Source organism: Azospirillum sp. FG154, from assembly GCF_057809575.1.
The window spans coordinates 1-111,352 of record NZ_JBMDKF010000020.1; the positions used below are offsets into that span (position 1 = coordinate 1).

Sequence of the window (111,352 nt, forward strand, 5' to 3'; positions counted from 1 at the left end):
AGGAGCAAGGCGACGTCCAGGGGCGTGTCGATCATGCGAGCCTTGGCCTCAGCCTAAACCAAGTCGGCGTCTGCCTGTCCCGTCTTGGTCAACCCGCTGTCGCGCAAGAGTGGTTTGAACGCGCGGTTGTGGAGAAGGAGCAGGGCGATGTCCAAGGGGGTGTCGATCATGCGAGCCTTGGCCTCAGCCTGCACCAAGTAGGTATGTGTCTATCCCGTCTTGGTCAGCCCGCTCCCGCGCAAGAGTGGTTTGAACGCGCGGTTGTAGAGAAGGAGCAAGGCGACGTCCAGGGGCGTGTCGATCATGCGAGCCTTGGCCTCAGCCTGCACCAAGTAGGCATGTGCCTGTCCTGTCTTGGTCAGCCCGCCGCTGCGCAAGGGCGGTTTGAGCGCGCGGTTGTAGAGAAGGGGCAAGGCGACGTCCATGGTCGCGTCGATCATGAGAGCCTTGGCGTCAGCCTGCATCAAGTGGGCATGTGCCTGTCCAGTGTTGGTCAACTCGTCGCCGCGCAAGGTTGGTTCGAGCGCGCGGTTGCGGAGGCGGAGCAAGGCGACGTCCATGGCCGCGTCAATCACCAAAGCCTCGCCATCAGCCTGGAGGCGGTCGGCGTCTGCCTGTCGGAGCTTGAACGATCCGACGAGGCGCAAGTCTGGTTCGCGCGGGCGGAGGCGGAGAGGGCGATTCCCAACGAACCCGGCGTTGGGCTGTGAGGGTCGCGCGCGCGGGCGCTTGACGGGGTGGGGTGTTTTCAGCCGGGGAAGGGGCGTTTCCGCGACGGCGGGTCCGTTGGGGCGGGTTGGTTTGGCGGCGTTTTGCCCCCACCCTGACCCTCCCCCGCTGCGCCTACGGCATTCACACATCTTTTTCTTTCTGCAACCAATTGAAATAAAAAGGATTTTCCGTCATCCCCGCGCAGGCGGGGATCCAGAGTTTGCCAGACGAACCCTATGGGTAAGTCTGGATTCCCGCCTTCGCGGGAATGACGGAGAAAAGTTCTTTTTCTTCCAATGAGTTGCCTAAACCGAAGATGTGTGAATGCCGTAGCCCGCTGCGCAGGGGAGGGGATTGGCGCTGGACGCCGAGAAGTCTCCGGTCCCCCTCCTCCGCGTCAGCGGGGGAGGGCCGGGGTGGGGGCAAGTGTGGCTGACGCCTCCCCCAATTGTCCATAAACCGCCGGGATGACCGACCGCGCGCGCCGTCCGCCGGTTTTGGCGGTGGATCAGCGCAGGTCGACGCCCGCCTGGCGCAGGGTGCGGGTGAGGGCGGCGACGATGTCGGGGTCAACGTCGCCCGTTCCGTAATCGAAATTGATTACGGCGTACCACGGAACCCCGGCTTTGCTCGCCAGCATCCGTGTCGACCAGCCAAGGCGCAAGCGTGCCGCTTGGCACTGCGTCCCGGTCATGTTCGTCGACTCCACACGATAGCGTTTCACAACGGCGATCAGGCGCTGGGTTGACAGAAGGGGTGGCGAATCACGTCTGGCTCAATCCAACGCCGAACGTCGGTCAGTCTGAAGAATGCAGAAAACAGGGCCGCGTGTCATGCATCGGATTGTTGCAACTTTGTCCGGCCTGCCTTGAAGCGCTGTCATAGTACGACAAAAAATTAAAATTAATGTGAAAATCGAAATAGGAGCGGGGCGAAAAGAGATCAAGAATTGCCAGCCTGTCACTTGTTCTGCTGGGCCGCGCCCACGGAGGCCAAAAGGTTGGCCAACGCCCGCGCCTGAACGGCCAAAGGTTGTTGGTCGCCATCCTGCTGCGGGGGCTGGCTGGAAGCCGGGGTTTCCGCCAGAACGCTGTGAAAACGGGCGGCGATGGCGTGGGCGTCGTGGCGCAACACCTGTTCCAGCATGGCGAATTCCGGCGGTTTGGCCGATCCCAAACGGGCGCAGAACTGGTGCAACAGGGTCAACTGCTCCAGGGCCGACACGGCCAGACCGGGGGTGACGTCGGTTCGCCCGGCGGCCTTGCCGGCGATGCGGGCCAGCAGGTTGGCCAAGGCGTTCAGGGTCTTGCCGAAGGCCCGCAGGGCGGCCTCGTCCTCGGGCACGACGAAGGCCGTGCGCTCCTCCTCCCCATCGCGCAGGGCGTCGAGCAGGCGGAAGGCGACGGTCAGCAGATGATCGGTCTGCGACACCACGGCGACGTTGTCGTACAGGGTCAGCAGATCGGGCTTGCTGATGAAGGCGCGGATCGTCTCGGCGGAGCGCATGAGCGTCAAACGGCTGAGGCGGCGGGCGTGCTCCGACAGGTTGGCCAACCCGGATTGGTGGCCAAGGATTTCCAAAACCCAGCGCACCCCCTCGATCCGCAGCACGTCAAAGGCGATGGCGCGCAGATCGGGGCCGTCGGGCGTGTCGAGCAGAACGCGCAGATGGTCGGTCGATTGCCGGGCGCCGTCAACCAGGGCGGACGCGACCTCGTCCACTCGCGCGCGGAGCGGCGCGCGGGCGTCGCCGTGTCGGCTCAGCAGGGCGGCCAGCGCCTCGGCGGTCGTCACCGCGTCGGGCGCCCCGGCGGCGGGATCGGCGACCACCGCGCGCAAATGGCGGCAAAGCGCGGCGGCGGCAAGGGTTTCCAGCGCCGGACCATACTGAGCCAGAAGATGGACGCGGCGGTCGGCGGGGCTGTAGGCGGCCAGAACGTCCAGGGGCAGTTCATGGCCCTTCGGGTTGGGCGGCAGGGACAGGGCGGTGGCCTGGGCGCGGATGGCGGCGGCGTCCGCCACGGTGGCGGCGCGGCCAAGGGCGCCAGCCAGCGCCGCCCAAGCGGCGAGGGGCGGCGCGCGCTCGTCGGTCATGCGGGCGGTCATGCGGGGCGCCCGGCCAGAAATTTGGTCAGCCGCACCAGATTGCGGCCAGCGTCGCGCCGGTAGTCGGCGCGGTCCATCGTCTGCTTGACCAGAAACACGCCCAACCCGCCGATGGGCCGGTCCTCGACGTCGCTGGTCAGATCGGGGGGGGCGACCTCGGCAAAGGGATCGAAGGGGGGGGCTTCGTCCTCAACCTCCACCTGAATCATCGCGTCGTCGCAGCCAAGCCGCACGGTGATCGCGCCTGGGGAGACGACCGCCGCGTCGGCGTAGCCGTAGGTCACGATGTTGGTGATGAGTTCGTCCAGGCAGAGATTCAGCTTGAACGCGATGTCGGGCGGCAGCCCGTTGCGGTCGGCGAAGTCATCCACCGTTTCAGCCAACCGCGCCAATTCGCTCAGGTCGGCGCGCAGATCCAGTTCGAGCCGGTCGCTCATGCGGTGTCGTCTCCGGCGCCTTGGCGTGATGGCGCGGTCTGCGTTGGGCCAGGGTTGGATGTGATGATCGACGGCTTTTCCGACAAGCTCAATTCCTTTTGTCGGGTCGCGGTTTTCGGCGCGGGCCGAGGGCGGGCCCAGGGCAATCGGGTGAAGGCTTGAAATTCCTTTATTGGGACATTCGTCATCCCCGCGAAGGCGGGGATCCAGAGTTTGCAGACCGAATCTCATGGGAAAGCCTGGATCCCCGCCTGCGCGGGGATGACGGGAAATCCTATTTTTGGGCCAATAATCCTTCACCCGATTGCCCTGGAGGGCGGGCCGGGAGGGATGGTCATTCGGTCGGGAAGGGCGCAGAGTGACAAAACCGCGACCGGCAGATCCAGCGGTTGAAGGAGTGGCGAGGCCCGCCCAGATTCCCGAGGGCGGACCTGATGGCGCCGACGACGTTCACGCAGCGCGGCGCGGCCATGGAATGAAGCGCCAAGGGCCGGTGTTTGCGGGGGTGGCCCGCCCTGTGGCGGGGCGCCGGGAAACGGGGAGTGTGGACGCCATGCCGACAATTTGGACACAGGCGATCTGGCCTCAGGCGATCTGGACCCGGATGAAGGCCAGGATGGGGGACGCCGCCGCGCAACACGCGGTCGCCGAAGCCCTGCGCGCGGTCGATGTCGCGTCGGCGGTTCCCTGGTATCGCCAAGCCGCGCGCGGCGGGCATGTCGGCGCGCAAACGATGCTGGCCTTTTTGTTGGCGAACGGTATCGGGGTGCGGGCGAACCCGCGCGCCGCCGTCGCCTGGTACCGCCGGGCGGCGCTGATGGGCGACGTCGGCGCGCAAAACAATTTGGGGTACATGCTGGAACAGGGGGCCGGAACGCCGCGCGACGCCGCGCGGGCGGCGGGGTGGTATCGGTTGGCGGCGCTTCAGCGTTCGGCGACGGCGCAGGTGAATTTGGCGCTGCTGCTGCTGGATGGGCGCGGCGTGGAGCGGGATGAGGCGCAGGCGGTGGAATGGCTGCGTCTGGCGGCGGCGCAGGGGCACGCGGCGGGCCAGGTCCGGCTTGGTCTGTGCCTGCGCGAAGGGGTGGGGGTGGAGTGCGACCTGGAGGAAGCCGCGCGCTGGCTGCGCGCCGCCGCCGAACAGGGCGATCAGGAGGCGCTGGCCGCGCTGGCGGGCTTGACGACCGCTGAAGCCCGTCATGCTCCGTCGCCAAACCAACCGGCGATGACGCAGGGCGGAACGGACGAGGATGGGGAGAGGGGGGAAACCTCCGCCGCATGGTCCGGCGACGATTGGCCCCCCGCCTGGACAAAAGGCGAGGCCGTGGGCGGACGGGGCTGGGTCGAGACGGCATAACCCGGCCCGGTGGTCGGATTCGCTTTTTTGTTCAATTCAGGGCTGTTTCGGCTGGATCGCCAAAGATTTAAAACAAATTTGTCGGCTATTGGGGCGCGCCACCATCTTGTTTTACCGACGCAAACCCCCGATCATGGTCCTATGACCGCTGGATCGGGCGGGTGGCGAAGGGGTGGTGGAACCGTGGCTTATGCGATGGGAACGTGTCCGGGAGCCGCCGTATGATCGTGGGCGGCGGCTTGGCGTTGCGCACCGGGGCCGTGATTGCGGCGACGGTGGCGCTGGCGGTTCTGCTGTCGGTCATTCTGGCCGGGCTGAAATTTGAACAAAAACTCCGCGACATCACCAGTTCACGCCTGTGGGTGGTCGCCGACGAGATGCGGCGGCGCGTTGAATATGGGCTGACGCTGGGGCTTGATCTGTCGGAACTGGTCGACGTCCAGTCGCAGGTCGAGCGGGCGGGGGCGGGCGCCGAAATTCTCGGCGTCGAGGTGGTCGATGAGACGGGGCGCGTGCTGTTCGCCGCCGACCGCGACGCGATCGGCCAGCCCACCCCGATTCACTGGGGGTTGGAAACCGGGCTGGTCGGCGACGGCGTTCATCAGCAGATCCGGGGCGACGCGTTGATTTTGGGCGCGCCCGTCCACAACAGTTTCGGCCAGCCGGTGGGCGAAGTGATCTTGCGCTCCTCCTTGGGGGGATTGCGCGGTCGAATCGCCAAGGTCGAGGCGGAGTTGGCCAACGGCGCCTTTGTTTTGGACGCCGTGACCGGTCTGATTACGTTGATCGCCGCGTTCTTGACGGTGCGCTATGGCGCCGTCCAGTTCCGACGGGGAACGGCCCCGTCGGTGATCGCCCCCCACAGCGCGGTGCGTCGGCGGCTGGGCCATGGGGTCGCTGTGGCCGATCAGGCGATGGCGGAGCTGGAACGTGACCTGGAAGCCATGACCATGCGGGGGGCCAGCCAATGACGAAACCCGGCAAACCCGCTCATGACCCAATTGGCGCGCTGATTCTGCGACTGACCGTCGTCACCGTCGCCGTGCTGCTGCTGGCGGCCGGAACCGCGTCCTGGTTGTCGTTGCGCAGTTTCGACCCGCTGTTCCAACCCGAATTGGCGCGCAAGGCGCAGACGGTTGGCGAGTTGTTGACCTCCCAAGTCAATCGTGGGCTGGCGGTCCAGATTCCGCTGAACCGCATGCCGGGCCTCGACGCCCTGCTGGTGGAGGAGGAGGCGCGGCACGCCGACATCGCTTACGTCGCCGTCACCGATCCGTCGGGGCATGTGATCGCCGCCGCCGGAACGCCGCTGGCGGGGCTGAAATCGGCGCCGCCGGAGCGCCTTGCCGGGGCTGACGATGGGCGTCTGGTGCAGGGCTTCATCGACGTCTCGCATCCGCTTGGCGACGCGCTCAACCCGGCGGGTTGGCTGCATGTCGGGGTGGACAGCGCCTATCTGGCCAAGGCGTCGACCAATCTGATGCTGGACGTGCTGTCCGTGGTCATCGTCGCCGTTCTGTTGATCTTCGAGATCCTGCAACTGGTGGTGAATTTGGCGATGCGCCGGGCGTTGGCGCTGCGCTTTCTCGCGGATCGGGCGGAGGATGGCGATTTCCGCTCCGCCCTGCCGCCCAACGCCGCCCGCGCCGGGAGCGAATCGGACGAGGCGACGGCGGAGAACGCCGACATCCGCAATCTGCTTGACGGGGTGAACGCGCGTTACGCGGCGCTGACGGCGCGGGTGGCCGACGCCGCGCGCCGTTTTGGCCCCGACGACGCCCGCGTCAAGCGGGCGCAAGAGGGGTTGGCGGCGCTGACCACGCGCTTCCGCTTCCGCGATTCTGAAGGCCAATCGGCGGGGGCGTCGGGGCTGACGCCGCTGAATCTCGTGTTTTTGCGGTTGCCGGTGTTCCTGTTCTGCTTGTCGGAAGAACTTTCCCGTCCGTTTCTGCCCGCCTACGCCGCCTCTTTCGCCAATGAGATTCCCTGGCTGACCCCGGACGTGGTGGTCAGCTTGCCGATCACTCTGTTCATGCTGATATGGGCGGTGTCGCAGCCCAGCGGCGCCCGCTTCTCCGAACGGGTGGGGCGGTCGCGTTCCTTCCTGGTCGGGGCGTTGTTGGGCGCGCTTGGTCTTGCCATGACGGCCTTCGCCTCGTCGCTGCTGGCGCTGATCGTGTGGCGTTGCGTGACGGCGCTGGGCTATGGGCTGGTGCTCATCACCGCGCAAGGCATCGTGATCGACCACACCACCGCGCGCAACCGGGCGGGCGGCATGGCGATGTTCATCGGCGCCCTGCTGGCGGCGGGCGTGTGCGGCCCGGTCAGCGGCGGGATGATCGCCGATCTGGCGGGTTTCCGCGCGACCTTCCTGTTGGGAGCGGGGTTGGCGCTGACGTCTGGGCTGGCGGTGTCCATGCTGCTGTTGCGCGGTCGTTCCGGGCCGGTGCGGGCGGCGGCGGCGCGTCCGGCCATGGGCAGCGCCATGCCGCTGTGCCGTGATTTGCGTTTCCCGGTGCTGATGCTGCTCAGCGCCATTCCAACCAAGATCGCCTCCACCGCCTTTCTGTTCTGTCTGGTGCCGTTGCTGCTGACCGCCGACGGCGCGACCAAGGCGGAGGTTGGGCGGGTGCAGATGATGTATTTCGTCGCCTGCATCGTGGTGTCGCCGCTGGCCGCCACCTTGTCGGACCGTTGGCAGATGCGGCGGGGCTTCATCGCGTTGGGCGGATTGGGGACCTTGGCGAGCTGTCTGCCGATCGTGGCCACCCACGCCCTGTGGGGGCCGCCGCTGGCGATCGCCTTGTTCGGGCTGTCCCAAGCGTTGATCGCCTCGCCGCAATTGACCTTGGTGTCGCAGATCGCCCGCGAAGGGGGGTTGCCCGAAACGGCGGCCATCGGCTGGTATCGCCTGATCGAGCGGTTGGGCGGCGCCATCGGCCCGGTGGCGGCGATGACGATCGCCGTCGTCACCTCCTACCGCGAAGCGATGCTGGGCATTGGTTTGCTGTGCGGGGGAAGCGCTCTTCTTTTCTGGTTGCTGTTCACCGTGCGCAAGGCGCCGGTCGCCCGCCCGCAGGAGGCTTGACCATGACCCGTGACGCCATCCCTGGGGACGCCATGACCACCGACCTTCGGTCTCTGACCGCCGCGTTGCAGGACCGTCCAAGCCGCCGCCGTTTTCTCAGCATGGCCGGGGCGGGCGGGTTGGCCTTGTCCGGGGCGGTTCCCGGCGCCGCGCTGGCCGCCGCCGCTCCAGACAAGACCTTTCGCATCACCATGGTTCTTGGTCGGGGCGAAAGCGACAACGAGTTCGGATTCAAAGATTATCTGGCCCGTCGCGGTCTGAAGGTCGAATACAGCGTCCGCAACACTGGCGGCGACACGTCCTTGATGCCGTCGATCATCGAGGAGATCAAGGACACCCGCCCGGACTTGATCTACAGTTGGGGGACGCCGCAAACCCGCGCGCTGGTCGGCCCCTATGACGCCACGGACGTCGCGCGCTATGTCACGGACATTCCGGTGGTCTTCACGTTCGTCGCCGCGCCGGTCGACGCCAAGATCGTCGCCAATCTGGAGCGCCCGAACCGCAACGTGACGGGAACCGTTCACATCGCGCCGATTCCGGTGCAGGTGAACACCATTCTGGCCTACCGCCCGATCAAGCGGTTGGGCGTGCTCTACAACCCTCAGGAACGAAACTCCATTCTCAACATTGAAGGGCTGCGGGCGGAGACGGCGCAACGCGGGCTGGAGCTGTTGGAGGAACCCGTGCCGCTCGACGCGCAGGGCGAACCACTATCCAGCGCCCTGCCGCTTTTGCTGAATCGCCTGGTCCAACGCGGGGCGGAAATGCTCTACATTGGCCCTGACACCTTCATCGCCTTCCGCAATCGGAAATTTGTGGCGGAGGAGGCGTTGCGCCTGCGTTTGCCGACCTTCTCGGCGACCGAGTTGATCGTCCGCACCGAAAGGGCGATGCTGGCGCTGGCCAGCAGCGCCTATGGCATTGGCCGTTTCACCGCCTTCAAGGCGGCGCAAATCCTGCTGGACGGCGTCAAGCCCAACGACATTCCGGTGGAAACCCTGAAACGCTTTTCGGTCATCATCAACATGCCGACGGTGCGGGCTTTGGAGTATTACCCGCCCATCGGTCTTCTGAATTTTGCGGAGATCGTCGAGGCATGACCCGCAAAACATCCGCGTTTGCATCCCCCAGCGCCGTTCCGTTGCGGGGGGAGACGGCGCGGGCCGCCGCAGGGGCGCGGCTGGCCCTGCTGTCCGCCGATCTGCCGGCGGATTTGACGGCGCGCGTGCTGGATGGGGACGACGCCGAACAGCTCCACGCCTTTCGTCTGAGCGTCGTCGCGGCGTTGGACGACCCCGACCATTACCGGATGGTGGGAGAGGTTGGGAATTTCGTTGCCGACCATCTGGGCGACAAAGGCTTGACCGCCGGAATTTTCCGCAAGGATCGGCTGATCGCCTATGGCGCGCTTGGCCTGCCGGGGCCGGAAGATCCCAACCGGGGCCGCGATCTTGGCCTGCCGGAGGAGGAGTTGCCGCTGGTCGCCCACATGTCGTCGGCCATGGTCGAATCGGCGGAACGTGGGCGCGGTCTGCACCATCGGCTGATCGGCTGGCGGCTGGAGGTGGCGCACACTCTGGGACGCCCGCATCTGCTGACCACGGTCAGCCCGCGCAACCACCGCAGTTGGGGGCATCTGGCCAATCATGGCCTGCACCCCCGCCGGTTGCTCCAAGTTGGCGGGGATCTGGTGCGTCTTTTGGTTCACCGTGACGCGCGGGTGGATCCGGCGCTTGACACAACCACCGCCGTGCTGGTTCCAGTGGAGACTCTCGCGTCACGTTGGGACGTGTTCGACCGGGGCGGACGGGTGTGGGCGCGTCTGTCCGCCGGGAGTGAGGGGCCTGACCAACGTTGGTTCGCCTTGTGTGGCCGGGAGCGGTGATGGAGTGTGGTTTGCTTGCGGACCACAACCAGGCTTGGGCGCGCGGGCTGTGAGAGGGTTGGTCATTGGCGGGCGGCATAAGGACGGCTGACGATGGGAACGGGTAGCATTGCGGCGCGTTTGGCGACCTTCATCGTCGTGGCGACCTTTTTTGCGGCGCTGGCGGCCGTCACCTTGTGGACGCGCGAGCAATCCCGGCGTCTGGACGACGCCGTCACCTCTCAAGCCAACTTCGTGTTGAGCGAGGCCAAGGCGGCGCTTGAGGTTCAACTCAATCTTGGCTTGGCGTTGGCCGATTTGCCGCAGGTCGACGGGCTGCTGAACCGCGCCCGCGCGGCGTTGCCGACGATCCAGTCAGTGGCCGTGCTGGACGAAAGCGACACCGTGCTGTTTTCCACCAACGCGGTCGAGGTTGGCGATTCGTTGCCGCAAAACCCGACATCGCCCGGCGTCGTCTGGTCCACCGATGTGGCGGGCGAGCGGGTTTACGGCATTGGTTTGACCACCAGCTTTGACACGTCGGCGGGGTCGGTGCTGTTGCGCGTGCCGGTTGGCGCGATGACCGAGCGGGTGCGCCATTACGCGCTGACGTTGGGCATCGGGGCGCTGGCGGCGGGCGCGCCGCTGGCGCTGGCGGCGTGGTTGGGAGGGCTGTGGTTGCTCCGCGAACCGCGTCGCGCTTTGTCCGAGGTGGCGGAGGCGTTGGAGCGGTTGGAGGATGGCCGCCCGGTCGATGGCGCAGGAAATGAGGCGGCGGGCGCGTCGTTGGGCTTGCCGGTGCCGGGTTTCATGGCGGCGGTGCGTCGGCGCTTCGGCGTTCTGGAAGGGGCCGAGCGCGAAGTGTCGCGCTTGGACGAGTTGGCATGATGAACGCCGCACGGCGCGCCCGCCGCCGTTTTCTGCTGGGCATTCCGTTGGTGGTTCTGGCCGCCGCGCTGCTGACGATGATCGCCGTCGGGCTGATCGGGACGATGTTGGCCGAAGAGCAGTTGGGGGAAACGGGGGCCGCCAAGGCCGCCGCCGTCGCCGAAGCTGTCCAGTATGATTTGGAGCGCGCCATCGCCCTTGGCATTCCGCTGGAACGCATTGAGGGAATCAGCGCCTATCTGCAAGGCGTCCAAAGGCGCAACCCCGACCTGGGTTTTCTCCTCATCACGGGCGAAGATGGGGCGTGGATGCATGGCGCGGCGCCTTTCGCCATCGGGCGGCTGAGCGCGCTGGTTGAATCGCTGCGCGGCATGGCGGTTCCGACCACGCGCAACGCCGCCCTTCAACCCATCGCGCGGGACGGCTTCCTGATTGTGCGCCTGCCCTTGCGCGCGGGGCAGACCGACGCGGTGCGGGGGGCGACGACGGCGGGGCATGTGCTGGTCGGCGTGCAGCCCGGACAGGTGCGGAGCCAGATCGCCGGAGAGTTGGTGGCGGTGGCCTTGGGCGGGGCGGCGGTTCTGCTGCTGCTGGCCCAGGTGGCCGAGGCGCTGGTCGAGGCCAGCTTCCGCGCGCCGATCGCTGGGCTGTCCCAACTGATGGAGCGGGCCATCGCCGGGGATTTCGGCACCTTGATCGGGCGGCGGCCGCAAGATCAGGTTGGCCGGGTGCTCCACGCCTTCAACGCCGCCGTCTTCCGCGTCCATGACCGGCGCCAGCGTTTCACCGCCCACGCCGACGAGGTGCGGGGGGCGGTGTTCGATCCCGATGTCGCCCAGGCGGTCGAAAAGACGCGGGCGGAGACGTTGGCCGCGCTGGGGCCAGGGTTGGAGCAAGCGCCACGGCGGGTGGTGGATCCCCGCGCCAACGATGGCCGGGCCTACGCCGCTTTGGCGATGACCGCGACCATTCTGCTGGTGCTGGCCGGGGCGGGCGCCGGGGCCTCGCCGGGGGCGTTGGCGGCGGGGGGCTGGCCGTGGGCGGCGGCGGTGGGCGTCGGGTTGGCGGCGGCGCTTTTGGGGGCGGCGGTCGCCTTTGGCGTCGGCGCGGCGTGGCGACGCTTGGCGGCGGTGGCCGCCGCGCTGGGCGTCGGGTTGTGCGGCGCTCTGTTCGTTGGCGATTGGTTGCCCGGCGATTGGTTGCCGGGGGAATGGTCGTCCGGGGTTTGGTGGCTTGCCGATTCACGCCCGATTTTGATCGTTGGCGCGCTGAGCGGCGGTCTGGCGGTTGGCGTGTCGCTGGCCTACGCCCGTCGGTCGGCGGAGAATGGCGGGGTGGCGCGGGTCGCTTGGGCGCTGGCGTCAGGCGCGGTTGTGGCCTTGTTGTGGGCGTTGGCTCTGGGGTGGAACGGCGTGGCTTTGGCCATGTCAACGGTGCTTTTGGCCGTTCTGGCCGCCGTGTTGGGGCGCCCCTTTGTCGTTTCGCGGCGTTGAGAGGCCATTCAATGCTGCTTCAGACCCGGATCATCCTGTTCGTGCTGGCGACGCTGATGGTGGTGGCCGGTCTGCTGATCGGCTTTTCCAGTCTGCGTGAGGAGGCCGTCAATCAGCAGGCCCGTGAATTGGAGTTGAACGGCCTCGACACCGCGTGGCAGTTGGCGGTTGCGGGGGCGGCGGGGCGGATTGACCAGAGCTTGGGACGGCTGGCGGGCGACCCGGAGATCTTGCGGGCGCTGGTGGCGGAGGATCGCGGGGCGCTGACCTCCCGAGTGGCGGCGTTGGGGTTGCTGTCGGGCCGAGCCGGGCAGGGCGGCGCGGACAAGGGGGGAGAGACGGTGAGCGACGTCAATCTGCTCTCCGCCAACGGATCCCTGCTTTACAGCTCCGATCCGTCGCTGGACGCGCCGCCGTTGCTGAATCGGGCCTTGTTGGAGCCGGTGCTGGCCGGGCAACGTTTGGCGCGCGGCGTTCGTCTGCTTGATGGAAATCGCCTGATCGTGATGGCCGGAGCGCCGATCTACGGCGCGGTGTCCGGCGATGGCGTGGTGGTTGGCGCGGTGGTGGCGGGTTTGGGCTTTCCGGCGGCGCTGGATGTGCTGCGCAAAAACACCGGGGGCCGGGTGTTCGCCGTCGGGCGTGACGGCAGCCCGTTGGACGGCGCGAGCGATCCCTTGTGGTCGGCGGTTCGACAGCGGATCCATCCGACCGAGCGCGAGATGCAGCTTTTGCGCTTCAATGGTCATGGTTACGCGCTCGCCAGTCTTCCGGTGGCCGATCTGGCGGGCGGACGGGTGGCGACGGTGTTGATCGCCACCGACATCACCCTGGCGATGGAAGAGCGGACCCTGTGGTCGGTCGCGTATGGGGCGGCGGTTCTGCTGGTTCTGACGCTGGCGCTTGGGTTGCTCTACAGCTATTTGCGGCAGAATTTCGCCATTCTGGACGGCGCCGTTCAGGCGTTGCAGGATATTTCCCACGGTCGGGCCATGGGCTATGTCGAATTGCCCTCGGGCAACGACGAGATCGGACGGATCTCCGGCGCTGTGGACGTCTTCCGGGGGGTGATGCGCGAGATCGAGCGCGCCGCCGGGCAGCGCGAACGCCGCCTGCGCCGCCAGCAGCGTTTCATTCGCCGCCAGATGGAGGCGTTGGCCGTCACGCTGGAGGAGGAGGCGCGGCAAAGCCTGCTCGACGAACTGCGCCAGATCGAATCGGAAACCCACGACGCCGAATCCGCCCAATCCAGAGGGGTGGGGGACGAGTTGGGCTTGCTGGCGCTGGGTTTCTCCCGGCTGGCGACGCGGGTCGGCGCCCAGCAGGTGCAGTTGACGCAGATGGTGCGCGATTTGCGCGACGCGCTGGCCGACAAGCGCCGCCTCATCAGCCTTCAGCAAGAGCTGGAAATCGCGCGCACCATGCAGTTGACCATCTTGCCTCAGGTTTTTCCTGATTTGGCTGAGCTGGACACCGCCGCGCGGATGATCCCGGCCAAAGAAGTTGGCGGTGATTTCTACGATTTCTTCCCGATTTCTGAGCAAAAGATCGCCGTCGTCATCGCTGACGTGTCGGGAAAGGGGATTCCCGCCGCCTTTTTCATGCTGATAGCGCGGACGATGCTGCGGGCGATCGCCGAGTCCGGCGTTGGCCCAGCGGAAACCATGCGACGGGTCAACAACCTGCTGGCCGCCGAGAACGAGCAGATGATGTTCGTCACCGTCTTTTATGGCGAGCTGGATTTGCGGACGGGCGTTCTCGCCTTTTCCAACGGCGGTCACAATCCACCGCTGCGCGTCACCCGCGACGGGGCGGTCATCGAGTTGGAGCGCAGCCAGGGCATCGCCCTCGCGGTCATGCCCGACATGCCCTTCGCTGAAAAATCCCTGAGGCTCGACGCGGGCGACATGGTGGTGCTGTTCACCGACGGCGTGACGGAAGCCTTCAACGGGTCCGACGCCATGTATGGCGACGCCCGGCTGGTCGAGGCGGTGGGCCGTCAGGTCACGGCGACGGCGCGGGAGGGGCTGGATGGCGTGCTGTCCGACGTCGCCCGTTTCACCGCCGGGGCGCCGCAGTCGGACGACATCACCTGTCTGGTTCTGCGTTGGCGCGGGGCGGCTGGTGCGTAACCCGACGGCGCCGTGTTATACAGCCAGGAACATCATCACCTGAAACCTGAATCACCATGGTCACTGAGGGCAGAGTATGAACATCACCGAAGAATCGGTCGGCGGCGTCAGCGTTCTGCGAACCGAGGGGCGGATCGACAGCGGCAACGCCAGCGAGTTTGAGGGCCATCTGGTCCGCGTCATCGGCGATGGCAGCGTCAAGCTGGTCGTTGACATGGCGAAGCTTACCTACATCAGTTCCGCCGGGTTGCGGGCGCTGCTGATCGCCGCCAAGAAGGCGCGGCCCACCGGCGGACGCATCGCTTTGTCGGCGATGGCTCCGCACATCCGCGAGGTGTTCGACCTCAGCGGCTTTTCCTCCCTGTTCGAGATTCACAGCGACGAGGCCGCCGCCGTCGCCGCCTTCGGTGCGGCGTAAGCGGTCATTTCTGGCGTTGATCCGCATTAATTCTAAGCAGATTGGCTGCATCGCCCATTAAATGAGCGGAAAAAGAAAGGCTCCGGCGCGAAAACGCCGGAGCCTTAAGTCATGCGTGGAACCAACCGGAAATAACCATGCAAAGCGTGGGCCAACCCGGCGGGTTTGAATCGACCGGTCCGGGGCGTTCCTTCGAGAGCAAATGATCGACTGTCAAAACCCTGTCGCTTGACAGGCGGTGGAACTCGTCTATCGTCATTTTTTGAAACTGACGAGTTCCATTTTATGCCACTCGACGCGGAAGACATTCCCGATTGGCGCGCCAAGCGGCGCGAGGAGATCCTCGCCGCCGCCGCCGAGCTGTTCGCCGGGCGGGATTACGCCGACGTTCAGGTTGACGAAGTGGCCAAGCGGGCTGGCGTTGGCAAGGCCACGCTCTATCGTTACTTCCCATCCAAGGAAGACCTGTATCTGGAATCGTTGGAGCGAGCGCTCAGCGGGATGGAGGAGCGGCTCAAGGCGCGGCCCGCGCCCGCCGCAACGGCGGTTTCCCGTCTCAAGACCATGGTGTCGGCCCTGATCGACACGCTCAGCGAGCAGTTGCTAACCTTGAAGCTGATGGGCGGCGACCAATCCGATCTGGCCGACCGCACCCGCCGCGTTTTGCGCCGCCGCAGCGCGCAAGCCGCCGCGTCGTTGCGTCAGGTTCTGGAGGATGGCGTCGCGGCTGGAGAGTTCCGGCGGATCGACACCGACATAACTCCGCTTCTCATCATCGGCATGGTGCGCGGCGGCATCATGCTGGCGGGCGATCGCCCACGCGACGCCCTGGAGCGGGCTGTCCTTGATCTTGTTCTGACCGCCGCCGCCATTCCGCCAGCCACCGCATCCACCCCAGTCGGGAGCCAGACGTGACCACGAGACGAATCCTCATCCTGCTGCCGGTTCTGGCCGCTTTGGGCGCTGGAGGCGTCTGGTACGCGCAACAAAAGGGCGGCGGCGATCCGCAGGCCGCCAAGGCGGCGACCCCGACCGCCTCGCGCGCCATTCCCGTCGTCACCAAACTGGTGGAGGTGCGCGCGGTGCCCGACCGCATCGGCACCATCGGGTCGGTGCAGCCCATCGCCGCCATCGCCATCAAGGCGCGCGTCGACACCGTGGTTGAGGCGGTCCATTTCATTGAAGGGCAGGAGGTCAAGGCGGGCGACCCGCTGTTTACGCTGGACGCCCGCGCGCTCGACGCCCAGTTGCGGCAGGCTCAGGCCAATCTGGAGCGTGACCGCGCCAATCTGGAAAAGGCCAAGGGCGATGTGCGGCGCTATGGCGAGCTGGTTCGCACCAGCGCCATTTCGCGCACCCAGTATGACGCGGCGGTGGCCGTCGCCGACGCGTTGGAGGGCACGATCAAGGCCGATCTGGCCGCCATCGAAGCCGCCAAGGTGTCTTTGAGCTTCACCCGAATCACCGCGCCGATGGATGGCCGCACCGGCACCGTCAACGCCAAGACCGGAACCATGGTCCGCGCCGCTGACGCGGCGCCGTTGGTGACGCTGACCCAGCTTCGCCCGATCAACGTGTCGTTCAGCGTTCCCGAACGTCATTTGCCGACGATCCGCCACGCGATGGCCGAGGGGGTGCTGAAGGTGACGGCGGGTCTGGCCGGTTCAAGCCTTCCCCCCGCCGAGGGGACGCTGAGCTTCGTGGACAGCCAGGTCGATCAGCAGACCGGAACCATTCTGGTCAAGGGCGAGTTTCCCAACACGGACACCCGGCTGTGGCCGGGGCAGTTTGTTGACGCCGTGCTGACGCTGCGGGTCGATCCCCAGGCGCTGACGGTTCCCGAGGAGGCGGTGCAGACCGGTCAACAAGGGCGTTTTGTCTATGTGGTGAAGGCCGACGACACGGTGGAGGTTCGTCAAGTGACGGTGACGCGCAGCCAGGACGGCGTGACGGTGCTGGGCGGCGGCGTGGTCGCTGGCGACCGGGTGGTCGTGGACGGCCAGTCTCGCCTCTACCCCGGCGCCAAGGTGGTCGAACGCGCGGCGGAGAAACCGACCGCCGGGGCCAAGAAGAAGGGCGAGGCTCCCGCCGTCAGCGGAGGCGCGTCATGAACATTTCGGAGCTTTGCATCCGCCGTCCGGTGATGACCATCCTGCTGACGGCGGCGATGGTTCTGGGCGGTCTGGCGGCCTACCGGCAACTTCCCACGGCGGCGTTGCCGCGCGTCGATTTCCCGGTGGTCAGCGTCTCGGCGGCGTTGCCCGGCGCCAGCCCGGAAACCATGGCGGCTTCGGTCGCCAGCCCGTTGGAACGGGAATTTTCCAGCATCGCCGGCATCGACACGCTGACCTCCTCCAGCACGCTGGGCAACAGCTCGATCACCATCCAATTCGCGCTGGAGCGCGACATCGACGCCGCCGCCGCCGACGTTCAAGCGGCGATCGCCCGCACGTTGCGCCGCCTGCCTTCCGAAATGACGACGCCGCCCAGCTACCGCAAGGTCAACCCGGCGGATCAGCCGATCCTGTTCATTTCGCTGAACTCGCCGACGCTGCAACTGTCGGCGTTGAACGACATCGCCGAAACCATCGTTCAGCCGAAGGTCGCCACGCTGCAAGGCGTGGCCCAGGTCCAGATCTACGGCTCGCAGAAATACGCGGTGCGGGTCCAGGTCGATCCCAACGCGCTGGCGGTGCGCGGCATCGGCATCGACGAGCTGCAAAAGGCGATGACCGCCGCCAACGCCAACACGCCGGTCGGCACGTTGACCGGCAACCGGCAGCAGTTGGTGATCGCGGCCAACCCGCAGCTTCCCAACGCCGCCGCCTTCCGCGACCTCATCATCGCCTACCGCAACAACGCGCCGGTGCGCGTCGGCGACGTGGCGAAGGTCGAGGACAGCGTGGAGAACAACCGCACGGCCAGTTGGCTGAACGGCACCCGCACCATCATGCTGGCGATCCAACGCCAGCCCGACGCCAACACGGTGGAGGTGGTGGACCGCGTCCGCGCCTTGATCCCGACCTTTCAGGCTCAGCTCCCCGCGTCCGCCGCCATCAAGATCGTCAACGACCGTTCGCTGTCGATCCGGCAGGCGGTGGAGGACGTCCAGTTCACCCTGGCGTTGACCATCGGGCTGGTGGTGATGGTGATCTTCCTGTTCCTGCGGCGGCTGTCGGCGACGCTGATTCCGGCGCTGGCGGTGCCGATTTCGCTGATCGCCACGGCGGGCGGCATGCAGGTGATGGGCTATTCCATCGACAACATTTCGCTGATGGCGCTGACGCTGGCCGTCGGTCTGGTGGTGGACGACGCCATCGTCATGATGGAGAACATCGTTCGTTACGTTGAAGAGGGGATGAAACCGTTCGAGGCGGCGATCAAGGGATCGCGCGAAATCGGCTTCACCATTCTGTCGATCACCCTGTCGCTGGTCGCCGTCTTCATCCCGATTTTGCTGATGGGCGGCGTGGTCGGGCGGTTGTTCCATGAATTCGCCGTCGTCGTCACCATGTCCATCGCCGCGTCGGCCTTTGTGTCGCTGACGCTGACGCCGATGATGTGCTCGCGCTTCCTCACCCATCATGAGCCGGGCGACGAGAATCTGTTCGGGCGGGTGTTGGAGGCCGGTTTCACCGCCGTGCTGAACGGCTACGCCGCCTCGCTGCGCTGGACGTTGCGCCACCGGCCCCTGATGGGGCTGTTGATGATCGGCACCGTGGTCGGATCGGTCCTGCTGTTCCAGGCGGTGCCCAAGGGTTTTTTCCCGACCGAAGACATTGGCCAAATCCAGGTGACGACCGAAGCCTCCGCCGACATCGCCTTTCCGGCGATGGCCGCGCTGCAACAGAAGGTCGCCGCCATCATGCAGGCGCATCCGGCGGTGGCCGACGTCACCTCGTCGGTCGGGGTCGGCGGCAGCACCGGCAACCAGGGGCGCATGTTCCTGGTGCTGAAGCCGCGTGAGGAACGACCGTCGGCGCCGGAGGTGATCCAGCAGCTTCGCCGTCAGGTGAACGGCATTCCCGGCTTGGCGGTCTACATGCAGCCGGTGCAGAATCTGCGCATCGGCGGGCGCGCGTCCAAGAGCCTGTATCAATACACCATCCAGGCGCTGGATCTGGAGGAGCTGTATCACTGGTCGGGCAAGCTGGAAGGCGCGCTGCGCGGCATGGGCAAGCTTCAGGACGTGACCAGCGACCTTCAGCTCAACAACCCGCAGGCCTTCGTCCGCATCGACCGCGAAAAGGCGGCGACCTTGGGCGTCGGCGTCGATCTGGTGCGCTCCACCCTCTACAGCGCCTTTGGTCAGCGGCAGGTCTCCACCATCTACACCCCCAGCAACGACTATCAGGTGTTGATCGAGCTGGAGCCGAAATACCAGCAGGACGACAACGCCCTGTCGCGCATCTATGTGCGGTCCACGTCCGGCAAGCTGGTGCCGCTCGACGCCTTTGCGCGAGTGGAGCGGACCGCCGGGCCGCTGGCGGTCAATCACCAGGGCCAGTTGCCCGCCGTCACCCTGTCCTTCAACCTCGCCCCCGGCGTGTCGTTGGGCGAGGCTGTGGAGCTGATCCGGGGGACCGAGCGCGAATTGGGTCTGCCCGCCACCGTGACCACGGGCTTTGCCGGAACCGCCCAGGTGTTCCAGGACGCTCAGGCGGGGCAGGCGCTGTTGCTGGGCGCGGCGGTGTTGGTGATCTACATCGTTTTGGGCGTGCTGTATGAAAGCTTCGTCCACCCGTTGACCATTTTGTCGGGTCTGCCCTCGGCGGCGATTGGCGCGCTGGCCACCTTGCTGGTGTTCGGGCAGGAGCTGAGCGTCATCGCCATCATCGGCATTCTGATGCTGATCGGCATCGTGAAGAAAAACGCCATCATGATGATCGATTTCGCGGTTGACGCGCGGCGTGGCGGCATGACGGCGCGTGACGCCATCGAACAGGCCTGCGTCCTGCGCTTCCGCCCCATCATCATGACGACGATGGCGGCGATCATGGGGACGCTGCCCATCGCCATCGCCCATGGCGCGGCGGCGGAACTGCGGCAGCCGCTGGGTCTGGCGGTGGTCGGCGGCCTGTGCGTGTCGCAGGTGCTGACGCTCTACATCACGCCGACGCTGTATCTCTACATGGAGGATTTGGGCAACGCCATCGATCGCCTGATCCATGGCCGCCCGGCGGCGGCGACTCCGCACGGATCGGCGACGGCGGACGGAGACTGAGCCGGGGTTGATGTTGGAAGGGTGTGTTAGGGGCGGCGACCGTTGGTCGCCGTTTCCGTTTACACCGCGATCTGCGTGACCAGCGGCGTGTTCACCCCGGCGTCGGCCCGGCGGTAGGCGTCGATGGCGTCGGTCCAGGGTTCGATGTGCAGCCCTTGACCAACGACCTCCTGGTGCAGGCTTTGCGTGATGAAACCGGCGTTGGGCAAGGCGGTCTGCGGGGCGGGACCGGGAGACACCGGGCCGTTGGCCGCGCTGGCGCCGACGCCGATGGCGAAGCCGCTGGCCGCGCCGCCGGTGGAGCGGGTGGCGGCGCGGGCCTCGTCGGTTCCCGTCTGACCGCTGCGGCGCAGCGCCTCGTCGGTCGCCTCCAGCGGTTGGTCGGAGGAGGAGCGTTTGCGTTCATCCTCGCCGGGGACGCGGCGGATCGGTTGGACCGCCGGGGCGTCGCTCGCCAGCATCTGCCGCAGCTTCGCCAGCCCGGATGGGCTTTGCGCGCTCGATGGCGATGGCAGGGCGAGGAGCGTGGACAAGGGTTGCGGGATCCGTTCGCTGGGGATGTCTGATTTTTGACTCACATGAGCCTAGCAAGGCAAGAGTTCCCAAATCCTTAAAATGCCGGACAAATATCATCGATCCGCACCGCGAACAATTTCGCCGTTTCGCCCCTTGCTCCCCCTCTCGGCAGGAGCGGTTGAGCCTGCTACACTGCAACCGTCGCGACGCCTTTCCGACCTCATCAACGGCGTGTGGTCCCTTGCTCTTGCCCGCTTCCGCCCGATCGGCGCCTTCGCTGGATGATGCTCAGAACCGCTTGTCGGTCCTGTTGGAGCATATGGATGAGGGCGTTGTCATGGTGGCCGCCGACCTGACGATTTTGGCGCTCAACGGGCCGCTGCTGGATTTGTATGGGCTGCCGCCGGACAGCGCGGCGGTTGGTGATTTTTTTGATTTTCTTCGGTGTCTGGCCGAGCGTGGCGAGTTTGGCCCGGGCGACGCCGCCGCGATTGTCGCCGAACAGTTGGAACTCGCCCGTTGCGCCGACCGCGCCCGGCATGAACACCGGCGCCCGGACGGTCGCATCCTGGAAATACGCACGCGCGCCCTGCCGGGGGGCGGCTTTGTCCGCACCCACATCGACATCACCGAGCGCAAGCGTGGCGAGAACGAGTTGGCCGACAAACGGGAAACGCTGCGGCTGATTCTTGATAATATTGGTCAGGGATTTATCTTGTATGATCGGGATCTCCGAGCGATCACATACAACAAAAAATTGTTGGAACTTGTGGATATACCTGAAGATTTGGCGGAAAACTTTAAAACGATGGAGGAAAGCACTCGGTTTCAGCTTGAAAGTGGTCGGCTTTTCCTTCCGGCGGATGCGCCAAATTTTGGCGATGACATCGACGCAAAGCTCAAATACGTGATGGACAGGACGGCCCGTCCGAACCGCGAGTGCGTTTATGTCCGCCCCCAGCATGATGGCCGCATCCTGGAGGTTCGCGTCGTTCCGCAACCGGACGGCGGGCAACTCCGCACCTTCACCGACATCACCAAATGGGTGACGGCCGATCAGGCGGTGCGCCAAAGCCGGGAAATCCTGACCGGCGTGATCGATTCGATGCCCGCGCTGATTGATGTGCGGGATCGCGATGGCGTCATTCTGCTGACCAACCGTTATTTCCGTGAGATCCATGGCGCTTCGCCAACGGTTCCCGACCGTGGCCCGGCGGTGGATCGGGCTGAAAGCCTGAACCGTTTGGTGATCGAAAGCGGCCAGGGCGTTCCCTTTTTCGAGGAAAGCGGCCAGGACGCCAAGGGACGGCGGCGGGATTGGCTGACCACCAAAATGCCTCTGACCGACGAAGCGGGGGAGGTGACGCACATCGTCACCGTGGCGCTGGACGTCACCGCGCGCAAGCGGGCGGAGGAGGAGTTGCGGGACGCCCAGGCCAGCCTGATTCAGGCGGAAAAGATGGCGTCGCTGGCGCAACTGGTCGCCGGGGTGGCGCATGAGGTCAACACCCCCATCGGCGTGACCCTGACCGCCATTTCCCATCTGGACGAGGAGGTGGCGAAAATCCGCGCGCTGTTTGACGGCAACCGGGTGAAGCGCAGCGATTTCCAAAGCTTTTTGGACGTCGCCTGGGAAACCACCCGGATGATTCTGTCGAACATCGAACGGGCGGCCAACTTGATCCAAAGCTTCAAGCAGGTGGCGGTCGATCAGGCCAGCGGCGAACAGCGGGTCTTCGATCTCGCCGCCTATGTGGACGAGGTGCTGCTCAGCCTGCGCCCGCGCCTGCGCAAGACCAGGGTCACGGTGACGACCGACATTCCGCCCGGCCTGGAAATCGACGGCCACCCCGGCTCCTTCGCTCAGGTGCTGTCCAATCTGGTCATCAACGCCTTGGTTCACGCCTATGACGAAGGGCAGGAGGGGCGTATCCGCCTGATCGCGGAGGAGGCGCCGACGGGGTGGGTGACGATGCGCTACAGCGACGACGGCAAGGGCATTCCGCCGGACATCCGCAACCGGGTCTTCGACCCATTTTTCACCACGAAGCGTGGTTTGGGGGCCAGCGGGCTGGGCCTGAGCATCTGCGCCAACATCATGGCGACCACGATGAAGGGATCCATCGCTCTGGACAGCGCGGACGGGCCGGGAACCGGCTTTTTGCTGCGCTTTCCCATGGGGGCCAAAGACGCTTGACGCCGCCGGTCGTCGATCAACCAGGGGCGTCGATCAACCAGGGGCGTCCTGCAACCGGCGGCGTCTTGCTCGTTTAGTCTTGCGGGCGTTTCGTTCAGGGGACGTCGGCGACCTGGAAACCCTTCCAATAGGGGTCGCGGTCGTCCACGAAGATGGTGTTGTAGCCGGTGACGCGCGCCCAGCCTTCAATCGACGGGATGATCGCGGGAAGGCCGCCGACCTCGGTCGTTCCCTCGACCCGCCCGATGAATTTCGACGCGATGATGCTTTCGTGGACGAAATCCTCGCCCTGTTTCAAGCGGCCCAGCGCGTGCAACTGCGCCATCCGCGCCGATGTGCCGGTGCCGCAGGGGGAACGGTCGATGGCCTTGTCGCCGTAGAACACGGCGTTGCGGGCCGAGCCGTCGGGCGTCGTCGGCTTGCCGGTCCACAGCACATGGGTCAAGCGGTTCAGCGCCGGGTTGGTCGGGTGGACGATGCTGTGCCGGGCGTTGAAGGCGGCGCGCAGCTTGGGCGAAAAATCGAGGATCTGCGAGGGTTGCAGATCGGCGAGGTCGGCGTAACCGGCCTGCGGCTCGACGATCGCGTAGAAATTCCCGCCAAAGGCGACGTCCACCGTGATCGGCCCCAGACCGGGAACCTCGACCTCATAGCCCCGCCCCAGCAGGAAAGAGGGAACGTTGGTCAGCCGGACGCTGTCCACATAGGGGCCGTTCTGGACGTAACGCGCCTCCACCAACCCCGCCGGGGTGTCGAGCCGCAACAGGCCCGGCGTCTTCGGCGTCACCAGCCCATGTTCGATGATGGTGGTGACGGTGCCGATGGTGCCATGCCCGCACATCGGCAGGCAGCCCGACGTTTCGATGAACAGAATGCCGACGTCGCAATCCTCCCGCGTCGGCGGGTAGAGGATGGAGCCGGACATCATGTCGTGGCCGCGCGGCTCGAACATCAAGGACAGGCGGATCCAGTCATGCTCGGCCAGAAATTCCTGGCGGCGCTCGAACATGGTGGCGCCCTTCAGCATGGGGACGCTGCCGCCGGTGACGACGCGCACCGGGTTGCCGCAGGTGTGACCGTCGATGCAAAAGAAGCTGTGGCGGGCCATGGCGAAATGCCTCTTCAGAAGCGGGTGGGGGCGTAGGGGGCGAGCGGCAGGGCGGGGTTTTTCCCGTCGATCAGCGCGGCGACCAGTTCGGCGGTGACGGCGGCTTGGGTCAGCCCGTAATGGCCATGGCCAAAGGCGTGGATGACGGCGGGCAGGCGGGAGGCCGGGCCGATCACCGGCAGGCTGTCGGGAATCGACGGGCGGAAGCACAGCCGCCGCACCCCCTCCACCGCGCCCAACTCCGGCAGGAACCGGCGCAGCTTGCCCAGCAGCGCGTCCACCCGCGCGTAATTCGGCGGGGCGTCCAGCCCGGCGAACTCCACCGCCCCGCCGATGCGGTCGCCGCTGTCGAGCGGGGAGGTGACGAAGCCATGCCCCTCATACATCACCGGGCGGCTCAGGCCGAGCGCGCCGGGCGCGGCAGTGACGTTGTAGCCGCGTTCGGTGTCGAGCGGCACGGCGTCGCCGACCGTCGCCGCCAGCGGCTTGGACCAGGCGCCCAGCGCCAGCACGGCGCGATCCGCCGTGATCGACACCCCGCCGTCGCACCGCGCGGTCACGCGGCCCGAGGCGTCTTCAAATCCCTGAATTTGGGCGTTCACCAGCCGGGCGCCGCGCTCCAACGCCAATTTGCCCAGCGTTTCGGTCAACTGCGCCGGGTCGGCGACGTGCGGGCCGTCGGGGTAGAGCGCCCCGCCGACGATGGTTCCCGCCGCCGCCGCGCGGGCGAAGGCCGGTTCCAGCGCGGCGACCTGCGCGGCGGACAGGATGTCCACCGACACGCCGAAGCCGCGTTGCCGTTCGGCCAGGGCCGGGAAACGGGCGAAGGCGGCGGGATCGCTCCACACCGACAATTGCCCGCGCGGGCGCAGCAGCCCGCCGAGATCCAGCGCGTCGAGCCGCCGCCGCCACGCGGGCAGGGAGGCCCCGTTCAGCGCGGCGATGGCCAGAGTCGAGGCTTCGATCCGGCGCGGGGTGGAGGCGGCGGCGAAACGCAGCATCCAGGGCAGGATGCGGGGCGCGTAGGACGGGCGGATGGTCAACGGCCCCAGCGGGTCGGCCAGCCAGCGCGGCAGATTGCGCCACGCCTTCGGCCCGGCCAGCGGCAGGATGTCGTTGTGGGCGATCCAACCGGCGTTGCGCCCCGACGCCTCCGCGCCAAAGCCGGTTCGGTCGAGGATCGTCACCGCATGGCCGTTGTCGAGCAGCGCGTGGGCGGCGGCCACGCCGATGATTCCCCCGCCAACGACCAGGATGCGCATGATGCGGCGACTCTCCTCTCTTGAACTGAACTCTGTTGCGGGCCGAACTCCGCGTCAGGCCGTCATTGGGCCAGCGGCGGCAGGCCGACGTCCGGCAGGGCCGGGCGGGTGGCCAGCGCCTTGCGCACGATGGCCTCCACCTCCTCGCGCTCCGCGCCTTCCAGCGGCAGGCGGGGCGGGCGGGTCAGCAGGCTTCCGCGACCGGCGATGTGCTCGGCCAGCTTGATTCCCTGCACCAGATCGGGGCGGGCGTCCAGATGCAGCAGCGGCATGAACCAATCATAAATCGGCAGAGCTTCGTCCAAACGGCGGTCGCGGGCCAGACGGAACAGCGTCTCGCCTTCGCGCGGGAAGATGTTGGACATGCCGGAAATCCAGCCGACCGCGCCCAACAGCACGCTTTCGACCACCACGTCGTCCAATCCGCACAGCGGGATGAAGCGGTCGCCGGTCATGTTGCGGACGTCCACGATGCGGCGGGTGTCGCCCGAGGATTCCTTGAACGCCACGATGGTGTCCACGTCGGTCAGGCTGGCCAGCATGGTCGGCGTGACGTCGGTGCGGTAGGCGGGCGGGTTGTTGTACAGCATGATCGGCAGATCGGTCGCCGACGCTACGCCCCGGAAATGCACCAGCGTTTCGCGCGGCTTGGCCGGATAGACCATGGCGGGCAGCACCATCAGGCCGTGCGCTCCGGCCTTGGCCGCCATGCGCGCCGTCGTCGCGGCGAATTCGGTGGTGTATTCGGCCACGCCGACGATCACCGGCACGCGGCCCGCCGACACGGCGACCGCCGTTTCGACCAGCTCCTGCTTTTCCGCCATGCTCAGCGCGGTGTTTTCGCCGACCGTGCCGCCGACCACCAGACCCGACACGCCGTCGTCGATCAGCGCGCCAATGACCTTGGCGGTGGCCGCCGCGTCCAGCGAGAAATCATCGCGAAACTGCGTGGTGACGGCGGGGAAAACCCCTTTCCAACGTTGGCGAGGATCCATGGCGGCGTGAACTCCTGTCCGGGGCGATTGTTTGTATCCAATTTGTATATTTGAAATGACCGCGCCGTCAAGCTAAAACGATCAGCATGACGAACGACACCCCCCGGCGCGGCGGCGGCCCGCAGAAAATTTACGACGCGCTGAAGGCCGACATCCTCAACATGACTCTGGACCCCGGCGCCGGGTTGGATGAGACGGAGCTGTCGGCGCGGTTCGGCATGTCGCGCACCCCGGTGCGCGAGGCCCTGCAACGGCTGGTCGCCGAAGGGCTGGCGACGACGCTGCCGAACCGCAACACGGTGGTGACGGTTCTGGATTTCGACGGGGTGCCGCATTATCTCGACGCGCTGACGCTGATGTACCGCGTCACCGGGCGTCTGGCGGCGCTGCGGCGGACGCCGGAGGATCTGGAGCGGATGCGCGCGGCCCAGGCCGATTTCGCCGCCGCCGTCGCCGCGTCCGACGCCATCGCCATGCTGGAGAGCAACCGCAGCTTCCACCTCGCCATCGCGCGGGCGGGGGGCAACCGCTATTACGCCGACCTGTTCGAGCGTCTGCTGAACGACGGCATGCGCCTGCTGCGCCTCTATTACCGCAGCTACCAGGACGCCTTGCCGCAGGAGTTCGTTCACGAACACGACGCGATGATCGCGGTGATCGAGGCGGGCGACGCCGCCGCCGCCGAACGGCAGGGGGCGGAGCACGCCAGCCAGATTGTGGGCCAGTTGCAACGCTTCATCGCCCCGGCGCTGGGGGCGGACATCGGGTTGGAGTGAGCGCGGCGCGGTCGATTCCGATTCGCGGGTTTGACTCGCGGGTTGACGCGCGCGGTATGTGATCCCTTCATAACAGTTACGCATCCGGTCGAAGATCCTGGCAATCTTGTGACGTTTTGCCCGCCCTTCGGACTCGTTCCGCTCTCGGTGGTTGGGGCGAGTGTACGATCTGTGCACGCGACCGCTGTTTTTTCTTGAATGACTGGTCAGGATTGGGCAACGGTCGCCTCGCCCAAAAAAGCAATTTTTGCAAAAAATCACATGGGCGCCCCCCGGTGGAGAGTTTGAGTATGTTGGAACATCTGAGCATCACCAAAAAAATCATGGCCCTGGTGGCCTTGATCCTTCTTTGCACGTTCTCGATCATTTACTACAATATGGTCAATTTGAAGGACGCGATGATTGATGACAGAAAGTCATCTGTTCGGAGTGTTGTCGAAGCAGCGGTCAGCATCGCGAATTACTATCATCGTGAAGCGCAGAGCGGCGTCCTTCCCGAGGCGGAAGCCAAGGAGCGGACCAAGAGCGCGATCCGGGCGTTGCGTTATGGCAAGGGTGACTATTTCTTCGTCTACAACACCAACGGCGTGACCGAGGTCCACGGGACTCGCAAGGAGTTGGAGGGCAAATTCCGTCTGGATGAAAAGGATTCCGACGGTTTTGCCTTTCTGCGGCATCAGATCGCCAACGCGCAGGCGGGTGGGGGCTACACGACCTACCGCTTCACCAAACCGAACGGTGGGACCGCGCTGTTCCAGAAAATTTCCTACGACGCGCTGTTCGCGCCGTGGGACTGGGTCATCGCGTCGGGCGTCTATGTGGACGACATCGACGCGGCCTTTGCGACCGAACTGCAACAGCAATTGATCGTCATCGCCATGGTCGTGGCGGTGATGCTGTTGGCGTCGCTGTATTTGGGCAAGGCGATCACCCGCCCGATCACCGTGCTGGCCACGGCGATGCGCGGACTGGCCGACGGCGATGTCTCGATCCTCATCAACGGCGCGGACCGTCGGGATGAAATCGGCGACATGGCCAAGGCGGTCCAGGTCTTCAAGGACAACAGCCTGGCGATGAGCGCCCTGCGCCAGGACAGCGAGCAGGCCCAGGCCCGCGCCGAACAGGAGCGCCGCCAAGGCATGTTGGCGCTGGCCGATGGCTTTGAAACGCAAATCAAATCCATCGTCGACGGCGTGGCCGCCCAGGCCGGGCGGTTGCGCTCGACCTCCTCGGTTCTGGCCGACATCGCCAACCGCGCCACCGGCCAATCCGACGTCACCTTGCGGGCCGCGTCGGACGCCGGGTCGGGCATCCAGATCGTCGCCGCCGCCGCCGAACAGTTGGCGTCGTCGATTCAGGAAATCAGCGCCGAGGTCACGCGTTCGGCCGATCTCAGCCGCAAGGCGGTGGACGAGACCCGCCGCACCGCCGACATCGTCGATGGGCTGACGGCGGCGGCGAACAAGATCGGCGACGTGGTCAACCTCATCAACGCCATCGCCAGCCAAACCAATCTGCTGGCCCTGAACGCGACCATCGAGGCCGCGCGCGCCGGGGATGCGGGCAAGGGCTTCGCCGTCGTCGCCAACGAGGTGAAGGCGTTGGCCGGTCAAACCGCCAAGGCGACCGAGGAAATCAGCGCCCAGATCGGGACCATTCAATCCGCCACACGGTCGGTGGTCGGCGCCATCGACGGCATCAGCGGATCCATCACCAGCGTCAACCAGACCGCCACCACCATCGCCTCGGCGGTGGAGGAGCAGGGTGCGGCCACCCGCGAAATCGCCCGCAACGTCCAACAGGCCTCCCACGGCGCGCAAGAGGTGGTCAGCAACGTGTCGGGGATGCAGAAGATGGCCGGGGAAACCGGCGCCGGCGCGGCGCAGGTCCAGGCCGCCGCCGCCGACCTGCTCGCCCAATCCGAAGCCCTGACCGGGCAGATGGACCGCTTCATCAGCGGCATCCGCGCGGGGTGACGTGGCCGCTCAAGGATCGACGACCACCCATTGGGCCAAGGCGCGAGTCTTGGCCCAATGGGTTTTTCCCGATAAGGGGTTCGTCGTGGGTTACGCCGTCGGCGGGTTGACCGGGTTGGGCAGCAGACCGGGGAACAGGTCATTGATGAGCAGAACGATCACCTCCTGCCAGAAGCTGGTCTGGTCATCGTGGATGGCCGACACCCCCATCAGGTCAAAGTAGGCGCCGACATGCTGTTCGATCAGCGTGCTGACGAAGCCGATGATGGTGGCGATGTCGGCGTTCACCGTGGCGCCCGGCAATTCGATGTTTTGAATTGGCGTGTAGGTGACGCCCGCCTTGGCCGCGTGGTTGACCGCCGCGTTGACCAAAGCCGGGATGGTTTCCGCAGCCCCCAGGATCAAATGGCCGTAGATGCAGGGCTTGACCAGTTGCAGCGCGTTGGGCGGTGGCGCGACGTATGTCGGGAAGCTGTCGCCTTGCAGATGATCCCAGGCGTGCGGAACCACGTCGTAGCTGTTCCACAGATCGTTGTTGAAGGTGTTGGGCAGGGTTGTGCTGTTTGGATCGACGTAGGTCGGGAAGACGGTGTTGAAGGCGGTGGCGAAGACGCCATCCCCCGGTGTCGCCCCAGCGGTCGGAAGGACCAGAACCCGTCGCCAGACCGCTTGCGCGGCCTTTGACGGGTATAGGCTGAGGGCCAGGGCCGGAGAGAGCGCGCCGCCCAGGCTGTGGCCGGTGAAAATCAACGTCGCGTCGGTCGAGGCCACGCTGGCCAGATAGCTTTGCAGCGTGACGCCGATTTCGGGAATGGTGGGGCCGCCTTCCGGCGCGGCCTGTGGCTTCAGGTTTTGCAGAATGGTGATGCCCAGCTTTGTCCCCGCCGAAATGTCGCCGTAGCTGATGGACGAGTCCAAGGGCGACCCAACCGGGTTGAACGAGACCGTGCTGTCGGTCTGGAAATCCTCGTTCACCCAGTCATACACCGATTGCGGATTGGTGGCGGCGATGGCGACGACGTAGGTGTCGCTGGTGGCGTTGTGCGCGACGAGGATCGCGTTGTCGGCAATCCCGGTGCTGCTCTTGGGCATCAGGATTCCAGATTCGCTGACCAGACTGTTGCCGCTGTCCCCCGCGGTGAACACGGCAGGCCCCCAGGCAATCGACCAGTCTGGCGCATAGGCGGCGTAGGTCGACAGTTTGTCCGTGAAATTCGTGTGGAGGATCCCGCCCAGGGCGGACGGGGTGCTGCCCTTCGTCTTGGCCGCGGTGTTGGACCACATGGACAGCGAAAACACTTGCTGAAGCAGGGGAAACGGCGTGGTTGTGGGCATGGCGTGCTTCTCCCGGATGATCTGGCGTGGCCGTGTGCGGCCTTGCCATTTTTCAACGGAGTTAAAAGCTACGAAAGATAATCACGAATTATTAGGGGAAAACGATGGGCGCTTGAATTGGATTCAATTGAAATAAGATAAGGCGACGCCACAAACAGAGGTCTGATTCCGATCAGGAAATCAACCCAAAATAGAAATTCTTCGTGTTTGCGCCGCGATATTGTTGTCGGGTCAATTCACGAAAAAATGGGGCGGAGGATGGGTCTCCTCCGCCCCGCTGCGCTGTGTTCAGGTGATGAAATTACTCCGCCGCCAGCGCCGGGGCCTTCGCCGGGTTGCGGAAGGCGTCCAGCAGTTTGGCTTCCTTGGCCTTGGCGGCGGCGACGTTGCGGGCCTTGATTGGGCCGTAGCCGCGCATTTCCATCGGCAGGGCGGCGATTTCCAGGGCCAGGGCCAGCGTGTCGCGGGTCAGGCTGTGCAGGATTTCGCCCATCACCGCTTCGTAATCGGCGATCAGTTGGCGTTCCTGGCGGCGCTCCTCGGTGCGGCCGAAGGGGTCGAAGCGGGTGCCGCGCAGGCGCTTGCCCTTGGCCAGCAGGCGCAGGACCGGCAGCATCCAGGGGCCGAAGGTCTTCTTCTTCGGCTCGCCGCCATCCTCGCCGACCTCGCCCAGCGCCGGGGGGGCCATGTGGAAGGTCAGCTTCCAGTCGCCCTCGAACTGGCGCTGGACGCTTTCCAGGAAACCGCTGTCGGTGTAGAGGCGGGCGACCTCATACTCGTCCTTGTAGGCCAGCAGCTTGAAATGGGCGCGGGCGACGGCTTCGGTCAGGGCGGTGGAGCCGGGGATTTTCTGCCCCTCGACCCGGCGGGTCCAATCGACCAGCGCGTGGTAACGGGCGGCGTAGGCGCTGTCCTGATAGTCGGTCAGGAAGCGGGTGCGCCGCTCGACGATGTCCTCTAGGCTGTCGGACAGACGGCGCTGGTCGAGCAGGAGGGAGGCGGCGCCGACCTCCACCGGGGCGGGCGGGGCGGCGGCGGCCTCGACGGCGGGCAGATCGACGGCGGCGCGGCGGCCCCACTGGAAGGCGTCGAGATTCAGCGTGATCGACACGCCGTTCAACTCGATGGCTTTGAGGATCGAGGCCTCGGTCAGCGGGATCAGCCCCTTTTGCCAAGCGTAGCCCATCAGGATGGGGTTGGCGTACACGCTGTCGCCCAACAGGCCGGTGGCGAGCTTCGAGGCGTCCAGCGCGTCGACCATGGCGTCGCCGCCGCAGGCCTTGCGGATGTCGCCGACCAGATCGCGGACGGGAATCACCATGTCCGGCTTTTTGATGAAATCGGCGGTGATGGCGTCGTGGGTGTTGACCACGGCGCGGGTGTGGCCCGCCCGCATTTTCGACAGCCCGTCGCCCGCCGCCGCGACGACGATGTCGCAGCCCAGAACCGCGTCGGCCCCGCCCGCCGCGATGCGCACGGAATGGATGTCGTCCGGCGTCTGGCCGATGCGGATGTGGCTGGTGACGGCGCCGCCCTTTTGCGCCAGCCCGGTCATGTCGAGCACGCCGACGCCCTTGCCCTCGATGTGCGCGGCCATGCCGAGCAGCGCGCCGATGGTGACGACGCCGGTGCCGCCGACGCCGGTGACATACAGGCCCCAGGTCTTGTCAAAAATTGGCAGGGTCGGGGTGGGCAACGGCGCGCTGTCCAGCGCCTTGGCGGCGGCGGGCTTGGGCTTGCGCAGCTTGCCGCCTTCCACCGTGACGAAGCTGGGGCAGAAGCCCTTGGTGCAGGAGAAATCCTTGTTGCAGGAGGATTGATCGATCTGGCGCTTGCGCCCGAACTCGGTCTCCAACGGGATCACCGAGACGCAGGAGGATTTGGTCGAGCAATCGCCGCAGCCTTCGCAGACCAATTCGTTGATGACCACGCGCTTGGCCGGATCGACCATCTTGCCGCGCTTGCGGCGGCGGCGCTTTTCGGTGGCGCAGGTCTGATCGTAAATCAGGATGCTGGTGCCGCCGACCTCGCGCAGTTCCTTTTGCACGCGGTCCAGATCGTCGCGGTGCTCCACCGCCGTGAATTGCGGCAGGCCGCTGTTGATCCCGTATTTTTCCGGCTCGTCGGTGACGACGGCGATGCGGGTCACGCCCTCCGCCCGCAGGGTCTGGGCGATGGATTGGACGGTCTGCGTGCCGTCAAAGGGCTGGCCGCCGGTCATGGCGACGGCGTCGTTGAACAGGATCTTGTAGGTGATGTTCACCTTGGCGGCGATGGCCTGACGGATCGCCAGGATGCCGGAATGGAAATAGGTGCCGTCGCCCAGATTGGCGAAGATGTGGGTTTCGTCGGTGAAGGGGGCTTGGCCGACCCACGGCACGCCCTCGCCGCCCATCTGGGTGAAGGTGTCGGTCTTGCGGTCCAGCCAGGTCGCCATGTAATGGCAACCGATGCCGCCCAGCGCCCGGCTGCCTTCCGGCACCACGGTGGAGGTGTTGTGCGGGCAGCCCGAACAGAAGGTCGGCTTGCGCACGACGCGGGCGACATGAGCCTTTTGCCGCTCCTGCGCGTCGAGGAAGGCGATGCGGCGGGCGAGGTTTTCATTGTCGATGAAGCGCTGCAAGCGCCGCCCGATCACCACGGCGATCTGGGCGGGGGACAACTCGCCCGCGCTGGGCAGAATCCATTCCCCGGCCTCGTCGAACTTGCCGACGACCTTCGGGCGGACGTCGGGGTTCCAGTTGTAAAGCTGCTCCTTGAGCTGGTTTTCAATGACCGCGCGCTTTTCCTCGACGACGACGATCTCCTCCAGCCCTTCGGCGAAATGGCGGACGCCGTCGCGTTCCAGCGGCCAGGGCATGCCGACCTTGTAGACGGTGATGCCCCAATCCGCCGCCATCTCCTCCGTGATCCCGAGTTCGTCCAAGGCTTGGCGAACGTCCAGATAGCTTTTGCCGGTGGTGACGATGCCGAAACGCGGGCGCGGGCTGGACATCACCACCTGATCCAGCTTGTTGGCGCGGGCGAAGGCGAGCGCGGCGTAAAGCTTGTGCTTCATCAGCCGGTGTTCCTGCTCCAGCGGCGGATCGGGCCAACGGATGTTCAGGCCCCCGGCGGGCATGGGGAAATCGGCGGGGATGATCGGGCTGACGCGCTGCGGGTCGATGTACACCGACGCAGAGGTGTCCACCGTTTCGGCGATCGTCTTCATGGCGATCCAACAGCCGGAAAAACGGCTCATCTGCCAGCCGATCAGGCCGTAATCCAAAATCTCCTGCACGCCCGACGGATTCAGCACCGGAATCATCGCGTGCATGTAGGCGTGTTCGGACTGGTGCGGGAAGGTCGAGGATTTGGAATTGTGGTCGTCGCCGGTCAGAACCAGCACGCCGCCGTTCTTCGAGGTTCCCGCCGCGTTGGCGTGCTTGAAGACGTCGCCGGAGCGGTCGACGCCCGGCCCCTTGCCGTACCACATGGCGAAGACGCCGTCGTATTTGGCGCCCTTGAACATGCCGACCTGCTGGCTGCCCCAAACGGCGGTGGCGCCCAGCTCCTCATTCACGCCGGGCTGGAATTGGATGTGGTTCTTTTCCAGGAATTTGCGGGCGTTCCACAAATTCTGATCGAACCCGCCCAGCGGCGAACCGCGATAACCCGAAATAAAACAGCCGGTGTTCAGCCCGGCCAACAGATCCCGTTGGCGCTGCATCATCGGCAGACGCACCAACGCTTGGGTGCCGGTGAGGTAAACGCGCCCCTGTTCGAGCGCGTATTTGTCGTCAAGCGACACGTTTGCCAATGACACAGGCGCCAGAGCCATCGTCCCCATCCCTTCCAAGCGTCGGCGACCGGGCTTTATTGCTGGGCCGCCCTTTTGTTCGACCGGCAAAAAGGTAATGAAGGCTGTCGTATGTGTCCACGCCCCAAAGGGACCGATCCGCAAAAAGCAAGGAACATCCGGCAACCAAGGGTCTTCCGTAACGGACCGTATGGAAACGCCTGCCTTGCGGACATTACCGCTCGGTTGTCGGTTTCCGTGGGCGGCCCGAAGAGGAATATGGAGGGTGACTCGGACAATTGGGAGGGGCGGCGGAAACGGGCGTCATTCAATCAGAAAAGACTGATGAATATGGACGATGCCGCTGGCGACGCCTATCTTCTGTTGTGAGATTTTGCGGAGGGCGTGACATGGATGGCGGTTGCGGCGGCGGCGCGTGTGGCGGTGGCGGTGGACGGCGCGGCGGTGGCCAGGCTGACTTTCGCCGCACGCTGCGAACGGCGATGATGGTCAGCGCGGTGATGGGGGCGTTCTTGCTCATCGCCGCAGCCCGCACCCAGGCGGTGACGCTGTGGGCGGCGGCGCTGCTGGCTTTGAACCACGCCGCGACCTACGGCGTCAGTCTGGCGACCATGGGCCGCTCGCTGGAAACGCGGGCGCGCCTGTCTTTGCTTCAGAGCGCGGCTCTGGTTGGGGCGGTGGTCTGGGTTCTGGTGACGGCTGGGCGCGCGGTGATCGGCGCCGACGCGCCGGACGCGCCGCTGGCCAGCTTGGCCTTGCTGGTGGTGATCGGCGTCAGCCTGTCGATGGCGACCCTGCTGTTCGCCGGGCGGCGTGGAAGGCTGTCGCTGCGGTCGGTCTGGCTGTGCGCGCGCGGGGATCTGTTGCCGCAAGCCGCCGGGATGATGGGGCTGGCCGGGGTTTGGGCGCTGGCCGATGGGTGGCCGGACGCAGCGGTTGGCGCGGTGGTCGCCGCCTCGTTGTTGCCCGCCGCATGGTCTTTGGCGCGCGGGGCCTTGGGGCTGTCGCCGTCGACCGTGGGGTTGGTCCCCCGCCGCTGACGCGGCGGAGGGGGCGCTTTTCAGAGTTCCGCTATCGGGCGAGCCAGGGGGCTTCGGTCCACAGCGTGCGGAAATCATCGTCGCCCGCCTTCAACTCCATGGAAAATGTGGCGGGATCAAGAACGCGCAACGGCTGGAAGGTGTCGGCGGCGATCTTGCGGAAACCGGGATCGTTGGCGGCCTTGATGATGGCGTCCACCAACGTGGCCTTCACGTCGTCGGACAGGCCTTGAGGGGCGGCGAGGCCACGCATTGACCCCATGACGATATTGTAACCCTGCTCCTGAAAGGTGGGCACCTTGGGGGCCATCGGCGAGCGGGCGGCGGCCATCACCCCCAGCACCCGCACCGGATCCGATTGCACCCCGCGCAGCGCCTCGGCGATGTTGGTGGCCGACGCCGCTGTGTCGCCACGCAGCATGGAGCGGTAATTGTCGATGCTGGTGGTGAAGGGAATGTGCAGGAATTGCGCCTTGGATTGGCGCTGCAAAGCCAGAATGGCGAGGTGATCGTCCGACCCGACCCCGGTGGACGCGATGCTGATCTTCAGCGGATTCTCTTTGGCGTGGGCGACGAGATCGGCCAGCGTCTGATAGGGGCTGTCGTTGCGAACGATGATGACGCCGGGATCGTCGATGATGTTCACCAGCGGCGTCAGCCGATCCAGCGTGAAACGCGCCCGCCGTTCGATTGGAATCGTCTGAATGGATGGGGTGTTGATGAAGCCGATGGTGTAACCGTCGGGTTTGGCGTCCGCCAGCGCGGCAAAGCCGATTTCACCGCCAGCGCCCGGCTTGTTCGCGGTGATGACCCGGGCGCCCGGACCCAGATGCTTTTCAATGAAAGGGGCCAAACTGCGCGCCGTGATGTCGGTTTGTCCACCGACGCCATAGGCGACGATCATGGTGATGGGCCGCTCCGGGTAGTCGGCTTTGGCGTGAAACGGCAAAAGCGCCAAGGCGCTGGCCAATAGCACCAAATGACGCAGACGATCACGCATCCTCAGCCCCCCATCCCGACAGGAATAGAATTCCTATAATTTGCAGCGATTTTTACGATTATAGTCACCTGATAAAAATTTGTGCATGAAATTTAGAGGTTGTAACTGCCCCATCGGTCCCAAGCGCCCCTGTGGTGGTGCTCTCTGGGGAAATGTTCGCGTTCTTCCTGTATGCAAGAATCCGAATTTCCGGCTTTGTTCCGATTCTTGGGAATTTTCCGATCATAAGGCGTAATTTTCGGCGCCAGAGACCCCGATGAAGGCGGGGGATGGTGAATGGACTGTTGCCAATCTGACATCCGGCGCCGTTCGATTCGGGCGCGCTGCAATTTGAACGGGCCTTGACAATCCCGGCGGGGTTGTGGCGAAGTGACCTTTATGAACACGTCCTCGCTCCTCCTGTCGCGTCGTTGGTGGCGGCCCGTTTAGATCGGGTCGGCCAGAACCACGCGCGCGTTTGAGCGCACTGAACCAAAGGCCGCCCGGTGTTCCGGGGCGGCCTTTTTCGTGAGAGCGAAAAGCACAAGGGTACGAACGGGAACTCCGGGCGGCGTCTATCGCCAGAACCACCGTCCCCGGAGACGCCACCGATGTTCGCTCCCGATCTTTTTCTTGCCGATCCCCGCCATCTTGATCCGTTGAGCTTCCAGACCGGCGGCGGGCTGGTTGTGACCCGGCACAGCGCGCCGCTGCCGCCGCAGGACGCCTTGGATCCGCTGATCGCCGCCCTGGACACGCGGCGGGGGCTGCTGCTGTCCAGCGGGGTGGAGGCGCCGGGCCGTTACCGCCGCCACGCGCTGGGCTTCGTCGATCCGCCTTTGGCGGTCACGGCGCGCGGGCGGACGGTGCGAATCGACGCCCTGAACGAGCGTGGCCGGGTGTTGCTGCCCGCCCTGTTCCGCGCGCTGGATGGGCTGGACGCGCTGGTCGGGGTGGAGCAAGCGCCGGGCCGGGTCACGGCGCTGATCCGCAAGGCCGCCGCGCCGTTCCCCGAGGAGGAGCGCAGCCGTCAACCCTCGGTGTTTTCCGTGCTGCGCGCCTTGATTGGGTTGTTTTCCGCGCCGGACGACCCGTTTCTCGGCCTGTATGGCGCGTTCGGCTATGATTTGACCTTCCAGTTCGAGCCGATCCGCCTGCGGTTGGAGCGGCCCGACGACCAGCGCGATCTGGTGCTGTATTTGCCCGACGAGCTGGTCGCGCTCGATCCCGCCGCCGGGGTGGCCCGTTGTTTCCGCTACGACTTCTCGGTCGATGGCGTCAGCACGCAGGGGCTGCCCCGCAGCGGGCGCGCCCATCCCTACCGCCTTGACACCAACGCGGCGGCGGAGGCGGACCACGCGCCGGGCGAGTATCAGCGGGTGGTGGAAACCGCCAAGGCCGCCTTCCGGCGCGGCGATCTGTTCGAGGTGGTGCCCGGCCAGACCTTCGCCGAACCCTGCGCCGACAGCCCGGCCACGGTGTTCCGCCGCCTGCGCGCCGCCAACCCGGCCCCCTATGAGGCGCTGGTCAATCTGGGGCAGGGCGAGTTTCTGGTCGCCGCCAGCCCGGAAATGTATGTGCGGGTCGGGGCGGCGGGCGGCGGCGGGGCGGGGCGGGTGGAGACTTGCCCGATTTCCGGCACGGTGGCGCGCGGGGCCGACGCGCTGGGCGATTCGGCGCAAATCCTGACGCTGCTGAACTCGGCCAAGGACGCGGCGGAGTTGACCATGTGCACCGACGTGGACCGCAACGACAAGGCGCGGGTGTGCGAGCCGGGATCGGTGCGGGTGATCGGACGGCGGATGATCGAGCTGTACTCCCGTCTGATTCACACGGTCGATCACGTCGAAGGGCGGTTGCGCGGCGGCTTTGACGCGCTGGACGCCTTTCTCACCCACACCTGGGCGGTGACGGTGACGGGCGCGCCCAAGCGTTGGGCCATGCAGTTTCTGGAGGACAACGAAAAATCGCCGCGCCGCTGGTATGGCGGGGCCTTTGGCCGTCTTGGCTTCGACGGCGGCATGGACACCGGCCTGACGCTGCGCACCATCCGTATGATGGACGGAGTCGCCTTCATCCGCGCCGGGGCCACCCTGCTGGCCGACAGCGATCCCGACGCCGAGGACGCCGAATGCCGTCTGAAGGCCGCCGCCTTCCGCGACGCCGTGCGGGGAGTCGCCCCGGAAGTGCGCGCGGTCGCCAAACCGGCGGCGGCGCGGAGCGGGCAGGGCAAGCGGGTGCTTCTGGTCGATCACGACGACAGCTTCGTCCACACGCTGGGCGACTATTTCCGCCAGACCGGGGCGGTGGTGACGACGTTGCGCCATGCTCACGCGCGGGCGGCTCTGCGCGCCGATCCGCCCGATCTTCTGGTGTTGTCGCCGGGGCCGGGGCGGCCCAGCGATTTCGACGTCGCCGGAACCATGGCGGCGGCGTTGGAGTTGGGCGTGCCGGTGTTCGGCGTCTGTCTGGGGCTGCAAGGAATCGCCGAGGGCTTCGGCGGGACCTTGGACATGGCCGAGCCGATGCACGGCAAGGCGTCAACCCTGCGGACGCTGGGGGGAGGGCGGCTGTTCGACGGGTTGCCTGACCGTTTGCGGGTGGGCCGCTATCATTCTTTGGTCGCCCGCCGCGACACGCTGCCCGCCGTCTTGCAGGTGACGGCGGAAACCGCCGATGGCCGCGTCATGGCGTTGGAACACCGGAGCTTGCCGGTGGCCGCCGTGCAATTCCACCCCGAATCCATCCTGACCCTGGAGGGCGGGCATGGCTTGGCGCTGATCGGCAACGTGATGACCCGGCTGGCCGGGCGGGCGGTGGCGAAGGCGGCGTGAAACGTGGGGTGCAAGAGAAGGGGGCGCGCCGGCGCCCCTTACTCCACCATTCCCAACGCTTCCTTGTAGAGGTCGAGCAGGGCTTCCTGCTCCTGCCGGTCGGCCTTGTCCATTTTGCGCAGACGGATGATCTGGCGGATGATCTTGGTGTCGAAGCCGGTGCCTTTGGCTTCGGCGTAGACCTCCTTGACGTCCTCTTGCAGGCCCTTCTTTTCCTCTTCCAGGCGCTCGATGCGCTCGACAAAGGATTTCAGACGGTCCGCCGCAATGCCGCCGACATCGGACATGGAAACCTCACCACAAGAAAGAGAACATTTGGGAACGGGGCGGGACGATATCGGCGGGCGGCGGGAATGGCAAGCGGGCGATTCCGTCGGGCCGCCGGGCGTTGTGGATGGGTGAGCGATTGGCGGCCTGCGGCGCGGCGTCACGCCGCGTGGCGGGTTTCGGTGGAGCAATAGAACAGCGGGTTCATGTGTTGCCCGGTTTCTTGTTTCTTCAGAAACAATGATACTTACGGACAAGGCCGCCATTCTCTTTGTTGCGACGCGGTGAATTGGCTGGTAGTACCATCACAGTGTTTGACTTCACAAGGTCAGACAAATCCGGCATGTGTACGGACGGTCAATGCCGATATCCAGGAATCGGCGTGTTCGAGGCAGGGGAGTTGGACATAATGAAAGTCGCCATACCCAAGGAGCGACGTGAGGGTGAACGCCGCGTCGCGGCGTCGCCGGAGACGGTGAAGAAGCTGAAGGCGCTCGGGCTTGAGGTGATCGTGGAAAGCGGGGCCGGTCTCGGCTCCAGCCTGCCCGACGCCCTGTTCGAGGCCGCCGGCGCCGCCATCGCCGCCGACGCGGCGTCGGCGCTGAACGACGCCGACATCGTGCTGAAGGTGCAGCGTCCGCTCCTTTCGGGGGAAGGGTCGGACGGGGTTGACGAGCTGGCGTTGCTGAAAAAAGGCGCGCTGCTGTTCGCCATCCTGAACCCGTACAACAGCCGCGATCATGTGAAGGCCTACGCCGCCGCTGGCGTCAACGCCTTCGCCATGGAATTCATGCCGCGCATCACCCGCGCGCAGGTGATGGACGTCCTGTCCTCCCAGGCCAACCTCGCCGGTTACAAGGCGGTGGTGGACGCGGCGGGGGAATATGGCCGCGCCTTTCCGATGATGATGACCGCCGCCGGCACGGTTCCGCCCGCGCGCGTCTTCATCATGGGCGTCGGCGTCGCCGGTTTGCAGGCCATCGCCACCGCCAAGCGCCTCGGCGCCATCGTCTCGGCCACCGACGTGCGCCCGGCGGTGAAGGAACAGGTGCAGTCGCTCGGCGGCAGCTTCGTCGCGGTCGAGAATGACGAGTTCAAGCAGGCGGAAACCGCTGGCGGTTACGCCAAGGAGATGAGCGACGACTACAAGCGCCAACAGGCGGCGCTGGTGGCCGAGCACATCAAGAAGCAGGACATCGTCATCACGACCGCGCTGATTCCGGGCCGCAAGGCCCCGATCCTGGTGACGGCGGAGCATGTCGCCTCGATGAAGCCGGGGTCGGTCCTCATCGATCTGGCGGTGGAGCAGGGCGGCAACGTCGAAGGCTCCAAGCTGGGCGAGACGGTCGTGACCGCCAACGGCGTCAAGATCGTCGGCCACGCCAACTACCCCAGCCGCATCGCCGAATCCGCCTCGCTGCTCTACGCCAAGAACCTGCTGGCTCTGCTGACGGCGCTGAACGACAAGGACAAGGGCGTCGCCATCAACTGGGACGACGAGATTGTGAAGGCCATCGCGCTGACCCGCGACGGCGCCGTCATCCATCCCGCCTTCACCGGCTGACCAGGACGCTCCAGGAGAGACATCAATGGATCAGACCCAACTGACCGCCCGCATCGCCGAGTTGAAGGCAAATCTGGCGGCGCTTGGCCAGCAGGCCGACCTGTTGGCCGCCCAGGTCGCCAGCGCGGCGCAGCCCGCCGCTGACGCCGCCGGTGGTCACGGCAACTTTTTCGTCACCGGCTTGACCGTTCTCGTGCTGGCTTGCTTCGTCGGCTATTATGTGGTGTGGCGCGTCACGCCCGCCCTGCATTCGCCGCTGATGGCCGTCACCAACGCCGTCTCGTCGGTCATCATCGTCGGCGCGCTGGTCGCCGCCGGTCCCGGCGGCTTCGGCTTTTCCAAGCTGCTTGGCTTCCTGGCCGTCATCCTGGCCAGCGTCAACATCTTCGGCGGCTTCCTGGTGACGCAGCGCATGCTCTCCATGTTCAAGAAGAAGGGCAAGTAAGACCATGGAAACCTTGTCCGCTCTTCTCTATCTGGTCGCGTCGATCTGCTTCATCATGGCGTTGCGCGGCCTGTCCAGCCCGGAAACCTCGCGTCAGGGCAACATCTACGGCATGGTCGGCATGACCATCGCCATCCTGACCACGCTGGCCTCGCCCATCGTCCAATCCTATTGGCTGATCGTGCTGGGCATCGCCATCGGCGGGGCCATCGGCTACGTCGTCGCCAAGAAGATCGAGATGACGGCGCTGCCGCAACTCGTCGCCGCCTTCCACTCGCTGGTTGGTCTGGCCGCCGTCTTCGTGGCGCTCGCCGCCTTCTACTCGCCGGAGGCCTACGGCATCGGTTCCGCCGGGGCCATCGCCAAGGGGTCGTTGATCGAAATGGCGCTCGGCACCGCCGTCGGCGCGATCACCTTCACCGGCTCCATCGTCGCCTTCGCCAAGCTGCAAGGGCTGGTGACGGGCAAGCCGCTGGTCTTCCCGATGCAGCATCCGCTGAACGCGGCGCTGGGCGTGCTGAGCGTGCTGTTGATCGTCTGGCTGGTCCAGTCGAACTCGACCGCCGCCATGTGGCTCATCATCATCGTGGCGCTGGCGCTGGGCTTCCTGCTGATCCTGCCGATCGGCGGGGCCGACATGCCGGTCGTCATTTCGATGCTGAACAGCTATTCGGGTTGGGCGGCTTGCGGCATCGGCTTCACCCTGCAAAACAACCTGCTCATCATCACCGGCGCGCTGGTGGGATCGTCGGGCGCGATTCTGTCCTACATCATGTGCAAGGGCATGAACCGCTCGATCTTCAACGTCATCCTCGGCGGCTTTGGCGGCGAGGCGGCGGGCGCGGCGGCGGCGGGCGGCGGCGGCGGACCGCAGGGTTCGGTCAAGGCCGGTTCGCCGGAAGACGCGGCGTACATCATGAAGAACGCCCAGTCGGTCATCATCGTGCCGGGCTATGGCATGGCCGTCGCTCAGGCGCAGCACGCCTTGCGCGAAATGGCCGACGTGCTCAAGCATGAGGGCGTTTCGGTCAAATACGCCATCCACCCCGTCGCGGGCCGCATGCCCGGCCACATGAACGTGCTGCTGGCCGAAGCCAACGTCCCCTATGACGAGGTGTTCGAGCTGGAGGACATCAACCGCGAGTTCGGCACGGCGGACGTCGCCTTCGTCATCGGCGCCAACGACGTGACCAACCCGGCGGCGAAGACGGATCCGTCCAGCCCGATCTACGGCATGCCGATTTTGGACGTGGAAAAGGCCAAGACGGTCTTCTTCATCAAGCGCGGCATGGCCGCCGGTTACGCCGGCGTCGAAAACGAGCTGTTCTTCCGCCCCAACACCATGATGCTGTTCGGCGACGCCAAGAAAGTCACCGAAGAGGTCGTCAAGGCGATGGAAGCCTGACAGGGCTTCTCCGTCGGACGAAATTTGCCGGAACAGGCGCGAGGGGTTAGGCTCCTCGCGCCTTTTTTGCGTCAGAAACCAACCCACTGGGAGTTTTCAACCATGCCCGCCTATGTGATCGCCGACGTCCGCGTCACCGACAGCGTCGCCTACGAGCGTTACAAGACGCTGACGCCGAACGCCATCGCCAAGAATGGCGGGCGTTTTCTGAGCCGGGGCGGCCAAACCGAGGTGCTGGAAGGCGGTTGGCAGCCGGGCCGCGTGGTGATTCTGGAGTTTCCCGACTACGCCGCCGCCAAGGCCTTTTACGACAGCCCGGAATATCGCGAGGCGCGGGAGGCGCGCAAGGACGCCGCCGATTTCACGATGATCGTCGTGGATGGGCTGTGAAAGCGGGCGGGCCGTGAGGCCGCGCGGTTACGTTCGGTTACACAAAGCCGCCCATCGGGACACACACGGGACACATCGCTCCGTTAGAGCTTGAGGTCTTGCAACGGCCCGGCGGAACGGCTCCGCCGGGTCGGCCCTCAAGCGGAGCCGCCGATCATGGACGATATCGAAGAGACGACGCCCGCCGACATGCAGATCAGCCTGTGGACCCGCGTGATGTGCTGTGTTCTGCTGTTCGGCCTGTGGCTGTGCGCCACCTCGATCTTTTTGCTGACCGAGGTGTGAGCGCAGCCAAGCCCGGTCAGCCTTACGCGCTGGTGGTCGCAGGTTTTTTGACGCCGAAGCAATGCTCCGGGCCGGGGAAGCTGCGGGCGCGGACGTCGGCGGCGTAGCTTGCGACCGCCTGGGTGACGGTGTCGGCCAATTCGGCGTAGCGCTTGACGAATTTCGGCTGGAACTGGCCGAACAACCCCAACATGTCGTCCGTCACCAGCACCTGGCCGTCGCAGGCGGGCGAGCCGCCGATGCCGATGGTCGGGACCGCGACCTCTTCGGTGATGCGGCGGGCCAGCGGCTCCATGATCGCTTCCAGCACCAGGGAGAAGGCCCCGGCCTCGGCGATGGCGTGGGCGTCGGCGACGATTCGCTCCGCCGCCGCCGGATCGCGACCCAACGCCTTGTAACCGCCCAGCGTGTTGACCGATTGCGGGGTCAGCCCGACATGCCCCATCACCGGGATGCCGCGCGCGGTCAGGAAGGCCACCGTTTCGGCCATCTCCAACCCGCCTTCCAGCTTCACCGCCTGCGCGCCGGTTTCCTGCATCACGCGGGCTGAGGCGCGGAAGGCCGCCTGCGGGCTTTCCTGGTAGCAGCCAAAGGGCAGGTCGACGACGACGCAGGCCTGTTCGGACGCGCGGACCACGGCGGCCCCATGGGCGATCATCATGTCGAGCGAGACCGGCAGCGTGCTGTCCAGCCCATAGACCACCATGCCCAGCGAGTCGCCGACCAGCAGCAGATCGACATGCTGGTCGAGCAGGCGGGCCATCGGGGCGGTGTAGGCGGTCAGGCAGACGATCGGCTCGCCGCCCTTGCGGGCGCGCAGGTCGGGGGTGGACACACGGGTGATCGACTTCGAGGCGCTCATGACGACCCTTCCGGCGGCAAGGGGGATGGCGGGGATGTTGGGAGTGGCTGCGGCGTATGCCCCCTCCCTAACCCTCCCCCGCTTGCGCGGGAGAGGGGACGATCATCGTTTCGGGCATCGTTTCGGGCGCTTGCTCCCTCTCCCGCGTCAGCGGGGGAGGGCTGGGGAGGGGGCGTCAAGGCGACCGCTCGCCGCAACGAGACCACTCCAGGGCACCCAAACAAAACTCCAGACACACCAAAACCGCCCACGCGAAACTTCACGGGACGGTCCAGGTGCAAGACACAAAGGGGTCTTGGGCGCGCCGAAGCACGCCCATAATCGCAGGCGTCCTGACGACGCCCGTCGATCAATAGCCCTCGCGTTCCATCCGCTTGCGGAGAAGCTTCCGGGTGCGGCGAACCGCCTCCGCCTTCTCGCGAGCGCGCTTTTCCGAGGGCTTCTCGTAATTGCGGCGCAGCTTCATTTCACGGAAAATACCCTCGCGCTGCATCTTCTTCTTGAGCGCGCGGAGGGCCTGATCGACGTTGTTGTCTCGGACCAGAACTTGCACGTTAACCGTCACCCTTCCAAGTGAGTCATGTTGCAACTAAGCAACAGACAGGCATGCGCGGCGGGCGCACCCCTTGTGTGGATCAGTGTGTAGCACGCTGTCGCGGCCTTGTGAAGAGGACTCTTTGCCGATGCGGCAAGGTCGCCGCGCAGACGCCGGACAGCAGGGGCGGCGCCGCCATTGGGCCGCCACTGGGCCGCCTTGGCTGGTTGATTGGGCTTATCTGTCCTCTGTTCATGCCGTTTCTGCCGTGTGGACCAAGATGACGATGTTTTCATCGCCCGACTCCGCGAAACAGTTGCCGGACGCGCGTCGTCTCCCAGATAATAGGGCATGGCCTTGTTGATGATCGCCCAGATGGGCAACCCTGTGCTGCGCGCGGCGGCGCGTCCGGTCGCCGACCCGACCGACCCGGACATCGCGCGGCTCGCCGCCGACATGATTGAGACGATGATGGACGCGCCCGGCGTTGGTCTGGCCGCGCCGCAGGTGGGCGAGTCTCTTCGGATGATCGTCTTCCGCGTTCCGCCCGACCGATCCGGCGGAGAGGCGATCCCGCCCACCGTCCTCATCAACCCGGTGATCGAACCGTTGGACGGCGAGACGGCGTTGGGGCTGGAGGGCTGCCTGTCGATTCCGGTTCTGCGCGGGCTGGTTCCGCGCTTCACCCGCATCCGCTACAGCGGGGTGGGGCTGGACGGCGCGCCGATCAGCCGGGTAGCCGAGGGATTCCACGCCCGAGTCGTGCAGCATGAAACCGATCATCTCGACGGTCATCTCTACATCGACCGCGTCGCCGACACGCGCCACCTCGCCACCGTCGAGGAAAGCCATCACCTCACCGACGCCCTGAAGGGGGCGGGAGACCGCGAATGACCATCGACCAGTTGCGCGACGCGCTTTTGTTGGCGACCCTGCCCAACGTCGCTTTTGATGGCTGGAGCCTTCAGGCCCTGCGCGACGGCGCCGATCAGGCCGGGCTGGACTCCACGGCCCTGCTGCGCGCCTTCCCCGATGGCGTCGCCGACGCGGTCGCCCATTTCAGCGCCTGGACCGACGCCGAAACCCTGGCGCGACTCGACGCCCAGCCGCTCGACGCCCTGAAGGTGCGCGAAAAGATCGCGCTGGCCGTCCGCACCCATTTCGAGGTGCTGGAGCCGCACCGCGAGGCCAAGCGGCGGCAATTGTCCTATCTGGCGATGCCGCAGAATGTCGGGTTGGGCCTGAAGCTGCTCTACGCCACCGTCGATTCGCTGTGGTTCGCGGCGGGGGACACGGCGACCGACTACAACCATTACACCAAGCGGGCGTTGCTGGCCGCCGTGGTCAGCTCCGCCACCTTCTATTGGCTGGACGACCAGTCGGACGACCACGCCGAGACCTGGGCCTTTGTGGACCGCCGTCTGGCCGATGTGATGAGCGTCGGCAAGGCGACGGCCTCGCTGGGCAAGCTGGGCGCGCTGCTGTCGCACCTGCCAAGCCCGGTGCGCTTCGCCCGCCAGATCCGCCAGCGCAGCGGTTCCGCCGGAATCGACGCGACGACGTTGAACCGCACCGAAGCGGTGTGAGGGGAACGGCGGCGTCCCGTTCGGCCTTCATTCCGACGCCGGAGCCGCCTTCGTCTTTTTTGTGTTCTTTCGCTTGGCCGCCGCCGTTTTGGCCGCCGCCGCGCGCAACGCCGCCTCCAGGGCGGGGCGCGCCCAATCCAACAATTCGTCGGGGTCGTCCAGCGCCGAGTCGGGCGGCGGGTAGTAGGAGAGCGTCACCGGCTTGTCGGCCATCGGGCGAAACGGCTCCAACCCCAACGCTTCGTAAGAAGCCCGGTTGCCGTCATCGACCTTGAAATAGAGACTGTCGTCGGCCACCAGCGCGAAGGAAAAGCCGTCGCAGGTGATTCCGTAACCGCCAAACATGCGGCGCGCCCGCAAGTCGCCAAGCCGGGACAACGTCGCGCAGACGTCGGTCACGAACTCGCTTGGCGGGCGGGCGGCCATCAGGCGGGGGTTACTTTTTGCGGAAGGCGTCCAGGGTCACGACTTCGCCGCGCTTCGGCTCGTCGTCGGAATCGCTGGGCTTGGCCTCGTCCTTGCGTTCGGCCACGGTCGGGCGGGTCGGGATCGCCGCGATCTCCGCCGATTCGGCGGGGACCACCGGTTGGAATTGCAGGGCGAAATTCACCGACGGGTCGGCGAAGGTGGTGATCGCGCCGAACGGGATGACCAGACGTTCGTGCACGTTGTTGAAGCTCAGCGTCACCTCGAAATGATCGTCGTGAATCTCCAGTCCGTAATATTGGAACTGAAGAACGATGGTCATTTCGTTGGGGTATTGCGCGGCGAGATAGCTGGGGATGTCGACCCCCGGATAACCGCTGCGGAACGTCACATAGAAATGGTGGTTGCCGGGCAGCCCACGCTCGGCCACTTCGGTCAAGGCTTCGCGAACGACGCCGCGCAACGCGGACTCGACCATCCGGTCGTAACGAAGCTGCTCTTTCGGCATGCTTGGGCTGGTCCCTGACAATCGCGTGAGCGAAACAACGATGATGGTGAAGTGTGGGCCTTCTGTTGCTAGGCGGCCCACGGCCCCACCCTCAGGCGCTAACCATCGGGGATTTAGGTTTAGGCCACCAGCCGCCGTTAGGCAGCGAGGCGAGCCTGAGCAACGTTGTCATTGGCAACTTTGCAAATGGCCCGATAACGGCGGAACCATGCCGAGCGAAAACCATGCCTTTACCACGCGTGTCGATCCTGTTTCGCCCCCAACGACCCCGGCCAATGACACCGGAAGATGGTTGGTGGAGGCGCCGGGTACCGCCCCCGGGTCCACAACGCTTATTCCACAAGGCGTTTATCGCCATAGTCGGCAAGCCGACGATTGGGAATATAGGGGGTCGCGCCCGGCAATGGAAGTGTTTGAGTCGCAACTGGCGCGAATGAGAGGGCTGCGTCGCCTTGCGGCTGGAATTGGCCGGTCATCGCGCGTTAGAGTGCGCGCCATCGAAGCCCCTGGAGTCACCATGCCGATCACGCCCGAGCAGCGCGACGAAATTGATCGCCTGCGCGCCGTCACCGCCACCACCCGCCGCGCCACCGTTCCGGCGCTGGAAGAGATTCTGTACCAGCCGGTCGAGCTGCTCGACCATGGCTTTGTCCGGGTTGTCGATTATATGGGCGACGACGCCGCCGTCGTGCAGGCCGCCCGCGTGTCCTACGGCAAGGGCACCAAGAAGGTCAGCGAAGACGCCGGTCTCATCAAATATCTGATGCGCCACCGCCACTCGACCCCGTTCGAGATGTGCGAGATCAAGTTTCACGTCAAGCTGCCGATCTTCGTCGCCCGCCAGTGGATCCGCCACCGCACGGCCAACGTGAACGAATATTCGGCGCGCTATTCGATCCTGGACCGGGAGTTCTACGTTCCCGCCCCCGACCAGTTGGGCGCGCAGGCCGTCATCAACCGCCAGGGCCGGGGCGACGTGCTGGAAGGCGACGAGGCGGCGGCGGTGCTCAAGCTGCTGCGCGACGATTCCGAACGCGCCTACAGCCATTATGAAGAGCTGCTGAACCAGCGCGAAGACGGCACGGTCATCGACGAGTCCCGCCAGGGGCTGGCGCGGGAATTGGCGCGGATGAACCTGCCGCTGAACTATTACACCCAGTGGTATTGGAAGGTTGACCTTCACAATCTTTTGCATTTCCTGTCGCTGCGCGCCGACAGTCACGCCCAGTATGAGATTCGCGTCTACGCCGACGCGATGCTCGACATCGTCCGCCGCTGGGTTCCGGCGGTCTATGAGTCCTTCACCGAATACCGCCAGGGCGGCGGCCATCTGTCGCGCACCGGGCTGGACGTGGTGAAACGTCTGCTGGCGGGAGAGCCGGTGACGCAGGACAACAGCGGCCTGTCCAAGCGCGAATGGCGCGAGTTGATGGACCAGTTGGGCCGTCCCGAAGCCTAACCACTCACCCGAAACGCCCACACCGAGCAAGGATTGCCGCCATGACGCCCGATCAGGCCGAGGGCTTTCACCGCCAAGGTCTGATCGCGGCGCAGGCGGGCCGCCTGGACGAGGCGCTCGACCTCATCGCCCAAGCCATCACGGCGAACCCCGGCGTCGCCGCCTGGTGGGCGAATTATGGGCTGGTGCTGGAGAGCAAGGGGGACGCGCTGGGCGCCGTGCAGGCCTACGCCGGGGCGTTGAACCTGGATGGCGGTCTGGCGTTGGCCATGGATGGGCTGCTGGCGATGGCGCAGGGCCTGCGCGACGCCAACCGGGCCGATCTGGCGGAGGGTTGCTACCGCCGCGCGCTGGCGCTCGACCCCGCCGCCGTGACGGCGACGGCCAACGCCGGGGTGCTGCTGCGGGCGCAGGGGCGGCGCGACGAGGCGGCGCTTCTCTACCACCGGGCGGCGGCGCTGGAGCCGGACAATTGGATTCACCCCTACAATCTGGGCAACGCGCTGGCCGAACTGGATCGGCTGGGCGCGGCGGAAGCGGCATACCGGGCGGCGCTGGTCCGTGACCCGGCGCGGGCCGAGGCGCTGGCCAACCGCGCCACCCGCGCGTTGGCGCTTCAGGGGCGGTTGGGCGAGGCTCTGGTCGCCGTCGAACGCGCCCTGCGCCTGCACCCCGGCGCCGATTCGCTGCACACGGCGCGGCTCTATCTGATGCAGTTCGATCCGGCCCGCAGCATGGCGCAGATCGCCCAGGCCCACGCCGATTGGGGCGCGCGCTATCCCGACCGTCTCGCGGCCTCGGTCGCGCCCCCGGCGCCGAAGCTGCGCGTCGGCTACGTCTCCCCCGATTTCCGCGCCCACCCGGTCGGCTTTTTCCTGGAGCCGGTGCTGGCGGCCCATGACCGCGACTCGGTCGAGGTGGTGTGCTACGCCAACACCGCCAACCCCGATTGGAAGACGGAGCGCCTGCGGGTGCTGGCCGATGGTTGGGTGTGGACGGCGGGCCTGAGCGACGCGGAGCTGACCGCCCGCATCCGCGCCGACAACATCCACATCTTGGTCGATCTGGCCGGGCACACCTTCGGCAACCGGCTGGGGGTGTTCGCCCAGCGCGCCGCCCCCGTTCAGGCGACCTGGGCGGGCTATGTCGGCACCACCGGCCTTCCGGCGATGGATTACCTGATTTCCGACGGCCGCCAAAGCCCGCCGGGGGCCGACGGCTGGGCGATCGAGGGCATCGTCCGCATGCCCGACGCCTATGTGCCATGGGGACCGCCCGAGGACGCGCCGCCGGTGGCCCCGCCGCCCATGCGGACCAACGGCTTTCCCACCTTCGGCTCGTTGAACGCGCTGCCCAAGCTGAACCCGGCGGTCGCCGCCCTGTGGTCGCGGCTGCTGGCCGCCGTGCCGGACGCCCGGCTGCTGCTGCGCGCGCCCGGCCTGGACGATCCCGAGCAGCGGGCGCGGGCGCTCGCCCTGTTCGCCGACGCCGGGGCCGATCCGGCGCGGATCCTGTTGCGCGGCGGCGCGCCGCACCGGGAGTTTCTGGGCGGTTATAGTGAAATCGACGTGGCGCTCGACCCCTTCCCCTATTCGGGCGGGCTGACGACGCTGGAGGCGCTGTGGATGGGCGTGCCGGTGGTGACGCTGGGGGGCGACCGTTTTTGCGCCCGCCACGCGGTGACGCATCTGACCTCCGCCGGTCTGTCGGCGCTGGCGGTGGACGGCGAGGCCGCTTACGTCGCCATGGCCGCCGCCCTGGTCTCCGACTCCGACGGGCTGGCCGATCTGCGGGCGGGCTTGCGCGACCGGCTGCGCGCCTCCCCGGCGCTGGACGGCGTTCGCTTCACCCGCGCCCTGGAGGCGGCCTTCGCCGCCATGTGGAGCCGCGCGGCGGCGGGGCAGGGGCGGGCCTCCTTCGCGTTGAATTTCGACTGACGAGATCGCTTCTAAGGCGCTTCAGGAACCACGATAGAGGTGGTTTAGCCAAAATTTATTTCTTAAAATTTACGAAAAATTTGATCTGTGGATTTGTTGCGTTATCTGGCGTCTCCTCAAGAAAATCATCTGTTGATGGGGTGACTTCGGAATGACGCGGCTGTCGATCAAAGCGCTGATGACCCTTTTTGCTCTGACTCTTCCTGTGGCGGTTCTGCTCAATATTTTGGCATTTTGGAACGTACGCTTGGCGCGGGATGAGGTTTCTCAGGCGGTGAACGCCCGCTACGAGTCCTATCTTTTGGCTGATGAGTTGCGCCAAAGTTCCGATGACTTGACCCGCCTGGCTCGTACTTACGTCGTGACGGGCGACTCACGGTATGAAGACCAGTATTGGGCGGTTCTGGACATCCGCAACGGCAAGAAGCCCCGCCCGGTGGAGTATCAGCGCATCTACTGGGACTTCGTTGCCGCTGGAACCGCCAAGCCGCGCGCCGACGGCGTGACCGTTCCCTTGCAGGAGTTGATGACCCGCGCGGGCTTCACCGAGGCGGAGTTCGCCAAGCTCAAACAAGCGCAAGCCAATTCCGACGGGCTGGTGAAGACCGAAACCATCGCCATGAACGCCGTCAAGGGGCTGTTTGACGATGGAACCGGCAAGTTCACGCGCAAGGGGCCGCCCGATCTGGAACTGGCGCGCAAACTGATGCATTCGCCGGAATACCACGCCTTCAAGGCCAACATCATGGCCCCGGTGGATGAGTTCTATGTGCTGCTGAACGCGCGCACGACCACCGCCATCGCCCAGGCCGAAGCGCGCGAGGCGGGGGCCACCCAGTTGTTTCTGGGCATGCTGGGGGTTCTCGCGCTGGTCATTCTGGGCGTGCTGTGGACGCTGTTCCGTCGCGTGCTGGCCCCGTTGGGCAGCCTGAAAGACGCGATGAACGCCTTGAGCGAGGGCAAGACCACGGTGACGATTCCGGGTCTGGAGAAAGCCGACGAGATCGGCGCGATGGCGCGGGCGACGCGCACCTTCCAAACCGCGATGGACGAGGCTGTGCATCTGCGGGAAGCCCAGGTGCGAAGCGAACGGACGGCGGCCGACCAGCGCCGCGTCCTGATGAACGGTTTGGCGCAGAGCTTCGAGTCGGAGGTGGCGCAAACCGTGTCGGCGGTCGCCCATTCGTCGGTGGCGATGAAGACGGCGGCGCAAGCGATGTCCGCCATGTCCGAACAGGTGGTGTCGCAATCCTCTCAGGTGGCGTCGGCGTCGCAGGACGCGGCGTCGAACGTGGAAACGGTGGCCGCCGCCGCCGACGAACTGGCTCAATCGGTGGCCGAGATCGACCGTCAGGTGTCGGAATCGACCCAGATCGCCCGCAGCGCGGTGGAGGAGGCGGCCAACACCGACGTCATCATGAAGGCGCTGGCCGAATCGGCCTCGCGCATCGGGCAGGTGATCGCGCTCATCAACAACATCGCCAGCCAGACCAACCTGTTGGCGCTGAACGCCACCATCGAGGCGGCGCGGGCGGGGGAGGCGGGCAAGGGCTTCGCCGTCGTCGCCAACGAGGTGAAGAGCTTGGCGAACCAGACGGCCAAGGCCACCGAGGACATCGGGGCGCAGGTGTCGGCGGTGCAGACCGAAAGCGCGCGGGCCGATCAGGCGATTCGCCAGATGGTCACGGTGATCGGACGGATCGACGAGATTTCCGGCTCCATCGCCGCCGCTGTCCGCCAGCAGGGGCAGGCCACCAGCCGGATCGCCGGGAATGTCGAACGCGCGGCGCGCGGCACGGCGGCGATGTCGGCGGCCATCGGCAACGTGACCGCCGCCGCCCAGGAGGCCGGGGCGACGACGCAAACCGTGCTGGACACCGCCAACCGGCTGTCGGGCGAATCCAGCGCCTTGCAAACCGCCATGGGGCGTTTCCTGGGGCAGATCCGCAACGCATGAGCTGATGGGCCGGGGGCGTCGCCTTGCGGCGCCCCCCTTCTCCCCCTCGGGGGGCTGGATGCACACATCTTCGGTTTAGGCAACTCATTGGAAGAAAAAGAACTTTTCTCCGTCATTCCCGCGAAGGCGGGAATCCAGACTTACCCATAGGGTTCGTCTGGCAAACTCTGGATCCCCGCCTGCGCGGGGATGACGGAAAATTCGTTTATTTCAATTATTAGTTGCAGAAAGAAAAAGATGTGTGAATACTGTAGCCCTCGGGGGGCTGGCTGGCGTGGCTCAGCCGATCAACAGGCTGTCGTCGCTGATTTCTTCGCCGCCGCGCTGCTTGGCGAACAGGGCCAGCAGATGCGGCACGTCCAGACCGGCGCGGGTGGTTCCCGCCACGTCCAGAACGACGCGCCCCTCGTGCAGCATCAGCGTGCGGTCGCCGTAATCCAGCGCCTGGCGCATCGAATGCGTGACCATCAGCGTGGTCAGCCGGTTTTCCCGCACGATGCGCCGGGTCAGGTCCAGGACGAAATCGGCGGTGGCGGGGTCGAGCGCCGCCGTGTGCTCGTCCAGCAGCAGGATTTTTGATCCGGCCAGCGTCGCCATCAACAGGCTGACCGCCTGCCGTTGCCCGCCCGACAGCAGGCCCATGCGGTCGTGCAGGCGGTTTTCCAGGCCAAGCCCCAACGCGGCGATGCGGTCGCGAAAGCCGCCGCGCCGCTCCGACGCCAAAGCCAGCGCCAAACCGCGACGACGACCGCGCGCGGCGGCCAGCGCCATGTTCTCCTCAATGGTCAGGGTGGCGCAGCTTCCCGCCAGCGGATCCTGAAAGACGCGGGCGACCAGCCCCGCCCGTTTGGGCGTGTCCCAGCGGGTGACGTCGCGCTCGTCGATGACGATGCGGCCCTGTTCGGCCAGCACGTCGCCCGCCAGCGCGCCGAGAAAGGTTGATTTTCCCGCCCCGTTGGATCCGATGACGGTGACGAACTGCCCCTCGGGAATCGTCAGGCCGATTCCGCGCAGCGCGTGCTTTTCCAGCGGCGTGCCGCGCCCGAAGGTGACGTGGATGTCCTTGACGACGATCATCGGGCGGCCCTCGCGCTGCGGGATTTGCCCTTCAAGCGGGGCAGGATCAAGGCGACCGCGACCAGCAGGGCGGTGACGAGGTTGAGGTCGGAGGCTTGCAGGCCGATGACGTCCGCCGTCAGCGCCAGTTGCACCGCCAGCCGGTAGAGGATCGACCCGGCGACGCAGCCGACCAGCGTCAGCAGCAGCGCGCGGGCGGGCAGCACCGTTTCGCCGACGATGACGGCGGCCAAGCCGACCACGATGGTGCCGATGCCGGTGGTGACGTCGGCGAAGCCGTTGGTTTGGGCGAACAGCGCCCCCGCCAGCCCGCACAGGCCGTTGGACAGCGCGATGCCGCTGTAGATGTGGGCGTCGGTGTTGACGCCCTGGGCGCGCGCCATCCGGGCGTTGACGCCGGTGGCGCGCATCGCCAAGCCGAACTCGCTGGACAGGAACCGCGCCAACAGCAGCACGACCACCCCGACGATGACCAGCACCACCAACGGGCGCACGATGTGATCGGGCAGGCCCAGCCCATAGAAGGGCGTCAGAACCGTGTCCTGCATCAGCAGCGCCACGTTGGGCCGCCCCATCACCCGCAGATTGACCGAGAACAGGGCGATCATCGTCAAAATGCTGGCCAGCAGATGCAGGATCTTGAAGCGCACGTTCAACAGCGCCGTGACCAGCCCCGCCGCCGCCCCGGCCAGCCCGGCGGCCAGACTGGCCAGCCACGGGTTGACCCCGGAAATCAACAGCACGGCGCAGACGGCGGCCCCCAGCGGGAAGCTGCCGTCAACGGTCAGGTCGGGAAAATCCAGGATGCGAAAGGACAAAAAGACGCCAACGGCGACCAGCGCGTAGACAAGGCCGATCTCGATGGCGCCGAACAGGGCGATGTCGCTCATGGGGAACCGCTTTCGCTGGGGGGGCGCGGCCCCCCCTCCCTACCCCTCCCCCGCTGGACGCGGGAGAGGGGACAATGAAAAACCCTTACTGCCCAACCACCTTGGTCGCGCGCTTCAGCACCGCGTCCGGGATGGTCACGCCCATCGCCGCCGCCGATTTCGGGTTGACGAACAGGTCGGTTCCCTTGGCCAGGGCGACCGCGACGTCGCCGGGCTTCTCGCCCTTCAACACGCGGGCGACGACCGCGCCGGTCTGCTTGCCGACCTGGAAATAATCAAAGCCGACGGTGGCGACGGCCCCGCGCGTCACGCTGTCGGTGTCGGCGGAGAAGATCGGCAGTTTGGCCTGCTGGCCAACCGAAATCACGCTTTCCAGCGCCGACACCACGGTGTTGTCGGTCGGGACATAGACCGCGTCGGCCTTGCCGACCAGGCTGCGGATCGCCGGTTGGGCGTCCGCCGATTTGGGGACCGAGGCCTCGACCACCGACAGGCCGGCCTTGGCGGCCTCGTCCTTCAGGAGCTTGACCAGAACGACGGAGTTCGGTTCGCCGGGGTTGTAGAGCACGCCCAGACGCTTGGCGTTCGGCAGAATTTCACGGATCAGGGCGACATGCTCGGCCACCGGGGCCATGTCCGACAGGCCGGTGACGTTCGCGCCGGGCTTGTCCATGCTCTTCACCAACTGCGCGCTGACCGGATCGGTCACGGCGGTGAACACCACCGGGATGTCGCGGGTCGCCGCCGCCACCGCCTGGGCCGACGGGGTGGAGATCGGCACGATGACGTCGGGCTTCGATCCGGCGAACTGGCGGGCGATCTGCGCCGCCGTGGCCGGGTTGCCCTGGGCGCTCTGATACTCGACCTTCAGGTTCTGGCCGCTGGTCCAGCCCGCCTCCTTCAGCGCTTCCACCACGCCGTCGCGCGTGGCGTCCAGCGCGGGGTGCTGGACGATGGCGGTGATCGCCACGGTCTTGGTCTGGGCCAGGGCGGCGCCGGACAGGGCGACCGGGGTCGCGAAAGCGGCCAAGGCGACCGCAGCGCACAGCAGACGGGGGGCCAACAGGCGGGAGAAGGTCATGATCGCGTCGTCTCCGAAACGGTGAACCCATCCCCTAGACCGGGATGACCGGCCTCGTCAACTCGGCGGCGGGTCGCGCAATGCAGAAACGCGGGCGGAGACGGGGCGGCGGGGTGCGCGCGGTCGGAAAAGAGCCTATATTGTCGGCGACACGGAAGGATGCCCCATGATCGCCACCACCGCGCGGCCCCCCTCGAAACTCGCCGCGTCCTTGCGCGGGTTGATCGGCTGTTGTCCCAACTGCGGGCGGGGCCGGTTGCTGCGCAACTATTTGAAGCCGGTTGACCGCTGTTCGGTCTGCGGCGAATCCTTTGGCCATCTGCGCGCCGACGACGCGCCGCCCTGGATGACGATCCTGATCGTCGGCCACATCGTCATTCCGGCGCTGCTGGCGGTGGAGCAGAGCTATGAGCCGCCGACCTGGGTCCATATGGCGGTCTGGCCGCTGCTGTCCCTGCTGCTGACGCTGGCGCTGCTGCCGCGCTGCAAGGGATTCATCCTTGGCCTGCTGTGGAGCACCGGCGCGCCGGGGTCGGAGCGGGGGTAGGGCGCGCGCGCGGCTTGCCCCCTCCCTAACCCTCCCCCGCTTGGCAGCGGGAGAGGGAACTCCGCTGACCTTCATCGGCTGACCGTCAACAAGGCTCCTACCCCCTCTCCCGCAACGCGGGGGAGGGATGGGGAGGGGGCCGTTCGCCGCCGCCTTACTGAACCACAATCCTCGGCGCGGCGCGTCCGCCGCCGCTGATCTTGTCCCACAGCCGGGTCGCAATCTGGCGGTAGACCTTGGCGTGTTCCGAATCGGGCTGCGACACGACGATGGGTTGCCCCTGGTCGGACGTCTCGCGGATCGACAGATGCAGCGGGATTTCGCCCAGGAACTCCATGCCCAGATCGTCGGCCTCCTTGCGGGCGCCGCCGTGGCTGAAGATGTCGGTGCGGTGGCCGCAGTTGGGGCAGCAGAAATAGCTCATATTCTCAATGATGCCCAACACCGGGACATCGACGCGGCGGAACATGTTCAAGCCCTTGCGGGCGTCGAGCAGGGCGATGTCCTGCGGGGTGGAGACGATCACCGCGCCCGCCAGCGGCACCTGTTGGGCCATGGTCAATTGCGCGTCGCCGGTGCCGGGCGGCATGTCCACCACCAGCACGTCCAGATCGCCCCAATTGACGTCGCGCAGCATCTGCTGAAGCGCGCTCATCACCATCGGGCCGCGCCAGATCATCGGGGTGTCTTCGGCGACCAGGAAGCCCATCGACATCACCTTGACGCCGAAATTCTCCATCGGCTCCAGCCGTTTGCCGTCGGGGCTGTTGGGGCGACCGGCGATTCCCATCATGCGCGGCATCGACGGGCCGTAAATGTCGGCGTCGAGCAGCCCGACCTTGCGCCCGTTGGCGGCCAACGCCAGCGCCAGATTGGCCGAGGTGGTCGATTTGCCGACGCCGCCCTTGCCCGACGCGACGGCGACGATGAATTTGACGCCGGGAACCAGCGGCTTCTGTTCGGCGGGAGCGTGGGCGTGTCCATGCCCACCATGACCATGCCCGCCCTTCGGCGCTGGCGCGGCGGCTTGCGGGGCCGCGCGGTGGGCGGTCAGCACGGCGGTGACGGACAGCACGCCGGGCAGCGCCTCAACCGCTTTTTCGGCGGCGTGGCGCACCGGCTCGGCCTGCGCGCCGCGCTTGGGATCGACCTCGATGGAGAAGGCGACATGCCCGTCGCGGACCACCAGACCCGACAACATGCCCAAGCTGACGATGTCGCCGCCCCGGTCCGGGTCGGTGATGGACTTCAGCGCCGCCAGAACTTGCGCTTCGCCGATCTGCGCCATGGTTGAAAACTCCGCTGCGTTCCCGATATTTGGCAGACATCCGACTGTGGACGTGCTCTTCGAGGGGAGCGGCACTATAGGACCGTCGGACAGGAATGGTAAAGAGATCGGCGGACGCCGAGCTTTCCGCAGCGAGAGCGCCACAAAAGGGGAATGACGCGTATGCCGTGGAACAATCAGGGCGGGGGTGGTCAAGGTGGAGGCGGCCAGGGCGGCGGCGGCGGGGGCGGTGGCCCCTGGGGCGCGCCTCCGGGCAACAACGGCCCGAACACGCCATGGGGTCGGCCTTCGGGCGGCGGGGGCGGCGGCGGTGGGCCGCAGCCGCCCGACCTTGAGGATCTGCTGCGCCGTGGGCAGGAACGCCTGCGCCGCGTCATGCCCGGCGGTTTCGGCACCGGGCGCGGCGTCGGCGTCGGCGTCGGCATTCTGGCCCTGATCTGGCTGGCCAGCGGCATCTACCGCGTCGAGGCGGACGAGCAAGGCGTGGTCATGCGCTTTGGCCAATGGGTGCGCACGGAACAGCCGGGCCTGAGCTATCGCCTGCCGTCGCCCATCGAATCCGTGCTGCTGCCCAAGGTGACGCGGGTCAACCGGATTGAAATCGGCTATCGGTCGGCGGGCGACGGGCGGCGGGCTGACCGCGACGTTCCCGACGAATCGCTGATGCTGACCGGCGACGAGAACATCATCGACATTGATTTCACGGTGTTCTGGGTCATCAAGGACGCCGGAAACTTCCTGTTCAAGATCCGCGAGCCGGAAGTGACGGTGAAGAAGGCCGCCGAAAGCGCGATGCGTGAGGTGATTGGCCGCACCGAGCTGCAACCGGCGTTGACCGAGGCCCGGCAGCAGATCGAAAACTCCACCCGCAAGCTGCTCCAGACCATGCTGGACGAGTATCAGTCCGGCATTGAAATCACCCAGGTGCAGTTGCAGAAGTCCGATCCGCCCGCTCCGGTGATCGACGCCTTCAACGACGTGCAGCGCGCCCGCGCCGACCGCGAACGCGCCCGCAACGAGGCGGAGGCCTACCGCAACGACATCATCCCCCGCGCGCGCGGCGAGGTGGAGCGCCTGGTGCAGGAGGCCTCGGCCTACCGCGAGCAGGTGGTCAGTCTGGCCCAGGGCGACGCCGAACGCTTCCGCAAGGTCTATGAGGCCTACGCGCTGGCCAAGGACGTCACCGCCAAGCGCATGTATCTGGAAACGATGGAGGAGATTCTGCGCGGTCGGAACAAGATCATCGTCGATGGATCGGCGCAGGGGGTGATTCCCTATTTGCCGCTGAATCAACTGTCGCCGCACGTCGCGCCCACGCCGCGCCCGGTCACGCAGCCCAACAGCATGCCGTCCAACAGCGCCGGGCCGCAGGCCCAGCCCCAGCAACCGACCAATCGGTGAGGAGGAACGCATCATGAGCCGCACTCTCGCCGCCATCGGTTTTGGCGTCGCCGTTTTGGGCGTCGTCGGATCCGCCTCGGTCTTCACCGTCAACGAGGCGCAACAGGCGCTGGTTCTCCAGTTCGGCGAACCGCGCCGCGTCGTCCGCGAACCCGGCCTGAAATTCAAGGTGCCCTTCATTCAGGAGGTGCGCATCCTCGACCGCCGCGTGTTGGATCTCGATCCGCCGGTGGAGCAGGTGATTCTGGCCGACCAGAAGCGCCTGGACGTTGACGCCTTCGCCCGTTACCGCATCCATGACCCGCTGCGCTTCTACCAGACGGCGGGGACGGAGGCGGTGGCGGAAACCCGCATGAACGCCACGGTCAATTCGGCGCTGCGCCGCGTGTTGGGCAACGTCACGGTTCTGGCCGTGCTGTCCGAAGAGCGGACGAAGATCATGACCGACATCAAAAATCAGGTGAACGCGGAGGCGCAGCGGTTCGGCATCGAAATCGTCGACGTCCGCATTCGCCGCGCCGACCTGCCGCAGGAAACCAGCCAGTCGATCTTCGCCCGCATGCGGTCGGAGCGCGAGCGCGAGGCGTCGGAAGCCCGCGCCCAGGGCCAGGAGCAGGCGCAGCAGATTCGCGCGCGGGCTGAGCGCGAACGCACGGTCATGGTCGCCGAGGCGCAGCGCGACGCGCAGATCCTGCGCGGCGAAGGCGACAACACCGCCTTGAAGCTGATCGCGGAAGTCACCTCAAAGGATCCCGAATTCTATGGGTTCTATCGTTCGCTGGAAGCCTACCGGAAGGCGCTGAACAAGGACGACACCACCATGGTGCTGTCGCCCAACAGCGAATTCTTCCGTTATTTCGGCAAGCCGACGCCGTAACCATTCCCCCTCCCTAACCCTCCCCCGCTTGGCAGCGGGAGAGGGGACTGCCGCTGAACGCCGACAAGACGCCTCCCCCCTCTCCCGCTGACAAGCGGGGGAGGGATGGGGAGGGGGATCGGTTGAGGGGCCTTGGATGGGGAGGAGGATCGGCGTCCGTGAGTTCTCTGGACCATCCCGCCTTGTTGCGGCCATACTGCTGGCCCAACTGTGGGGCGGCCATCCACCTGTAAAGCATTGGCCGGACGTCTGGCAGGGAGAGCAAAGTTGATTCGCACACCCAACACCGAACCCGCCATGGCGGTTGCGGCGGCCCCCAAAGGCGCGCACCGCATGTCAGGCCGCAGCCGGGGCCGGAGGGCGGGCGTCTATCCCGTGATCGCGGCTCTCCTGTTGGCGCTGACCAGCATGGTCGGCAGCCCGTCCCCAAGCGCGGCGCAGACCACGACGGGGCCGTCGCGCGCGTCCAACGGCAGCTTCGCCGATCTGGCGGAAAAGCTGCTTCCGGCGGTCGTCAACATCTCGACCAGCCAGGCCGCGCCTCAGCGCGCGCCGGGGCAGCGCCCGGAAGTGCCGCAATTCCCGCCCGGCTCGCCGTTCGAGGATTTCTTCCGCGACTTCTTCGACCGTCAGCAGCAGCAGGACCAGCCGCAGCGCAAGGCGACCTCGCTTGGTTCGGGCTTCATCATCGACGCCAAGAACGGCTATGTGGTGACGAACAACCACGTCGTGCAGGACGCCGACGAGATCACCGTCATCCTTCAGGACGACACCAACATCAAGGCGGAGCTGGTCGGCAAGGACAGCAAGACCGACGTCGCCCTGCTGAAGATCAAGACCAGCCACCCGTTGGTGGCGGTTCCCTTTGGCGACAGCGACGTCATGCGCGTGGGCGATTGGGTGCTGGCCATCGGCAACCCGTTCGGTCTGGGCGGGTCGGTGACGGCGGGCATCATCTCCGCCCGGCAGCGCAACATCGACGCCGGTCCGTATGACGACTTTCTGCAAACCGACGCGTCGATCAACCGGGGCAACTCCGGCGGCCCGATGTTCAACCTGAACGGCGAGGTCATCGGCATCAACACGGCGATCTTTTCGCCGTCGGGCGGTTCGGTCGGCATCGGCTTCGCCATCCCGGCCAACCTCGCCAAGCAGGTCGTCGCTCAGCTCAAGGAATATGGCAAGACCAAGCGCGGCTGGCTGGGCGTGCGCATCCAGGCGGTGACGCCGGAAATCGCCGAAAGCCTGGGGCTGCCCGCGCACAAGGGCGCGCTGGTCGCCTCGCTGACGCCGGACGGCCCGGCGGCCAAGGCGGGCATCCAAGCGGGCGACATCGTCACCAAGTTTGACGGCAAGGAGATCGGCGAGATGCGCCGCCTGCCGCGCGTCGTCGCCGAAACCGCCATCGACAAGGCGGTTCCGGTCGAAATCTGGCGCAAGGGCAAATCCCAGACGCTTCAGGTGAAGGTCGGCGAGCTGGAAGCGGCGGAAGAGCAAGGCTTGCTCGCCGCTGGACCGGAAGACAAGGGCGGCAAGGACAAGGCTCCGGCCCAGAAGCCAATCGAATCGCTGGGTCTGAAATTCACCGCGATCACGCCGGACCTGCGCCAGCAGTACGAGATCAAGCCCGACCTGAAGGGCGTGGTCGTCACCGACGTGCAGGCCAATTCGGCGGCGGCGGAAAAGGGCCTGAAGGCGGGCGACGTCATCATCGAAGTCGGTCAGGAAGAGGTCGGCAAACCCGAGGACGTGACCGCCAAGGTCCAGAAGGCCAAGGGGCAGAACAAAAAATCCATCCTGCTGCTGGTGGACCGCAAGGGCGACCTGCGTTTTGTGGCGCTTCCGCTGAGCTGAGCTTGGCTGGAGGTCGTAAGAAAGGGCGCTGACGGGAAACCGCCAGCGCCCTTTTTCGTGTCTGCGAGGACGCAAGAGAGAGCTGTAAGCTTTTCCTTACAGATACCCGGCGCGGCGCCGACCCGACGCCTTTTCCCACGCCCATTCGACGATCACGCTCATCAGCCGTTCCAGCGACGGACGGACCTGCGCGGTCAGGTCGGGGCGGAAGCGGTAGGGCGGATCCTCGTCCATGTAGGTGGCTTGGGTCAGCTCCAACTGGATGGCGTGGATGTTTTCGGCGGGGGCGCCGTAGGTCCGGGTGATGTAACCGCCCTTGAAACGACCGTTCAGCGTGGCGGAGTAGCGCTCCGACGCGCTCAGCACATTCATCAGGCGGCCGACCAGCGGCGGGGCGGCGGTCTGGCCGTCGGCGGTGCCCAGGCTGAAGTCGGGCAGGGCGCCGTCGAAGAATCGCGGCACTTGGCGGCGCACCGAATGGGCGTCGAACAGCACGGCGACGCCGAAGCGTTCCTTCAGGCTGCGCAATTCGGCTTGGAGCTGTTCGTGGTAAGGGCGCCAGTAAGCGCCGATTCGCCGTTCGATCTCGGCGGCGTCCGGCTCCTGGCCGGGCTTGTAGACGGGGGCGTTCTCGAAGGTGGTCAGCGGGCAGATTTCGGTGTTGCTGGCGCCGGGATACAGCGGCTTGCCGGTCGGGTCGCGGTTCACGTCCACCACATAGCGCGAACAGAGCGGCGTCATGAAACCGATGCCCAACGCCGGGGCGAAGTGATACAGGCGGTCCAGATGACGGTCGACGTCGGGTTGCGCCAGCCCCTCCTCCGTCAGAGTGGCCGCAATGTCCGGGGGGATCATCGTCCCGACATGCGGAATGCTCAGCAACACCGGGGTTTCACCCGGCTGGAAGCGAAAGGATTCCATGGCTCGTCTCATGACCGGAAGGGTGGCGCGCAACCGTGTCCGGTGCAGCGCAACATTGAGCCGACTATGGTCCGTTGGATCATCGTGCGTCAAACATATTGCGGTTCCGCAAAATCCAGCCGTCGCGCTGTGAAATGCGCCGACGCCGGGTTCGGCCATACGGCGGCGCTTTGCGGAGCTTTTTTGCGCGTTGACCAGATCGGCGGCTTCCCGGACACTCTGGCCTCAAGCAGCGACGGCTCGCCGAACGGGCCGCGCCGCCCCATCGGTCCTTGTGTGTTTGGACCGCGCCGGGGCGTCAGACGCAACCGGGAGAGACGCGATCATGATGATGACACGCCGTCAGGCTTTGTTGCCGCTTGCCTTGGCTCCGGTCGCCGGTTGGGCGGTCTGGGCGACGGGGGCGGTGGACGCGCCGTCGCACGCCAGCGGGCCGTTTCATTTGCCGCTGGATGACTCGACGGCGCTGTGGCGCGATCTCGTCCAAGTCCGATTGGGGGGACCGACCGGGGATCCGCAATTTCCCGCGCGCGTGGCCGCGCTGAACGGCCAACCGATCGCCGTGCGGGGGTTCATGGTGCCGCTGACCGATGGGGCGGCGCACAACCGCTTCATCCTGTCGGCCAACCCGGTGAGTTGCCCAGCCTGCCAAAACCCCAGCCCGGCCAGCATGCTGCACGTCCACACGCAAGGCCCGCTGAACGAAACGCAGGAGCCGATCCTGTTGACCGGCACCCTGCGCCTGCGCCCGCATGAGGGGCTGTTTTATCGGCTGGAGCGGGCCGAAGCGCGCTGGGCCTGACCCCGCTTCGTCGCCTCTCGACTTGGCTGTGACGGCGGGATCAATCGAACAACAGGGCGTGACGGTTGGATTCCAACGGCTCTGGTCCGGCGATGGAGGCCACCAACTCGCCCCGGCTGACGAAACGCAGGTTGTTGCGCGCCATGACGATGCCGCCGCCCGGCGCGCGCAACGGCGTGCGGGCCTGATCGGGATCGGCGGCGGTGGGATCGACGATGTCGGCGATCAAATCGCCCGCCGCCACCTGGTCGCCGACGGCGCGGTGAAAGGCGATGACGCCCGACACGGGCGACACCACGCGGGCCAAGCCGGTCAGCGGCGTGGCGGCGCACAGCAGCGGCGGCAGGTCGGGCGGGGTTCCGGCGACGATGCCCCGGCGGATCAGCGCGCCGATGATCGCCTGGGCGTCGGCGTCGGCCTGGGCGTCGGTGACGTCGGCCTTGCCGCGCAACTCGATGGTGGTGGCGACGCAGGCCGCCGGGATCGGCCCGTCGGCGGCGAAACGCTCGGCCAACGTCCACCAGGGCACCGAACAGGCCTCGTCGAACGGCTTGCCGCCCGCGTCGGGGGACAGCAGCACCGCTTTGGCCCCCAGCAGGGCGGTCAAATCAGCCAGTTCCGGCCACAGGGCGTCGCCCGCGTAAAGATGGGGGACCGATTCTTGATCGCAATGCAGATCCAGAACCATGTCGGCGTCGAACGCCATGCCCATCAGCGTGTGGCGCAGGGCGGCGACCTCGCTGTCGGGCGGCGGCAGCGCGTCAAAGGCGGCGCGCAGAGCCGCGCGCACCGTCTGGACGTTGGCCTGCGGGTCGGGGCCGATCTTGCCGACCAGCCGTTCGGCGGCGCCCTCGATCAGATCGGGAAAGATGCGGTTGAAGTTCCCCGATCCGTCCAGGGCGTAACGCCCGACATGAACGCCTTCGACGATTTGGCCGATGCCGGTCGGGTTGCACATGGGCACGACGATGATCTCGCCCAACACGGCGGCGCCGCGCAGGCGGCGAATCAGGTGATGGGCGACCAGCAGGCCGGGCGTTTCATCGGCGTGCAACGCCGCCTGGATGTAGACCTTCGGGCGCGCGCCGGGCGTGCCGAAGCGGTGGACCGTCAGCGACCGGCGCGTGCCGAGTCGGTCGGTGAGCAGAGGCGCCTCCTCGACGCGGTGGTGCGAAGGGGGAAGGCTCACGATGCTGTATCCTCGTCATGGATGGCGCGCGGCGGCGCGGAGACCGGGGGAGTGTGCCACAACCGGCGTTTTCGGGAACCTCAAAGCGTGCATGGGGAGATGCGGTGAGCGTTGTTGCGGACGGTGAGGCGGGCTTGCGGGCGGGGGTGGCGGCGGCGGCGCTGGTCATGGCGCTGGCGTTGTATGGCGCGTTCAGTGCGCCCGCGCCGCCCGTCGTTCGACTGACCGAGGCGGCCATCGGCGGCCTGTTGTTGTTGGCCGTCGGCTGGCGCGCGCCGCTGTTCGCGGTGACGGGCCACGCCCTGCGTCGGACCGACCTTCCAGCCTGGGAGGCGCTGGCGATTCCGGCGCTGGCTTGGCTGTTGTGGGCGCCGCTGCTGCGCGGGGCGGCTTTGGGTTGGGAGAGCGCCGACATTCTGCGCGACGTGGCGCCGCTGCTTTATCTGTTCCTGCCCGTTTTGCTGGTTCCAGCCCTGCGGCGCGGCGGGGCGTGGGCGGAGCGCCTGTTGGGCGGCGGGCTGATTCTGGCCGGGCTGCTGTTCACCCTGCGCTGGTGGAAAGAGGTTCAGTGGGGATTCGGCGCGGTTGGCTTGCGGGCGATGACTGACGGCGGGGCCTATTTTCTCAACGCGCCGTCGGTGCTGTTCGCGGCGGTCGCCCTGCCGGCGTTGGCGTTGGGGTTGGCGGCGCGCGGCGGGATGGGGCGGTGGGTTTTGGCCCTGGCGTGCGCGCTGGCCGGGGGCTTTTGTCTGGCGGCGTTGGCGGGGGCGGTGCATCGCAGCGCGTTGGGGTTGGCGCTGCTGTCGGGCGTGGCGGTGGCGGCGTGGTGGGCGCGGCGGGCGCCGTGGTTGATCCTGCTGATTTTGGCTGGGCTGACGCTGGCCGGTGGGCTGGCGGGCGAGTCGCTGTTCGGGGCCTGGGGGCAGGCGGCGGAAAAGACCCGCCTGACCGGCGTCAACGCCCGTTGGGACGAGGCGGCGGCGGTGTTTCGGCATATGGCGCAATCGCCCTGGTCGCTGCTGTTCGGCGATGGTTGGGGGGCGCGGCTGGAAAATCCGGCGGTCGGCGGCTGGCGGGTGTCTTACACCCACACGTTGGCGACCTACGCGCTGGTCAAGGGCGGCCTTTTGGGGGCGCTGGCGTTGGCGGCCTATCTCGGCGGTCTGGCGCCCGCGTTGTTGCGGTTGTTGCGCGTGGATCCGCCGCTGGGATGGGCGCTGTTGCCGCCGCTGTTGATGGCGCTGGGAGTCCACACCAGCTTCAAATACCTCGACACCGGGTTGTTGCTGACGTTGGCTTTGTTGTCCGACGAGAAAAGGAAAGGGTTGTCGGACCCTTGAGGGTTGTGCATGCTTATGCGTGCAATTCTCGCGATGGTGCGTCGTCTTGGAAGGTTCTCCGTCAATCCTTTTCGTCAACAGGGTGTTTCCGCCGGATCGCGGCGCGACCGGACGCTGTCTGGCGGATCTGACGGCGCGGTTGGCGGCGCGCGGCTGGCAAGTCAGCGTGGTGGCCGATGGGGCTGGCGGGGAGGATGAGGCGCGGCGGTCCGGCGTCGCCCTGTGGCGCACCGGGCGGGCGATCCCGTCGGGCGACCGGCCCGACGCGCGGGGCTATCTCGATTCGTTGCTCCGTCTGACATGGCGGGCCTTGCGGTTGCCACGCCATGACGTGGTGGTGACGATGACCGACCCGCCGCTGTTGGGCCGGGTGGGGCCGTTGCTGGCCGCGCGGCATGGCGCGGCGGCGATCCATTGGAGCCAAGATGTGTTTCCGGCCCTGCTGCCGGTGCTTGGGGCGCGGCTGCCGCCGCCGTTGTTTCAGGCGCTGGATCGGTCGATGGCGCGGGCGCTGGGGCGGCACGACGCGGTGCTGGCGATTGGCCGGTGCATGGCCCGCCGTTTGATTGACTCCGGAATTCCCGAGAACCGCGTCATTCTCTGCCCCAACTGGCCCGATCCGCTCATCCGCCCGGTCCCCCGCGCGGCCAATGGCTGGCGCGCCGAACAGGGGGTGGAGGGGCGCTTCGTCGTCGCCTATTCCGGCACGCTGGGGTTGGCCCACCCGATGGATGGGGTGTTGGACGCGGCGGCGCGGTTGCAGGCCAGCGATCCAGCCATTCTGTTCCTGGTGATTGGCGAGGGGCGGGGGCGCGGCGCCGTGGCCGAGGCGATTCGGCGGCGTGGCCTGACCAACGTCCGGCTGGCGCCCTGGCAACCGGCGGAGCGGCTGGCCGAAAGCCTGTCCGCCGCCGATCTGCATCTGACGGTGATGAACAACGCGGCGGTTGGGCTGATGGCGCCGTCCAAGCTGCTCGGCGGGCTGGCGGCGGGGCGGCCCGGCTTGTTTCTGGGACCGGAGGGCAGCGAGGCCGCCCATCACATCCGGGATTGGGGTTGCGGAGCGGTGTTGGATCCGCAGGACGGGCAGGGACTTGCGGAGCGGATTCGCGGTTACGCCGCCGATCCGGAGCGCTGCGCGCGGGAAGGGGCTGCGGCCCTGCGCTCGGTCGCGGGCTGGAGCGCCGACGACGCGGCCACACGGATTGACGCGGTGGCGCGGGAGTTGGCGGCGCGCCGATCCTTCGGAAACGGGGCGCTGACGCGCTGGCCGTCGCTTGCGTCGGTTGGTCGGTCGTCGCGGCGGCGGGTGGCGTCCGATGCCTGATGGGGCGATGGTGACGCGCCCGTCGGCGGCGCGGGACCGCTCCGGTTTCCGGGGCTTGGCGGAGACGGCGCTGGCGGGGTGGCGGGCGCTGCTGGGGGCGGCGTTGGCGGCGGTCGCGCTGGCGGTGGCGGTCTTGTGGCTGGTGCCGCCCGAACACACGGCGGTCATGATCGTCGGGCCGACGGCGCGGGTCGGGTCGGCGGCGATGGGCGCGCGCGTGCCGGTGATGGCCGGGCGCGAAACGCCTTTGGGCGCGGCGGAGCCGGGGGCCGGGGACGAATCGCTGTCGGATTACGCCCGTTATCTGGAACTGTTCGGCGGCGGCGCGGTGGCCGACCGGCTGGCCGCTGATCCGGTCGTTCTGCGCGCTCTGTTCGCCGGGCGCTGGGACGCCGAGGCTGGCGGCTGGCGTCCGCCGCCGGGGGTGACGCCGACGATCAAGCGGTGGCTGCTGGCGCTGGTCGGTCGGCGGGATTGGGTGGAGCCGGACGCTGAACGGGTGGCGCGCACGCTGCGCGAACGGCTGGTCATCGACATGGTGCGCAGCGGGCCGATGCGCCGGATCAGCCTGCGCCACCGCGACCGGGCGACGGCTCTGGATCTGTTGGGGCGGATCGCGGCGGCCACCGACGCGCATCTGCGGGCCGAGGCGTCGCGGCGCAGCGTCGCCCAGATCGCCCACATCAAGGCGCGTCTGGCCAGCGTCACGGTGACGGAGCACCGCCGGGCTTTGAGCGACCTGCTGTCCGATCAAGAGCGGGTGGCGATGATGATCGAGGTCGATTTGCCCTTCGCAGCCGACGTGATCCAGGCACCGACCGCCTCGGCCTTGCCCGATTGGCCAAACCCGGCGCTCGTCACGCCGTTGGCCGGGTTGGTCGGGCTGCTGGCCGGGGCCTTCGCCCTGTCGGTGCGCGCGGCATGGCGGGAGGGCGGGGCGTGATTCCGGTGTCGGTCATCGTCATGACAAAGAACGAGGCGGTCAATCTGCCGCGCTGTCTGGCCGGTTTGGACCGCTTTGCCGAATGTTTCGTGGTGGACAGCGGCAGCGCCGACGGCACCCCGGAGCTGGCCCAGACTCTGGGCGCGCGGGTCGTGCCCTTTGTCTGGAACGGGCGTTACCCGAAAAAGAAGCAATGGTGCCTGGACCATCTGCCCTTCACCCAGGATTGGGCGCTGTTCATCGACGCCGACGAACGGCCCACCGCCGCCCTGGTGGATGAAATCGCCAGTCTGTTCGCCGCTGGCCCGGCGCACGCCGCCTATTGGGTTAACGGGCGTCCGGTGATGCACGGGCGCCCGCTGCGCTTTGGCTGCTGGAACCGCAAGCTGGCCCTGCTCGACCGCCGCCGCGCCGCCTTCCCCGACATTCCCGATCTGGACGTTTCGGCCATGTGGGAGGTTGAGGGGCATTATCAGCCGACCATCGCCGGGCCGTTGGGACGCTTGCGTCATCCGCTGGATCACGCCGACGACAAACCCTTGTCGGCGTGGTTTGACCGTCACAACCGTTATTCCGACTGGGAAGCCGCGCTGCGCGCCGACGGGCGCATGGAGCGCCTGATCGAGGGCGAGCGTGGACGGCGGCGCACGCTCAAACGGTTGTTCCAGCGGGCGCCAGGACGGCCTGTTCTTGCCTTTCTGCACGCTTATGTCGCGCGGCTTGGCGTTCTGGACGGGCGCGCTGGTCTCGATCACGCGCTGTCACGGGCCTTTTACTATTGGCAGGTCGGCGTCAAGATGAGGGCTGCCCAGGCTGCGGCGGCTCACTCCTCGGAAAGCGCCAGCTTGTCGCCGCCCAGCGCCTTCAGCAGGTCAAAGGTCCGCTTGCGGACGCCGGGATCCTCGATGCGGTAATAGGCGCGGACCAGCTCCAGCGTTTCACGGCGGGCCATCGATTCAAACTCGTCGGTTTCCGACGGCAGGGCGGTCAACGATTCGGTCGCGGCGCTGTCGGGGGACGGCATGTCGTCAAAGAAATAGCTGACCGGCACGCCGAGAACCTGGGAGAGGTTGTACAGGCGGCTGGCGCTGATGCGGTTCGACCCGCGTTCGTATTTTTGCAGTTGCTGAAAGGTGATGCCGACCGCTTCGCCCAGCTTCTCCTGGCTCAACCCCAACAGGGTCCTGCGCAAACGCAGGCGGGCGCCGACGTGAATGTCGATGGGGTTGGGACCTTCGCCTCGGCGCGACAGGGTGTGGGCGGGGGCGAGTTTGGATTTAGTCGCGCTCATAAGTCGTACCTCAGGAGGGAAGCCACAGGGAAGGCGCCGCGAGAATGCTTAGTTCAGAAAGTAAATTCTATGCAACCATTTGTGCGCATCAACCGTTTGATGATTGAGGGGAGCTTTTCGACTCAGGAAAGAAAGGATCTTTCCGTTTTGTGGAAACGATAGAACTCATAAACCGCTGGAACGTGGCGTCGCAAGGCCGATGCGGCCCATTGGGAGGCCGAAAGCAGTGATTCACGGACCAGACCATGGCCCAAAAGCGCGCGGCGAACGCGGGCTTGCTCGCGGCGGCCCTGCATTATTTTCTGTTGAGACAATCCACCGACGGCAAACAGACAGACCGGGAAGGGCAGACGAGCAATGTTTCCACGCGTCATGGTTGCCAACGTGAAGGCGTAATCGGCGGCGATTTCATAAGATGGGTCGAATCGAAGATCCCGCGTCGCGCCGATTCGATAGACCATCGCCTGATGATGGGTGAACATGCCGAAGGTCGCCCACCTGTGGGATCGCGCCCTCTTAAGAAGAATGCGGCCATCCTCCATGCGCTCCATCGCGTCGCCATAGAGCAGGGCGGCGTCCGGAGCCTGCCGGATGGCGCCGAGAAGACGGGCCAAGCTGTCGGCTTCGGCCAATTGGTCCCCGGCGTTGAGAAACAGGGCGTGCGCGCAGCCCAAGGCGATCGCCGCGTCAAGCGCGTGATTCATGCCGCCGTATGGGCCGCCATCGGGGGCGGATCGCCACCAGGCCAGCGTATTGGACGGCGCGCCGGATTGCGCGGCCAGCCAGTTTGCCGTGCCGTCGGTCGAACCGCCGTCGGCGACCAACCAGACAAAATCATCCGCGCTCTGCCCGCGCAGACTGGCGTGGGTCGCCAGCAATCCGGCGTGATTGTCGCGCGTCACGGTCAGGATGGCCAACGGCCCCTTCGCGGCGGGAAAGACGGGGGCGCCGGTCATCGGGCGATCACCGACACGGAGGCGGCGGTGATCGCCAGTTGACTGAGGAGACTGCCGATGGATTTGGTGAAATCCAGCGCGTCGAAGGGTTTGGGATCGCGCGGCACCACCAGGATGGCGCCCGGCGGAATCGCGTCAACCCGATGATCCCACGAGGCTTGCGCCAGCGGCTGCGCCCGACCGTCGGGCAGAATGACGAAGCTGCGGTCCGTGTCGGCGTTGCGGGTCGGTCCACCGGCTTCGCTGACGTAGCGGTCGGCGCTTTTGCCGCTGACGAATTGCGCGGCGGTCGGGTGCATCACCTCGCCCGTCACCGCCACCGACAGCGGACGCTTGGGGATGGTGACGCGGTCGTCCGGCTCCAGCAGAGGATCAAGTTCGGGACGGGCGCGGAGGATGGCGGGGTCAGCCTCGACGACGACGCGGCCCAAGGGTTCGGCTCCGCGCAGTTGGGCGGCCAATTGACGGGCCAAGGCGACGTTTTCCGCCTTCACCGGCTCGCCTTTTTCGATCTCCAGGGTCAGGCCGCGCTCCAACTCGCGCGCTTGCTGGGCGAATTGCTCCTTCTCGCGCCGCCGTTCGCTTTCGCGGGTGAAGACCGCCCCCGCCGGATAGGCGTCGTCGGTCAACCCGCCCGCCCGCGCGATCAACGAGGACAAGGTCTCTCCGCGTCCGACGTCGTAACTGCCGGGGCGTCGCACCGCGCCGAGGATGGTGACGGCGCGGGCTTCCAGGGCCTGGGCGCGCGGGTTGACGCGCACGGCGTCGCCCGGACCAACCCGGCGGGCGGCGTCGGCGGCGCGGGCAAGGTCGATGTTGGCCCGCGCCCCGGCGGCGCTGGTCAATTCCACGGCTTGCGGGTCGGCGTCGCTCGCCAGCCCACCGGCGACGGCGATCAACGCCGACAGCGGGGTGGCGTCGGCCACCGGATAACCGCCGGGCTGACGCACCGCGCCGCGCAGTTGGACCGTCCGCTCGGCGATCAGCGCGGCGATGGCCGGATCAAAGAACTCATCGCTGCCGTCGCTCTCCGGCGCCGAGTCGGTCGGAGGAGCCGCCGCGCCCTTGCTGGATTTGCGGGGGGAACGGGATGGCGTCGCGCCGGTTGGCGGCGTATCGGCGGGAGCGGTCGGGCGCAGGCGGGCGGCGGCGAACAGATGCACGCGGTCCCCGTTGGCCAGAACGCGGTTGGCGCGCCCGGCGGCGACCTCCTGCGGGGAAAAGGGAATCAAGCTGCGGTTCAGGCTCCGCCAATCAAACCGTTCAATCACGCCCAGCAACGGGTAGACGTCGCGCTTCACGCCCTCCCCATCGCCCAGCGCGCCGCGCAGGCTGGTGGCGGCGGTCAGCGGGCGGCTGCCGGGGCGGCGGACATGGCCGACCAACTCATAATGCGGGCGCGCCGCGTCGAGGATGGCTCCTCCGTTTGGTTGACCGGGGGCGTCGTCGGTGGAAGCGGTCTCCTCCCACGCCATGGTCTGGGGGTCGCCGCCCGCCGCGCGGGCCAAGCCGGCGATGGCGTCGCGGTTGCCGGGTTCGGCGGTTGGGTAAAAGCCGGGGCGCGGCGCCCCGCCCAGCAGCAGGACGGAACGTTCCAGGGCGAAGGTCAGCAGATCGGGCACGGCGTCGAACAGCGGCGGGCAGGGTTTGCGCGCGCCGGTCAGCGCGGCGGCGGCGCGGGCCTGTTGGCCGGTGGCGAGCGGCCCATCCGGGGCCGCCGTCAGCGCGCGGGCCAGAACCACCAACCCTTGGCAGGCGTCGGGCGGCGGCGCGCGGTCGCCGCGCAGCAGGGCCAGAACCGGCTCGGACGTCAGGAAATCGACGTCGTCGGCGCTCAGCACATAGAGGGCGTCGCCTTCGTTCAGGCGGCGGTTGTCCCGTCCCTTCAGCGCGGCGGCCAGATCGACCGGGCGCAGCACCCGCGCGGCGGTGGCCGGATCGGTGGTCGCCAACACGGCGAAGGGCAGATAGGGATCCGGGCGCAGATCGGCCTTGCTGACCAGCGTCGACAGGGTGCGCGCGCGGGTCAAGCCGCGCGGGCCGGGGCGATGGACGTGCCCCTCCAACCGCACCTCGTTGCGCCGATCCTCGCGTTGGGGGGCCAGGGTCAGCAGATCGCCGTCGCCGAACAGCCGGGCGTCGGCGTTGGCGACCTCCTCCGTCATTTCCTCGCCCGCCGGGCCGATGCCGAAACGGATGGCGCGGTGCGCGCCGGGGCGCAGCAGCCCTCCGGCCAACTCCCGCAAATCGGCGGCGGACAGACGCGGTTGGTCGCTGGCCAATTCGTAGATTCCAGGGCGCTTGACCGGCCCGGCGACGGCGACGACCGGCCCCAGCGGCGGCACGAACAGCCGGTCGCCGTCGCGCAGTCGCTGTTCCGCGCCGTTCGGGTCGCCGCTGGCGTTCAGGTGCAGGCCGTAGAGATCGACCGTCCGTCCACCCCCGGCCTCTCCGGCGCGAATCAGGCGGATGCGGCGCAGCGAGCCGGTGCGGGCGACGCCGCCCGCCGAAGACAGCGCGTCGAGCACGCTGGCGAAGGCGCTGACCTCTTGCCGACCCGGACGGTTGACCGCGCCCGTCACCAGCACGCCGATGCGCCGCACGTCGGCCAGAGACACGAAGGTGTCGGTGTTGGGCAGGGCGGCGGAGACGGCGGCGGTCAACTCCGCCCGCAACGCCGCCAAGGTCAGCCCGGCGGCGGTGACGGGTCGCAACTCATCGACCAGAAGCAGGCCGTCGCTGTCGATGGGAAACCGTTTGCTGAAGGATTTCTGCCCGCGCAGCGTCACCAGTAGCTCGTCGCCGGTGTTCAGCACATAATCGCCCTGGACCGCGCCGATGGGCGCGTGGCTGTCGGTGGTTTGGGCGAACAGATCATAGCCGAACTGCCGCAGCGCTTCCCCGGCGCGGATGGAAAAGGCGGTTTCTAGAGGGGAAGGATCTGGCGGCAAGGCAAAGGACGGGGGACGCGGTGGCTCGGCAGCCAACACGGCGTGCGCCCACAGCATCAGTGCCGCCAGCACTGAACGGGCGAATATTCTGCGCGCAGCAGCAAACATTGGATGTCAAAAAACCACAGTCACCATTCAGCACGATGCCAAATGAGAACGAGCGCACACTATTGCGTGCAATTGGTGAAAAGGCAACGGGCGAAAGGGCGGCTCCATCGGGGGGCGCTCTGCAAAAGCCGATGGATCGCCGGGGCGGACTCGGGCGTATCATCCACCCGGCATTCCCTTTTTGCAGAAGAAGAGCGCGGCGTGATTATCATCCACAGCGAGGAACACCGGCTTCAGTCCGGCCGGTCGGAGCTGAACGACGGGCAACTGGTCCCCTGCTATGAAAAGCCGGAGCGGGCGGACATCATCCGCGACCGTTTGGCGGCCATCGGCGTTGGGCCGATGGTGGGGCCGGATCCGCATGGGCTGGAGCCTTTGGCGCGGGTTCACGACGCGGGCTATCTCAGCTTCCTGCAAAGCGCCTGGGACGAATGGCTGGTCGAGCATGGCGATTGGGACGCCTTGCCGCTGAACTGGGTGGCGCCGGGGATGCATCGGCGCGTCGTTCCGCGCTCCATCGACGGGCGGCTGGGCTATTACTCCTTCGACGCCGGGACGCCGATCACCGCCGGAACCTGGCGGGCGGCGACGGCGGCGGCCAACGGCGCCTTGACCGGGGCCGACCGGCTGCGGGCGGGCGAGCGCAGCGTTTTCGCGCTGTGTCGCCCGCCGGGGCATCACGCCGGGCGGGCTTTTTACGGCGGCTACTGCTTCTTGAACAACGCGGCCATCGCCGCCCAGTCTTTGCGGGACAACGGGGCGGCGCGCGTCGCCGTGCTGGACGTCGATTACCACCATGGCAACGGCACCCAGGAGATTTTCTGGGAGCGCGGCGACGTGCTGTTCGTGTCGCTGCACGCCGATCCCATCGACGAGTTCCCCTATTTCAGCGGCCACGCCGACGAAACCGGCGCGGGCGCCGGGGCCGGAGCGACGCTCAATCTGCCCTTGCCGTGGGGAACCGATTGGGCGGCCTACGCGCAGGCGTTGGCCGTCGCGGCCCGACGCATCGAAGATTTCGCCCCAGACGCGCTGGTGGTGTCGTTGGGCGCGGACACCTATGGCGGCGATCCGATCTCGCGCTTCCGGCTGCTGTCGGAGGATTTTTTGCGGATGGGAGCGGCGCTGGCCGGGATCAAGCGGCCGACCTTGTTCGTGATGGAGGGCGGTTACGCGGTGGCCGATCTGGGCGTCAATGTCGGCAATGTTCTGACCGGCTTCGAGGGGGCCTGACGCCTGGCGGGATCCGTTGGGATGGGAACGGCCCCACGCGTCGTTCCCATTTGCGTGATCGGTCCTGGATGGCGTTGTCGATGATGCGGAATCGAACTAAAATCATTCTCAGGAATTGTGGCGGGTGAGGGGCGTGGGCGGTGGTTGACGGTGTGTCGTCCATAGGCGCGCCTATTGGTGCGTTCCGCTCTTTGTCCGGTTCATCACCGGCCAAGAGTGGCGGCTCGACGTCATGCTCAAGCTGCAACGCTGTTGGCGGCTGTGAACACACGGGCAACGGTGGGGCCAGTCAAGCGGCCCTTGGGAGTGGCGTGCAAACCCCGCAGGCCCAGCAGCAGGTTCAAAAGCTCAAGCAGGCCGACGCCAACGTTCGCAAGCATGAGGCGGCGCATCAGGCGGCGGGCGGCGGCAACGCCGGGGCGGCGTCCTTCACCTACACCCGTGGACCCGACGGCAAGAGTTACGCGACCGCTGGCGAGGTCCAGGTCGACATCAGCCCGGAAAACTCCCCGGCGGCCACCATCAGCAAGATGGAGCAGGTCAAGGCGGCGGCGCTGGCTCCGGCGGATCCATCGCCCCAGGATCTGCGCGTCGCGACTCAGGCCGACGCCCTGAAGCTGAAGGCGCAATCGGAACTGCGTCAGCAGGGCGGTTCGGCGGGGGCGGGCAAGGCTGACGGAAAGTCTGGCGACTCGGAATCCAGCCGTGGCGACGCGGCGAATGACGACAGCAAAAACAAAAGCGCGGCGGCGTCACCCGCCTTGTCCGCGCGCGGGGCGGCGGCCTACGGCAGCGCGCTGAGTCTGGTTGGGGCGACGGCGGCGTTTGGCGCCGCCCGTGGCGCCAGCTTCGTGGTGTAAAAGTCTGGGGCGGACGCCCCGCCTTCTGTCATTGGCGCGGCGTGGTTTCCCCGTCCAGCGTCAGCAGCGCGCCGTACAATTCAGGGCGACGGTCGCGGAACAGGCCCCAGGACGCGCGTTGCGCGGCGATGCGGTCCAGATCGAAACGGGCGGTCAGCACGGCTTCGCCGTCGCGGTCGGCTTGCGCGACGATGTCGCCCTGCGGCCCGGCGATGAAGGAGGAGCCGTAGAAGGTGATGCCGCAGCTTTCCCCCTCTTCCCGGCCAATGCGGTTGGAGGCGACCAGCGGCATCAGGTTGGCGCCCGCATGGCCTTGCATGACGCGGGTCCAATGGCCTTGGCTGTCGATGGTCGAATCCTGCGGCTCCGACCCGATGGCGGTCGGGTAGAGCAGGATCTCCGCGCCCTTCAGCGCCATGATCCGGGCGGTTTCGGGAAACCACTGGTCCCAGCAGATGGCGCAGCCGACGGTGGCGTAACGGGTCTTGAACACCCTGATGCCGCTGTCGCCCGGGCTGAAATAGAATTTTTCCTGATAACCGGGGCCGTCGGGGATGTGCGATTTGCGGTAGACGCCCAGAATTGAACCATCGGCGTCGATCATGGCCAGCGAGTTGAAAAAGGCGGTGTTGGCCTTTTCAAAGAAGCTGACGGGAATCACCACCGACAGTTCGCGCGCCAGCGCGCTCATCCGGGCGATCACCGGGTGATCGGCCACGGGGGCGGCGAGGTCGAACAGCGCCTGCTTTTGGTCCTTGCAGAAATAGGGCGTCTCGAACAGCTCTTGCGGCAGAATGATCTGGGCGCCCTGGGCGGCGGCCCGGCGAACCAAGGATTCGACGCCGGCCACATTGGCGGCCCGATCCCAGCCACAGGCCATTTGCGTCGCGGCGACGGTGACGAGGCGGGGCGCGGCGGCGGTGGTGGTCATGATGGATCCTCACGTCGGACAGGAAGTTTGCAGGTTTCAGTCTGGCGGCATGATTGGGACGCAGGCAAGTTTCGCGAAAGCCAAAGAGGGAATTTTAGCGGAATCTTCATATTCGCGAGTCAGGAGCATTCCTGAAAGCGAAGTAAAAGGTCTTCGCCTCGACAGTCGATTCTGGTCTCTCATATCGGGATATGGGATGTGAAGGGCGTTGGCGCAGGGAAAAGCTGTGGAAAGAAATGGTGCGTGAGGAGGCTTGTTTGATTTTGTCTGACGTCAATGGTCGGCATTGAATGGAGGCTGACATATCATTGCATGTCTGTGCATGAGGTTTGCGCATTTGATTTGCTCTTCGGGCGCAACACGCTATGATTGGGAAAGATTGGGGATGTCGCTCGTGCCCAGGTGGCGGTTGGATCGCGAAACAGCGCCGCACGCCAGAGCGAATGCAGGAATGACGGGCAGGAAGAGTGTTGGGATGGTGGCGTGTTTCAAAGGGTGGGAGCCGACGACGGGCGACGCGGTGGATGAGGATGTTCCCGCCGCCGACAACGCCCTGTCCTTCGTCGTCCGCGATGTGAACCGCGCCTTTGCCCGCGCGTTGCAGACCCGAATCGCCCGTTCCGGCGTCAGCATGGGGCAGTGGTTTTTCTTGCGCGCCCTGTGGGATGAGGATGGGCTGACCCAACGCGAACTCAGCCACCGCGTCGGCATGATGGAGCCGACGACGGTGACGGCGGTCAACGTCATGGAAAGCCAGGGGCTGGTTCAGCGGGTGCGCAACGTGTACGACCGCCGCAAAATGAACATCCACCTGACCGACAAGGGGCGGGCTTTGCGCGACACCATGATGCCCAGCGCGTCGGACATCGCTGAACTCGCCGTCGTTGGAATTCCACCAGATGAGGTCGCGCGCGCCATCGCCGTGCTGCGGCAGGTCGGCGCGAATTTAAACGCCGCCGCTCAAGGGCGGGATGACGAGGTTGATTTTTAGGCCGTTGATTTTTAGGCGCGATGACGCCATTCGCATCATGACCGTCGTTCATCATGGGGCGTTGAGGCGGTCGAGAAGCTGCCGCTTCGTCGCGGCGTCGATGGACGTCCATGGCGCGCCGAGAAGCGCCGCGTGCAGCGCCCACAGCGCGTTCAAACTGACGCGCTGCGGAGAGGCCATGCGCAAACGGCGGTAGGCTTCGACCGCTCCGATGGCGCGCAGCGCGTGGACGTCATGGATGCCGATGTCCGCCAGCAACGCGGTTGTTTTGGGGCCAACGCCGGGCAAGGAGAGCGGGGAAGGGCCGTTCGCCATGCTGTTCAATCGTCAAGGTCGGGCGGCGGCGGCAGGCTGGCGCCGGTGAGGTTGGCCCCGGTGAAACGGGTGTCGCGGATGTTGGCGTCGCTGAGAATGGCGCCGGTGAGGTTGGCGTCGGAGAAATCGCAATCCGACAGATTGGCCCCGCGCAGATTGGTGCGCACGCAGGAGGCGCCGTTCAGGGTGCAACCGGTCAGGTTGGCGGCCCACAAACGCCCGGTTGGCTTTCCATCCGGCCCTTTGATGTCCACCCAGCCGATCCCGGCCCCGTCGAGGCGGGCGCCTTGCAGATTGGTTCCGCGCAGATTGGCCCCGTCCAGGATGGCGCCGGTGAAGTCCGCGCCGCTGAGAACGGCGTCGGAAATGTCGCACATGATGAGCAGGCATTCGCGCATTTTGGCGCCGGTCAGGTTGGCCTGCTTCAGATTGGCCCCGGACAGATTCACCCCCGACAGATCAATGTGGGTCATGTCCGCGCCCGCCAGATCGGCGCGCGAACCCATGGCGCCGCTGGTGTTGATCCATGTGTAATGATTGTGCAGAGCCTGCTGGATCTGCACCGAGAAATTTTCCGCTGAGCGGGCGAGGTTGGCGCCGGTGGTGTCGGCCCCGGCCAGATCGGCGCCCTCCAGCTTGGCGCCTTGCAAGTCGGCGTTGCGCAAATTGGCCCCGGCCAGCATGGCGCCCGACAGATTGGCGTTGCGCAGAACCGCGCCTTGCAGATTGACGCCGGACAGATTGCTGCCGCGCAGGTCGGCGTTGGTCAGGTTGCAGCTTTTCATCACGGCGCGCATCAGGGTGGCGCCGGTCAGCAGCGCGCCTTCGCAATCGGCGCCGTTCATCGTCGCGTCGGTCAGGTCGGCGCCGGACATGTTGGCATTGCTCAACGACGCGTCGTCGAAATCGCTGCCGGACAGGTCGGAACGAATGAAGTCTACGCCCTTGCCGCCTTTTCCGCCGCCGCTGTAAAGCAGGGCGCCGCCGCGCAAGTCGGCTTCTTTCAGGATCGCGCGTTTCAGCTTGGCTCCGCGCATGTGGGCGCCGCGCAAATCGGCGCGGTAGAGGTTGCAGCCCGACAGGTCGGCCTTGGTCAGGTGGGCGGCGAACAGATCGGCGTTGCTGAGATTGGCGTTGCTGAGGTCGCAATGGGACAAGTTGGCCCCAGACAATTTGCCCTGGGTCAGATCGACGCCCGACAGGTTGGAGCCTTCCATGTTCGCCATGGTCAGATTGGCGCGCGAACCGCCGGTTCGTTTCTTCAGCCAGCGCTCGTGCTTTTCAAGAATGGCGACCAACTCATGTGGCGTCATCGACTCGCGTCCACTGTCATGGGCTTTTGTCCGTCGCGCAACGACAGGCCGACCGGACGAAAGCGCTGTTGTCCAAGCGATAGACCAGTGTCTTAAAATAATCTATGCCAAAGGTTAAGAGCCATTGGGTATAGCCCTTGGGATTGCGGGAAACCCGCTTGACACGCTCTCGTCAGACCATCGGAATGGTTGTTCGGCGAGCCTGGGTGTCAAGGATCCGTTTGAAAAGGACGTCAAGAATGGTCGGTGGGCACACGGTTGCGGCGTTCGACGCCGAATTGACGGCTCTGCACGCGGCGATCGACCGCATGGCGGAGTTGGTGGAACGGCAATTGGCGGACGCGCTGGACGCTCTGACCACGGCTGACGTCGACAAGGCGACTCAGGTCATTGGCGGCGACGCCGCCATCGACCGGTTGGAGATGGAGATTGAGGCGATGGCCATCCGCCTGCTGGCCCTGCGCCAGCCGATGGCCAAGGATCTGCGCGACATCGTGGCGGCGCTGAAAATCGCGTCGAACCTGGAACGAATGGGCGATTTCGCCGGGTCGGTCGCCAAGCGGGCGGTGACGCTGGCCGGTTTGCCAAGCTTGCCGCCGGTCGGCTCGCTCAGTTGGATGGGGCGGACGGTGCTGAGCATGGTCGGCGACATGCGCCGCGCCTACGCCGAGCAGGACGTCGCTTTGGCCACCGTCATTCGTGACCGGGATGGCGAGGTGGACGCGGCTTACACCAGCCTGTTCCGCGAGTTTCTCACCTACATGATGGAAACCCCGGCGCAGATCACCGGCTGCACCCATCTGTTGTTCGCCGCGAAATCCATCGAGCGGATTGGCGACCACGCCACCAACGTGGCCGAAAACATCCTGTATCTCGTCAAAGGCCATCTGCCGACGGACGAGCGCCACAAGGAGGATCTCAGCAGCTTCGCCGTGGCGCTTCCACCCGTTCTTGAATCGTAACGATACCTTCAGAAGAACGATTGTTTCGATGACGCATGATCCGTTGTTGGGGCCGGATCCCGACGCCCTGCACCCGATTCCGGCCCATCCCCGCGTCATGTTCGCGCGCAATCTGCCGCTGCCGCCCAACGTCGAGATCGGCGCCTACAGCTATTACGACGATCCCGACGGGCCGGAGGCGTTCCAGCGCAACGTGCTCTACCATTACGCCTTCACCGGCGACCGGCTGCGCATCGGTCGTTTCTGCGCCATGGCCACCGGCACCCGCTTTCTGATGAACGGCGGCAACCACCGGCTGGCCGGGTTTTCGACCTACCCGTTTCTGATGCATGGTGGGGCCTGGGCTGGTCGGTACGAGGACGAAACGAATTTTCCAAGCCGGGGAGACACCGTTCTCGGCAACGATGTCTGGACCGGCTGGGACAGCCTGATCCTGCCCGGAATCACCATCGGCGATGGCGCGATCATCGGCGCGCGGGCGGTGGTCAGCCAGGACGTGCCGCCCTACGCCGTGGTGGTCGGCAATCCGGGCCGCGTCGTCCGCATGCGTTTCGATGACGAAACAATCAAGCGCTTGCAAGAGATCGCGTGGTGGAATTGGGACGCCGCCGCCATCACCCGGAACATCCCGGCCATCGCCAGCGGCGACATCGCGCGGTTGGAGGCGGCGGCGCGCTGACCAGACGCGCCGCGCTCCTGTAGCTGTCAGGAGGTTTGGCGCAGACGCTCCAGCAGCGCCTTGGTGGCGAAGCCGTCGGGAATCGCGCCGATGGAGCTTTGGAAACGCCGCACCGCGTTGCGGGTGTTGGCCCCGACGATGCCGTCGGCGGCGCCGGGTTCCAGCCCCAGCGTGGCGAGGCGCTGTTGCAGCTCCAACCGCTCGTCCTTGCTCAGCGCCGCTTCCTGGCGCGGCCAGCTTCCGACCACGCCCGCCCGCCCGGCCATGCGGTCGGCCAGCAGAGCCACGGCCAGCGCGTAGCTGGTTGACGGGTTGTAACGCATGATGGCGCGGAAGTTCTCGCGCACCAGAAAGGCCGGTCCCTGATGCCCGGCCAGCACGATGATCGCCGCCGGAGCCTCGCCGCTCAATGTCCCGCCATCCACCGGAACCACGCCCAGCCGCGCCCATTCCGACAGCGGTTTGGTCACGGTCAGTTCCGCTTGCTCATAGGCGAAGCCCTCGGGCAAGCGGACCTCCTGCCCCCAGGATTCGCCGGAGCGCCAGCCGTTGGCCAGCACGAATTTGGCGGTGGAGGCCAGAACGTCGGGCATGCTGCCCCAGATGTCGCGGTGGCCGTCGCCGTCCTCGTCCACCGCGTGCTTCAGGAAGATGGTGGGCATGAACTGGGTCTGGCCCATGGCCCCGGCCCAGGAGCCGGACATTTTTTCCGGCGGAATGTCGCCGGAATCGAGAATACGCAGGGCGGCCAGCAGCTCGGTGCGGAAATAGGCGGCGCGGCGACCCTCATAGGCCAGCGTGGTCAAGGCGTCGATCACCGAGAAACCGCCGGTGGACGCGCCGAAATCGGTTTCGATCCCCCAGAAGGCGACCAGGATTTCCGGCGGCACGCCTGTCCGCTGGCTGACGCGGGTCAGCAGCGCCGCGTTCTCGCGCATTTTCTGCCGCCCGGCCTGGACGCGCTTTTCATTCACCGCGCTGTCGAGATACTGCCACACTTGCCGGGCAAACTCGGGCTGGCTCGAATCCAGCTCCAGAACGCGGTCGGACAGCTTGACCGACTGGAAGGCCCGGTCAAAAATCGGTCCCCGGATCCCCTGGCTGAGCGCCTCGGCGCGCAGGGCGTTCAGCCAGTCGGCGAAGCTCTGTTGCGCCATCGCCTGCCCGGCGGCGGACGCCGGAGCGGCGACGCTGGCGGGGGCCGGGGCGGTCGCGCCGCTGGTCTGGCACCCGGTCAGCAGCAGCGTGCCCAGCAGCAGGCGGGCGGAGGGGCGGAGCAGGGGCAGGGGGCGGGGCAGCATGGGCGTGCGCTCGATCATGGTCGCAGGGACGATGATCTGACCCTAGGGCGCGCGGCTGTCCGGCTCAACTGGAAAGCGGAATCGGTTTGCGGGCGGGGAATCGGGGAAAACCCGCCGCTTGCGGCTCGATCCGAACAGGCCATATCAGATTGATGGCGTTCGCGCCGCCGTGTTGCCGGGTCGTTGCCGGGTCATTGATGTCGGGAGGGTGACGCCGCCATGAAGATTGTGATCCTGGGCCTGAGCAGCGGCCACGGCCATGACGTCGGCCACAGCCTGCGCTGGCGCGCGCTGATCCTGGCGCTGGCGTCGCGTGGCCATCGGGTGGTGGCGGTGGAGCGGGTCGGCCCGCCCCCCGCCTCGGCCCCCGCCCCGACGCCTGCCTGGACCATTCCGGGCGGCGAGCGGCTGACCTACGCCGCGTGGGACGCGGTGGCCGTCGCGGCGGCCCACCACGCCGACGACGCGGGGGTGGTGCTGGCCGTGGCGCAGGGGCCGGACGGGTTGGCGGCGGCGGGGCTGGCGCGCGAGTCGCGGGCGGCCCGCCGGGCGCTGTACGACCCCGACGCGGCGGCGTCGCTGAGCGCGCTGGCGCGCGGCGAAACGCCGGACCATCTGCCCGCCGACGGTCTGGGCGGCTTCGATCTGGTGCTGGCGTCAGGCGGCGGCCCGGCCCTGGAGCTGTATCGCCAGCGGGCGGGCGCGGTCGCCGTGGCCCCCCTCCACCCCTGGATCGCGCCGGACGGCCACAAGCCCGCCGCCGCCAAGCACGCCTATCTGGCCGATCTCTGCTGCGTCGTGCCGCCGGACGGCGCGGCGCGGCTGGGGCTGGAGCGCTTTTTCCTGGACGCGGCGCAGCGCTTGACCCGCCGCCGCTTCATCCTGTCCGGGCGCGATCTGCCCGACCCGCTGACCCTGCCGCCCAACGTTCGCACCCTTCCCGAACTGGACGCGGCGGAGCGCGCCGCCCTTCAGGCCTCCGCCACCGTCACGCTGGCGCTGGCCCGCGACGACGAACGGGACGTCGGCTGGTGCCCGTCCGACCGTCTGCTGGAGGCGGCGGCCAGCGGCGTTCCCATCGTGTCCGACCGTTGGGATGGTCTGGACCGCTTTTTCGAGCCGGGACGCGAGATTCTGGCGGCGTCGCAAACCGACGACGTGACCACGGCGCTGATGCTGCCGCGCAACCATCTGGCCGATCTGGGCCAACGCGCCCGGCAACGGGCACTGTCCGAACACAGCGCCGAACGCCGCGCCCAGGAACTGCGCGGCCTTCTGGACCTGAAGGGCGGCGGCGACGATTGATGGGGTTCAGACACGGCCTGAACACCAATGGGTTTCCACCATTGGCAACTTAATGGTCGGTTTGTCTGCAACGTCTCCAAGACTCTGGAGCATCAATGTTCGGGTGTTGCCCGGTCCAGTTGATGCATGCCAGCAGACAGTATTTGGCCAAAGCCTCGGCCCGCTCACGTTCAGGCTCCCAATCATGGAAAGGCTTGCTGTCTGGTCTGCCATTTTTGTCTCTACGTCCGTGTATTATTGCATTGCGAGCGTGATCGTAAATTTCAATAACAGTTTGTTCGATTGTTTTGTTTTCTATGCCAAAGAGTTTTTTATTGGCGTCAATGCCAATTTGAAACTTGATTAAATTTTTGATATCACCCTTACCTTCACCTGAAACTAGGCAATCCAACGACATTGCAAAATTGCTGACTGAAATTACATCTGATTCCTCCCGACAAGCTTGGTGAAACCATAGCAAGGCATGGGCCAGCGCGTGGGTCGTCTTCGGGCGGCTAGGAGGTCTACAGATGTCTGCGATATAATTTAATAACTCGCCGATCACGCGGAAATAACAATCGAAATCGCTTTGAAGTTTATCCCATTCATTTCCATTCAACCTCTGTCCATTTGGTGCGTGGGATTTGCGGCTTCCAAAAGAAGCAACTGGACCATCTTGGAAGGTAAGCTCGTGCAGGATGCGAACAACGCGATCTTCCACCAAGTTCATTTTGCTCAAAACTTGTGATGTTCGCTCCCACAGCAGCGCGATGGCGGTCAGGGCCAGCCGCGCGGTGGTTCGTGCCTGACGTTGACCGAAGTTATGCGTCATGCCGTTGGTGCTGACACTGCAAACAAACGAAGCCTCGCTGGTTAGGCTCAGTATTGTTTCTTCCTGATGGCTATCGACGGAGCCTTTGCGCTTACGCGGCGTTTGCCCTTCCCAAGCGCGGAGGACACGGCGTCGCGTCAAGCTTGAAATGCCACCTTCTGTAAATTTGCGCTCAAGCCAGTCCTGTCGTGTCTCGAAACGGACCGGGCCGATGCAGAAAGGGCGCGGAGTGACGCCCTCAAACAATGTGCAACCGAAAGCGAACTCGAAGTGGCCGGTTTTCGACTTGTTTAGGGACAGTGAAGACCTAACGGATTTCAGGACGTCGTCAGCGGTAACGTCCAGGTCAGTGTTTGGGGCGCAGGCGTCCAGGGCGTATGCTACACTTTGACGAACCAAATTCAGCCATTCGCGATTGCCGACTGATCGATCATCTTTACCTATACAATCGGCAAGACGACGAACTACTGCAAGCATTTTTGAGTCGAATAGGATTTCTTGGCCCGACGGGCCGCGAATCATCCCTGGCCATGACAAGCCCCCCAACTCGTCCAGGTAAGGGTTTGGCAAAGACTGTCGATGTCGGTGCTGTACGATAATTGTTCGGATATAGTTGAGAGCGTTCATAAAAATCCTCGGCATACGTATAGAGAATCAGGGGCGGCCTCTATTCTGAAAGTTCTAACTGACATTCTCCATATGAGCGATCCATCGCATCTTATCGACAACAAGTTTACCTCGCCCGCGAATCAACCAGAAGGAGCAATGTTTTCCCTTGGAGCAGAGAGGTGGCAAATCCATGCTTATCCCCCCTCAATCCGCCCCTTCGCCTTGATCGGCGGCGGGGTGGGCGGGTATCGTCCGGGGCTTTGGTCATTGGGGAGACGCGCGGCGATGCCGACTGTTGTCATTCGTCCGGCTGTCGAGGCCGACAGTTCCGTCATCATGCGCTTTGTCCGCGAATTGGCGGAGTTTGAGCGGGAACCGCAGTCGGTGAAGTCGTCGGAGGAGGATTTGCGCCGCGACGGGTGGGGCGAGACGCCGATGTTCGAGGCGTTGATCGCGGAGTTGGACGGGGAGGCGGTGGGATTCGCCCTGACCTCGCGCACCTATTCGACGTGGGAGGGGCGGCCGGGTCTGTTTGTCGAGGATCTTTACGTCACCCCCGACGCCCGCCGCTATGGCGTGGGGCGCAAGCTTTTGGCGGCCATCGCCCGGCGGGCGGTGGAGCGCGGCTATCGCCGGGTTGATCTGAATGTGTTGGATTGGAATCCGGCGCGCGGTTTTTACGACCGGATCGGCTTTCGCCAGTTGCAGGAATGGTTGCCCTACCGCCTGACCGGCGACGGTCTGGCCGCGCTGGCGGCGGAGACGGCGTAGGGCCATCCAAACCGGCGGCCAAACCGGCGGCGCACCCTTCCGACGCGGCGCGTTTCAGGCGGCTTGGCGCTTGGCGCGGTCGGCGCGGGCCAGGGCGCGGGCGATCACATCCTCGAACAGGGCGCCGACCGGCTGTTGGGCGGAGTCTTGATCCTGCGCGCGGTTGGCGGTTCGTCCGCCCGCCATCCGGTTCAACCCACCGGCCAGCGGCGGGCCTTCCATCCAGACGGAGCCTTCCTCGCCGGGGCCGATCACGCGCCAACCGCAGCTTTTCAATTCGGCGACGCGGGCGCGGGCGATCAGCGCGCGATCCTGGTCCAGAGTGAACTCTCCCATTCGACTCTCCCATGGCCATGCGGACATGACGGAAACGCTACGCCCTTCCCATAGTCTCGACAAGAACAAAAATAGAACAAAATTCGCTTTTCGCCCGATGCGCCTTGCCGGACGAGTGGGCTGGGGAAAGACAGCGCGGAACGCGGCGCTCTCGAAGCGCTGGCGACCGATGTTTGCGGGCTGATCGGCATGGCCGCCTGAGCACGCGCCCGGAAAGCATGGTTGGACCCGGATGACGGCGCTGGGGTAGTGTGGAGTCGAATCCTCGTCTCCCCTTCGGATGCTCCACGCGATGAAAAAACGTTCGGTGATGATCGCCGGTCATCCCACCAGCGTCTCGTTGGAAGAGGAGTTCTGGGAGGCGTTGAAGGGCGTCGCCCAGACGCGCGGGCTGTCGGTGAACGCGCTGATCGAGGACATCGACCGGACGCGCACGGGCAATCTGTCCAGCGCCATCCGGGTTCATGTGCTGAACGCGTTGTTGAACCGGGCCTAACGGCTGGACAGGCGCGGCTTTGATCGGTAGATGGGCGGCTTCCGTCCGGGATCCTTTGTCTTTGACCATCCGTTTGTGAGTGCCGCCCTGTGCCGTCCGATCTCGCGCCGCTCGATGTGATCGCCTTTGTCTGGTTCCTTGCGTCCTGGGTCGGCTTCACGATCATTCAGGATCATCTGCTGCGCGGGCGGCAGGGGGTGAATCAGCATTTGAAAATCGTGCGCCGTCATTGGATGGAGCAGATGCTGCAACGCGAAAACCGCATCATGGATTCGCAGCTCTTCGGCCACACCATGCACAGTTGCACCTTTTTCGCCTCCACCAACATGCTGGTGCTGGCCGGGCTGGTCGGATCCTTTGGCGCCATCGAGCACGCGCATGATCTGGTCTCCGGCCTGTCGTTCACGGCGAAAACGTCGCGGCAGATTTTTGAATACAAGCTGCTGTTGATGGTCGGGATCTTCACCTTCGGCTTTTTCAAATTCACCTGGGCCTTGCGCCAATACAATTACTGTTGCGCGTTGATCGGCTCCGCCCCCGCCGCGCCGGTGCCCCATGACGTGATGACGGTCATGGCGGCGGCCATCGGCGACGCGCTGACCCTGGCCGTCACCTCGCTGAACGGGGGGATGCGGTCTTATTACTTCGCGCTGGCGGTGCTGGCCTGGGTGGTCGGGCCGCTGTCCTTCATGCTGGCGACGACGGGCATCATTGTTGTGCTGACGCGTCGTCAAGTGTTCTCCGCGACCGAGAAGGTCATTCGGATTCAAACCGACCGTTTGGAACAAACTTCCTTAAAAAAACAACAATAATAGGTCAAATACCCTCGATTTCAGACCGACCAAACGCGTATCCTCTGACCCATAGGTCATATGGGGTATCCCGTATTGCAGGGGCGTGATTGCCGCCAACAGCGGCGTCAAGGGTTGGTTTCGGGGGAACGTTATGAGCATCAAAGCGAGCGCCGCGTGGGACGTCATGTCCATTTTGGACGAGGCTGAGGACATGCTGAATCGGCTGCGGTTGTATGATGGTCGGGTGACGACGGACGCGTTCGCGGAAAAGCGCGCGGCGCTGAACGAGGCTCGCGAACGGTTGGAACTGGCGCGCGCGCTGGCGTGACCGGCTGAGGTCAGCTTTTCCAGACGACCTTGCCGCCGCCGCGCACCTTCGACCAATCCTTGGCGAAATAGGCGAAATCGCGGGACGGACGGCTGAACAGGAACCCCTGGGCCAGCGGCACGTTCAAATCGGCCAGCAACTGGGCGTGCGCCGCCTCTTCCACCTGCTCGCCGATCAAGGTCAGGCCAAGCTGGCGGCAAACGTCGGTCATCGAGCGCAGCATCGCCATGTCGCGCGGGTTTTCCACCGCGCCGCGCACGAATTTTCCGTCGATCTTGGCGTAATCGGCCTGAATGCCGTAAAGCGACTGGAAAGACGTCGATCCGGCTCCGACATCGTCCAGGCAAATCCGATAGCCGACCGCGCGCAGCTTTTGCAGAACCTCGTTCAGCTTGGCGATGTCGTTGACGACGACGGTCTCCGTCACCTCGATCAGCAGCTTTTTGTTGAGGTCGCCATAGGGTTCGACGACGGACTGGAACTGGTTGAGGAAGATCGGACTCATCAGCGTCTTGGCCGACAGGTTGATGGCGACGTCCGGCAGTCTCGGTTCCTTGCGGAAGGCCTTCAGCGTGTCCAGCACCGTCTGCGTCAGCAGCAGGTCGAAGTCGTAGATCAGCCCGACATCCTCGGCGAAGGTGATGAAGTCGGCGGGGGAACTCATCCCCTCCACCCGAGTCAGCGCCTCCAGATGGTGGACCGCCTGGGTTTCCAGATCGACGATGGGCTGATAGACGACGAAGAAGTCTTTCTTTTCGATGGTGGCGCGCAGGCGACCGATGCGTTCCACCGCGTCGGACATCATGCGGTTGGCCCCATCCTCCAGGCTGGAGATGGTGAATTCGCCGCCTTGGGCCGAGGCGAAGGCCTGCACGGTGTAGACCAGCGCGCGGGCGGCGTCGGCGGCGCCCAGCGTGTCGTCGGTCATGTCCAGGGTCCAGGATCGGATGCCGCCGGGCAACGCCCCGCCCGCCGCCTGTATGATCTGGGCGATGTGGCCCTGCACCTCGCGCCCGTCGATGTCGGCGGCGTGGACGATGCCGTAACGGTCGCCGCCCAACTGCCCGGCGCTGTCGCCGTCGGCGGAGATGCCGCGCAGATAGGCGTCGATGCCCTCCTTGACCTCTTCCGCCGCGCCTTCCGGCAGGGCTTCGACCATCGACTGCAAGCCTTCGACCAGCAGAAGGGTCAGGCCATGGTCCAGCCCCTTTTCCCGCGCGTTGAGGATGCGCTCTTCCAGGATGTTGCTGAAGCTGTGCTCGTCCAGCAACTCGCCCGCTGGGGTCGCTCCGACGCTGCTGCGCGGGCCGGACGCCAGAAGCACGGTCAAAAACAACGAGCCGGGGCAGGAATCAAGGCGGCAGCCGCCCAGCAAGGCGGGGAATTTCTGACCGTCGATCGCCTGGAAGATGACGCGGGCCGGTTTGATCCGCGCCTTTTCCTGGATGCGGTCGAACAGGACATGGACGTATTTGCGGTCGCTGGGGGACACCACGTCGAGAATGTTGGTGCCGACCAGCCCGCCGACGTCGCCCTTGGTCAGGCGGCACCGGGCGCCGGCGGAAAACAGGATGGTTCCCATGCTGTCGGTTTCGATCAGCAGATCGGCGGCGGCGAAGGCGAAGCCGACAAAACGGTCACGGTCCCGACTGGACTGCGGACGACGTTCCCCGGCTGTGCTGGCCGGGGTTTTCCGCATCGCCGTGTCCTGCGCCAGAGTCATCGGAGCCTAACTTAAAATTTGAAATAAAGTTTAGCGACTTTCACCATTTTCTGTCGAAGAGTAGCGGAGTTCGGCAAGGGTTGAAAGCCGCATGATTTTGCTCCGCCATCCGTCATAGGTCAGGGTGGATTTTGCGGGCGCGTTTGGGAAGCGTCGCGGCTCAACGCAGGACGCGCGGCCCGTGCGGCTTTCCAATCATGAGGTTTTGGGAAACAACCGGGTGACGTGGCCCATCTTGCGACCGGGCCGCGCCTCGGCCTTGCCATAGAGGTGCAGGCGCGCGCCGGGTTCGGCCAGCAGGGCGGGCCAGCGCAACGCGTCGTCGCCGATCAGGTTGGTCATTTCAGCGTCGGCGACTCGCTCGACCGATCCCAGCGGCAGACCGCAAACGGCGCGGACCAACTGTTCAAACTGGGAGGAGGCGCAGGCGTCCATCGTCCAATGGCCGGAATTGTGCGGGCGCGGGGCCATTTCATTGACCAGAACGCCGCCGTCGGGGGTGACGAACAGCTCCACCGCCAGAACGCCGATGAGGTCCAGCGCCTCGGCGATGCGGCGGGCGACCCGTTCGGCCTCGGCCAGAGTCGCGGGGGCGATCTTGGCGGGGGCGATGGTGACGTCGAGGATGCCGTCCTTGTGGCGGTTCTCCACCGCTGGATAGGCCGCCATCACGCCGTCGCCGCCGCGCGCGACAATCACCGAGACCTCGCAGGCGAAGGTGACGAAGCCTTCGACGATGGCCGCGCTGGTGTTGATCGAGTCCCACGCCTGAGCCGGATCGACGGTGGAGTCGATGCGCGCCTGCCCCTTGCCGTCATAGCCAAGCCGGGTGGATTTCAGGACGCAGCGCGGCCCGATTTCCGCCACCGCCGCCGCGACCTCGGCGGCGCTGTGGGCGGCGCGCCAGGGGGCGGTGCCGATGCCCAAACCATTGACGAAGGATTTCTCCGCCACCCGGTCTTGCGCCACCGCCAGCACGTTCGGCCCCGGATTGACCGTGGCGAAGCGGCGCAGATGCTCGACCGTGGCGACCGGGACATTTTCCCATTCCAGAGTCACCGTGTCGACCGACCGGGCGAATCGCTCCAACGCGTCCAGATCGTCCCAATCGGCGACGGTGGCGGCGGCGCTGACCTGGGCGGCGGGGCTGTCGGCGGCGTCGGGCGCGTAGACATGCGTCTTGTAGCCAAGCTGGGCCGCCGCCAGGGCCGTCATCCGGCCAAGTTGACCGGCGCCCAGCATGCCGATGGTCGCGCCGGGCGCCAGGGTGGGAATGCGGCTCATCGTCTTCAACTCTCTGTGTCTGGCCCAGCTCAGGCGGGGGGTTCAGGCGGGGAGTCAGGCGGGGGCGTCCACCGGCTCTTCGGCGACGGCGGCGGTCTGGCGCGCGCGCCACGCGTCCAGCGCGTCTTCGACCGCCGGATCCATCAGGGCGATGATCGACCCGGCCAGCAGGGCGGCGTTGATCGCGCCCGCCTTGCCAATGGCCAGCGTGCCGACGGGAATGCCGCCCGGCATCTGGACGATGGACATCAGACTGTCCATGCCCTTCATCGCGTGGCTTTCGACCGGAACGCCCAGAACCGGCAGCAGCGTCATGGCGGCGACCATGCCCGGCAGATGGGCTGCCCCGCCCGCCCCGGCGATCACCACCTTCAGCCCGCGCGCCTGCGCCGTGGTGGCGTATTCCACCATCCGGGCCGGGGTGCGGTGGGCCGACACGATGCGGACCTCGTGGGGAACGCCAAGCGTGGTCAAGGTTTCGGCGGCGTGCTTCATGGTGGTCCAGTCCGATTGACTGCCCATGATGATGCCGACCAGCGGCGAACCGTTCGGGGTGCTGTTCTGGGATTCGGCGGACACGGCGGGGCGCTTTCCACAAGGTCAGGAAAGCGGCGGATTATAGGAAGAGTGAGGCCGGAGTCCAGTGGATCGCGGTCTTTCCCCGCGCCCCGCCGCAAGAAGGCGGCAAAAGACCGAGTCTTGCGCTGCGACAATCCGATCCTTTCGCGCGTGGGCGGGCGGGCCTATGCTGTCGGTCATCGTCGATTGACGCCTTTTCGCACCGGATTTCCGACCATGACCGACGCGGCCCCTTCCATTCCGGCCCATCACCCCATGTCCACCGATCAAACGGCGCCCGATCAAACCGCCGAGGAGCGCCGCGACATCCGAACCGCCATGGCGGAAGAGCGGATGGCGACGCTGGGCATTGACGAGGCGTCCATCGAGACGCTGGTCCGTCGCTTTTACGGCAAGATCATGGATGATGACGTTCTGGGGCCGATCTTTGGCCGCGCCATCGCCGATTGGGAGCCGCATCTGCGCAAGATGATGGATTTCTGGTCGTCCATCGCCCTGCTGACCCAGCGTTATGACGGGCGACCGATGCCGGTCCACATCCAGTTGCGCCTGGAACCGCCGCATTTCGAGCGGTGGCTGGGCCTGTTCCGGGAAACCGCCAACGAGCTGTTTCCCGGCGAGGGCGCGGCCTTTTTGATCGGCAAGGCGGAAAACATCGCCCGCAGCTTTCAGATGGGCATCCAGTTTTTCACCGTGCCGAAAAAGCCGGAAGCCTGAGACGGCGAGGAAGCGCGCCGCGTCGCGACGACGCGGCGTTCAGGCGATAATGTCGGGCAGAAGGCGGCTTTCCAGAACCAGGATTTGGTCCTTCAGCATCAGCTTGCGCTTTTTCATCCGCTGCAATTGAAGCTGGTCATAGGGCGCGCGTTCGACCAAGCGAGCGATGACGTCGTCCAAATCGCGGTGCTCGCTGCGCAGGGATGCCAGCTTGTCGTTTAAGATCTCTTGCTCGCTCATTGCGTCCGTTACGACTGCTTGGTGGTGATCGCGGTGGATCCGTGGCGCCGCCTGGCTCGGCGCGCGGGACTATATCAGATTTCCGGCAAAGCGGCAGCGCGAAACCGGCAATCGTGTCCAGCGGTTATCGTTCCGTGACGCCGCGCGCGCTTGCCCCTTCGCCGTTTGCGGGAAACGCCGGTTCCGGTAACATGGGACCGCGTGCGACAAACAACCCAAATGGGACGGAATCCCCCAATGAACGCCACCTCGACAGCCGGTAAGCGCATCGGCATTCTCACCAGCGGCGGCGATTGCGCCGGGTTGAACGCGGTCATTCGCGCGGTGGTCCATCGGGCCGCCGGTTATGGCTGGCAGGTTCTGGGCATCAAGGAGGGGACGCAGGGGCTGCTGCACCGGCCCGTCCAATATGTCCCGCTTGATCTGGCGAACGTCGACGGCACGATGATGCGCCAGGGTGGCACGATCCTTGGCACCACCAACCGGGGCGATCCCTTCGCCTATCCGATGGCCGACGGCGCGCTGAAGGACCGTTCCGACGAGATCATCGGCGGCTATCACGAGCTTGGCCTGGACGCCTTGATCGGCATTGGCGGCGATGGCAGCTTCGCCATTCTCCACAAGCTGGCCCAGAAGGGCGGCTTTCCCATGGTCGGCGTGCCGAAGACCATCGACAACGACCTGGGCATGACCGAGGTGTCGGTCGGTTACGACACCGCCGTCGCCGTGGCGGTCGAGGCGTTGGACCGTTTGCAGCCGACCGCCGCCAGCCACCAGCGCGTCATGGTGTTGGAGGTGATGGGCCGCGACGCCGGGCACATCGCGCTGGCCGCCGGGATCGCCGGTGGGGCCGACGTGATCCTGATTCCAGAGATCCCCTATTCCATCGAACGCATCGCCGCGAAGATTCAAGAGGTCCGGGCGACGGGCCGCAACTTCGCCCTGGTCGTGGTGTCCGAAGCGGTCAAGACTCTGGAGGGATCCGGGGTGAAGAAGCTGCTTCAGGGCGGTGAAAAACGTTACGGCGGCATCGGCGACTACATCGGCGAGAAGATCGCCGACGCCACCGGGGCGGAAACCCGCGTCACCGTTCTGGGCCATGTCCAGCGCGGCAGCATGCCCAGCCCGCGCGACCGTCTGGTCGCCTCGGCCTTTGGCGTGCACGCGGTGGATTTGATCGCCGAGGGCAAGTTCGACCGCATGGTCGCCTGGTCCAATCGCGGCGTCATCGACGTGCCGATCACCGACGCCATCGCGCGCTATTCCTGCGTCGAGCTGGACAGCGCCCTGGTCAAGACGGCGCGCGGCCTCAGCATCAGCTTTGGCGATTGATGGGCGCCAACCCCTTCTGGGAATTTTCCTTGGCCGTCTATGGGCGGCCAGGGGTTCCCGCCGCCTGCGTGGCCTTGCAGGATCGTCATGGTCTTGACGTCAACGTCCTGCTGTTCGCCGCCTGGGCGGGAATGGCGTGCGGCGTCGCGCTGTCGGCGGAGCGGTTGGCGGCGGTCGATTCGGCCATCGCCGCGTGGCGGCAAGAGGTGGTGCGCCCGCTGCGCGCGGTGCGCCGTCGGGTCAAGACCGAGGATGACGCGCTTTACCAGCGGATGAAGGCGGTCGAGTTGGAGGCGGAGCGCATCCAGCAAGACCGCTTGTTCGCCCTTGGCGGGCTGACGCCGCAGCCCGGCGGGAATGTGGGCATGGCGGCGGCGAACATGGCCTTGCTGGCGCCGGGCGGCGACCCGCTGCTGGATGTTCTGGCGGCGGCGCTGGTGGGCTGAAATCAGCGGTTCAGAATCAAGCTGTCGGGGTTTTGTTCGAGGTCGGACACCAGAAAGGCCTTGCCGACATAGAAGGCGCTGCATCGCTTGCCACTGACCAACCGCGTCAAGGAGGCTTCCCATTCACGCCCCTTGGGGCCGACGATGCGCAGCTTCAACTGATCGACCAGCGGGTAAATCTTATAGGGATCCAGGACGATGGCCTCGCTGGCGGGGCCGGTGAACATCGCTTGGTTGAGCGTCATCGTCTTGCCGTTCACTTCCAGCGACACATCTTGCGCCCATGGACAACTGTTGGATTTCGCGCCTTCGTTGGCCAATGCCGGGGCGGAGACGGAAAGCGAAATCAAAGACACAAAAAGAGTCAACGCCGACACAAAATGTCGGATAAAGCGTGCGATCATACCCGGCAAAGTCCACGTCTTGCGTTTGAACATGTTTCTCTGACCAATCATGATGCCGGATGTTAGCGATGCGCCGTAATCCTGACCACTCAGGGCCGCTCCGAACACGCAACTTAGACGGTTCGGACAAGAGAAAGGCATGATCGTTTGCTGGGACTGCCTCGACAATCCCGCAAGACAACCTCTGACATTCTGTCGCAGGGTTTGGTTGCGCGGCGCTGGGGTGAGAATCCCCCGGTCCGCTGGATGGTCGGTCGGTCGCGCGCTCTATTCCATCAACACGAACATCTTGGTGGTCATGTCCAATCCCCACAGCTCGCCGCTGCCCAGATCGAACCACCAGCCGTGCAGATTGAGCGTGCGCTGCTCAACCCGCTCGCGCACGAACGGGAAGGTCATCAGATTGTCGACCGAGGTGCGAACCACGGCGCGTTCGGCCACGCTTGGCCAATGGTCGGCCCCTTCGCTGTCCTTCACATTGCTGGCGGTTTGGTCGATGTAAGGGTCGAGCGCCGATCCGGCGATCGACACCCAGGGGGACACGAAATCATCCTTTGGGATCTCACCGTTGCGCAAACGGATCAGCCCCTGGATGCCGCCGCATTGGGAATGGCCCATGACGATGATTTCGGAAACCCCCAACACGCGGACGGCGTATTCGATGGCGGCGGATGTGCCGTGATAGCTGCCGTCGGGCTGATAGGGCGGCACCAGATTGGCGACGTTGCGAACCATGAACAGCTCGCCCGGTTCCGACTGAGTCAGCAGCGCCGGATCGACGCGGCTGTCGGAACAGCCGATCATCAGGATTTCTGGATGCTGCCCTTCCGCGACCAATTGCCGCATGCTGTCCGGGCGACGTTCGTAATAGCGTGCGCGAAAGCCTTTGACGCCAGCCAGAAGTTGACGAATTGGTTGACTTCTTTCGCGTGACGGCATGGGTCGCTCTGCCTCTCGTCCGGTGGACCGGCGCGACGCCGACCCAGCTTGCCTTGGTATAGCGGCATTCCCGGCGCAGTCCAAGCCGCCTGTTGCTGTGCGGTATGACCAGGAGAAGGGTTGCTGGTCAGTCGATTGCGCGTGTCGCGGTCGGTTCGCCCCATCGGCGCAGGTTTCCCGCGTCCAATCCAAAAAGGTCAAGGACTCGACCAACCGAATGGTCGATCAAATCGTCAATGGTCTTGGGTTTGGCGTAAAAGGCCGGGACCGGCGGGGCGATGATCGCGCCCATTTCGGCCAGCGCGGTCATGGTGCGCAGATGCCCCAGATGCAGCGGGGTTTCCCGGACCATCAGCACCAGCCGCCGCCGCTCCTTCAACGTCACGTCGGCGGCGCGGGTCAGCAGGGTGGAGGTGACGCCGCTGGCGATTTCGCTCATCGTGCGGACGGAGCAGGGGACGACCATCATCCCCAAGGTGCGGAAACTGCCGCTGGAAATGGCCGCGCCAATGTCGGCGACGGCGTAATTGACGTCGGCCAGCGCCCGCAACTCGGCGACCTTCATCGACGTTTCATGCGCCAGAGTCACTTCAGCGGATCGGCTGACGACAAGGTGCGATTCAACGCCGACGCGCCGCAGGGTGGTCAGGGCGCGGATGCCGAGCGCCACGCCCGAGGCGCCGCTGATGCCGACGACGAGACGGGGGGGAGTGGTCATGACGGCGGATGTCCCAAAGCATCCCCCTTGTCAAGAAAGGGGGATGCGGTGTGCGTCATCGCGGCGGGCGGGGCGACGGGTCAGTCGTCGTCGCGCTCGCCATAAGGGGCGCCCTGCTCGTCGTCGCCATAGCCCTCTTCCTGCTCCTGCGGGGGCAGGGGGGTGCCGCCGCGACGGATGGCCAGGGCCAGAGCCTCTTCCAACTCGCGTTGCGTGCACAGGCCCAGCAGGACCGGGTTGCGCGTCTTGATGTTGGCGGCGTTCCAATGGGTGCGTTCGCGCACGGCGGCGATGGTCGGCTTGGTCGTGCCGATCAGGCGGCAGGTCTGGGCGTCCGACAATTCCGGGTGTTGCTTCAGCAGCCAGGCGATGGCGTCGGGCTTGTCGCCGCGCTTGGTGATCGGCGTGTAGCGCGGCCCCTTGGAGCGCGCCGCCACCTGCGGCAGATCGACGACCAGAAGCTTCAGGCGCAAAGCCTCGTTCTTCTCGCACCGCTCGATCTCGGTCTTGGTCAACTGACCGTTGACGATGGGGTCGAGGCCGACCATGCCGACGGCCACCTCGCCATCGGCGATGGCCTGGACTTCCAGCGAATGCAGACCGCAGAACGCGGCGATCTGCTCGAAGGACAAGGACGTGTTCTCGACCAGCCAAACGGCTGTCGCTTTCGGCATCAAGGGCAGCGCCATCATCCCTCCTGACAACTCTCATCCGATCGCGCCCGCTGGCGTGGGGCGCGATCAGTCTTTTCTTTCTGGGCGGAATCGCGACCGACGCCGCTCCGGCGAAGGGGCGGTCATCGGGTCGTGCAAGCATGCTTGCGCAGGCTCACCGGGAAATCCCGGTCGCCCACGCCCTTCTGCTACCCCGTCTTGCCCGGTCAAGGCAAGCCCGTCAACGGGTTGAGCGGCCACAAAAGGGCAAAAATCGCATCACGGCGTGACGGTCAGCACGATTTTGCCGATGTGGGCGCTGCTTTCCATCAGACGATGGGCCGCGTCGGCCTGTTCCAACGGGAACGTCGCGTGGATCAGCGGCTTGAGCGGGCTGGCGCCGAACAGTGGCCAAACCGTTTCGCGCAAGGCGCTGGCGATTCGACCTTTTTCCGCCACCGGGCGGGCGCGCAGCGTCGATCCGGTCAGAGTCAGCCGCTTCATCATCACCGGGGCCATGTTCAACGTCACCGTGGATCCTTGCAGAAAGGCGATGGAGACGTGCCGCCCGTCCATCGCCATGATCTCGATGTCGCGGGCGATGTAATCGCCGCCGACCATGTCCAGCACCACGTCCACGCCGCGCCCGCCGGTGGCCTCGCGGATCACGGCGGTGAAATCCTCGGTCTTGTAATTGATGGCGCGGTCGGCCCCCAGGGCGACGCAGGCGGCGCATTTCTCGGCGCTGCCCGCTGTGGCGAAAACCGTGGCGCCGAACGCCTTGGCCAACTGGATCGCCGTGGTGCCGATGCCGCTCGACCCGCCATGGATCAGCAGGCTTTCGCCGGGCTTCAGCCCGCCGCGCTCAAACACGTTGGTCCAGACGGTGAAGAAGGTTTCGGGAACCGCCGCCGCCTCGATCAACGACAGGCCCGCCGGGATGGGCAGGGCCTGCGCCGCCGGGACCGTGCAATATTCGGCGTAGCCGCCCCCCGCCACCAGCGCGCACAGCCGGTCGCCGACGGTCCAGCCGGAAACGTCCGCGCCCATGGCGACCACCGTGCCGGACAACTCCAGCCCCGGCAGGTCGCTGGCGCCCGGCGGCGGGTTGTAGAGGCCCCGGCGTTGCAGGGTGTCCGGTCGGTTCACCCCGGCGGCGGCGACCGCGACCAGCAACTCGCCCGGTCCGGGGATGGGCAGGGGGCGTTGGGCGGGGCGCAGAACCTCCGGCCCGCCGGGTTCGGTGATGGCGACGCAGCGCATGTGGTCCGGCAGAGCGAGGCTCATGCTGTTTCCCCAATAGGATTCGTTGGAGGCGATAGGTAGATTTGCCGGACCCGCCTGACAAGGCGGCGCGACCAAAAGGGGAGGGGGAGCGGCCATGACCTTCAAGGACGAGTTTGCCGATCTGGAGCCGCGCGCGGCCAAACCGGCGCCCAAGGATCTGACGGTGTTGGGCGTGGCGGAGCTTCAGGCCTACATCGTCGGGCTGGAGGCGGAAATCGCCCGCGCCCGCGCCGCGATCGCGGCCAAGGAGGCGCAAAAATCCGCCGCCGAGGCTTTCTTCAAGAAACTGTGATCGGATTTTCCCAAGAAAAAAGCCCTTTTCCCGTTTGGGAAAAGGGCTTTTGACGTTTTGGGGGACGGTTCTTGTTTAGCGGGCGCGACCAACCAGATCGCGGTAGCAGTGCCAGGAGGCGTGACCGATCAGAGGCAGGGCCAAACCCAGCCCGAGAAAGCCCGTGACCATGCCCGCCGAGGTGAACAGCGCCACCAGGAAAGCCCAGACGATCATCGGACGAATGTTTTCACGAACCACGGCGATGCTGGTCGCCATCGCGGTGAAGACGTCGGTGTCGCGGTCAAGCAGCATCGGGATCGACACCACGGCGATGGAGAAGACGCCTGCCGCGATGACGGCGCCGAACATGGTGCCGGTCAGCAGGAAGGGGATGGTTTCCACCGAGAAGAAGATGCGGTCCACCAGTTGGTCGAAGGCGGGCGGTTCGGACGAGAAGAACAGGGCGAAAATCAGGAAGGCGACCCGGATCCAGGCCAGCACGGCCATCATCAAAACCAGCCCGATGCCGCTGATCTGCACGCCGTTGCGCCGATAGGCCAAGGCGACCTTCATCAAGGTCGGGCGTTCGCCCTGTTCCAGCAGGCGGCTGGTTTCATACAGGCCAACGGCGAACAGCGGCCCCAACAGCATGAAGCCTGCGGCCAGCGGCAAGATCAAATACTCCATCCCCTGCATCGCCAGACCGGCGACCAGAATGAAGCTGGAGATCACCGCCAACGCGCCAAAGCCAAAGCTGATGAGCGGCGCCGCCATCATGTCGCGCCATCCGGCGGCGAGCCAAACCCAGGGACGATCATTTTCGACCGCGCGAATCGGCGGAAGAAAGGCGGTGGACTGAGGCTGCTGTACCGAACCACGAAACGACGTCATGTCAACCATGAGTCGGCCCTCCCCCGAATGCCAGACGGCGCGCCCGATGGCGCCCATGGCCGAACTGTCACATGAGTTCGGCGAATGTGGCAAGGGCCAATTGTTCGGAGAGTCAATTGTACCACGAAAATAGGGGTTAATCCGAGTTCTGCTGTTGGTCTTTATGCCGTTCAGCTAGGCGGTTCGGCTGAAGCGCAGCGCGACTTCCCCGATTCGGCTTAATTCGGATCGTCGAGTTTCTTGCCGTCCAAAGCCTGACTTTTCCGCTCGGCCTCTTGGCGGTCGCGCTCCTTCTCGGCCTTGGTGCGACCGAATCGGATCCGATTCGCCTCCGCGTCTTTGGCGCGCTCGGCCCGATCACGGGCCTTGCGGAAACGGTTGAGGTTGACCACGTCGGCCATGGCGGCGTCTCCGGTTGTGGTGGGATGGAAAGCGGCGGTCTGGGGCGGCCGACCGGAAGGATTTTTGGGGTCGGCGGCGGGATGGCCCTGAGATTGCCCAAATTGCTTGTTTCTTCTGCGGGCGATAGCTTACCGAAAGACAGGGCGAGCGAGAAGGACAGGGCCGGTTCGGTCCGTCTGACATGGTGATGAGGGCGTGGACCAAGGGCAGGGCCACGCGCAGGGAAGGCGGAGATCCGGTGAACAAGATCCTGATCGCGGCATTGGCTGGATTGACGGCGCTGGCCGGCGGCGTGCTTGTGGCGCCCAGCCTGATCGATTGGAACGCTTATAAGGGAATGATCGCCGAACGGGTGTCGGCGGCGACCGGGCGCGCGGTTGACCTGCGGGGCGACGTTGGGTTGACGCTGCTGCCGTCACCGGCCTTGACCGTGCGCGACGCCCGGCTGGCCAACCCGGCGGGAGCGGCCGAACCGGACATGGCGCGGCTGAAGAAGCTGGACGTCCGGGTGGCGCTGATGCCGCTGCTGAGCGGTCGCATCCAGGTTGAAAGCGTCACCTTGGTGGAGCCGACCTTTGTGGTCGAGGTGCTGAAGGATGGACGGCTGAACTGGGACCTGTCGGGGGGGGCGGCGACTGCGGAGAATCGTTCGGGCGCGGCCGACGGGTTGGCCGGGGCCATCAGTTTCGATCAGGTGACGGTCGACAATGGCGCGATTCTGTACCGCGACAGCCGGTCGGGCCGCTCCGAAACGTTGGAAAACGTCAGCGCCCGCGTCGTCGCTGGAAGCTTGACCGGACCGTTTCAGGTCCAGGGCGATTTCCGCGCGCGCGGGATGGCCCTGCATGGGGAATTGACCGCCGGGCGCTTCGCCGATGGCGCGGCGGTGCCCGTGCGCGCCGCCCTGTCGATGCCGGGAACCGACGCGACCTTGCGGTTCGCCGGGATTTTGTCGGGCGGCAGCGGCAATGTCGGCGGCGGCGGCGCCTTGCGCGCCCAAGGCGACTTGCGGGCCGAGGGCGGCGATCTCGGCAAGCTGATGGACAGCCCATCGGGTTCGGCGCGCGGACAGGCGTTCAGCCTGCGGGCGACGGTGGAGGCGGGGACCAGCCTGGCGGTTCTCAGCAATCTGGAGGCGCAGGTTGGCGACACGCGGGCGACCGGATCGGCGACCTTGCGTCCGGGGGAACCCGCCCGAACCGAATTGACTCTGGCCATCAACCGGCTGGATTTGGATGGCTGGCTGAAACGGGCTGGCGTGGCTTTGCTCCCGCCAGCGGCGGCGCCGTCCGCGCCGTCCATTTCCGGCGGTGGGCGGGGGGGCGCCGTCTCCGTCGCTTCGGCCCCGGCGCCGTGGGCGCTGCCGGTGGGGATGGAGGGCAAGCTTGATCTGTCGGTCGATGGGCTGACCTACAATGGCGGCGTCGTCCGTCAAGGGCGGCTGGAGGCCAGCCTGGCGGGCGGGCGCCTGACCATCGACCGGGTGAGCGCGCAACTGCCCGGCGGGTCGGACATCGTGGCGGCGGGCGAGGTGACGACGCCGGGCGGCTTGCCGACGATCGACCTGCGGCTGGAGGCCAACGCCGACAATCTGCGCGCCTTGCTCGACTGGATGAAGCTGGACGCCCGCAGCGTTCCGGCGGATCGGCTGCGCCGCGCTTCGCTGTCGATGCGGCTGCAAGGGCACGCCAACCGTTTTGAGCTGTCGGGGGTGGATCTGCGGGTGGACGGCAGCCGCCTGTCCGGCGCCGTCGCCTATGTGGACCGGGGCCGTCCGGCCTTCGGCGCGCGGCTGGAGTTGGATCGACTGAACATCGACGCCTATATGCCGCCGAATCCGTCGCTGGGCGTTTCCACCGTCGGGCCGACGCGGGCGCTGCCGCCGTTGATCGCCGCCGCGCCGACGGCGGGAGCCGGGGCGGGGGCGGGGCGGGTGGCGCTGCCGCGCTTGCCCTGGTTGACGCTGGCGGACGCCAATCTCGATCTGTCCATCGGGCAGATGACTTTGCGAGGCCTGCCCGCGCAGGGCATTCATCTTGACGCCACCGTCGCCGGGGGCGCGGTGACAATCCGTGAGGCCAAGATCGATGATCTGGTCGGTCTGAAGGGCCGGATCGACGGGCAGATCGCCGGGCTGTCGCCCTTGCATGGCGTCAACCTCGCCTTGTCGGCGGAGGCGGCCAATCTGGGCGGCCTGCCGCGCGCGATGACGTGGCCCGCCGGGGTGCCGACGCCCGAGCGGTTGGGCGCGGTGTCGGTCAAGGCGCGGCTGGCTGGCGACGCCAGCCGTTTGGCGCTGGAATTGACCGCCGGGGCGGCTGGCGGCACGCTGGAGGCGGGCGGCTCCGTGTTGACGCTCGACACCCGGCCCGCCGCTGACGTGAAGCTGCGGGTGACGCATCCCGAATTGGGGGGGCTGGCCGCGCTGTTCACCGACCGGGGGCAGGCGCGCGCCTATGGGCCGCTTGACCTTTACGCCGAGCTTGGCGGGTCGGCGCAGGCGCCGACCTTGGCGAATCTTCAGGGGATCGTCGCCGGAATTCCATTGCGCGGACGGATCAGCGGCGATTTTTCCGGCGCGCGCGCGCGGATCGACGCCGACGTGCAAACCGGCGATCTGGACATTGACCGGTTGATCGCCGCCCCGCTGGTCGGGGAGGCTTCGCCACGCGAATCCGCTGTTTCAACGGCGCTGACCGAGCGTGAGGAGAGCGCCGATCCGTCCTGGCTACGGTTGGCCGACGGCAAGCTGGCGCTGACGGCCACGTCGCTGACGGCGGGCGGGACGCGGGTCGATCAACCGGCTTTGCGCGCGGCGCTGAACGGCGGCACGCTGGCCCTGGAGCAGTTGGACGGCGAATGGCTGGGCGGGCAGATCGGTCTGAGCGGTCGATTGATCGCCGCGCCGGGCCGCGTTCCCTCGCTTGAGGCCGACGTCACGGTCGTCAAGGCGGATCTGGCGCGGTTGTCGGCGGGCATGACGGGCGGCGCCGCAGGCGGCGTGGCGCTGTCCGGCGGCGCTGTGGATCTGGATATGGCGGTGACGGGATCGGGCGGCGACCGTGAAACGGCGCTGCGTTCGCTCAGCGGTCGAGGGCGTGTGGCGGTGGTCGGCGGCGTGTTGCGCGGTCTGGATTTGACGGCGGTCCGCGACCGGCTGAGCCGGGTGACGCGCCCGCAAGAGGTGTTGGGCGCGGTGGTCGGCGGCGGGCCGGGCGGCGAAACCCGCATCGACCGGGTGGATGGCCGCTTCACGCTCGATCATGGCGTCGCCCGAACCGAGGATGTCCGTGTGACCGCTGCGGCGGGAGAGGGGCTGCTGAAGGGGTTTTGGTCGTTGCCGGACGAGCGGGTCGATCTGGGGCTGAGCCTGCGGGTGAAGGCCGATCCGCCGTTGCCGCCGCTGACCCTGCGGGTGGCCGGGCCGCTGGCGGCGCCGACCCAGAGCTTTGACATGAAGGCGGTGCAGGAGCATTTCGCGGCGTCCGCCGCTGCGGAACCGGCTCCGGCCCAAACCCCGGCCCAAAGCCCGGCGAAGCCGTGACGCGGGGCGGGGCCGCATGGCACGCTTGCATGCCGCGTCGCGGCGACGTGGCGCAAGGGCGTTGAAGTCCGGCGGTCTGACCGCCATAATGGTCGAACAGTAACCGGAAGTTTGAAGCGATGCAGGCCGACAACAAGATTTTGGACGATCTCGCCCGTGTGGCGGGCGGCGCGCTCGGCGCCTTTTCGTCCCTGCGCGAGGAAGCCGAGGGGCATCTGCGCTCCCAGCTTGAACGCATCCTGTCGCGGATGGACGTTGTCAGCCGCGAGGAGTTCGACGCCGTTCGCGCCATGGCCGCCAAGGCCCGCGAGGAGCAGGAGGTGATGGCCGAACGGCTCGCCGCCCTGGAAGCGTTGGTCGCGTCGCTGACGTCCGCCCCGGCGGCGGTTTCGGCGGACGAACCGGCGGATGGCGCCGACGACGCGTCCTGAACGGCGCCACCGTCACAAACCCTTCACGGCGTCCGCGCCTGAATTCGGTTGCGGCGGCGGGGCGGCTTTGGCACCGTTCTGTCCGTGGTAGCTCTCTCGCTTTTTCGCCACATCATCTTGGGGTGTCGATCCGGTTCCCGCAGGCCAGTCCGGGTTCACGGCGTCGCCCGCCGCGCCTTCATAGGAGGACGCTGACATGTCGGCTGTCGCCGTCGAAACCACCGCTTCCTCGCACAACCCGCTCGACGTGGTTGAAGAGATCGTCACCGCCAACGAATGGCCGTTCGAGCGCGCGACCGACGACGAACTCGTCGTCGAGATCGGCGGGCGCTGGTGCGATTACCGTCTGTATTTCGTCTGGCAGCCCGACGTCAGCGCGTTGCAGTTCTCCTGCCAGTTCGACATGAAGGTGCAGGCCCCGCGCCGGGTCGCCGTCGCCGAACTGCTGGCCGAGGTGAACGGGCGCATGTGGCTGGGCCATTTCGACGTCTGTTCGGAAGAGCACACGCCGATGTTCCGTCAAACCATGCTGTTGCGCGGCGCGCGCGGCGCGGCGGTGGAGCAGTTGGAGGATCTGGTGGAGATCGCGCTGTCGGAGTGCGAACGCTTCTACCCGGCCTTCCAGTTCGTCATTTGGGGCGGCAAGTCGGCGCAAGAGGCGGTGTCCGCCGCCATTCTCGACACCATGGGCGAGGCGTGATCGGCATGAGCGACGTGACGGGCGGGGCCAATCTTCTTCTGGTCGGTTGCGGCAAGATGGGCGGCGCCATGCTGGACGGCTGGCTGTCGTCGGGCGTCGCGTCGCGCGTCGTGATCGTCGAGCGGGCGGAACTGCCGGAGACGCTGGTCAACCATCCGTTGGTCAGCGCGGCGACCGGGCCGGAGGATCTGCCCGAGGGGTTCGTTCCCGACGTCGTCGTTCTGGCGGTCAAGCCGCAGGTGATGGACTCCGCCCTGCCGGAGTATCGCGCCATGGCGCGGCCCGGCACGGTGTTCCTGTCCATCGCGGCGGGCAAGACCATTGGTTATTTTGAAAAGACCTTGGGGGAGGGGGCGGTCGTCGTCCGCTCCATGCCCAACACGCCCGCCGCCATCGGTCGCGGCATGACGGTCGCCGTTCCGAACGCCCGCGTCACCGCCGCGCAGACCGCGTTGTGCGACGCGCTGCTGCGCGCCGTCGGCGACGTCGCCTGGATCGACGACGAGGCCTTGTTGGATCCCGTCACGGCGCTGTCGGGCAGCGGCCCGGCTTACGTCTTCCTGTTGGTCGAGGCGATGGCCAAGGCGGGGGAGGCGAGCGGACTGCCCGCCGATCTGGCGATGCGTCTGGCCCGCGCCACCGTGTCGGGGGCGGGGGAGTTGCTGAACCAGTCGCCGCAACCCGCCGCCGATCTGCGCAAGGCCGTGACCAGCCCGAACGGAACCACCCAGGCGGCGCTTGAGGTGCTGATGGCCGAGGATGGCGTGCAGCCGGTGATGACCGCCGCCATCGCCGCCGCGACACGGCGTTCGCGGGAACTCGCCCAGTAACGCCGACCTTCCAATCACCTCGGTCGTGGAGGCATGGCGATGAGCGCGCTCAGTCCGTCGGCGCGGCGTATTCAGGATCTGTTGGACAGCCTTGGCTGCGGCCATCGAGTCATCGAGCATGAGGGCAGCACCCGGACGTCGGAAGACGCGGCGGCGGCGGTTGGTTGCGACGTCGCGCAGATCGCCAAATCCCTGATTTTCCGCACCAAAGAAACGGCCCGTCCTGTGTTGGTGATCGCCAGCGGGGCCAACCGGGTGGATGAGAAGGCGGTCGGTCGCCTGATCGGCGAAAAGATCGAGCGCGCCGACCCGGAGTTTGTCCGCGAATCCACCGGCTTCGCCATTGGCGGCGTTCCACCCATCGGCCACACCGTGCCGCCGCTGATGTTGATTGACGCCGATCTGATGGCGTTGGACGTCCTGTGGGCGGCGGCGGGAACCCCGAACGCCGTGTTCCGCCTTACTCCGGACGAGTTGGTTCGCATCACTGGCGGACGGGTGGAGGCGGTTCGCAAGAGCTGATCGGTGAGATTTGACGTGCGGCGTTTTGTCGCACCTCTGGCCATTTGCCGAGGGCGGCGAAACGTTCTGTCGGCTCAAACAGTTGACCGCAGGTGAGGCGATGGGCTGTGCGGAATGATGATTTTGCTGCGACGCAAAAGCGCGTTGACTAACTTTTCGGCACTCTGCATAGTCGGCCTCAGAAATGTTGCGTCGCAACATGCGAAACGCTTCCTAATCGGGGATGAGAAACATGGCCACGAAGACGAACAACCCCTTCCTTGAGTTCGACCCGTCCAAGTTCATGGGCGATTTCAAGCTGCCGGGCGTCGATGTCGAAGCCATCCTCTCCAGCCAGCGCAAGAACATCGAAGCCCTGACCGCCGCCAACCAACTGGCCGCCGAGGGTTTCCAGGCCGTCCTGCGCCGTCAGGCCGAAATCGTCCGCGCTTCGGTCGAAGAAGCCAGCAGCTTCGTCAACGACGTGCTGTCGGCCAGCACCCCGGAAGCCAAGGCCGCCAAGCAGGCCGAACTGGTGAAGGCCGCCTTTGAAAAGGCTCTGGCCAACGCCCGCGAACTGGCCGAGCTGGTCGCCAAGTCCAACACCGAAGCCGCCGACGTCCTGTCCAAGCGCGTGTCGGAAAGCCTGGAAGAGCTGAAGAGCGCCGTCGCCAAGGTCGCCAAGTAAGCCTTCATCGTTTCAGCGACGATGCGGAAAGGGCCGTCCCATGGGGCGGCCCTTTTTGCGTTCCCGGCGGGCGCGGGTCCGGGGTAGGCTCGCGCGTTGAAGCCATGACGTGGGATTGCGCCGGATGACCATCAGCTACGATGATTTCGCCAAGATCGACATTCGGGTCGGAACGATCGTCGCGGTCGATCCCTTCCCGGAAGCCCGCAAGCCCGCTTACAAGCTGACCGTCGATTTCGGCGGCGACATCGGAACCCGGCGCAGTTCGGCGCAGATCACCGCGCTGTACCCGGCGGAATCGCTGATCGGTCGGCAAATCCTGGCGGTGGTGAATTTTCCGCCCAAGCGAATCGGCCCCTTCACCAGCGAGGTTTTGTGCCTGGGGGTTCCCGACGCCGACGGCGCGGTGGTTCTGGTCGGCCCGGATCGCGCCGTGCCGAACGGCGGTCAACTCTACTGATCGGCGGTCGGCTCACAGCGGCAGGCGGATGATCGCCCGCAAGCCGCCATAGGGGCTGTCGTCCAGCGTGATGTCGCCGCCGTGGCTGCGGACCACGTCGCGCGCGATGGTCAGCCCCAGCCCCGACCCGCCGGTGGCGAGGTTGCGCGAGCGGTCCATGCGGAAGAAGGGTTTGAACACGTCCTCGCGCGCGGCGGCGGGGATGCCGGGGCCGTCGTCGTCGATGATGATTTCGATGGAACCGCCGCGCCGTTCGGCCCGCACCCAGGCGGTGCCCGCGTGGCGTCCGGCGTTGCTCAACAGATTGACGATGCAGCGGCGCATCGCGTTGGGGCGCAGCGGCAGCGTCATCAGGGGTTCGACCGACAGCGTCACCTCGGTCCCCTCGCGCCGCGCGCTGGCGGCGGTCTCGTTCAACAGGCGGGACAGATCGGTGGGCTGGACCAACTCCGCCCCCTCGCCGCGCGCGAAGGCGAGATAGCCTTCGATCATCGCTTCCATTTCGGCGACGTCGGCCATCAGCTCTTCGATTTCCGGATCGCAGCCGGACATTTCACCCACCATGTCCAACGCCAGCTTCATCCGGGTCAGCGGCGTGCGCAAATCATGGCTGACGCCCGCCAGCATTTCGGTGCGCTGGGTGATCTGGCGCTGGATGCGCTCGCGCATCAGCAGAAAGGCCGACGCGGCTTGCCGGACCTCGGTCGCGCCTTCCATCTTGAAGTTCAGCACGTCGCGCCCCTTGCCAAGCGAATCGGCGGCGGCGGCCAACCGCTTGATCGGGCGGATCTGATTGCGCATGAACAGGATGGCGACGGCGAACAGCACGATGGCCGAACCAATCATCCACAGGATGAAAATATAGCTGGTCGGCGTGAACAGGCGGCGTTCCGGCGACATCACCGACAACACGCCGTTCGGCATCTCCACCCGGATCTCGTACCATTCATGGGCGACGCGGGTGTTGATTGAAAAGGGACGGGCGACCCGTTCGTCCAGCGCCTTGCCCAGGGTGCGCTCCAGCAGGCCGCGCAGGGGCTGGCCTTGCTCGGGCAGGCGTTGGTTGGGTTCCAGGCTGACGATCAGGTCGGTGGTGCGCGCGGCGGTCGCCAGAATCCAGTTGCGCCCTTCGTCCGACGGGTCGCGCTCCAACTGGGCGATCACGGTGGCGATGTCGCCCGCCACGGCGAAGGCCAGCCGGTTCGTCACCGTGTCCCAATGGCGATCATAAAAAATCCAGGTCGCCACCCCTTGAGCAAGAATCACGGGGGTGACGATGATGAGCAGGGAGCGGCCGAACAGGGTGCGCGGCAGAAAACGTTTCAGCCAGAGGCCGCGCGATCGCCGATCCCGCTCCCGTCGAACCGTGTCGGGGCGCGCTGGTCCCGATTCCGGTGTGGCGGTCACGGATCGGGCCTCAGCACATACCCCTCGCCGCGCACGGTGTGGAGATAGCGCGGTTCGCGCGGGTCCGCCTCGATCTTGCGGCGCAGGCGGGTGACTTGCACGTCGATGGTGCGGGCGTTGCCCGCAACCTTGCTGCGCTCCGTCAACTCGTCACGGCTGAAGGTGACGCCGGGGGAGGCGGCGAGAATCCGCAGCAAACTGGCTTCCGCCGTGGTCAGCCGCACCACCTCGTCACCGGCGCGCAGTTCGTCGCGGTCGGGCAGATACAGCAGGGAGCCAAGGCGAACCGGCGGCGCCGGGGCGGCGGTCGGCTCGGGCGGGCGCACGGCCTGACGGCGCAGGATGGAGTTGATGCGCAGCAACAACTCGCGCGGGCTGAAGGGCTTGGCGAGATAATCGTCGGCCCCGGCCTCCAACCCGGCGATGCGGTCGTCCGGCTCGTCCCGCGCGGTCAGCAGCAGGATCGGCACGTCGCGGTCGCGGCGCAGCGATTCGGTCAGCTCCAGCCCCGATTCGCCGGGCATCATGATGTCGAGAACCAGAAGATCGAAGGCCAATCCGCCGAGCTGCGCGCGCGCGTCGGCGGCGTCGCGCGCCGTGCTCACCAAGAAGCCATTGGTTGCCAAATATTTGCGCAAAAGCTCGCGCAAGCGGGTGTCGTCATCGACGACCAGGATGTGGGGCTGGTCTTCCGTCATAGCGGGATTATAGCGCGACCGACCGTCCGGCGTATAGCGACGCGAAAGGCAAGGCTGTTGACGGATTCCTCCAGATCTTGTGTTAGGCTGTGCGCGGTGGGGTTCACTGGAGCGATCACGATGACCGATGACAACAGGTCTGCCGACCGTAACGACCTGGACGCTATGACCCGTGAATTTCTGGAAAAGGGCGGCAAGATTTTGCAATGCGCGCCCGGTTCCTCCGACAATGTGGTGTACCGGAAAGGCACCTTCCGCCGTCGCCCGGCGAATTACGGAAAGACCGACGGGGCTGTCGCCGGAGCGATGCCCCCGGCGGCGATGCCGCCGACAGCGCCGCCGCCGCAGGCGATGGCCGCCGGAAGCGACAGCGCTGCCGATTGACCCTCGCGACAGCGGATTTTCTGTTCAACGCTTGGTTTTGAGTCAGCGTTTGGTGACGGGCCGGGTCGGCGCCGGGGGCGTGAATTTGGCCCGGTCCTCGTCATCCAACATGCCCATCATCACCTTGCGGAACCCCTCGACCGCTTCCGCGCCCGCCATTTTATAGGCGCGCGCGATGCGTTGACGTTGGGTTTCCGACAATTGGCGTTCCAACTCGACGCCCTTTTCGGTCAGCTCCAACAGACGTTGGCGGCGGTCCCGCGCGCCGGTCTGCTGGTCGATGAAGCCCTGCCGGACCAATTCCCCCAGCACGCGCGACAGGCTTTGCTTGGTGATCTTCAGGATCGCCAGCAGCTCCGACACCGTGATCTTGGGATAACGGCCAACGAAATAGATCACCCGGTGGTGGGCGCGGCCAAAATCAATGGCGGCGAGGATCTCGTCCGGTTCGGCGGTGAATTCCCGGTAGGCGTAGAACAGCAGTTCCATCCCGGTGCGCAATTCCTCCTCGCGGAGGAAGAGTTGATTCACGCCTGCTTTTAGGTCAGCCATGTTGACGCGGTTTGTTCGATTCGTTATAAATAGGTCAGCAACTCAGACATAAACAATCCAGCGCCCGGACACAAGAGCAAGCTCATGCGCGGCAACCCTTTGTCGCGCCCATGGGTCGGCTTTTGCCAAGGGACGGGCGCGCCTGGAGCTTCGGGGAATCACCATGTCCATTCTGCCCTTTGACGATCGCGACGGCTTCATCTGGTTCGACGGCGCGTTGACGCCGTGGCGGGAGGCCAAGATCCACGTCCTGACTCACGGCCTTCATTACGCCAGCAGCGTGTTCGAGGGCGAGCGCGCTTACAACGGACGGGTTTTCAAGCTGACCGAACACAGCGAGCGGCTGGTCAATTCCGCCCGTCTGCTGGGGTTCGCCATTCCTTATTCGGTGGCGGAAATCGACGAGGCGACTCGGCAAACCGTCGCGGCGATGGGCTTCGCCGACGCCTATGTCCGTCCGGTCGCGTGGCGCGGCAGCGAGGTGATGGGCGTGTCGGCGCAGGCCAGCCGCATTCATCTCGCCATCGCCGTCTGGCAATGGCCCAGCTATTTCAGCGCCGAGGCGAAGATGAAGGGGATCCGGCTGGCCTGGGCGCCCTGGCGCCGCCCGTCGCCGGACAGCGCGCCGACCGCCTCCAAGGCGGCCGGGCTGTACATGATCGGCACCCTGTCCAAGCATCAGGCGGAAGCCGAGGGGTTCCAGGACGCGCTGATGCTCGACCATCGCGGCTTTCTGGCCGAGGCGACCGGGGCCAACCTGTTCCTGGTGATCGACGGCGCTCTGCACACGCCAATTCCCGACGGCTTCCTCGACGGCATCACCCGGCGGACCATCATGGATTTGGCCCGCGCGCGCGGCCTTGCCGTGATTGAACGCCGCATTCCGCCGGAGGATCTGGCCAAGGCGCAAGAGGTGTTTCTGGTCGGCACGGCGGCGGAAGTCACCCCGGTGGGCGAGATCGGCGCGCACCGCTTCACCCCCGGTCCGGTCTGCGCGGCGATGATCGCCGATTATGACGAACTGGTGCGGACGGCGGGCGTCTGACCGGATGGCGGACGGAGGGGAGTGGAGACGCTCCTCTCCTGCGTTTGAAGCTGCGGAAAATTAGGAAGAACGTGTCTTCGACGTTAACGGCATTTGCACACCCTTGCATCATGCTCCATAAACAGTGGCGTTGCCGCCGGGAGCATCGGCTTTGCGCATTCTGATTGTTGACGATTCACCACATCACCAGAACATGATGGTGTACGAGCTGAACAAGCTCGGCTACAGCACCAGCATTGCGACCAACGGCGCTCAGGCGATTGAGGCGGTGGCGCAGGAACGGTTCGATGTGGTCATGGCCGACATCAAGCTGAAGGACATGACCGGCATTGAACTCTGCTGGCATTTGCGCACCGCCCAGGGGTTGCGGCACCTCTATCTGATTTTGATGATTCCCGGCAGCATGACCGAGCAGTTCCACGAGTTGGTGGAGGCTGGGGCGGACGAGTTCCTCCGCAAACCGCTGGATTGGAAATGGACGGCGGCGCGGCTGCTGGCGGCGTCGCGGGTCGTGGCGATGCAGCGCGACCTGGAACGGCTGGCGACCACCGACGCGCTGACCGGCGCGCTGAACCGCCGACGCTGCCTGGAGCGCGGCGCGGAGGAGTTCGCCCGTTCACGCCGTTACGAACGCCCCTTGTCCGTGGTGATGCTCGACATCGACCATTTCAAGAAGGTGAACGATACCCACGGCCACGCCACCGGCGACGAGGCCATCAAGATGACGGTGCGTTGCTGCAAGGCGTCCTTGCGGGCCTGCGACATCGTTGGCCGCTTGGGCGGCGAGGAGTTCGCCGTCGTCATGCCGGAAACCCCGCCGGTCAACGCCTTCACCGCCGCCCAGCGGGTGCGCGAACGGATCGCCGACTCGTCGCTGCCCCTGGAAACGGGCGGCGAGTTGCGCTTGACGGTCAGCATCGGCTTGGCCTGGATGACGCCGACGGATCGCGGGGTCGAACAGCTTTTGGCCCGCGCCGACGCCGCGCTCTACCGCGCCAAGAACGGCGGGCGCAACCGGGTGGAGATGGAGCCGTCCATCGCCCTGCCGCGCTCGCTGGCGGGATGACGCCTTTGCCGGGCTGGCGCCTTTGCCGGGTTGGCGTCGTTGACTTGACCGCCCGCGCCTCCTTGCTTATCTGGACATCTGTATGATTGCAGATGGATTCGGGCATGAGTGTCAT

At 66.1% G+C, this 111,352-nt stretch carries 106 protein-coding genes and 1 other RNA gene (1 of these 107 cut by a window edge); 62 read left to right on the plus strand and 45 right to left on the minus strand.

Annotation, left to right across the window (positions count from 1 at the left end; genetic code table 11):
* The coding region (locus ACODS4_RS20200) for a tetratricopeptide repeat protein (protein ID WP_488866860.1) at positions 1-710 on the plus strand (710 nt) is incomplete at its 5' end.
* 509 nt (positions 711-1,219) lie between these two features.
* On the opposite strand, the gene ACODS4_RS20205 is transcribed toward ACODS4_RS20200, so the two are convergent.
* From ACODS4_RS20205 to ACODS4_RS20215, 3 genes are all read right to left on the minus strand, one after another.
* Positions 1,220-1,405, minus strand: coding sequence for a hypothetical protein (locus ACODS4_RS20205; RefSeq protein WP_298373829.1), 186 nt, complete (start codon positions 1,403-1,405; stop codon positions 1,220-1,222).
* 266 nt (positions 1,406-1,671) lie between these two features.
* Positions 1,672-2,817, minus strand: a complete 1,146-nt coding sequence (locus ACODS4_RS20210) for a hypothetical protein (protein ID WP_488866863.1) — start codon at positions 2,815-2,817, stop codon at positions 1,672-1,674.
* On the minus strand, positions 2,814-3,254 hold the full coding sequence (locus tag ACODS4_RS20215) for an ATP-binding protein (RefSeq protein WP_488866865.1): 441 nt from the start codon (positions 3,252-3,254) through the stop codon (positions 2,814-2,816). The genes ACODS4_RS20210 and ACODS4_RS20215 overlap by 4 nt, the downstream gene beginning before the upstream one ends.
* A 553-nt stretch (positions 3,255-3,807) precedes the next feature.
* Between ACODS4_RS20215 and ACODS4_RS20220 the strand changes: the two genes are divergently transcribed.
* The 12 genes from ACODS4_RS20220 (at position 3,808) to ACODS4_RS20275 (ending at position 19,721) form a co-directional block, all read left to right on the plus strand.
* Positions 3,808-4,611 (plus strand): tetratricopeptide repeat protein, encoded by an 804-nt coding sequence (locus tag ACODS4_RS20220; RefSeq protein ID WP_488866867.1) that lies wholly within the window; start codon positions 3,808-3,810, stop codon positions 4,609-4,611.
* Between the two features lie 221 nt (positions 4,612-4,832).
* The gene (locus tag ACODS4_RS20225; protein ID WP_488866869.1) at positions 4,833-5,582 is read left to right on the plus strand and encodes a hypothetical protein; all 750 of its coding nucleotides are present in this window, start codon (positions 4,833-4,835) and stop codon (positions 5,580-5,582) included.
* On the plus strand, positions 5,579-7,699 hold the full coding sequence (locus ACODS4_RS20230; RefSeq protein ID WP_488866871.1) for an MFS transporter: 2,121 nt from the start codon (positions 5,579-5,581) through the stop codon (positions 7,697-7,699). The genes ACODS4_RS20225 and ACODS4_RS20230 overlap by 4 nt, the downstream gene beginning before the upstream one ends.
* 2 nt (positions 7,700-7,701) lie before the next feature.
* Positions 7,702-8,802 (plus strand): ABC transporter substrate-binding protein, encoded by a 1,101-nt coding sequence (locus ACODS4_RS20235; RefSeq protein WP_488866873.1) that lies wholly within the window; start codon positions 7,702-7,704, stop codon positions 8,800-8,802.
* Positions 8,799-9,587: a GNAT family N-acetyltransferase gene (locus ACODS4_RS20240; protein WP_488866875.1), complete on the plus strand. Its 789-nt coding sequence runs from the start codon at positions 8,799-8,801 to the stop codon at positions 9,585-9,587. The genes ACODS4_RS20235 and ACODS4_RS20240 overlap by 4 nt, the downstream gene beginning before the upstream one ends.
* Before the next feature lie 93 nt (positions 9,588-9,680).
* On the plus strand, positions 9,681-10,454 hold the full coding sequence (locus ACODS4_RS20245; protein WP_488866877.1) for a hypothetical protein: 774 nt from the start codon (positions 9,681-9,683) through the stop codon (positions 10,452-10,454).
* Positions 10,451-11,947, plus strand: a complete 1,497-nt coding sequence (locus ACODS4_RS20250; protein WP_488866879.1) for a HAMP domain-containing protein — start codon at positions 10,451-10,453, stop codon at positions 11,945-11,947. The genes ACODS4_RS20245 and ACODS4_RS20250 overlap by 4 nt, the downstream gene beginning before the upstream one ends.
* 11 nt (positions 11,948-11,958) lie before the next feature.
* Complete coding sequence (locus ACODS4_RS20255; RefSeq protein WP_488866881.1) at positions 11,959-14,079, plus strand: PP2C family protein-serine/threonine phosphatase; 2,121 nt, start codon at positions 11,959-11,961, stop codon at positions 14,077-14,079.
* A gap of 76 nt (positions 14,080-14,155) precedes the next feature.
* The gene (locus tag ACODS4_RS20260; protein WP_488866883.1) at positions 14,156-14,497 is read left to right on the plus strand and encodes an STAS domain-containing protein; all 342 of its coding nucleotides are present in this window, start codon (positions 14,156-14,158) and stop codon (positions 14,495-14,497) included.
* Positions 14,498-14,782: 285 nt separating this feature from the next.
* Positions 14,783-15,412: a TetR/AcrR family transcriptional regulator gene (locus ACODS4_RS20265; RefSeq protein WP_488866885.1), complete on the plus strand. Its 630-nt coding sequence runs from the start codon at positions 14,783-14,785 to the stop codon at positions 15,410-15,412.
* Entirely contained in the window at positions 15,409-16,608 is a 1,200-nt protein-coding gene (locus ACODS4_RS20270) for an efflux RND transporter periplasmic adaptor subunit (RefSeq protein ID WP_488866887.1), read from the plus strand. Before ACODS4_RS20265 ends, ACODS4_RS20270 begins: the two co-directional genes overlap by 4 nt.
* Positions 16,605-19,721, plus strand: a complete 3,117-nt coding sequence (locus ACODS4_RS20275) for an efflux RND transporter permease subunit (protein WP_488866889.1) — start codon at positions 16,605-16,607, stop codon at positions 19,719-19,721. The genes ACODS4_RS20270 and ACODS4_RS20275 overlap by 4 nt, the downstream gene beginning before the upstream one ends.
* A 59-nt stretch (positions 19,722-19,780) precedes the next feature.
* On the opposite strand, the gene ACODS4_RS20280 is transcribed toward ACODS4_RS20275, so the two are convergent.
* Positions 19,781-20,254, minus strand: coding sequence for a hypothetical protein (locus ACODS4_RS20280; protein WP_488866891.1), 474 nt, complete (start codon positions 20,252-20,254; stop codon positions 19,781-19,783).
* Positions 20,255-20,574: 320 nt separating this feature from the next.
* On the opposite strand from ACODS4_RS20280, the gene ACODS4_RS20285 reads away from it, so the two are divergent.
* Positions 20,575-22,434: a PAS-domain containing protein gene (locus ACODS4_RS20285; RefSeq protein WP_488866893.1), complete on the plus strand. Its 1,860-nt coding sequence runs from the start codon at positions 20,575-20,577 to the stop codon at positions 22,432-22,434.
* Between the two features lie 94 nt (positions 22,435-22,528).
* Here ACODS4_RS20285 and ACODS4_RS20290 read toward each other — a convergent pair whose 3' ends face one another.
* The 3 genes from ACODS4_RS20290 to ACODS4_RS20300 form a co-directional block, all read right to left on the minus strand.
* The gene (locus ACODS4_RS20290) at positions 22,529-23,542 is read right to left on the minus strand and encodes a 4-hydroxyproline epimerase (protein ID WP_488866895.1); all 1,014 of its coding nucleotides are present in this window, start codon (positions 23,540-23,542) and stop codon (positions 22,529-22,531) included.
* A gap of 14 nt (positions 23,543-23,556) precedes the next feature.
* Positions 23,557-24,804 (minus strand): NAD(P)/FAD-dependent oxidoreductase, encoded by a 1,248-nt coding sequence (locus tag ACODS4_RS20295; RefSeq protein WP_488866897.1) that lies wholly within the window; start codon positions 24,802-24,804, stop codon positions 23,557-23,559.
* A gap of 62 nt (positions 24,805-24,866) precedes the next feature.
* Positions 24,867-25,799 carry a dihydrodipicolinate synthase family protein gene (locus ACODS4_RS20300; protein WP_488866899.1) on the minus strand — a complete coding sequence of 311 codons (933 nt, stop codon included), beginning with the start codon at positions 25,797-25,799 and terminating at the stop codon, positions 24,867-24,869.
* Between the two features lie 86 nt (positions 25,800-25,885).
* Between ACODS4_RS20300 and ACODS4_RS20305 the strand changes: the two genes are divergently transcribed.
* A complete protein-coding gene (locus ACODS4_RS20305) occupies positions 25,886-26,575 on the plus strand; it encodes a GntR family transcriptional regulator (RefSeq protein WP_488866901.1) in 690 nt (229 codons plus the stop codon).
* A gap of 290 nt (positions 26,576-26,865) precedes the next feature.
* Positions 26,866-28,551: a methyl-accepting chemotaxis protein gene (locus ACODS4_RS20310; RefSeq protein ID WP_488866903.1), complete on the plus strand. Its 1,686-nt coding sequence runs from the start codon at positions 26,866-26,868 to the stop codon at positions 28,549-28,551.
* A 90-nt stretch (positions 28,552-28,641) separates the two neighbouring features.
* Here ACODS4_RS20310 and ACODS4_RS20315 read toward each other — a convergent pair whose 3' ends face one another.
* A complete protein-coding gene (locus tag ACODS4_RS20315) occupies positions 28,642-29,886 on the minus strand; it encodes a lipase family protein (protein WP_488866905.1) in 1,245 nt (414 codons plus the stop codon).
* A 301-nt stretch (positions 29,887-30,187) separates the two neighbouring features.
* Positions 30,188-33,706 carry an indolepyruvate ferredoxin oxidoreductase family protein gene (locus ACODS4_RS20320; RefSeq protein ID WP_488866907.1) on the minus strand — a complete coding sequence of 1,173 codons (3,519 nt, stop codon included), beginning with the start codon at positions 33,704-33,706 and terminating at the stop codon, positions 30,188-30,190.
* Between the two features lie 368 nt (positions 33,707-34,074).
* On the opposite strand from ACODS4_RS20320, the gene ACODS4_RS20325 reads away from it, so the two are divergent.
* The gene (locus ACODS4_RS20325; protein ID WP_488866910.1) at positions 34,075-34,725 is read left to right on the plus strand and encodes a hypothetical protein; all 651 of its coding nucleotides are present in this window, start codon (positions 34,075-34,077) and stop codon (positions 34,723-34,725) included.
* 31 nt (positions 34,726-34,756) lie between these two features.
* Here the strand turns inward: ACODS4_RS20325 and ACODS4_RS20330 are convergent, their stop codons facing one another.
* Positions 34,757-35,725, minus strand: coding sequence for a tripartite tricarboxylate transporter substrate binding protein (locus ACODS4_RS20330; protein ID WP_488866912.1), 969 nt, complete (start codon positions 35,723-35,725; stop codon positions 34,757-34,759).
* A 590-nt stretch (positions 35,726-36,315) separates the two neighbouring features.
* Here ACODS4_RS20330 and ACODS4_RS20335 point away from each other — a divergent pair.
* Positions 36,316-38,538: an anthranilate synthase gene (locus ACODS4_RS20335; RefSeq protein ID WP_488866914.1), complete on the plus strand. Its 2,223-nt coding sequence runs from the start codon at positions 36,316-36,318 to the stop codon at positions 38,536-38,538.
* Between the two features lie 38 nt (positions 38,539-38,576).
* Here ACODS4_RS20335 and ACODS4_RS20340 read toward each other — a convergent pair whose 3' ends face one another.
* On the minus strand, positions 38,577-38,825 hold the full coding sequence (locus ACODS4_RS20340; protein ID WP_119832366.1) for a DUF2312 domain-containing protein: 249 nt from the start codon (positions 38,823-38,825) through the stop codon (positions 38,577-38,579).
* A gap of 389 nt (positions 38,826-39,214) precedes the next feature.
* Between ACODS4_RS20340 and ACODS4_RS20345 the strand changes: the two genes are divergently transcribed.
* From ACODS4_RS20345 to ACODS4_RS20365, 5 genes are all read left to right on the plus strand, one after another.
* On the plus strand, positions 39,215-40,369 hold the full coding sequence (locus ACODS4_RS20345; RefSeq protein WP_488866917.1) for a Re/Si-specific NAD(P)(+) transhydrogenase subunit alpha: 1,155 nt from the start codon (positions 39,215-39,217) through the stop codon (positions 40,367-40,369).
* A gap of 25 nt (positions 40,370-40,394) precedes the next feature.
* On the plus strand, positions 40,395-40,814 hold the full coding sequence (locus ACODS4_RS20350; RefSeq protein ID WP_488866919.1) for an NAD(P) transhydrogenase subunit alpha part 2: 420 nt from the start codon (positions 40,395-40,397) through the stop codon (positions 40,812-40,814).
* Between the two features lie 4 nt (positions 40,815-40,818).
* A complete protein-coding gene (locus tag ACODS4_RS20355; RefSeq protein ID WP_488866921.1) occupies positions 40,819-42,219 on the plus strand; it encodes an NAD(P)(+) transhydrogenase (Re/Si-specific) subunit beta in 1,401 nt (466 codons plus the stop codon).
* Positions 42,220-42,321: 102 nt separating this feature from the next.
* Positions 42,322-42,609 (plus strand): DUF1330 domain-containing protein, encoded by a 288-nt coding sequence (locus tag ACODS4_RS20360; RefSeq protein WP_488866923.1) that lies wholly within the window; start codon positions 42,322-42,324, stop codon positions 42,607-42,609.
* 156 nt (positions 42,610-42,765) lie between these two features.
* Complete coding sequence (locus ACODS4_RS20365) at positions 42,766-42,894, plus strand: hypothetical protein (RefSeq protein ID WP_488866925.1); 129 nt, start codon at positions 42,766-42,768, stop codon at positions 42,892-42,894.
* Positions 42,895-42,916: 22 nt separating this feature from the next.
* On the opposite strand, the gene panB is transcribed toward ACODS4_RS20365, so the two are convergent.
* Positions 42,917-43,756, minus strand: a complete 840-nt coding sequence (panB, locus tag ACODS4_RS20370; RefSeq protein ID WP_488866927.1) for a 3-methyl-2-oxobutanoate hydroxymethyltransferase — start codon at positions 43,754-43,756, stop codon at positions 42,917-42,919.
* 349 nt (positions 43,757-44,105) lie between these two features.
* Positions 44,106-44,309: a 30S ribosomal protein S21 gene (gene rpsU, locus ACODS4_RS20375; RefSeq protein WP_012974546.1), complete on the minus strand. Its 204-nt coding sequence runs from the start codon at positions 44,307-44,309 to the stop codon at positions 44,106-44,108.
* 333 nt (positions 44,310-44,642) lie between these two features.
* Here rpsU and def point away from each other — a divergent pair, with 333 nt between their 5' ends.
* Together def and ACODS4_RS20385 are read left to right on the plus strand one after the other, a co-directional pair.
* Positions 44,643-45,185: a peptide deformylase gene (def, locus tag ACODS4_RS20380; RefSeq protein ID WP_488866929.1), complete on the plus strand. Its 543-nt coding sequence runs from the start codon at positions 44,643-44,645 to the stop codon at positions 45,183-45,185.
* Positions 45,182-45,877 (plus strand): COQ9 family protein, encoded by a 696-nt coding sequence (locus tag ACODS4_RS20385; protein WP_488866931.1) that lies wholly within the window; start codon positions 45,182-45,184, stop codon positions 45,875-45,877. Before def ends, ACODS4_RS20385 begins: the two co-directional genes overlap by 4 nt.
* Positions 45,878-45,904: 27 nt before the next feature.
* Here the strand turns inward: ACODS4_RS20385 and ACODS4_RS20390 are convergent, their stop codons facing one another.
* The 3 genes from ACODS4_RS20390 to ssrA form a co-directional block, all read right to left on the minus strand.
* On the minus strand, positions 45,905-46,303 hold the full coding sequence (locus ACODS4_RS20390) for a TfoX/Sxy family protein (RefSeq protein ID WP_488866933.1): 399 nt from the start codon (positions 46,301-46,303) through the stop codon (positions 45,905-45,907).
* A gap of 10 nt (positions 46,304-46,313) precedes the next feature.
* Positions 46,314-46,811, minus strand: a complete 498-nt coding sequence (locus tag ACODS4_RS20395; protein ID WP_488866935.1) for an SspB family protein — start codon at positions 46,809-46,811, stop codon at positions 46,314-46,316.
* Between the two features lie 50 nt (positions 46,812-46,861).
* Positions 46,862-47,224: a transfer-messenger RNA gene (gene ssrA / locus ACODS4_RS20400) on the minus strand.
* Between the two features lie 104 nt (positions 47,225-47,328).
* Between ssrA and thyX the strand changes: the two genes are divergently transcribed.
* The 3 genes from thyX to ACODS4_RS20415 all read left to right on the plus strand — a co-directional run bounded on the left by thyX (position 47,329) and on the right by ACODS4_RS20415 (position 52,164).
* Positions 47,329-48,270, plus strand: a complete 942-nt coding sequence (gene thyX / locus ACODS4_RS20405; protein WP_488866937.1) for an FAD-dependent thymidylate synthase — start codon at positions 47,329-47,331, stop codon at positions 48,268-48,270.
* Positions 48,271-48,311: 41 nt separating this feature from the next.
* Positions 48,312-50,207, plus strand: a complete 1,896-nt coding sequence (locus tag ACODS4_RS20410; RefSeq protein ID WP_488866939.1) for an O-linked N-acetylglucosamine transferase, SPINDLY family protein — start codon at positions 48,312-48,314, stop codon at positions 50,205-50,207.
* 247 nt (positions 50,208-50,454) lie between these two features.
* Positions 50,455-52,164, plus strand: a complete 1,710-nt coding sequence (locus ACODS4_RS20415) for a methyl-accepting chemotaxis protein (RefSeq protein ID WP_488866941.1) — start codon at positions 50,455-50,457, stop codon at positions 52,162-52,164.
* A 279-nt stretch (positions 52,165-52,443) separates the two neighbouring features.
* Here the strand turns inward: ACODS4_RS20415 and ACODS4_RS20420 are convergent, their stop codons facing one another.
* The 3 genes from ACODS4_RS20420 to ACODS4_RS20430 all read right to left on the minus strand — a co-directional run bounded on the left by ACODS4_RS20420 (position 52,444) and on the right by ACODS4_RS20430 (position 55,212).
* A complete protein-coding gene (locus tag ACODS4_RS20420) occupies positions 52,444-53,241 on the minus strand; it encodes an ABC transporter ATP-binding protein (RefSeq protein WP_488866943.1) in 798 nt (265 codons plus the stop codon).
* Positions 53,238-54,131, minus strand: a complete 894-nt coding sequence (locus tag ACODS4_RS20425; protein ID WP_488866945.1) for an ABC transporter permease — start codon at positions 54,129-54,131, stop codon at positions 53,238-53,240. Before ACODS4_RS20425 ends, ACODS4_RS20420 begins: the two co-directional genes overlap by 4 nt.
* Positions 54,132-54,216: 85 nt before the next feature.
* On the minus strand, positions 54,217-55,212 hold the full coding sequence (locus tag ACODS4_RS20430) for an ABC transporter substrate-binding protein (RefSeq protein WP_488866947.1): 996 nt from the start codon (positions 55,210-55,212) through the stop codon (positions 54,217-54,219).
* A gap of 166 nt (positions 55,213-55,378) precedes the next feature.
* Between ACODS4_RS20430 and ACODS4_RS20435 the strand changes: the two genes are divergently transcribed.
* On the plus strand, positions 55,379-55,759 hold the full coding sequence (locus tag ACODS4_RS20435) for a DUF983 domain-containing protein (RefSeq protein ID WP_488866949.1): 381 nt from the start codon (positions 55,379-55,381) through the stop codon (positions 55,757-55,759).
* 154 nt (positions 55,760-55,913) lie between these two features.
* Here ACODS4_RS20435 and apbC read toward each other — a convergent pair whose 3' ends face one another.
* A complete protein-coding gene (gene apbC / locus ACODS4_RS20440; RefSeq protein WP_488866951.1) occupies positions 55,914-57,047 on the minus strand; it encodes an iron-sulfur cluster carrier protein ApbC in 1,134 nt (377 codons plus the stop codon).
* 162 nt (positions 57,048-57,209) lie between these two features.
* Between apbC and hflK the strand changes: the two genes are divergently transcribed.
* From hflK to ACODS4_RS20455, 3 genes are all read left to right on the plus strand, one after another.
* Positions 57,210-58,448: an FtsH protease activity modulator HflK gene (gene hflK, locus ACODS4_RS20445; protein WP_488866953.1), complete on the plus strand. Its 1,239-nt coding sequence runs from the start codon at positions 57,210-57,212 to the stop codon at positions 58,446-58,448.
* 13 nt (positions 58,449-58,461) lie between these two features.
* A complete protein-coding gene (gene hflC, locus ACODS4_RS20450; RefSeq protein ID WP_488866955.1) occupies positions 58,462-59,325 on the plus strand; it encodes a protease modulator HflC in 864 nt (287 codons plus the stop codon).
* A 408-nt stretch (positions 59,326-59,733) separates the two neighbouring features.
* Complete coding sequence (locus ACODS4_RS20455; protein ID WP_488867079.1) at positions 59,734-61,179, plus strand: DegQ family serine endoprotease; 1,446 nt, start codon at positions 59,734-59,736, stop codon at positions 61,177-61,179.
* Positions 61,180-61,275: 96 nt separating this feature from the next.
* On the opposite strand, the gene hutG is transcribed toward ACODS4_RS20455, so the two are convergent.
* The gene (hutG, locus tag ACODS4_RS20460) at positions 61,276-62,100 is read right to left on the minus strand and encodes an N-formylglutamate deformylase (protein WP_488866957.1); all 825 of its coding nucleotides are present in this window, start codon (positions 62,098-62,100) and stop codon (positions 61,276-61,278) included.
* Positions 62,101-62,425: 325 nt separating this feature from the next.
* Here hutG and ACODS4_RS20465 point away from each other — a divergent pair, with 325 nt between their 5' ends.
* On the plus strand, positions 62,426-62,902 hold the full coding sequence (locus ACODS4_RS20465; protein WP_488866959.1) for a hypothetical protein: 477 nt from the start codon (positions 62,426-62,428) through the stop codon (positions 62,900-62,902).
* A 40-nt stretch (positions 62,903-62,942) separates the two neighbouring features.
* Here the strand turns inward: ACODS4_RS20465 and ACODS4_RS20470 are convergent, their stop codons facing one another.
* The gene (locus ACODS4_RS20470; protein ID WP_488866961.1) at positions 62,943-64,091 is read right to left on the minus strand and encodes a succinylglutamate desuccinylase/aspartoacylase family protein; all 1,149 of its coding nucleotides are present in this window, start codon (positions 64,089-64,091) and stop codon (positions 62,943-62,945) included.
* A 104-nt stretch (positions 64,092-64,195) separates the two neighbouring features.
* Between ACODS4_RS20470 and ACODS4_RS20475 the strand changes: the two genes are divergently transcribed.
* From ACODS4_RS20475 to ACODS4_RS20490, 4 genes are read left to right on the plus strand one after another with little or no spacing between them, the layout of a single operon-like run.
* On the plus strand, positions 64,196-65,431 hold the full coding sequence (locus ACODS4_RS20475; protein WP_488866963.1) for a hypothetical protein: 1,236 nt from the start codon (positions 64,196-64,198) through the stop codon (positions 65,429-65,431).
* Positions 65,432-65,477: 46 nt separating this feature from the next.
* Positions 65,478-66,758: a glycosyltransferase family 4 protein gene (locus tag ACODS4_RS20480; RefSeq protein ID WP_488866965.1), complete on the plus strand. Its 1,281-nt coding sequence runs from the start codon at positions 65,478-65,480 to the stop codon at positions 66,756-66,758.
* Entirely contained in the window at positions 66,751-67,701 is a 951-nt protein-coding gene (locus tag ACODS4_RS20485) for a hypothetical protein (RefSeq protein WP_488866967.1), read from the plus strand. Before ACODS4_RS20480 ends, ACODS4_RS20485 begins: the two co-directional genes overlap by 8 nt.
* Positions 67,698-68,615 carry a glycosyltransferase family 2 protein gene (locus ACODS4_RS20490; RefSeq protein WP_488866969.1) on the plus strand — a complete coding sequence of 306 codons (918 nt, stop codon included), beginning with the start codon at positions 67,698-67,700 and terminating at the stop codon, positions 68,613-68,615. The genes ACODS4_RS20485 and ACODS4_RS20490 overlap by 4 nt, the downstream gene beginning before the upstream one ends.
* On the opposite strand, the gene ACODS4_RS20495 is transcribed toward ACODS4_RS20490, so the two are convergent.
* From ACODS4_RS20495 to ACODS4_RS20505, 3 genes are all read right to left on the minus strand, one after another.
* Positions 68,525-68,992, minus strand: a complete 468-nt coding sequence (locus ACODS4_RS20495; RefSeq protein WP_488866971.1) for a helix-turn-helix domain-containing protein — start codon at positions 68,990-68,992, stop codon at positions 68,525-68,527. The genes ACODS4_RS20490 and ACODS4_RS20495 overlap by 91 nt on opposite strands.
* 122 nt (positions 68,993-69,114) lie before the next feature.
* Positions 69,115-69,948 carry a glycosyltransferase family protein gene (locus ACODS4_RS20500; RefSeq protein WP_488866973.1) on the minus strand — a complete coding sequence of 278 codons (834 nt, stop codon included), beginning with the start codon at positions 69,946-69,948 and terminating at the stop codon, positions 69,115-69,117.
* A complete protein-coding gene (locus ACODS4_RS20505) occupies positions 69,945-72,956 on the minus strand; it encodes an SLBB domain-containing protein (protein ID WP_488866975.1) in 3,012 nt (1,003 codons plus the stop codon). Before ACODS4_RS20505 ends, ACODS4_RS20500 begins: the two co-directional genes overlap by 4 nt.
* Before the next feature lie 252 nt (positions 72,957-73,208).
* Here ACODS4_RS20505 and ACODS4_RS20510 point away from each other — a divergent pair, with 252 nt between their 5' ends.
* On the plus strand, positions 73,209-74,240 hold the full coding sequence (locus tag ACODS4_RS20510) for a histone deacetylase family protein (protein ID WP_488866977.1): 1,032 nt from the start codon (positions 73,209-73,211) through the stop codon (positions 74,238-74,240).
* 311 nt (positions 74,241-74,551) lie between these two features.
* Entirely contained in the window at positions 74,552-75,100 is a 549-nt protein-coding gene (locus ACODS4_RS20515; protein WP_488866979.1) for a putative metalloprotease CJM1_0395 family protein, read from the plus strand.
* A gap of 28 nt (positions 75,101-75,128) precedes the next feature.
* On the opposite strand, the gene aguB is transcribed toward ACODS4_RS20515, so the two are convergent.
* Positions 75,129-76,031, minus strand: coding sequence for an N-carbamoylputrescine amidase (aguB, locus tag ACODS4_RS20520; RefSeq protein ID WP_488866981.1), 903 nt, complete (start codon positions 76,029-76,031; stop codon positions 75,129-75,131).
* A 475-nt stretch (positions 76,032-76,506) separates the two neighbouring features.
* Here aguB and ACODS4_RS20525 point away from each other — a divergent pair, with 475 nt between their 5' ends.
* Positions 76,507-77,022: a MarR family winged helix-turn-helix transcriptional regulator gene (locus tag ACODS4_RS20525; protein ID WP_488866983.1), complete on the plus strand. Its 516-nt coding sequence runs from the start codon at positions 76,507-76,509 to the stop codon at positions 77,020-77,022.
* A gap of 51 nt (positions 77,023-77,073) precedes the next feature.
* Here ACODS4_RS20525 and ACODS4_RS20530 read toward each other — a convergent pair whose 3' ends face one another.
* Together ACODS4_RS20530 and ACODS4_RS20535 are read right to left on the minus strand one after the other, a co-directional pair.
* Positions 77,074-77,337, minus strand: coding sequence for a TfoX/Sxy family DNA transformation protein (locus ACODS4_RS20530; RefSeq protein ID WP_488866985.1), 264 nt, complete (start codon positions 77,335-77,337; stop codon positions 77,074-77,076).
* 5 nt (positions 77,338-77,342) lie between these two features.
* Positions 77,343-78,650 carry a pentapeptide repeat-containing protein gene (locus ACODS4_RS20535; protein ID WP_488866987.1) on the minus strand — a complete coding sequence of 436 codons (1,308 nt, stop codon included), beginning with the start codon at positions 78,648-78,650 and terminating at the stop codon, positions 77,343-77,345.
* Between the two features lie 239 nt (positions 78,651-78,889).
* On the opposite strand from ACODS4_RS20535, the gene phoU reads away from it, so the two are divergent.
* Together phoU and ACODS4_RS20545 are read left to right on the plus strand one after the other, a co-directional pair.
* Positions 78,890-79,612 carry a phosphate signaling complex protein PhoU gene (gene phoU, locus ACODS4_RS20540; protein WP_488866989.1) on the plus strand — a complete coding sequence of 241 codons (723 nt, stop codon included), beginning with the start codon at positions 78,890-78,892 and terminating at the stop codon, positions 79,610-79,612.
* 28 nt (positions 79,613-79,640) lie between these two features.
* On the plus strand, positions 79,641-80,291 hold the full coding sequence (locus ACODS4_RS20545) for a CatB-related O-acetyltransferase (protein ID WP_488866991.1): 651 nt from the start codon (positions 79,641-79,643) through the stop codon (positions 80,289-80,291).
* A gap of 26 nt (positions 80,292-80,317) precedes the next feature.
* Here ACODS4_RS20545 and ACODS4_RS20550 read toward each other — a convergent pair whose 3' ends face one another.
* Positions 80,318-81,592 (minus strand): lytic murein transglycosylase, encoded by a 1,275-nt coding sequence (locus ACODS4_RS20550; RefSeq protein ID WP_488866993.1) that lies wholly within the window; start codon positions 81,590-81,592, stop codon positions 80,318-80,320.
* 219 nt (positions 81,593-81,811) lie between these two features.
* Between ACODS4_RS20550 and ACODS4_RS20555 the strand changes: the two genes are divergently transcribed.
* Complete coding sequence (locus tag ACODS4_RS20555; protein ID WP_488866995.1) at positions 81,812-82,897, plus strand: glycosyltransferase family protein; 1,086 nt, start codon at positions 81,812-81,814, stop codon at positions 82,895-82,897.
* 49 nt (positions 82,898-82,946) lie between these two features.
* Here ACODS4_RS20555 and ACODS4_RS20560 read toward each other — a convergent pair whose 3' ends face one another.
* A complete protein-coding gene (locus ACODS4_RS20560) occupies positions 82,947-84,335 on the minus strand; it encodes a hypothetical protein (RefSeq protein ID WP_488866997.1) in 1,389 nt (462 codons plus the stop codon).
* A 267-nt stretch (positions 84,336-84,602) separates the two neighbouring features.
* Here ACODS4_RS20560 and ACODS4_RS20565 point away from each other — a divergent pair, with 267 nt between their 5' ends.
* Complete coding sequence (locus ACODS4_RS20565; RefSeq protein WP_488866999.1) at positions 84,603-85,088, plus strand: GNAT family N-acetyltransferase; 486 nt, start codon at positions 84,603-84,605, stop codon at positions 85,086-85,088.
* Positions 85,089-85,142: 54 nt separating this feature from the next.
* Here ACODS4_RS20565 and ACODS4_RS20570 read toward each other — a convergent pair whose 3' ends face one another.
* Positions 85,143-85,424 (minus strand): hypothetical protein, encoded by a 282-nt coding sequence (locus ACODS4_RS20570; RefSeq protein ID WP_488867001.1) that lies wholly within the window; start codon positions 85,422-85,424, stop codon positions 85,143-85,145.
* 292 nt (positions 85,425-85,716) lie between these two features.
* Between ACODS4_RS20570 and ACODS4_RS20575 the strand changes: the two genes are divergently transcribed.
* The 3 genes from ACODS4_RS20575 (at position 85,717) to ACODS4_RS20585 (ending at position 87,042) form a co-directional block, all read left to right on the plus strand.
* Positions 85,717-85,920: a ribbon-helix-helix domain-containing protein gene (locus ACODS4_RS20575; RefSeq protein WP_488867003.1), complete on the plus strand. Its 204-nt coding sequence runs from the start codon at positions 85,717-85,719 to the stop codon at positions 85,918-85,920.
* Between the two features lie 89 nt (positions 85,921-86,009).
* Entirely contained in the window at positions 86,010-86,732 is a 723-nt protein-coding gene (locus tag ACODS4_RS20580; protein ID WP_488867005.1) for a DUF599 domain-containing protein, read from the plus strand.
* Positions 86,733-86,865: 133 nt separating this feature from the next.
* On the plus strand, positions 86,866-87,042 hold the full coding sequence (locus ACODS4_RS20585) for a hypothetical protein (RefSeq protein ID WP_488867007.1): 177 nt from the start codon (positions 86,866-86,868) through the stop codon (positions 87,040-87,042).
* Between the two features lie 10 nt (positions 87,043-87,052).
* On the opposite strand, the gene ACODS4_RS20590 is transcribed toward ACODS4_RS20585, so the two are convergent.
* From ACODS4_RS20590 to purE, 3 genes are all read right to left on the minus strand, one after another.
* The gene (locus ACODS4_RS20590; protein ID WP_488867009.1) at positions 87,053-88,765 is read right to left on the minus strand and encodes an EAL domain-containing protein; all 1,713 of its coding nucleotides are present in this window, start codon (positions 88,763-88,765) and stop codon (positions 87,053-87,055) included.
* A gap of 195 nt (positions 88,766-88,960) precedes the next feature.
* Positions 88,961-90,049 carry a 5-(carboxyamino)imidazole ribonucleotide synthase gene (locus tag ACODS4_RS20595; protein ID WP_488867011.1) on the minus strand — a complete coding sequence of 363 codons (1,089 nt, stop codon included), beginning with the start codon at positions 90,047-90,049 and terminating at the stop codon, positions 88,961-88,963.
* Positions 90,050-90,103: 54 nt separating this feature from the next.
* Entirely contained in the window at positions 90,104-90,571 is a 468-nt protein-coding gene (purE, locus tag ACODS4_RS20600) for a 5-(carboxyamino)imidazole ribonucleotide mutase (protein ID WP_298373848.1), read from the minus strand.
* 273 nt (positions 90,572-90,844) lie between these two features.
* Here purE and ACODS4_RS20605 point away from each other — a divergent pair, with 273 nt between their 5' ends.
* Positions 90,845-91,345, plus strand: coding sequence for a group III truncated hemoglobin (locus tag ACODS4_RS20605; protein ID WP_488867013.1), 501 nt, complete (start codon positions 90,845-90,847; stop codon positions 91,343-91,345).
* Positions 91,346-91,384: 39 nt separating this feature from the next.
* Here the strand turns inward: ACODS4_RS20605 and ACODS4_RS20610 are convergent, their stop codons facing one another.
* Complete coding sequence (locus ACODS4_RS20610; RefSeq protein WP_119830639.1) at positions 91,385-91,585, minus strand: YdcH family protein; 201 nt, start codon at positions 91,583-91,585, stop codon at positions 91,385-91,387.
* Positions 91,586-91,822: 237 nt separating this feature from the next.
* On the opposite strand from ACODS4_RS20610, the gene ACODS4_RS20615 reads away from it, so the two are divergent.
* Both ACODS4_RS20615 and ACODS4_RS20620 read left to right on the plus strand, forming a co-directional pair.
* Positions 91,823-92,917, plus strand: coding sequence for an ATP-dependent 6-phosphofructokinase (locus ACODS4_RS20615; protein ID WP_488867016.1), 1,095 nt, complete (start codon positions 91,823-91,825; stop codon positions 92,915-92,917).
* The gene (locus ACODS4_RS20620; protein ID WP_488867017.1) at positions 92,917-93,363 is read left to right on the plus strand and encodes a TIGR02444 family protein; all 447 of its coding nucleotides are present in this window, start codon (positions 92,917-92,919) and stop codon (positions 93,361-93,363) included. The genes ACODS4_RS20615 and ACODS4_RS20620 overlap by 1 nt, the downstream gene beginning before the upstream one ends.
* Before the next feature lie 2 nt (positions 93,364-93,365).
* On the opposite strand, the gene ACODS4_RS20625 is transcribed toward ACODS4_RS20620, so the two are convergent.
* The 5 genes from ACODS4_RS20625 to ACODS4_RS20645 form a co-directional block, all read right to left on the minus strand.
* Positions 93,366-93,800 carry a hypothetical protein gene (locus ACODS4_RS20625; RefSeq protein WP_488867019.1) on the minus strand — a complete coding sequence of 145 codons (435 nt, stop codon included), beginning with the start codon at positions 93,798-93,800 and terminating at the stop codon, positions 93,366-93,368.
* A gap of 234 nt (positions 93,801-94,034) precedes the next feature.
* Positions 94,035-94,613 (minus strand): carbonic anhydrase, encoded by a 579-nt coding sequence (locus ACODS4_RS20630; RefSeq protein WP_488867021.1) that lies wholly within the window; start codon positions 94,611-94,613, stop codon positions 94,035-94,037.
* A 220-nt stretch (positions 94,614-94,833) separates the two neighbouring features.
* Complete coding sequence (locus ACODS4_RS20635) at positions 94,834-95,424, minus strand: UbiX family flavin prenyltransferase (protein WP_488867023.1); 591 nt, start codon at positions 95,422-95,424, stop codon at positions 94,834-94,836.
* Positions 95,425-95,504: 80 nt separating this feature from the next.
* Positions 95,505-96,113 (minus strand): DUF1013 domain-containing protein, encoded by a 609-nt coding sequence (locus ACODS4_RS20640; protein WP_488867081.1) that lies wholly within the window; start codon positions 96,111-96,113, stop codon positions 95,505-95,507.
* A 243-nt stretch (positions 96,114-96,356) separates the two neighbouring features.
* Complete coding sequence (locus ACODS4_RS20645; RefSeq protein ID WP_488867025.1) at positions 96,357-97,364, minus strand: NAD(P)H-quinone oxidoreductase; 1,008 nt, start codon at positions 97,362-97,364, stop codon at positions 96,357-96,359.
* Positions 97,365-97,458: 94 nt separating this feature from the next.
* On the opposite strand from ACODS4_RS20645, the gene ACODS4_RS20650 reads away from it, so the two are divergent.
* Entirely contained in the window at positions 97,459-97,656 is a 198-nt protein-coding gene (locus tag ACODS4_RS20650) for a DUF1192 family protein (protein ID WP_488867027.1), read from the plus strand.
* A 75-nt stretch (positions 97,657-97,731) separates the two neighbouring features.
* On the opposite strand, the gene ACODS4_RS20655 is transcribed toward ACODS4_RS20650, so the two are convergent.
* Positions 97,732-98,538, minus strand: a complete 807-nt coding sequence (locus ACODS4_RS20655; RefSeq protein WP_488867029.1) for a DUF2189 domain-containing protein — start codon at positions 98,536-98,538, stop codon at positions 97,732-97,734.
* A 209-nt stretch (positions 98,539-98,747) separates the two neighbouring features.
* Positions 98,748-98,930: a DUF4169 family protein gene (locus ACODS4_RS20660; protein WP_488867031.1), complete on the minus strand. Its 183-nt coding sequence runs from the start codon at positions 98,928-98,930 to the stop codon at positions 98,748-98,750.
* 239 nt (positions 98,931-99,169) lie between these two features.
* Between ACODS4_RS20660 and ACODS4_RS20665 the strand changes: the two genes are divergently transcribed.
* The 7 genes from ACODS4_RS20665 to ACODS4_RS20695 all read left to right on the plus strand — a co-directional run bounded on the left by ACODS4_RS20665 (position 99,170) and on the right by ACODS4_RS20695 (position 106,085).
* Complete coding sequence (locus ACODS4_RS20665) at positions 99,170-102,475, plus strand: AsmA family protein (protein ID WP_488867033.1); 3,306 nt, start codon at positions 99,170-99,172, stop codon at positions 102,473-102,475.
* A 119-nt stretch (positions 102,476-102,594) separates the two neighbouring features.
* Positions 102,595-102,906: an accessory factor UbiK family protein gene (locus tag ACODS4_RS20670; protein ID WP_488867035.1), complete on the plus strand. Its 312-nt coding sequence runs from the start codon at positions 102,595-102,597 to the stop codon at positions 102,904-102,906.
* 196 nt (positions 102,907-103,102) lie between these two features.
* Entirely contained in the window at positions 103,103-103,606 is a 504-nt protein-coding gene (locus ACODS4_RS20675) for a type III secretion system chaperone family protein (RefSeq protein WP_119830628.1), read from the plus strand.
* Positions 103,607-103,611: 5 nt separating this feature from the next.
* Positions 103,612-104,436: a pyrroline-5-carboxylate reductase gene (proC, locus tag ACODS4_RS20680; RefSeq protein WP_488867038.1), complete on the plus strand. Its 825-nt coding sequence runs from the start codon at positions 103,612-103,614 to the stop codon at positions 104,434-104,436.
* A 39-nt stretch (positions 104,437-104,475) separates the two neighbouring features.
* Positions 104,476-104,958 (plus strand): YbaK/EbsC family protein, encoded by a 483-nt coding sequence (locus ACODS4_RS20685; protein ID WP_488867040.1) that lies wholly within the window; start codon positions 104,476-104,478, stop codon positions 104,956-104,958.
* Positions 104,959-105,190: 232 nt separating this feature from the next.
* Positions 105,191-105,625 (plus strand): phasin family protein, encoded by a 435-nt coding sequence (locus tag ACODS4_RS20690; RefSeq protein WP_488867042.1) that lies wholly within the window; start codon positions 105,191-105,193, stop codon positions 105,623-105,625.
* 124 nt (positions 105,626-105,749) lie between these two features.
* Positions 105,750-106,085: a tRNA-binding protein gene (locus ACODS4_RS20695; protein ID WP_488867044.1), complete on the plus strand. Its 336-nt coding sequence runs from the start codon at positions 105,750-105,752 to the stop codon at positions 106,083-106,085.
* A 12-nt stretch (positions 106,086-106,097) separates the two neighbouring features.
* Here the strand turns inward: ACODS4_RS20695 and ACODS4_RS20700 are convergent, their stop codons facing one another.
* Positions 106,098-107,492, minus strand: a complete 1,395-nt coding sequence (locus ACODS4_RS20700; protein WP_488867046.1) for an ATP-binding protein — start codon at positions 107,490-107,492, stop codon at positions 106,098-106,100.
* A complete protein-coding gene (locus tag ACODS4_RS20705; protein WP_488867048.1) occupies positions 107,489-108,190 on the minus strand; it encodes a response regulator in 702 nt (233 codons plus the stop codon). Before ACODS4_RS20705 ends, ACODS4_RS20700 begins: the two co-directional genes overlap by 4 nt.
* A 165-nt stretch (positions 108,191-108,355) precedes the next feature.
* Between ACODS4_RS20705 and ACODS4_RS20710 the strand changes: the two genes are divergently transcribed.
* Positions 108,356-108,574, plus strand: coding sequence for a hypothetical protein (locus tag ACODS4_RS20710; RefSeq protein WP_488867050.1), 219 nt, complete (start codon positions 108,356-108,358; stop codon positions 108,572-108,574).
* A gap of 42 nt (positions 108,575-108,616) precedes the next feature.
* On the opposite strand, the gene ACODS4_RS20715 is transcribed toward ACODS4_RS20710, so the two are convergent.
* Complete coding sequence (locus ACODS4_RS20715) at positions 108,617-109,126, minus strand: MarR family winged helix-turn-helix transcriptional regulator (RefSeq protein ID WP_119830622.1); 510 nt, start codon at positions 109,124-109,126, stop codon at positions 108,617-108,619.
* A 163-nt stretch (positions 109,127-109,289) separates the two neighbouring features.
* Between ACODS4_RS20715 and ACODS4_RS20720 the strand changes: the two genes are divergently transcribed.
* The 3 genes from ACODS4_RS20720 to ACODS4_RS20730 all read left to right on the plus strand — a co-directional run.
* Positions 109,290-110,171 (plus strand): branched-chain amino acid aminotransferase, encoded by an 882-nt coding sequence (locus ACODS4_RS20720; protein ID WP_488867052.1) that lies wholly within the window; start codon positions 109,290-109,292, stop codon positions 110,169-110,171.
* Positions 110,172-110,322: 151 nt separating this feature from the next.
* Positions 110,323-111,237 carry a GGDEF domain-containing response regulator gene (locus tag ACODS4_RS20725; protein WP_488867054.1) on the plus strand — a complete coding sequence of 305 codons (915 nt, stop codon included), beginning with the start codon at positions 110,323-110,325 and terminating at the stop codon, positions 111,235-111,237.
* A gap of 104 nt (positions 111,238-111,341) precedes the next feature.
* On the plus strand, positions 111,342-111,352 hold the beginning of the coding sequence (locus ACODS4_RS20730; RefSeq protein WP_488867057.1) for a GntR family transcriptional regulator. It continues 715 nt past the right edge of the window; 11 of the gene's 726 nt are visible here — the first part of the coding sequence; its start codon is at positions 111,342-111,344; its stop codon lies off the right edge, out of view.

What these genes read in the sequence shown, in the direction of transcription:
- ACODS4_RS20425 (WP_488866945.1), bottom strand. Translation starts at nt 54,131, where the DNA reads ATGAGCGACATCGCCCTGTTCGGCGCCATCGAGATCGGCCTTGTCTAC.
- ACODS4_RS20615 (WP_488867016.1), top strand. Translation starts at nt 91,823, where the DNA reads ATGAACGCCACCTCGACAGCCGGTAAGCGCATCGGCATTCTCACCAGC.
- hflC (WP_488866955.1), top strand. Translation starts at nt 58,462, where the DNA reads ATGAGCCGCACTCTCGCCGCCATCGGTTTTGGCGTCGCCGTTTTGGGC.
- thyX (WP_488866937.1), top strand. Translation starts at nt 47,329, where the DNA reads ATGCCGATCACGCCCGAGCAGCGCGACGAAATTGATCGCCTGCGCGCC.
- ACODS4_RS20595 (WP_488867011.1), bottom strand. Translation starts at nt 90,049, where the DNA reads ATGAGCCGCATTCCCACCCTGGCGCCCGGCGCGACCATCGGCATGCTG.
- ACODS4_RS20655 (WP_488867029.1), bottom strand. Translation starts at nt 98,538, where the DNA reads ATGGTTGACATGACGTCGTTTCGTGGTTCGGTACAGCAGCCTCAGTCC.
- ACODS4_RS20330 (WP_488866912.1), bottom strand. Translation starts at nt 35,725, where the DNA reads ATGCGTGATCGTCTGCGTCATTTGGTGCTATTGGCCAGCGCCTTGGCG.
- ACODS4_RS20675 (WP_119830628.1), top strand. Translation starts at nt 103,103, where the DNA reads ATGTCGGCTGTCGCCGTCGAAACCACCGCTTCCTCGCACAACCCGCTC.
- ACODS4_RS20705 (WP_488867048.1), bottom strand. Translation starts at nt 108,190, where the DNA reads ATGACGGAAGACCAGCCCCACATCCTGGTCGTCGATGACGACACCCGC.
- ACODS4_RS20295 (WP_488866897.1), bottom strand. Translation starts at nt 24,804, where the DNA reads ATGCGCATCCTGGTCGTTGGCGGGGGAATCATCGGCGTGGCCGCCGCC.
- hutG (WP_488866957.1), bottom strand. Translation starts at nt 62,100, where the DNA reads ATGGAATCCTTTCGCTTCCAGCCGGGTGAAACCCCGGTGTTGCTGAGC.
- ACODS4_RS20645 (WP_488867025.1), bottom strand. Translation starts at nt 97,364, where the DNA reads ATGAGCCTCGCTCTGCCGGACCACATGCGCTGCGTCGCCATCACCGAA.
- ACODS4_RS20320 (WP_488866907.1), bottom strand. Translation starts at nt 33,706, where the DNA reads ATGGCTCTGGCGCCTGTGTCATTGGCAAACGTGTCGCTTGACGACAAA.
- aguB (WP_488866981.1), bottom strand. Translation starts at nt 76,031, where the DNA reads ATGACCACCACCGCCGCCGCGCCCCGCCTCGTCACCGTCGCCGCGACG.
- ACODS4_RS20495 (WP_488866971.1), bottom strand. Translation starts at nt 68,992, where the DNA reads ATGAGCGCGACTAAATCCAAACTCGCCCCCGCCCACACCCTGTCGCGC.
- ACODS4_RS20545 (WP_488866991.1), top strand. Translation starts at nt 79,641, where the DNA reads ATGACGCATGATCCGTTGTTGGGGCCGGATCCCGACGCCCTGCACCCG.
- ACODS4_RS20245 (WP_488866877.1), top strand. Translation starts at nt 9,681, where the DNA reads ATGGGAACGGGTAGCATTGCGGCGCGTTTGGCGACCTTCATCGTCGTG.
- ACODS4_RS20465 (WP_488866959.1), top strand. Translation starts at nt 62,426, where the DNA reads ATGATGATGACACGCCGTCAGGCTTTGTTGCCGCTTGCCTTGGCTCCG.
- ACODS4_RS20455 (WP_488867079.1), top strand. Translation starts at nt 59,734, where the DNA reads ATGGTCGGCAGCCCGTCCCCAAGCGCGGCGCAGACCACGACGGGGCCG.
- ACODS4_RS20340 (WP_119832366.1), bottom strand. Translation starts at nt 38,825, where the DNA reads ATGTCCGATGTCGGCGGCATTGCGGCGGACCGTCTGAAATCCTTTGTC.
- ACODS4_RS20625 (WP_488867019.1), bottom strand. Translation starts at nt 93,800, where the DNA reads ATGTTCAAACGCAAGACGTGGACTTTGCCGGGTATGATCGCACGCTTT.
- ACODS4_RS20685 (WP_488867040.1), top strand. Translation starts at nt 104,476, where the DNA reads ATGAGCGCGCTCAGTCCGTCGGCGCGGCGTATTCAGGATCTGTTGGAC.
- ACODS4_RS20550 (WP_488866993.1), bottom strand. Translation starts at nt 81,592, where the DNA reads ATGCTGCCCCGCCCCCTGCCCCTGCTCCGCCCCTCCGCCCGCCTGCTG.
- ACODS4_RS20215 (WP_488866865.1), bottom strand. Translation starts at nt 3,254, where the DNA reads ATGAGCGACCGGCTCGAACTGGATCTGCGCGCCGACCTGAGCGAATTG.
- def (WP_488866929.1), top strand. Translation starts at nt 44,643, where the DNA reads ATGGCCTTGTTGATGATCGCCCAGATGGGCAACCCTGTGCTGCGCGCG.
- ACODS4_RS20235 (WP_488866873.1), top strand. Translation starts at nt 7,702, where the DNA reads ATGACCCGTGACGCCATCCCTGGGGACGCCATGACCACCGACCTTCGG.
- ACODS4_RS20355 (WP_488866921.1), top strand. Translation starts at nt 40,819, where the DNA reads ATGGAAACCTTGTCCGCTCTTCTCTATCTGGTCGCGTCGATCTGCTTC.
- ACODS4_RS20225 (WP_488866869.1), top strand. Translation starts at nt 4,833, where the DNA reads ATGATCGTGGGCGGCGGCTTGGCGTTGCGCACCGGGGCCGTGATTGCG.
- hflK (WP_488866953.1), top strand. Translation starts at nt 57,210, where the DNA reads ATGCCGTGGAACAATCAGGGCGGGGGTGGTCAAGGTGGAGGCGGCCAG.
- ACODS4_RS20565 (WP_488866999.1), top strand. Translation starts at nt 84,603, where the DNA reads ATGCCGACTGTTGTCATTCGTCCGGCTGTCGAGGCCGACAGTTCCGTC.
- ACODS4_RS20255 (WP_488866881.1), top strand. Translation starts at nt 11,959, where the DNA reads ATGCTGCTTCAGACCCGGATCATCCTGTTCGTGCTGGCGACGCTGATG.
- ACODS4_RS20305 (WP_488866901.1), top strand. Translation starts at nt 25,886, where the DNA reads ATGACGAACGACACCCCCCGGCGCGGCGGCGGCCCGCAGAAAATTTAC.
- ACODS4_RS20350 (WP_488866919.1), top strand. Translation starts at nt 40,395, where the DNA reads ATGGATCAGACCCAACTGACCGCCCGCATCGCCGAGTTGAAGGCAAAT.
- ACODS4_RS20620 (WP_488867017.1), top strand. Translation starts at nt 92,917, where the DNA reads ATGGGCGCCAACCCCTTCTGGGAATTTTCCTTGGCCGTCTATGGGCGG.
- ACODS4_RS20360 (WP_488866923.1), top strand. Translation starts at nt 42,322, where the DNA reads ATGCCCGCCTATGTGATCGCCGACGTCCGCGTCACCGACAGCGTCGCC.
- ACODS4_RS20690 (WP_488867042.1), top strand. Translation starts at nt 105,191, where the DNA reads ATGGCCACGAAGACGAACAACCCCTTCCTTGAGTTCGACCCGTCCAAG.
- ACODS4_RS20635 (WP_488867023.1), bottom strand. Translation starts at nt 95,424, where the DNA reads ATGACCACTCCCCCCCGTCTCGTCGTCGGCATCAGCGGCGCCTCGGGC.
- ACODS4_RS20525 (WP_488866983.1), top strand. Translation starts at nt 76,507, where the DNA reads ATGGTGGCGTGTTTCAAAGGGTGGGAGCCGACGACGGGCGACGCGGTG.
- ACODS4_RS20485 (WP_488866967.1), top strand. Translation starts at nt 66,751, where the DNA reads ATGCCTGATGGGGCGATGGTGACGCGCCCGTCGGCGGCGCGGGACCGC.
- ACODS4_RS20560 (WP_488866997.1), bottom strand. Translation starts at nt 84,335, where the DNA reads ATGAACGCTCTCAACTATATCCGAACAATTATCGTACAGCACCGACAT.
- ACODS4_RS20505 (WP_488866975.1), bottom strand. Translation starts at nt 72,956, where the DNA reads ATGCTGTGGGCGCACGCCGTGTTGGCTGCCGAGCCACCGCGTCCCCCG.
- ACODS4_RS20390 (WP_488866933.1), bottom strand. Translation starts at nt 46,303, where the DNA reads ATGGCCGCCCGCCCGCCAAGCGAGTTCGTGACCGACGTCTGCGCGACG.
- ACODS4_RS20310 (WP_488866903.1), top strand. Translation starts at nt 26,866, where the DNA reads ATGTTGGAACATCTGAGCATCACCAAAAAAATCATGGCCCTGGTGGCC.
- ACODS4_RS20500 (WP_488866973.1), bottom strand. Translation starts at nt 69,948, where the DNA reads ATGACCGGCGCCCCCGTCTTTCCCGCCGCGAAGGGGCCGTTGGCCATC.
- proC (WP_488867038.1), top strand. Translation starts at nt 103,612, where the DNA reads ATGAGCGACGTGACGGGCGGGGCCAATCTTCTTCTGGTCGGTTGCGGC.
- ACODS4_RS20260 (WP_488866883.1), top strand. Translation starts at nt 14,156, where the DNA reads ATGAACATCACCGAAGAATCGGTCGGCGGCGTCAGCGTTCTGCGAACC.
- ACODS4_RS20325 (WP_488866910.1), top strand. Translation starts at nt 34,075, where the DNA reads ATGGATGGCGGTTGCGGCGGCGGCGCGTGTGGCGGTGGCGGTGGACGG.
- ACODS4_RS20555 (WP_488866995.1), top strand. Translation starts at nt 81,812, where the DNA reads ATGAAGATTGTGATCCTGGGCCTGAGCAGCGGCCACGGCCATGACGTC.
- ACODS4_RS20220 (WP_488866867.1), top strand. Translation starts at nt 3,808, where the DNA reads ATGCCGACAATTTGGACACAGGCGATCTGGCCTCAGGCGATCTGGACC.
- ACODS4_RS20345 (WP_488866917.1), top strand. Translation starts at nt 39,215, where the DNA reads ATGAAAGTCGCCATACCCAAGGAGCGACGTGAGGGTGAACGCCGCGTC.
- ACODS4_RS20285 (WP_488866893.1), top strand. Translation starts at nt 20,575, where the DNA reads ATGGTGGCCGCCGACCTGACGATTTTGGCGCTCAACGGGCCGCTGCTG.
- ACODS4_RS20365 (WP_488866925.1), top strand. Translation starts at nt 42,766, where the DNA reads ATGGACGATATCGAAGAGACGACGCCCGCCGACATGCAGATCAGCCTG.
- ACODS4_RS20720 (WP_488867052.1), top strand. Translation starts at nt 109,290, where the DNA reads ATGTCCATTCTGCCCTTTGACGATCGCGACGGCTTCATCTGGTTCGAC.
- ACODS4_RS20695 (WP_488867044.1), top strand. Translation starts at nt 105,750, where the DNA reads ATGACCATCAGCTACGATGATTTCGCCAAGATCGACATTCGGGTCGGA.
- ACODS4_RS20290 (WP_488866895.1), bottom strand. Translation starts at nt 23,542, where the DNA reads ATGGCCCGCCACAGCTTCTTTTGCATCGACGGTCACACCTGCGGCAAC.
- purE (WP_298373848.1), bottom strand. Translation starts at nt 90,571, where the DNA reads ATGGGCAGTCAATCGGACTGGACCACCATGAAGCACGCCGCCGAAACC.
- ACODS4_RS20640 (WP_488867081.1), bottom strand. Translation starts at nt 96,113, where the DNA reads ATGGCGCTGCCCTTGATGCCGAAAGCGACAGCCGTTTGGCTGGTCGAG.
- phoU (WP_488866989.1), top strand. Translation starts at nt 78,890, where the DNA reads ATGGTCGGTGGGCACACGGTTGCGGCGTTCGACGCCGAATTGACGGCT.
- ACODS4_RS20385 (WP_488866931.1), top strand. Translation starts at nt 45,182, where the DNA reads ATGACCATCGACCAGTTGCGCGACGCGCTTTTGTTGGCGACCCTGCCC.
- ACODS4_RS20535 (WP_488866987.1), bottom strand. Translation starts at nt 78,650, where the DNA reads ATGACGCCACATGAGTTGGTCGCCATTCTTGAAAAGCACGAGCGCTGG.
- ACODS4_RS20230 (WP_488866871.1), top strand. Translation starts at nt 5,579, where the DNA reads ATGACGAAACCCGGCAAACCCGCTCATGACCCAATTGGCGCGCTGATT.
- ACODS4_RS20435 (WP_488866949.1), top strand. Translation starts at nt 55,379, where the DNA reads ATGATCGCCACCACCGCGCGGCCCCCCTCGAAACTCGCCGCGTCCTTG.
- ACODS4_RS20590 (WP_488867009.1), bottom strand. Translation starts at nt 88,765, where the DNA reads ATGACTCTGGCGCAGGACACGGCGATGCGGAAAACCCCGGCCAGCACA.
- ACODS4_RS20430 (WP_488866947.1), bottom strand. Translation starts at nt 55,212, where the DNA reads ATGACCTTCTCCCGCCTGTTGGCCCCCCGTCTGCTGTGCGCTGCGGTC.
- ACODS4_RS20605 (WP_488867013.1), top strand. Translation starts at nt 90,845, where the DNA reads ATGACCGACGCGGCCCCTTCCATTCCGGCCCATCACCCCATGTCCACC.
- ACODS4_RS20585 (WP_488867007.1), top strand. Translation starts at nt 86,866, where the DNA reads ATGAGCATCAAAGCGAGCGCCGCGTGGGACGTCATGTCCATTTTGGAC.
- ACODS4_RS20250 (WP_488866879.1), top strand. Translation starts at nt 10,451, where the DNA reads ATGATGAACGCCGCACGGCGCGCCCGCCGCCGTTTTCTGCTGGGCATT.
- ACODS4_RS20335 (WP_488866914.1), top strand. Translation starts at nt 36,316, where the DNA reads ATGTTCGCTCCCGATCTTTTTCTTGCCGATCCCCGCCATCTTGATCCG.
- ACODS4_RS20570 (WP_488867001.1), bottom strand. Translation starts at nt 85,424, where the DNA reads ATGGGAGAGTTCACTCTGGACCAGGATCGCGCGCTGATCGCCCGCGCC.
- ACODS4_RS20660 (WP_488867031.1), bottom strand. Translation starts at nt 98,930, where the DNA reads ATGGCCGACGTGGTCAACCTCAACCGTTTCCGCAAGGCCCGTGATCGG.
- ACODS4_RS20205 (WP_298373829.1), bottom strand. Translation starts at nt 1,405, where the DNA reads ATGACCGGGACGCAGTGCCAAGCGGCACGCTTGCGCCTTGGCTGGTCG.
- ACODS4_RS20275 (WP_488866889.1), top strand. Translation starts at nt 16,605, where the DNA reads ATGAACATTTCGGAGCTTTGCATCCGCCGTCCGGTGATGACCATCCTG.
- ACODS4_RS20420 (WP_488866943.1), bottom strand. Translation starts at nt 53,241, where the DNA reads ATGATCGTCGTCAAGGACATCCACGTCACCTTCGGGCGCGGCACGCCG.
- ACODS4_RS20670 (WP_488867035.1), top strand. Translation starts at nt 102,595, where the DNA reads ATGCAGGCCGACAACAAGATTTTGGACGATCTCGCCCGTGTGGCGGGC.
- ACODS4_RS20610 (WP_119830639.1), bottom strand. Translation starts at nt 91,585, where the DNA reads ATGAGCGAGCAAGAGATCTTAAACGACAAGCTGGCATCCCTGCGCAGC.
- ACODS4_RS20630 (WP_488867021.1), bottom strand. Translation starts at nt 94,613, where the DNA reads ATGCGGCAATTGGTCGCGGAAGGGCAGCATCCAGAAATCCTGATGATC.
- ACODS4_RS20575 (WP_488867003.1), top strand. Translation starts at nt 85,717, where the DNA reads ATGAAAAAACGTTCGGTGATGATCGCCGGTCATCCCACCAGCGTCTCG.
- ACODS4_RS20650 (WP_488867027.1), top strand. Translation starts at nt 97,459, where the DNA reads ATGACCTTCAAGGACGAGTTTGCCGATCTGGAGCCGCGCGCGGCCAAA.
- ACODS4_RS20265 (WP_488866885.1), top strand. Translation starts at nt 14,783, where the DNA reads ATGCCACTCGACGCGGAAGACATTCCCGATTGGCGCGCCAAGCGGCGC.
- ACODS4_RS20530 (WP_488866985.1), bottom strand. Translation starts at nt 77,337, where the DNA reads ATGGCGAACGGCCCTTCCCCGCTCTCCTTGCCCGGCGTTGGCCCCAAA.
- ACODS4_RS20710 (WP_488867050.1), top strand. Translation starts at nt 108,356, where the DNA reads ATGACCCGTGAATTTCTGGAAAAGGGCGGCAAGATTTTGCAATGCGCG.
- ACODS4_RS20240 (WP_488866875.1), top strand. Translation starts at nt 8,799, where the DNA reads ATGACCCGCAAAACATCCGCGTTTGCATCCCCCAGCGCCGTTCCGTTG.
- ACODS4_RS20300 (WP_488866899.1), bottom strand. Translation starts at nt 25,799, where the DNA reads ATGGATCCTCGCCAACGTTGGAAAGGGGTTTTCCCCGCCGTCACCACG.
- panB (WP_488866927.1), bottom strand. Translation starts at nt 43,756, where the DNA reads ATGAGCGCCTCGAAGTCGATCACCCGTGTGTCCACCCCCGACCTGCGC.
- ACODS4_RS20715 (WP_119830622.1), bottom strand. Translation starts at nt 109,126, where the DNA reads ATGGCTGACCTAAAAGCAGGCGTGAATCAACTCTTCCTCCGCGAGGAG.
- apbC (WP_488866951.1), bottom strand. Translation starts at nt 57,047, where the DNA reads ATGGCGCAGATCGGCGAAGCGCAAGTTCTGGCGGCGCTGAAGTCCATC.
- ACODS4_RS20395 (WP_488866935.1), bottom strand. Translation starts at nt 46,811, where the DNA reads ATGCCGAAAGAGCAGCTTCGTTACGACCGGATGGTCGAGTCCGCGTTG.
- ACODS4_RS20315 (WP_488866905.1), bottom strand. Translation starts at nt 29,886, where the DNA reads ATGCCCACAACCACGCCGTTTCCCCTGCTTCAGCAAGTGTTTTCGCTG.
- ACODS4_RS20410 (WP_488866939.1), top strand. Translation starts at nt 48,312, where the DNA reads ATGACGCCCGATCAGGCCGAGGGCTTTCACCGCCAAGGTCTGATCGCG.
- ACODS4_RS20210 (WP_488866863.1), bottom strand. Translation starts at nt 2,817, where the DNA reads ATGACCGCCCGCATGACCGACGAGCGCGCGCCGCCCCTCGCCGCTTGG.